The following is a 113135-nucleotide window of genomic DNA, read 5'->3' on the forward strand; positions in this document are numbered from 1 at the left end:
CCGTAGCGGCCATTGGCAGCGCTGGCCGCCAGCGCCTGGCGCAGCCGGTCCAGCAACAGGCGGCGGTTGGGCAGGCGTGTCAACGGATCGAAAAACGCCAGGCTCTTGATTTCATCGTTGGCCGCCTTGCTGACGGTGATGTCGCTGAGCGATGCAACGTAATGGGTGACGCGGTCGGCGCCATCGGCGACCGCCGCGATGCTGAGGCGTTCCGGATACACTTCGCCGTTCTTGCGGCGGTTCCAGATTTCCCCCTCCCAGGCGCCCTTGCTGCCAATCGTGGCCCACATGTCCTTGTAAAAGGCGGCATCATGCCGCCCCGAACTGAGCATGCTGGGGCACCGCCCCACCACTTCGTCCGGCGCATAGCCGGTAATCGCGCAGAACGCCTGGTTGACACGCATAATCACGCCGTCGGCATTCGTCACCAACATGCCTTCCGGCGATTCAAACGCGATCGCCGCCACGCGCAGATCGGCTTCGGCCTGGCGCCGCTCCGTGATCTCGCTGTGTGCCACCACCAGGCCCTGGCAGCCATATGCGAGCGGCGTCACCGCCATGCTGAACCAGCGCTGTGGCGAACCCGCCATTGCATATTCCATTTGAAAGCCGGGCGCGCACCCTGCCAGCACCGACTGAATGCCGGCATATGCCGCCTCGGCATCTCCGGCTGCCGCCATTGTCTGGCCGCAGATCGTCATGTAATCAAGGCCGCCATAGCCCCCTGCGGCCGCGCCGGCAAACTGGGCCCGCCACGCATGGTTGGCCGCTGCGATGGCGCCATGGGCGTCCAGCACCGCGACCTGGTCGGGCATGGCATCGAGAATAGCGCAGGCGAAACTGTTGCACGTGCCGTGCTCCGCCGTGGTTAACCGCGCAATGGCGCCCGCCGGACAATGGTGCGTGTCCACCGCCAGCGCGCCATAGGCGCACGGCGCCGGTATCACCTGCGTGGCGCTGGCCAGCGCGGGGTTGAGAACTTGTGTCATGGAGCCACCTCGTCAGAATCGGATGGGGAATGCCAGAAAGATACTGATCTATATCAATAAAAAGATTGATATACATCAAAAAATTGCGACGACCGGCTGCGCCGTCGGTATTTAACACACGCCTCACGGAAAATATTGATCTGGATCATGTGTTTTTTTGTTCCATCTCGCTAAGCTGGCACTTCTATCATTAAAGTTGCCATCAATATAATGAGCCCCGCCTCCGACGGCACGCAACAAACTTGCCGAAACTGCACATGGCGCCAGCGCTGCCTGCCTGCCGGACTGGAGGGAGACGCGCTGGACCGCTTCGAGCGGACGGTTGCACGCCGCATAGGCCTTGAACGCAATGGGCGGCTGTTCAATGGCGGCGACCGCTTCGAACTGCTGTATGCGATACGGACGGGAGAGTTCAAGACCGAGTGCGCAGCCGGCAACGGCATGCAGGTCACCAGCTTCGGCATGCCGGGTGATTTGCTGGGGATGGATGGCGTCGGCACAGGGCACCATTGCGGCAATGCCATCGCGCTGGCCAATAGCGTGGTGTGCGTCCTGCCCTACGCCGATCTTTCGGCCGCCATGAACGGGCAACCGGCATTGATGCGCCAGTTCCACGCCGTGCTCGGGCGCGAGCTCGCGCGCCAGCAAGCCATGATGCTGATGCTCGGCCACGCCCGGGCGACTCAGCGGATGGCGACCTTCCTGCTGGATATGCGTGACCGCTATACGGAGCATGGCGAGAGGCCGCGCATGTTCAAGTTAAGCATGTCCCGCGAAGATATCGGTACTTATCTGGGATTGACCACGGAAAGCGTCAGTCGCCTGCTGTCGGCATTCCGCCAGTCGGGTCTGCTGCAAGTCAACAACCGCGCCATCGAGTTGTGTGATGAAACACGGCTGCGGGAAATGGCGGAGAATGGCGAGCCGCCATTGCTGCCGGCGACGTAAGGCACGGGGCCGGTGCTTGTCGGCGGCAAACCGTGCGCGGCGCTCCAGCTTACACCGATACCAGCGCCGCACGATACACACATTGCCACAATCAGACGCCGAGGCAAATAAACAATTCGTCTAAAAGAGCATGGCCTAGCATGGGATGACCTCATATCCACCAAGGGAGGCATCCATGCCATACGTCTCACGTTTATCGGTCGTTGCAGTGTTTTTATGTGGAACGGCCTGTGCCGCGGCAGCGGCCCCGCCGCGTTACCGCGTGACCATCCTCGACACGATGCATGGCGAGGCAGTCGCCATCAACAATGCCGGCGATATTGCGGGCAATCTATGGGATAGCCTGGGTAACGGGCGTGCTGTCGGCTGGTTCGGCGGCAGCAAACAAGTCTTGCCCGCTCTGTTCGAAAGCGCCACGTCGATCAGTTCGAAAGGCCATATCGGCGGTTACAGCACGACGTATTCCGATGGCGGCGGCCTCTTTTCGTCGTCGAGTGGCCTGGTTTATTACCGCGGCAACACGACCGGCGTGCCGGAGGCGTTCTCGATCGGCGATGCCGATGCGCCGTGGTACACCTACAGCAGGGTGATCGGCGTCAACGGCGCCGGCTGGGTGCTGGCCCACGGCGCCGCGAACAGCGGCAGCGGTCCCTACCTGGCGGGTGGCGGGTCGGTCAACATATTGCCCCTGGTCTCAGCCTACGCCATCAACGACCAGGGCCAGGTGGCGGGCTGGGGCTATAACGCGCAGGCGCAGGCCGAAGCCATGCTGTATGCAGGCGGCCAGGTCACCGGTCTGGGTACTTTGCCGGGCGACAGGTACAGCGCCGCCATGGACGTGAACGAGAACGGGGTAGCGGTCGGCTTTACGGAAAGCCTCGATGCATCGGGCTACACGCATAAACGTTCGTTCATTTACATGAATGGTCAAATGACGGCGCTGGGCAATCTGGCCAGCGACAACACCGCGGTGGCGCTCAACAACCTGGGCATGGTGCTGGGCTATTCCAGCGTCCAGAGCTCGAGCGGCACCATGCGCATCCCTTACCTGTACCAGGATGGCGCGCAATATGACCTGGGCAGCCTGGTGACGGACCCTAACTGGCACGTCGCCGACGTATCCGATATCAACGACAGCGGCATGATCGTGGGACAGGCGTGCAATCTTGCCGGCTGCTATGCCGCATTATTGACACCGGTGCCGGAACCGGCCGCGTATGCGATGTTGTTGGCTGGCCTGGGGTGGCTCGGATGGCGCCGCCCCCTCCCACTTCGCACCGCAGTTCGCTGAAGCGGTGCATGCCGACATAGTTAGCCGACGTCGCCCGGAAGCGTGTCCGCCACCACGTCATTGCGCAACACGCCGATGCCGGCGATCTCCACCTCGATGCGGTCGCCCACCTGGATCGGACCGACGCCGGCCGGCGTGCCCGTCATGATCATATCGCCCGGCAGCAAGGTCAAATGCCGGCTCAGATAAGCAATCAGGTACGGCACTGAAAACAGCAGGTCCGCCGTATTGCCGTCCTGGCGCACCACGCCATTGACGCGGGTGACGATGCGCAGGCAGGAAGGGTCGAGCCCGGTGACGATGGCGGGTCCCAATGGGGCGAACGTGTCGTAGCCCTTCCCCGCCATCAGGCATCCGAATTCGCTTTCGCGCCGTTGCAGCACGCGATCGCTGATGTCATTGCCACAGGTATAACCCAGCACATAATCCAACGCGTCCGCCTCGGCCACATGGCGCGCCCGCTTGCCGATGACCACCACCAGTTCGCCCTCAAAGTGGATATTCTCGCCCCAGGACGGATACACGATCGCGTCATCGGGACCGATCACGGCGGTGCTGGGCTTCATGAACAGGATCGGCAACGACGGCGTTTTCTTGCCGACTTCCTGCGAATGCGCCACGTAGTTATAGCCAAGGCCGAAGACACGCGGCATCGCCACCGGTGTCAGGATGCGCACCGCGTCCGGCGCGTCGCGCACGCCGCTGCGGCGCAGCCCCTCAAACGGCCCGGACTCCAGCCGGGCGATGCCGCCCCCCTCCTCAACGATTCCGTAATAAACCTGCTGTTGCAGCGCATACCTGATGATGTGCATCGATGCCATGGCGATCCCTGAAAGTATGTTTAAGCGATTGTAATTGCCCTTTGTATTGCTAACGTTAGCATTCATTTTACAGCGCGTCAAGAATTTCCAGGTAACGCCCATGGCTCCTCATGCTCCTTGAACTGCAGGCGAAATTTGCTGTTGACAAGCAACCGCCAATCTTGCAAGAATGTGTGCAAACGTTAGCAAACAAAAAGGAGACCAAGCATGAAACACACCCAACGTCCCGCCTGGCAGCACCCGGGCGGCCCAGCGTCCGGCGCCTCACCCGCCGGCGCCGCCGCCCGCGCGCCCCGCGTTTGCGAGGAAATATCATGAGCCTGACTTTGCTGGCCCAGTCCGCATTGGGTGGAATGCTGCATGGCGGCATCTACGCATTGCTGGCGCTCGGCCTCAGCCTGAGCTGGGGCCTGTTACGCCTCGTGAATCTGAGCCATTTCGCACTGGCGTTCCTGGGCGCCTACCTGGCCTATCACTGCGGCACCACTTTCGGATGGCCGATCTGGCTGTCCGCGCTGGTCATCCCGCCGGTCTTTTTCATCGGCGGCCTGGCGCTGCATGCGCTGCTGGTGCGCTTCCAGGTCAGCGAATTCGCCTCGATGCTGGTGACCTTCGGCGTCACGATCCTGATTGAATCGCTGATCCAATGGATCTGGTCGGCCGATTTCCGAACTTACGAGACGCCCTATGCGCAGGAATCGCTGCGCCTGGGGCCGCTGTTCGTACCGGTACTGGAACTGCTGGCCTTTACCTGTGCCGCCGTGCTGGCCACCGCCGCCTGGCTGGGACTGAACAAGACGTCGTGGGGCAAAGCCCTGCGCGCCGCCGCGCACGACGGCGCCATCGCGGCCGCCTTCGGCATCAATGCGCGCCGCCTGTCTTACCTGCTGGCCGGCCTGTGCGCCGCGTCGGCCGGCATTGCCGGCATCTTTATCGCCCTCACGTCGACCCTGGCGCCGTCACAGATCGAAGCGTGGATCGGCGTGGTATTTGCCGTGGTGATTATCGGCGGCCTGGCCAATCCGGTCGGCGCGCTGCTGGCGGGCATGCTGATCGGCGTGTCCGAAGCCATCACCATGGCCGCCGTCAATCCGGCCTGGGCGCCGCTGGTGGCGTTCTCCATCCTGATCATCCTTTTGCTGTGGAAACCAAAATGGCTCTGACCCGAAATCCCGCACTGGCTGCCACGGCTGCCATCGGCGTGCTGGCGGCGCTGCTGGCGCTGCCCTATGCCGGCCTGACTGACTTTTACCTGTCGTACCTGTATGTGGTGTTCTTCTGGATCGCGCTGGCCACCAGCTGGGGCATCCTGAGCGGCTACGCCGGCTACTGGAGCTTTGGCCATGCCGCCTTCTTTGGCGCCGGCATGTACACCACCTCGACCCTAGCCGGCAAGCTGGGCCTGCCATTCCTGCTGACGGTGCCGGCCGCCGCCGCCATTGCTGCATTGCTGGCCTGCGTCATCGGCCTGGTGGTGTTCCGCATCCACAGCCTGCGTGCCGAATTCTTCGCGCTGCTGACGCTGTCGGTCACCTATGTCCTGGCCGCGCTGATTTCCAACACCGCGCTCGATGGCGGCGCCGGCGTCTACCTCAGCCATGTTGAACTGCCCACGTTCGGCACGTCGGTACCCGGCGCGATCTATTTGATGGGATTGCTGCTGGCAGTGTCCGCACTGGCGATTTCCCGCTGGGTGCTGCACTCGCGCCTGGGCGCCGGCTTGCTGGCGATCCATGACGACGAGGATGTCGCCGAGGTCAAGGGCGTGCCAACGCTGCGCTACAAGCTGGCCGCCTTTGCTATTTCGTCGGCGCTGGCCGGGGCCGCCGGCGCGATCCAGGCCGGCTACGTTGGCTACGTTACCGTGGGCGAAACCTTTTCCATTACCGTGCCGCTGTACGTGGTCTTGATGAGCATACTGGGCGGCGCGCGGCACTGGGCCGGTCCGGCCGTGGGCGCCACGCTGATCACGGTCGCGCTGAGTTCGGTGGTGGGCGGCGCCCATGCCGAACTGGGCCGTGCCGGCGTGGCGCTGGGCTTGATCGTCGTGATCCTGGTGCTACCGCAAGGCATCGTTCCCGCCGTGCTGCGCCGGCTGGCCAGGCGCTCCGTGGCAGCGGCGGCGGAAGCGGCCCCCGATGCCGGGCTCCCCGCGCAGCCGGCTTCGGGCAAGCTGATCAACCTGGTGCCGCCACCGCCCCCCGTTACCGGCAGTGGACGGGTCTTGCTGGAATGCCAGGGCGTCGCCAAATCCTTCGGTGGCATCCGCGCCCTGCGCGGCGTCGACTTGCAGGTCAAGGAAGGTGAAATCCTGGCGCTGGTCGGTCCCAACGGTTCCGGCAAATCCACGTTGATCAACATGATCAGCGGGCACTTTGCCTTGTCCGGCGGCGCGATCCTGATGGATGGCGCCACCATTTCCGGCCTGCCGCCGCATGCCATTGCCAGCCGTGGCATCGCCCGCACTTACCAGATCCCGCGCCTGTTCGACCATCTCACGGTGCTGGAAAACGTCCGCCTGTGCGCCGCCTTCGGCTACCGCGCCGACGATGCCGACTGCAGCCCTGAAGCAGTGGCCCGGCAGTGGCTGGCGTTCACCGGCCTGGCCGACAAGGCCGACCTGCTGCCGCCCGCGCTGAACCTGCATGAACGCAAGTTCGTCGAATTCGCACGCGCCCTGGCGGCCCGCCCGCGCCTGCTGTTGCTGGACGAAGTGCTGTGCGGATTGACGCCGACCGAAGTCGACCAGGCGGTCGCCATGATCCAGAAAATCCGCGCCGGCGGCACCACCATCGTGTTCGTCGAACACTTGATGCGCGCCGTGGTGGCGCTCGCCGACCGGGTCGCCGTACTGGACCAGGGCATCTTGCTGGCACTGGGTCCGCCGCGCGAAACCATGCAAAACCCGACCGTCATCCGTGTCTACCTGGGAGCCAGCCATGCTGCTTGAAGTGAGCAATCTCGATGTCGCCTACGGCGACGCCCCGGCGCTGTGGGACGCCACGCTGGCGATCGGCGCCGGCCAAGTGGTCTCCGTGGTGGGCCCCAACGGCGCCGGCAAGAGCACGCTGATCAACACCATTGCCGGCGTCCTGCGCCCGCTGCGCGGCCAGATCCGCATGGAAGGCGCCGACGTGTCGCGCGTGCCGGGACACCGCGTGTGCGACCACGGCATCGCGCTGGTGCCGGAGGGCCGCCGCCTGTTCGGCCACATGAGCGTACTCGACAACCTGGAACTGGGCGCTTACCGGCCCGGCGCGCGCACCGAGGCGGCCGCGACCTTGCGGCACGTGTTTGAACTGTTCCCGATCCTGGGCGAGCGGCGCCAGCAAATCGCCGGCACCATGTCCGGCGGCCAGCAGCAAATGGTGGCGATTGGACGGGCGCTGATGGCGCGCCCGCGCCTGCTGCTGATGGATGAACCGTCGCTTGGCCTGTCGCCGGCGGTGGTGGACGACATGTTCCAGATTATCCGCACCATCAACCAGAGCGGCGTGGCGGTACTGCTGGTCGAGCAAAACATCAACCAGGCGCTGGCCGTGGCGCACCACGCCTATGTCATCGAACAGGGCCGCATCGTCACGTCGGGCCAGCCCGACGCACTGTTGAACAACCCACGTATCCGGGAGGCTTACCTTGGCATCTGATCCCAACCACAACGGCGTCCCATTGTTGCTGCGCCGCGTCGTCACCGGCCATGACGCCGCCGGCGAATCCATGGTCGTGCTCGACGTGGCGCCGCCACGCTCGGACGCTTTCCAGCACATCCCCGGCATGGTATCGCGGCTGGTATGGGCCACCGAAGGCGTGCCGGCGCTGCCGTTCGACGGCGCCGATCCGACGCTGGCCGTGGCCAGCATCGTGCCGCCGGCCGGCGGCACCCGTTTCCTGGTCGTCACCTTTCCGCCCGACAGCGTCTTTGCCGCGCCGGCATTCAACCCGGCCGCGGCGGCTGAAGAAAACCTGCGCATCAGCCCGGGCCTGGCGGAACGCTTTGAAGCCGATGGCATGCATGCCACCCCGACCGTGGATTACGGCATCGTGCTCGACGGCGAGATCTGGCTGGAACTGGACGATGGCCGTTCCGCCCTGCTGCGCCAGCACGACGTGGTGGTGCAGCACGGCACCCGCCACGCCTGGCGCAACAAGAGCGCGCGCCCCGCAACGCTGGCGTTCATCCTGATTGGCGCCGGCCATGGCGGCCAACCCTCCCCATTCAATACCACGTTGAAGGAAACAACATGACAGACACAACAATAGTTCGCCTGCACGGCAGGCGCGTATGGGATTCACGCGGACGGCCCACGGTGGAAGCCGAAGTCACGCTGGCATGCGGCGCCACCGGCCGCGCCATCGCGCCGGCCGGCGCCTCGACCGGCAGCGGCGAAGCGCTCGACCTGCGCGACGGTGGCGAGACGTTCGGTGGCCTGGACGTGAACAAGGCGCTGGCCGCGCTGAACCTGGTCATCGCCCCCGCGCTGACCGGCATGGATGCGCGCGCCCAGGGCGCCATCGACGCGCACCTCGTGGAGCTCGATGGCACGCCGCAGCGCAGCCGGCTGGGCGGCAATGCGATTGTCGCCACGTCGATGGCGGTGCTGCACGCGGCCGCCGCCGCGCTCGGCATGCCGCTGTGGCGCTATCTGGCCGGCGACCGCCCGGTGCGCATGCCGCTGCCGGAGGTGCAGATTTTCGGCGGCGGCGCCCATGCCGCCCGCCGTGTCGATGTGCAGGATTTCATGATCATGTGCCCCGCCGCAGGCAGCTTTGCCGAGGCGCTGGAATGGACCGCCGAAGTGTATCGCGCCGCCGGCTCGCTGATGAAGCAGGCCGGCAAGCTGCAAGGCGTGGCCGATGAAGGCGGTTATTGGCCGGCGTTCGACAGCAATGAAGAAGCGCTCGACACGCTGTTGCAAGCCATGCAGCAGGCCGGGCTGCGGCCAGGCGTCGACGCCGGCATCTCGCTCGATATTGCCGCCTCCGAATTCGGCCGCGGCGGCCGCTACAAACTGGCGCTGGACCAGCGCACGCTGGACAGCGAACAAATGATCGCCATGCTGGGCCGCTGGCTCGACAACTACCCGATCCTGTCGATCGAAGACCCGCTGGCGGAAGACGATGCCGCCGGTTTTGCCCGCTTCACGGCGGAATATGGCGCGCGCTGCCAGATCATTGGCGACGATTTACTGGTGACCAACGCCGGACGCGTCGCCGCGGCCGCCGCGGCCGGCCACACCAACGCGGTGCTGATCAAACCCAACCAGGCCGGCACCGTCAGCGAAGCCCATGCCGCGCTGACGGCCGGCAAGGCGGTGGGCTTTGGCACGATCGTGTCGGCCCGTTCCGGCGAAAGCGAAGACGTCACCATCGCTCACCTGGCGGTGGGCTGGGATGCCGGCCAGCTGAAAGTCGGTTCGTTTGCCCGCTCCGAGCGCATGGCCAAATGGAACGAAGTGCTGCGCATCGAAGAATCGCTGGGGAGCGCGGGGCCGTTCAGCGGCTGGGGCGCGCTACCGCTGAAAAACCGTCCGCAATGAATCCCGCCGTCCACCATACCAACGCCACACCAGGAGCATCGCAATGCATACCATCCACTTGATCGGCATCTCCGGCAGCCTGCGCCAGGGTTCGTCCAACACCGCCGTGCTGCGCGCGCTGCAGGAAGCCCTGCCGCCATCGGTCAGCATGACCCTGCTGCCGCTGGACGACGTCCCGCTCTACAACCAGGACCTCGACACCGCCGAGCCGCCGGCCGGCGTGCGCGCATTCAAGCAAGCCATCGGCGCCTGCGACGGCATCGTCATCTGCTCGCCCGAATATAACTTCGGCATGCCCGGTGTCTTGAAAAATGCGCTGGACTGGGCTTCGCGCCCGGCGTTCGCATCGCCGCTGAAAGGCAAGCCGGTGCTGCTGATGACCGCCTCGCCCGCCTTCACCGGCGGCGTGCGGGCCCAGGCGAACCTGCGCGAAGCGCTGTCCGGCACCCTGGCGCGCGTGCTGGCGCGCCCGCCGGTGGTGATCGGCGCGGTGCACACGAAAATCACGAACGGCCGCCTGACCGATGCGGCCAGCCTGGACTTCGCGCTGGCCGCCGTGCAAGACCTGGCGGCGGAAGTCCGCCTGCTGCGCGGCGCGGCGGCCGCATAAGCGCCATCACGCACGCATCCTATTCATCTCCACTTTTTTGCGAGGAACCTATGCTACCCGAAGTCAACCTGCGCCCGCCCTTCAACATCACCCGCGCCAGCCACGTGGTGCTGCACGTGGCCGACCTGGCCCGCAGCCGGGATTTTTATGCCAACATCGTCGGCCTGGTGGTCTCCGACGAAGCCGACGGCATCTGCTATCTGCGCGGCCTGTCCGAAGCCTGCCACCACAGCCTGGTGCTGGTGCAGTCCGCAGGCCAGGCCACCTGCAAGCGCATCGGCTTCCGCGTGTTTTTAGAGGAAGACCTGGACCTGGCCTACGCGTTCTTCCAGGCCGAGGGCTTGCCCGCCGAGTGGGCCGACGTGCCGTACCAGGGCCGCACCCTGCACGTGGAAGATCCGTACGGCACCAAGCTCGAACTGTGCGCCACCATGGACACCCGGCCCCGCATGCACCTGGAAATTGAAAAGTTCAAGGGCGCGCATGCCAGCCGGCTGGACCATTATCAAATCTTTTCGCCGGACACTTACGCATCCTGCGCGTTCTACAGCCGCCTGGGCTTCCGCAACTCCGAATACCTGGCCCATGGCGACCGCCTGCTGGGCGCGTTCATGTACCGCAAGGGCACCTGCCTGGACCTGGCCATCGTGGAAAACGACGGCCCCTGCCTGCACCACTTCGCCTACACGGTCGCGGAATCGCACCAGATCTTCACCGCCTGCGACCTGGCCGGCATCCATGGCTATTCGACGGCGGTCGAGCGCGGCCCGGGCCGCCACGGGCCGGGCGGCATGCTGTTTGTCTACCTGCGCGATCCCGATGGCCACCGCGTCGAATTGTTCAACAGCCATTACCAGACCATCGACATCGAAATCGAACCGGTGCGCTGGGATGCGGCCACCCTCAGCACCAACGTGCGCTGGGGCTTGCCGGCGCCACGCCGCTGGTACTTCGAGGCGACCCCGTTTGAACATTCGGATTTGATCGCCACCCTCAACCGCCCCAATCCCGAAACACTGGAAAGCTATGTGGCCAAGCTTTCCGCCCACTTCTGAACCATCAACCCAACCCTACAAAGGACACCCCTATGGCACGCGTCAAATACCTGCAGCGCTCGGACTTTTCCGGTAGCGAGGACGCCCTGTTCGACCGACTGGAACGCGAACGCAAGGTTCCCACGGCGAATATTTTCCGCGCCCTGGCCCATGCGCCGCTGATCCTGGACCAGTTCCTGTCGTACGCCAACGCGATCCGCGCCTCGGAAATCAGCCCCAAGCTGCGCGAACTGGCCATCCTCACGGTCGGCCACTGCACCGATTCGGAGTACGAGATCGCGCACCACCAGTCGCACGGCTTAAAAGCCGGCATCAGCCCGGAACAGCTGAAGGCCATTGGCCAGTTCGAGCACTCGCCGCTGTTCAATGAAGAGGAGCGCGCCGTAATGGCGCTGGCGCGCGAATCCACGCAGCGGGTCAACGTCAGCGACCACACGTGGAACCGGGTTGCCGCCTTCATGAATGAAAAGCAGCTGGTCGAACTGGCGCTCAACGTCGCGTGGTACAACTCGGGCGTCCGCATCATGGGCGCGCTCGGCATCGAACTGGAAGCGTCCTACCGCTGAAGCGGACCACCCTGGAGGAGACCATCATGCAAAACAATCACCACCATCAGCGGCAGCGCCGCGCGGTGCTGGCCGGCGGTGGCGCGCTGGTGCTGGCTTGCTGCCTGCCCGGCATGGCGCGGGCCGCCGGCGGCGCGCCAATCCGGGTCGGCGCATCGCTGCCGCTGACCGGGCCATTGGCCGCCGTGGGCGGCATCCATAAAATTGCCGCCGAAGTGTTCATCGAACTGATCAACAAGCGCGGCGGTTTGCTGGGACGCAAAGTTGAACTGGTATTGCTGGACGACCAGTCACAGCCCGCCAACGCCCGCACACTGTACGAGCGCCTGGTGACGTCGGAAAAAGTCGACCTGTTGATGGGCCCGTATGGTACCGGGGCCATCATCGCGGCCATGGGCGTGGCGCAGCGTTTTGGCAAGCTGTTCATCCAGAGCAGCCTGGGCGATCCCAACCTGGCGCCCTACGCGATGCAATTTCCCGCGCTGCCACTGGGGCCGGACCCGCGCATTGCCGATACCGAAGTCTTGCTCGATGCCTATGCCAGCACGCCTGCGCCGCCGAAAACCATTGCCTTCGTGACCAGCAAATTCCCGTCAGCGCTGGACCTGGCCAAGGGCGGCCAGGAAGTGGCGGCCAGGCGCGGGCTGAAAACCATCCTGTCGCTGGAATACGAGTTCGGCACGCGCGACTTTGGCGGCATCGCTGCCCGCATCAAGGACGCCAATCCCGACTTGCTGTGGTCCGGCGCGATCGGACTGGAAGCCAGCCAGTTGCTGGACGCCATGAAACGCATCGATTACCAGCCGCCGCGCCAGTTCCACCTGTTCCCCGCGCCGGGACCGACGGTCGCCAACCAGAATGCCAACGGCCTGACCAGCCTGACCTGGTTCGAAGGCCACGCGCCGTTTTCGCAGTATCCGGGGGCGGCTGAATTCATCGCCCTGTATACGGATCGCGCCAAGGCGGCCGGCTTGCCCTGGCCGCAAGTGGATTACCAGGCCGCCGCGGAATTCGCCGCGTGGCAGATCCTGGAGGCTGCCGCCACCGCCGTGGGGCGTCTCGACGAACCGGCCATGGCCGCGTGGCTGCGCAAGAACCAGGTGCAAACCGTGCTGGGTCCGCGCAGTTTTGACGGCAAATTCAACAGCGGCGCCGCCGCCACCAAGATCAAGCAAGTCCAGAACGGCAAATGGGTCACGGTCTGGCCAGCCAGCTTCCGGCCGCAGGGCGCGGGCTTCAACGCGCCGTGAGCTTGACCGATTCACCAATCAACACCTTACCAAGAGAGATTATGATGGAAAAAATGATGGTTGCAGCCCGGCTGCACGCACTGGGTACGCCGATGTCGCTGGATACGATTCCGGTGCCCAAACCCCGGCCGAACGACGTGCTGGTGAAAGTCAAGGCATGCGGCATCGTGCCCAACATGGCCAACGTCATCAACAACTGGCCGACCTGGTTCCCGCACCAGCCACTGGCCAAATTCCCGGCGATTTTCGGCCTGGATGCCACGGGCGTGATCGAGGAAGTGGGCGAGGCCGTGATCAACGCCAAGCCCGGCGACCGCGTCTATGTCAGCCCGCTGCGTTCGTGCGGATCCTGCCGCGCCTGCCGCGCCGGCAACCGCAGCCACTGCCAGTACTACACGCTCAATGGCTACTTCAGCACCAGCCGCGACGGCCAGCGCATCTTCGACCTGTATCCGTATGGCGGCTTCAGTGAATACATGACGGCGCCGGAGTATTCGCTGGTCAACATCCCGGACAACCTGAGCTTCGAACAGGCTGGCCGCTTCGGTTACCTGGGCACGTCGTATGGCGCGCTGAAGAACGCCAATGCCGGACCGGGCCAGGTGGCGCTGATCGACGGCATCACCGGCACGCTGGGCGTGGCCGCCACCGTGCTGGGGCTGGCGATGGGCCTGTCGCGCATCCTGGGCACCGGCCGCGACGAACGCCTGCTGCAGCGGGTCAAGGCGCTGGCGCCGGACCGGATCGAAGTCATGCGCCTGGGCGAAGGTTCCACCGGTGAATGGGCCAAGGCCATGACCGGCGGCGAAGGCGCGGATTTCGCCATCAGCGCGCTGGGCGCCAAGGCGCCGGCCGCCACCATGCTCGATTCCATGAAGGGGGTGCGCCGTGGCGGCCGGGTGGTCAATGTGGGCGGCGTGGCGGAAGATTTGCCGATCGACGTCAAGTGGCTGATGGATGAACAAATCCAGCTGATCGGTTCGAACTGGTTCACCACCGCGCAGGGCCAGGAGATGGCGGAGATGGTGCGCACCGGCACGATCGACTTGTCGTACCTGGAACACCGCAAATTCGCGCTGGCCGACGTCAATGAAGCGATTTCCGGCCTGAAGGACCGCGACGGCGGCTTCAGCAACTACGTTGTGATTCCTTAAGCATTACGTCCTGCTCCCCGCCTGCGGCCGCATCATGCGGCCGCAGGCGTTTCCGGCGTCGTGGCGGGCTGGCCGGCTTCGGCGCACCAGCCGACCGCGCGCCGGATCGCGTCCGGCTCGGGCAACGGCAAACGGCTCGCCACACGCCCGGCCAGCCAGCGCCGCACTTGTTCCTTGCCCGGCCGGGCCGGCAGCACGCCCTCATCCGCCGCGCTCCCCTGCGCCGCCAGCGCGGCCTGCATCGCCGCATATTCCGCCTGATTCCCCGTTTCCATCTCACCCTCCATTGAACCTGTGCCGCCCCAAACAAAGCGGCCTTCCGGACTGGTTCCTGTCACGCGGCCTGCTGCGTGGCAAGGACCGGCCCGGAAGGCCGTGGTCACGCTGGCGGCGCGGGTCAGAACGCGTGCATGATGCCGATTTCCACCCCGCGCGAATTGGCGCCGGCCACCGCGCCTGGCGGTGTGCCCACCTTGAAACTGGCCTTGCCGCTATTGCTCAAATGCGAATATGTGCCGTACAACGCGGTACGTTTGGACAGGTTGTACACGTAGCCCAGCGCGGCCTGGTTGGCATCGTTGGCGTCGGTGCCGGCGCCGGACGCGTTCGCGTGCTGGTAGCTGGCTTTGATCAGCCCGAGGCCGACCGGCACCGTGACGCCCAATTGCCAGCTGGTTTGCTTCAGCGCCCCATATTGCGCGCCATTCAGCAACAGCATGACTTTCGCCACACCGGCGTCGTACGACAGGCCCGCGTTCATCAACTTGAATGGGGTCGATGTCGCGGTGCCGGTGTGCGCATAGGCCACGGCGGCATTCCACGGACCGGACTGGTAGCCGATGCGCGCGCCGCCATAGCGGTTGCCGGCGACGCCTTCGCCCGGCGCCACCTGCACCTGGCCATACCAGCCGCCCTGGTTGGCCGGCAAGTTGTAGCTGACCGCGTTATCGGTGCGCAGCAACGTGGCCGCGCCACTACCCAGGTTGGTCACCAGGTTGAAGCTGGCGCCCACGCCGACCGCGCTGAACGGGTCAAACACGGCCAGGTTGTAGAAGGTGGGATTCAAGTCGCGCCCCAGGCGCAGTTCGCCGGCGCCGGTGTACAGGCTGACCGTGGAACGGCGGTGCCACAGCTTGCCGGACGGGTACATGGCGCCGGTGTCGGCCACCGGCGCCATTTCCAGCCACGCGCCGGCGCGCAAGCCACTGCCGAGGTCTTCCTCGACGCGGAAGCCGAGGCGCGAATTCTGCATGCCGTCGGTGGCCATTTGTGTCGCCGAAACGCCGCCCGTGCTGACCGATTTGAGGCTGACGTCGAGCAGGCCCCACATCGTGATGTTGGCTTGCTGGGCTTGCGCGGTGACGGCCAGCGTCGCCATGGCGACCGCGGCGGCCGCTTTGCAAAGAGTGGTATTCAAGATGTCTCCAGGTATTTTTTTTGTGATCGAAAAGGTCACGCCGGGAGCCGATCACCCTGCCCGGCATGGTACGGGAAATTCTGCAGGACGCTGCGCATTCAGTGCTATCGTTAGCATTACTTTCAGCATAGAATTGTTTAAAGCGGATGTCAACTGCCTTTATTTATCGGATTATCTGCATTTTTTGCTACTTGCAATCATAAAAATGCTGTGCTAACGTTAGTGCAAACGAGCACAACTCAACCCTCAGAAAAATGGAGACCCTCATGCAAGCAACGGTATTACTGACGGATTACGCCTGGCCGGACGACAGCGTCGAGCGCGCCATCGTGGAAGCGGCCGGCCTGCGCCTGGTCAGCGGACCGGCCGACCCGGCCAGCGCGGACGCCATCGAAGCATTGGTGCGCGAACACAAGCCGGCCGCGATCCTGACGTGCTGGGCGCGCGTCTCGGCCGGCGCCATTGCCGCCGCGCCCGATCTCGCGATCGTGGCCCGGCTCGGCGTCGGGCTCGACAACATCGCGGTCGACGCCGCCAGCGCGCGCAACATCCCGGTCACCAATGTGCCGGACTACTGTGTCGAAGAAGTGTCCGACCACGCGGTAGGCTTTGCGCTGGCATGGACCCGTGGCCTGGTGCATTTCGACCGTGAAGTGCGGGCCGGCCGCTGGGTGCCGGCCGACGCCAGGCTGCGCCGCCTGGGCACGCTGACTTGCGGCCTGGTCGGATTTGGCCGGATTGCCCGCGCCACCGCGCGCAAGCTGGGCGCGTTCGGCTGCCGGCTGCTGGCGCACGATCCTTACCTGTCCGCCGGCGCGGCCGAGGAAGCCGGCGTCCAGGCTCGCAGCCTCGACTCGCTGCTGGCGGACAGCGATATCGTCATCGTGCACGCGCCATTGACAGAGGATACCCACCACCTGATCAGCCACGCGCAACTGGCCTTGATGCGGCCAGGCGGCCTGCTGATCAATGTCAGCCGCGGCGCCATCGTCGACACCGATGCGGTGGTGGCGGCGCTGGCCAGCGGCCAGTTGTCCGCCGCCGCGCTGGATGTGCTGGAATCGGAGCCGGCGGTGCCGGCCGCGCTGCTGGCGCAGCCGGGCGCCATGTGCACGCCGCACGTGGCGTTTTCCTCGGACGCCTCGCTGCTGGAATTGCGCCGCCGCGCCGCCGAAGAAGTGGTGCGGGTGCTCAGCGGCGGCGCGCCGCAGTATCCTTGTAATCTGCGCCAGATGCGCGGCGCCGCCCAGTGACATTGACGACTCCCATGACCTCCTTGCCCGCCCCGACCACCATGAACTCCGCCCATACCTTGCCGCCGCATACTGCCTGCCCCGATCCGCAGCTGCACATTTTCCTGCTCACGCAAAACCTGGCCCGCCCGGGAGAATCCGCCAGCTGGCACGCGCTGACCGGCGGCGTCTCGTCCGACATCTGGCGCGTCGACCTGCCCGGCCGCACGCTGTGCGTCAAGCGCGCGCTGGCCAAACTCAAGGTGGCGGCCAACTGGGAAGCCCCGGTTTCGCGCAACGCCTACGAGTGGGCGTGGATGCAGTTCGCCTCCTGGCACTGCCCCGACAACGTGCCGCACCCGCTGGCGCACGATCCGCAGGCCGGCCTGTTTGCCATGTCGTTCCTGGAACCGGCGCGGCACCCGGTCTGGAAGCAGCAATTGATGGAGGGGCAAGTCGACCAGGACACCGCGGCGCAAGTGGGCCGCCTGCTGGGCCGCCTGCACGCGGCCAGCGCCGACGACAGCGAAATTGCCGCCGCCTTCGATACCGGCGACAATTTCCACGCGCTGCGCCTGCAACCCTACCTGCTGGCCACGGCGCAGCGCCACCCCACGCTGGCGCCGCGACTGCTGTTGCTGGTACAGCGCACGGCCGGGATCCGTGCGGCGCTGGTGCATGGCGACGTCAGCCCAAAAAATATCCTGGCCGGCCCGGCCGGCCCGGTGCTGCTCGACGCCGAATGCGCGTGGTATGGCGATCCGGCGTTCGACCTGGCGTTCTGCCTGAACCACCTGTTGCTGAAATGCCTGGTGCGCCCGGACTGCACGGCGGCGCTGGTTGCCTCCTTCAAAGCGCTGACCGAAGCGTATTTCGAACATGCCGACTGGGAACCGCGCGCCAGCCTGGAAAAACGCGCTGCCGAACTGCTGCCGGCGCTGCTGCTGGCGCGGGTGGACGGCAAATCGCCGGTCGAGTACCTGACCCAGGACCACCAGCGCGACCTGGTGCGCGGACTGGCCATCCCGCTGCTGCGGCATCCGGTCGAGCACCTGGCCCAGGTGGCGTGCGCCTGGCAGGCCGCGGTCGCGCCATTGCACTGCTGACCGGAGCGCGGCCATGAGCAACACGCCCCCAAGCCACAGCCCAGGCGCCGAGTACGTGCTGGCCGATACCGACACCATCATCTCGAAAGGCGACCTGCACGGCAAAATCACCTATGTCAACCGCGACTTCCTCAACATCAGCGGCTATAGCGAGGCGGAGGTGATGGGCGGGCCGCAAAGCGTCCTGGCCCATCCGGACACGCCGCCCCAGGTGTTCGACGACTTCGTGCGCACCTTGAAGGCCAACAAGACCTGGACCGGCGTGACCAAGGGGCGGCGCAAGAATGGCGATTATTTCTGGGTCGAGATGATCGCCGCGCCCATCTTTGAAAACCGGCGGCCGGTCGGCTGCATCACCATCCGCACCCGGCCGTCCGCGGAAAAAATCCGCGCGGCCGAGTCGGCCTACCAGGCCATGCGGGCGGGCGCCCCGGTGGCGATGGACCAGGGGCGGATCGTCCGGCACTCGCCGCTGCGGCGCTGGCGCGGCTGGTCGCGGCTGACGCTGGCGGCCAGGATGAATTGGCTGTCGGCCCTGATGGCGGGACTGTTCCTGGCCATGCTGGCGGCGCTGCTGCCGCTGGCCGGCGCGTTGCCCGGCTGGCTGCTGCCGGCCTGCCTGCTGGGCGCCATGCTGTGTCCACTGGCGTCGCTGCTGCTGGCGCGCGGCATCAGCCAGCCGCTGGCGCAGTTGCGGGGCTTGATCGACGACATGAGTGAAGGCAACCTGGCAACCGGCATTACCGCCCACGGCGACGGTGAGATCGACCGCCTGCGCCATTCGCTGCGCATGCTGCAAACCAACCTCAAGCTGCTGGTGTCGCAAATCAAGGAAACCACGGAACTGGTCAACGGCGGCGCGCTGCGCATTGCTTCCGACAATGCCGACCTGTCGCACCGCACGGACACGCAGGCGGAATCGCTGCAGCGCGCCACCCGGTCGCTGGAGCGGCTGACCGCCACCGTCAGCCAAAACGCAGCCGCCGCGCACGAAGCCAACGAACTGGCGCGCGCCACGTCGGGCAGCGCCGCCCATGGCCAGCGCGCGGTCGGCGCCGTGATCCAGACCATGGGCGCCATCAAGCACAGCTCGCGCAGGATTGCCGATATCATCGGCGTGATCGACGGCATCGCGTTCCAGACCAATATCCTGGCGCTGAACGCGGCCGTGGAAGCGGCCCGCGCCGGCGAGCAGGGACGCGGTTTTGCCGTGGTGGCCAGCGAAGTACGCAGCCTGGCCGGACGCTCGGCCGACGCGGCGCGTGAAATCAAGGCCCTGATTGTCGATTCGGTGCAGCAGGTCGAGGCAGGCAGCAGGCTGGTCGACGATGCCGGCGCCGCCATCACCGACATCGTCGACACCGTCGCCCGCGTCACCACGTTCATGCGCGACATCGCCTGCGCCAGCGGCGAACAGAAAATCGGCATCGGTGAAGTCAATGACGCGGTGGTCGGCATGGGCAGCATGACGCGGCAAAACGCGCAGCTGGTGGGGCATGCCGAAGCCGAGTCCGCCCGCATGCGGGACCAGGCCGGCAAGCTGGCCGAACTGGTCAGCGCGTTCAAGCTGCGCGCATCCGGCCAGCCCCGGGCGCCGGCGGCGGCGCGGCAACTGGCAATGGCGCAAGATGAACGTTAGCACTGCGGCCTGCGGCGGGCGCCGCGCATGCGCCGTTGACCGCAAACCCCATGCTATGATGCGGCCAATTCGAACCCTGGCGCCCTCCGCGCTATCGTTAGTGCATTGAGAAAGTCATCCGCTCCACATGATCACCATTAAAGACATTGCCGCCCGCCTGCAGGTATCCCCGTCCACCGTTGGCCGCGCGCTGGCCGACGACCCCCGCATCAGCGCCGCCATGAAGCAAAAGGTGCAGGAAGTGGCGGGCGAGATGGGGTATGTGGCCAACCGCGCGGCGCGCATGATGCGCGGCGTGTCGAGCAACCTGGTGGGACTGGTGGTGCCGGACATCCGCAACAGTTTTTACTCCACCATTGCCCACGCGCTGTCGAAGTGCCTGGAACAGGAAGGCTATCAACTGACGCTGTCCGAGACCGACGACGACCGCATGACGGAATTGCGGCAGATCCGGGAATTGTCCAGCGCCAACGTGGCCGGCATCATCATCGTGCCAAGCGCCAAACCCCATGCGGAAACCATCCGTCTGCTGGGCATGACGCCGCACATCCAGCTGCTGCGCAAGCACGCCGCGCTGAGCGACCAATGGTTCGGCATTGACGACGCCCAGGCGATTTACCTGCCCACCCGGCATTTGATTGAACTGGGCCACCGGCGCATTGCCTATATCGGCAGCCTGGCGGAATTGCCGACCGGTGCGGCGCGCCTGAAAGGCTTCCGCGATGCGCTGGCCAGCGCCGGCGGCGCCTGCGCCGGCATCGAGGAACTGGGCGCGCCCGGCTCGCGGGAATTCGCCCAGGATGCGCTGCGCCGCGTGCTGACCCTGCCGGAGCCGCCCACCGCCGTGGTCACGGGCTCGGTGCTGCATACCTTTGGCGTGCTGGAGGAATTGCTCGACAGCGGCGTCAGCGTACCGAAACAATTGTCGGTGGCCGGCTTCAGCGACGAGCCGGCGTTCCGCTGGTGGGGGCCGGGCTTGACCACGGTGGCGCTGCCGGTGTCGGAACTGGCGACCGCATGCGGGTTGTGGTTCGTGCACCGCATGAAGCAGAAAGTCGCCGGCAATGCACCTTACAGCGCGATTTCACCGCCCACGCTGGTCGTGCGCGGCAGTACCCAGCCGCCCGGGGCAAGCGCTTAGCCCCGGCGTCCCCATGAACCGGCGCACGCCATTGCCGGCGCGCGCCCCTTGATCCATCGGACTGTCATGCTTCCCGTTCTCGTCAATATCTCCCGCGCCGGCGAGGCGCCCTTCCCTGCCCTGCTGCACCGCGAGCGCGCACTGGCCCTGGCGCACTGGCGCGATACGCAGCTGCGCCATGCGCATGCCATGGCCGCGTTGCTGCGCGAATGGCCGCTGTATGCCGAGGCGCTGCGGCACGTGTGCGCGGACCCGGCCACCACCGGCATCATCGAGCGCCATGGCGTCGCCATCGCGGGGTACCAGCTGCATGCGCCGGCCGCGCCTGGGCAGGTGTACTGCACGATCGGCAACTATCAGGCGCAATTGCTGCAGGCGGCGCTGGACGCCGGCGACGGGCCGGACGGGCCGCAGGCGGCCGCCCGGCAAGCCGCCGCCGCGGCGGCGATTGCCACCCGCCGGCGCGAGGGCACGCCCTATATCTGCATGAAGGGAAGCGCCTGCGTGGCGGGCCCCCATGACGAATTGCAGGTGCCGGATGACCTCACCACGCTGGACTGGGAAGTCGAGATCGGCGTGGTGATCGGGCGCACCGCGTGGCGCGTGGCCCCTGACGCGGCGCTGGACCATGTGGCCGGTTATTGCGTGGTCAACGACGTGACCTTGCGCGCCAAGGTGTTCCGTGCCGATCCGCAAATCCTCGGCACCGACTGGCTGCAATCGAAGGCGCGCCCGGGGTGGCTGCCGACCGGCCCGTGGCTGGCGCCGGCCTGGAATATCGCCGATCCCGGCACGCTGGAACTGAGCCTGCGCCTGAACGGGGAGTTAATGCAAAGCGGGCATGCCGGCGACATGGTGTTTGATATTGCCGAACAAATCTCTTACCTGTCGCAGCACACGCGCCTGGAGCCGGGCGACTTGCTGTGCACAGGGTCGCCCGCCGGCTTTGGCAGCCACTATGGCCGCTACCTGCGCGCGGGCGACCTGGTGGAAGCCGGCGTCAGCGGACTCGGTGTGCAGCGGGTGCGCTGCGTGCCATGAGCCGCACATGAGCCGCACACGCGGTCAGCCCAGCCCCATGGCCGCGCTGTAAGCGCTGGCCTCCCGCCCCAGCCACAGGCGGAATGCCGTCAGCGCAGGATTGCCGGCCTTGCCTTCCGGATAAATCAGGTAATAGGAACGTTCGTTCAGGTATTGGTGGCTGACCGCCTGTACCAGCACCCCGCGCCGCAATTCATCTTCCAGCAGGAAGCGTGGGATCAGCGCCACCCCCATCCCATGGATGGCGGCCTCCGCCAGCATGGAAAACAACTCGAACCGCGGTCCCGACATATCGCCCGCCACTTGCATGCCGCGCGACGCGAACCAGTCGCGCCACGCGTAAGGCCGGGTGCTGAGCTGCAGCAGCGTGGCGCGGCGCCAGTCGACGCGGCCCAGAGAAGGACTGCACACCGCCACCAGGTTTTCCCGCATCAGGAACAGGCTGTCCGTACCGGGCCAGGATGCCTGTCCCGCATAGATGGCGGCGTCGAACTGCGTATCGTCAAATAAAAACGGCCGGGTGCGCGCGCTCAGGTTAACCGTGATGTCGGGGTGTTCGCTGGCGAAGGCGGGCATGCGCGGCAGCAGCCACTTGGTGGCAAACGTCGGCACCACGCCCAATTCCAGCGTCCCGCCCTGTCCGCCCTTCGCCATCAGCGCCAGCGTATCGCGCTCGACTTCGTCCAGCCGCGCGCTGATTTGCCGGCTATAAATCAAGCCCGCCTCGGTCAACATCACACCTCGCCGTCCGCGCCGGAACAGCTTGATATCGAGGAACTCCTCCAGCACACCGATCTGCCGGCAAATCGCGCTTTGCGTCACCGCCAGTTCATCGGCGGCCTTGGTAAAGCTCTGGTGGCGGGCCGCCGATTCAAATGCCGACAGCGCGGCCGTGGAAGGAATCTTTCGGCGCATCGGTACGTCTCCATTTTTTAAAAGTGCGTTTTACGCACAATTTGGTGAAAACAAATCGTTTGTCGGGGAATAGACCGAATTGTACATTAGGTACTTAACACACCAAGGAGAGTACGAAATGAGTTCAAAGCATAATTACGCCGCCTTTCAATGGGACGATCCTCTGCTCCTGGAGCAGCAACTGACGGACGACGAACGCATGGTGCGCGATTCCGCACGGGCCTATTGCCAGGACCGGCTGCAACCGCGCGTGCTGGACGCGTTCCGCCACGAGCGGACCGATAGCGCCATCTTCCGCGAGATGGGCGAACTGGGGTTGCTGGGTGTGACCATTCCGGAGCAGCACGGCGGCGCGGGCTTTAACGCGGTGTGCTACGGCCTGGTGGCGCGTGAAGTCGAGCGGGTCGACTCGGGCTACCGTTCCATGATGAGCGTGCAGTCGTCACTGGTGATGGTGCCCATCAATGAATTCGGCAACGAGGCCACCAAACAGAAATACCTGCCCAAACTGGCTAGCGGAGAATGGATCGGCTGCTTTGGCTTAACCGAACCCAACCACGGTTCCGATCCCGGCGGCATGCTGAGCCGCGCGCGCAAAGTCCCTGGTGGCTATGAGCTGAGCGGCAGCAAGATGTGGATCACCAACAGTCCGATCGCCGACGTCTTCGTGGTCTGGGCCAAGGATGACGAGGGCGCCATCCGCGGCTTCGTGCTGGAAAAAGGCTGGCGCGGCTTAACGGCGCCTGCGATCCACGGCAAGGTTGGTCTGCGCGCGTCGATCACCGGTGAAATCGTCATGGATGCCGTGTTCTGCCCGGAAGAGAACGCCTTCCCCGAGGTACGCGGCCTCAAGGGCCCGTTCACCTGCCTGAACAGCGCACGCTACGGCATTGCGTGGGGCGCACTGGGGGCCGCGGAAGATTGCTGGCACCGAGCCCGCCAATACGTATTGGACCGCAAGCAATTCGGCAAGCCGCTGGCCGCCAACCAGTTGATTCAGAAAAAACTGGCCGACATGCAGACCGAGATCACGCTGGCATTGCAAGGCTGCCTGCGGCTGGGCCGCATGAAGGACGAGGGCACCGCGGCGGTGGAGATCACGTCCATCATGAAGCGCAATTCCTGCGGCAAGGCGCTCGATATCGCCCGCCTGGCGCGCGACATGTTGGGCGGCAATGGCATCAGCGATGAATTCGGTGTCGCGCGCCATCTGGTCAACCTCGAAGTGGTCAATACGTACGAGGGAACACACGACGTGCACGCGCTGATCCTCGGGCGCGCCATCACAGGTATCGCGGCGTTCTGATGGAAACGACTGCCCTCACCTCTCCTTCCGCCTTGGGCGGACTGCGGGTACTGGATCTGTCGCGGGTACTGGCCGGCCCCTGGGCGGGCCAGTTGCTGGCGGACCTGGGCGCCGACGTGGTCAAGGTCGAACGCCCCGGTGCCGGCGATGACACCCGCGCCTGGGGTCCGCCGTGGCTGGCCGACGCGGACGGCCATAGCACTACCGAATCGGCCTACTACCTGAGCGCCAACCGCAATAAACGCTCGGTCACCATCGACTTGAGCCGCCCGGAGGGACAGCAACTGGTGCGGCGGCTGGCAGTCAAGGCGGATATCCTGATCGAGAACTACAAGCTTAACGGCTTACGCCAATATGGCCTCGATTACGCCAGCTTGAGCGCACTGAACCCGCGCCTGATCTATTGCTCGATCACGGGCTTCGGCCAGACCGGCCCGTACGCAGCCCGCGCCGGTTATGACTTCCTGATCCAGGGCATGGGCGGGCTGATGAGCCTGACCGGCCGCGAAGAAGGCGCCGAGGGCGCCGGGCCGATGAAAGTGGGCGTGGCGCTGACCGATATCCTGACCGGTCTGTATGCCAGCAATGCCATTTTGGCCGCGCTGGCGCACCGGACCAGTTCCGGCAAGGGCCAATACATCGACCTGGCGCTGCTCGACGTACAGGTCGCCTGCCTCGCCAACCAGGCATCGAATTACCTGGTGGGCGGCGCGGCGCCGGTCCGCATGGGCAACGCCCATCCCAACATCGTGCCTTACCAGGACTTCCCCACCGCCGATGGCCACATGATCATCGCGGCAGGTAACGACGGTCAGTTCGCCCATCTGTGCGATGTGCTGGGCCAGCCTGGTTGGGCAACCGACCCGCGGTTTTGCAGCAATCCACAGCGGGTGCGCCACCGCGATGCGTTGATCGCGTTGATACGCTCCGTCACGGTCAGCCGAAAGACGCAGGACTGGGTGGCGTTGATGGAAGTGGTTGGCGTCCCCTGCGGCCCGATCAACGACCTGGCAGGCGTCTTCGCGGACCCGCAAGTGCAGGCGCGCGGCCTCCGCATCGACTTGCCACATCCGCAGGCAGGCAGTGTGCCGCTGGTCGCCAATCCCATCCGCATGTCGGACACGCCGGTGCAATACCGGGCCGCTCCGCCGGCCCTGGGTCAGCACACCGATGAAGTGCTGGCCTCCTGGCTGGCGCTGACACCGCCGGATGTGGACGCGCTGCGGCGCGGCAGCGTGGTTTGATCGCATCGACAAAGGATAAGTGGCATGACCTATCTGAATGCAGCGAACATGTCCGAATTCAAGCTCTTGCGGATCGCAGGCGGCTTTCGCCGCATCTTGAAGACCGAACTCGGGGAGGAACAACTCTGTGCCCGCTGTAACGAGTCGTGGCCCATGGACCGCGAGTTCTACAACGTGTCTGGCTTGTCGGTGAGCTATGAATGCAAGGCTTGCGTTCAGGAGCGCAAACGACAACAGTTGCCGCGATGATCCGCGTGCAGGCCGTCACCCTGCCCTGGCCGCCTGGATACGCGGGAAATTCTCCTCTATCCAGTCGACCAGCACTTCCAGCCGCTCCGCGATTTCACGCCCCATCGGCGTCAGGCTGTATTCGACGCGGGGCGGAATCACGGGATGCGCATAGCGCAGCACGAAACCGTCGCCGACCAGCGCGTCGAGCGTTTGCGCCAGCATTTTCTCGCTGACGCCCCCCACTTCGCGCCGCAGTTCGCTGAAGCGGTGCATGCCACCCAGCAGCACCACCAGTACCAGCACGCCCCAGCGGCTGGTGACGTGGCTTAACACGGCGCGTGAGGGACAGGCGGCCGCCAGCAATTGGCCGCGCCGTGCCGCGTTGGCTTCCGCCAGCGCGCCACGCAAGGTCTTTGACTTGGTCATGATTTGCTCCTGGTACTTACCAAAATGTACGTACTTACAAATAGTAAGTATAGACGCTAAGATGGCTCACCTCAACCAGTAACGAAAGGACCGCATCATGATCGCCATTACCGGAGCCACTGGCCAACTGGGCCAGCTTGTCATTTCGGGCTTATTGAAAACCGTGCCGGCATCGCAGATTGCCGCCGTCGTCCGCAATCCCGCCAAGGCCGCCAACCTCGCCGCCCTGGGCGTCAACGTGCGCGAGGCCAGCTACGACGACGAGGAAGCGCTGGCCGCCGCCTTCCAGGGAGTGGAGAAGGTGCTGCTGATTTCATCGAGCGAGGTGGGACAACGGCTGCCGCAACACCGCAATGTGATCAAGGCGGCGCAACGCGCCGGCGTCGGCCTGCTGGCCTATACCAGCCTGCTGCACGCCAGTGATTCGCCACTGGCATTGGCCAGCGAGCATGTCGCCACCGAAGAACTCCTGCGCGCATCCGGCCTGCGCCACACCATCCTGCGTAACGGCTGGTATATCGAAAATTACACCGGCAACCTGGCTGCCGCGCTGGCACATGGCGTGATTCTTGGCAGCGCGCAGGACGGCCGCATTTCCGCCGCCGCGCGCGCCGACTATGCCGATGCGGCGGTGGCCGTGTTGACGGCTCCCGGCACGCCCGATCCGGTCTACGAGCTGGCGGGCGACCAATCCTTCTCGCTGGCGGAACTGGCTGCCGAAGTATCGCGCCAGGCTGGCAAGCCCGTGGCCTACAAGGACTTGCCGGAACGCGAATACGAAGCCGCGCTGCTCGGCGTTGGCTTGCCTGACTGGCTGGCATCGCTGCTGTCGAACTCCGATGCCGGCGCCGCACGGGGCGCGCTTGAAGACCGCAGCGGCACGCTGTCCCGCCTGATTGGCCGCCCTACCGCGACGCTGGCGGACGCTGTTGCGGCGGGGATTGCCGGTTAAACGGAGGCAATGGGAGACCTGCCGGTATCCGCAACCGGTGGCATCACGAAACGTCGAAGTATCGCCAGCCTCAGGCTAACGCAGCGTTTTCCCAGGCGCTGCCGGGCTTGCAATAGCGCCGCCATATGGATTGACACAAACGATAGTTATGACTACATTATAGCGATAACTACCCAATCGTTCATTCCAAGGGAATCCAGATGCATTTCCAAGATAAAGTCATCCTGATCGTTGGCGCTTCGTCCGGCATGGGACGCGCGTTGGCGAAACGGCTCGCCGGCGATGGCGCGATCGTATTTGCTACTGCGCGCAGACAGGAACTACTGGACCAGCTCGCGCAAGAGATCGCGCTCGCCGGCGGCCAATGCGCGGTCCATGCAGCCGATGCGATGGACCCGGATGCCGCAGCGGCCGTGGTGCGGGACTGCGTCGGCCGGTACGGCCGTATTGACCTTGTTGTACTCAATGCCGGCGGTGCGCCCGCACTGGATATGCGTACGATGGAGGCGCGCGACGTCACGGCCTACATGCGCTCCAATTACGACGTGGCCGTCAATTACCTTTTCCCGGTCCTGCACCAGATGCGGCGCCAGCGTGCAGGCATGGTTGCTCTCACCAACTCGCTGGCGGGATTACTCGGGGTGCCACTGCAAGGCCCCTATTCCGCTGCCAAGGGGGCATTGCGGCTGCTGATCGACACTTGCCGCATCGAGTTTGCGCGTGACGGCATACGTTTTGTTTCAGTCTATCCCGGCTTTGTCGGGACCGCCGTCACAAAAAATGACGGCATGCCGGCGCCGCTTGAAATCTCGGAAGAGTGCGCAGTCGACCATATCCTGCATGCATTGCGGCGGGAACTGCCAGACTATATGTTCCCGTGGCCGATGCGCTGGCTGATGCGGCTCGCCCTGTGCCTGCCCAAGCGGGTGACCAACTGGATACTGCAGCGCGAAGTTCCCGCCGAACCGGCCCCGCGCCATCCCTGAAAACGATGCGCTGCGCGCGCCGATGGAGCATGCCCGCAGAGCTGCGTGCGGCTCATGCCGACATCGGCGGCAGCGCCGGGCATGGCGCCTGATCCTCACGGGATCGCAAGGATCGCCTTCACGGTATCATCCAGTGCAGACTTTTCGATATAGCCGATGGCGCGCGGGTTGGCCGCCACGGCTTTCTTCACTTCCGCGCTGGAACGGTAAACCACCGGTGCGGCCGCCCGGCCGGTAAATACCAGCCTGGCCCAGATCGCCGCCACTTCCGATACGTCTTTCCCCGTCACCTTCTGATAAAACTGCGCGCGGACAGGAGAGCTTTCCGGCATGTCCACCGGCGTGAACATGGGCGATTTCCCCAGGAAAAATTGCGAGGCCTGCTCTGTAAACATTCTTGTAGCCGGGTTTTGCGGACTGACAATAACGACTATTTCCTCGGCGTGTACGGCGGCAATCTGGCAAGCTGCCACGACGGTGGCGTACGCCAGCAATTTAATGAAACGGTTCATAAGTCACCTTAAAAGACGAAATCAACACCAGCGGCAAACACCGTCACCGCGCCATGCATGCCGGGTGCGGAATTCAGCAATAAGCCGCCGCGCCTGGGTCGCACCCGGTCCAGCTGCACCTTGCAAGCGGCCGACTGCATGAAATTCCAGCGCACGCCCACGCTGGCGGTGGTCTGCTCCACCAGGCTGCCAGCCAGTCCAGCCGACACCGCATCCGACAACGCCTGTAAAGCAGGCGTGCAGCTGTCCGGCATGCCGTCCGGGCAAGCCGCCGGCACCGCATTGGAGACGGAGTTGCGCGACTTCAGTGATGCGAACGCGGCGTACGGCATCAGTTGGCGCACGCGGTATCCGCCCAGCACATACCACGCGGTGCTGTCGGGTATCGACGACGCCGTCTTGCGCTGGCCGAATTCCGCCTGCACCAGCAACGGCTCCAGGTCCAGGACCAGCCCGGCGGATTTGAACGACGCGCTTTTTCCGCGCACCGCCAGCGCAGCGGCCAGCCGGCTTAATTGCGGCATGCCATAGCCCGCACCGGCCTCAGTGAGCGCACCGGTCAGGGCTGCCAGTTGAGGATCCCCTTCCAGCGACACGCTGGTATGCGCGTACCCAAGTCGCAAGGTCAGTGGCCCCTGTTCCCCTTGCAGGTTCAGCGCCTTGAAGGCGTGGGCCCGGATCGACTGATGGCTGCCCGGCGCGGCGCCTTGCAGCGCCAGTTTCGCCGTGGCGTTCCCCGCGGCCAGTTGCAAGGTCAGGTTGGCGTCGCCCGCCATGGTCCGATAGGACAGCGATGCGCCATCGATATTGTCAAACACGACCTGCGAATACAATTCCTGCGGCGGACGGATCATGGTGCTGGCAAAGCCGACTTGCCGGTAGTCGGAAATCATGTACACCGGCGCCGCGACACGGCCCGCATACACGCTCCATTCGCGGCTGAGATTTGCCTTGGCGTAGGCCCAATACACCTCGCCGCCCCAGCGGTCCACCGCGTTGCGGCGCGCCAGCCCCTGGCCCGTGAACGACAGCCAGTCGTTCACGGCCAGCGTGCCCTGGATGCCAAGGTTCGAATCGACCCCGGCCCTGGGCGTGCGCTGCACGCCGGAAGCCTGGTTAAACCGCGCGAATTCCGCCTGGCCGGTATCGGCCATGGTATAGGCCGCGGTGCCATAGCCGGACCAGTCCAGCGTGGGTCCGCTGTCGCCGGGCGCCGCCCAGGCGGCCGATAAGGTCAGCGCCATGGCAGGCGCCGTCAAATAGTGGTGCCGCTTCATTTGGTTCTCCTGTAAGTGAATCACGATGCTGCAAATGCCGGCCAGCGACAGGCCACCTGGCCGCCGCGCACGCCGATCAAGTCGCCGAATTGCAACAGCACGGCTTCCGACTGTGTTGGCCGTAAAAACAAAAAATCGTCCGCCGCCAGGACAACGCCGCTCGCCGCGTCATACCCTTCCTGGTTGGAACTGGCATAGATGGCGGCACGCCGCACGCCGGCGGGAGAGACAGGCTCGGCCAACCAGTTACCGCCATACGCAAACAACGTGTCGGCGCGGTTGCCATCCCAGGCCGCGATGGGACCGGCCAGCCATTCCATGGTGGGTATACCGGTGCTGGCTTGCCGCTTCAGCACGGGTGTGGCGATGTAGGCGGCCGGTTCGAAATCCACCAGCGCAGGCAAGTCGTAGTGGCCAGGTTTGACCAGCGCGGAGCCGACCGCGATGTCGTTGAGCGGCGAACCACTCTCGTGATACCGGAAGGTCGGACTGCCCGCGCCATTGAATATCAGCGGCCCCGCCGCCAGCGCCGGGAAATGGCGCCGCAGCACATCGATAAAACCGGCATAGCGCGCTTTGACCCGTGGCATTTCCCGTTCGGCCAGCGGGCCAGGCAAACCCATGACATGCCCGTCGTAGCCCATGAATCCGGATAACACCAGCGACCGCGGCTGCGCGGCAATCATGCGCAGCGCGCCCGCCAGCGCATCCGCGCTGGCAAAACCGCCACGATGCAAGCCGACGTCGATTTCCAGGCTGATACGCAGCGGCACGCATTGCCCGGCCGCCACTTGCAGGTATTGCGCCAGACGCTGTTCCGTATCCACCAGCCATTGCACGGCGGTTGCCGTCTCCGTAGTCCGAGGGCCTGCGCCCAGCCAGGCTTCCAGCGCCGCGACCGGCATGGGTTTGCCCAGCAACAGGTCGGCCGTTGGCCAGCACCGGGTCAATGCCTGCAAATGCGTATGGTGAAACACCATGGCCGACTGCGCCCCCGCGCGGCGGGCAATGTAGGCGATCAAATCCGGACTGGGCAGCGATTTCGCCACGATGCGGACATTGCGCGCCGTGCCGGCGCGGGCCGAGGCGGCAACCCGGTCGATGTTGCGGTCCAACCGGTCGAGGTCGATCACTACAACCGGCCGGTCCACGCCAGCGCGGCGCAGCGCCGCATTCAGCCCGGAGAAATAGGACGCATGGCCACCGCTGTACACATGCGGGCGGGCCAGGGCCAGCGCGGCGGCAGTTGCGCCGCCCGCCAATAGAGTTCGGCGTGCGATCACGTCACACCCCGAACAAGGTTTTCAGGTGACGGTTCAACATCTTGCCCTGCGGGTCCAGTGTACGGCGCACTTCCTGGAAATCCTGCCAATGGCTGCCATACAGGGCGGCCAGCCGCGCGGCGTCGAGCGTATGCAGCTTGCCCCAGTGCGGCCGGCCTTCGTATTTCCAGAAGATGGGCTCAATTTCCGCAAAATATGGCCGGTAATCGACGTCGCCAAACTGGTGGACGGCGATGCACGCGCTGGCGCGGCCACGGAACATCGACAACCAGATATCGTCCGCCGCCACCTGGCGGTATTCGAGCGGGAAGCAGACCGGGATCTTGCGCTCCCGTATGGTGCGCAATATTTCACGGATGCAGTCAGGCCCCGCGTCCGCCGGCACCATGTATTCCATCTCCCGGAAGCGCACCACGCGGGGATGGGGGAACACGCGATAGGACGGCCCGGTGCGGACCACCGATGCGGCGTCGCCCATCAGGATTGTCAGCATGCGGTCATAGATCGCCTGGGATCCCGGCAGCCAGTTGACCGCATTGAACAGCTTGCGCAAGTCGATGAGCGCCTGCGGATCTTCCTGCCCCGCATCCTGGTCCCCCGTTGTTGCCGGGTCGGTGGCGACCGTCAGACACAGATCGGAATGCGGCAGCGGAAGGAATTCAAAATGCCGGTGGCGCAGGCTGCGCGCCTTCAGGCCGGCCAGCACGTCTTCGGTCCGTTCGACCCGGTTCACCTCCGTCAACTGGAACGCCTGCTGGTTCTGCAGGCGGATACGGCTGACGATCCCCAGCGCGCCCAGCGATGTCCGCGCCGCCTGGAAAATGGCCGAATGCTCGGTGGCGGAACAACTGATCACCTGACCGCCCGGTGTCACCAGGGTCAATCCCATCACATAACTGGACAGCGAACCGAAGCGCGGCCCGGTCGCATGCGCCGACGTCGCGATGGCGCCGCCCAGCGCCGGGTAATCCATATCCGGCATGTTCGGCAACGCCTGCCCCACGCCTTCCAGCAACGGCCCGGTATCGTGCAGGCGCGTACCGGCCCACAATTCGGCCTGGTGCGTGGCCGCATCGTGGCCGATCAAGCCACTCAGCAAATCCGTGGCGATCAGCGTATCGTCGGTCGGCACCAGCGCGGCAAACGAATGGCTGGCTCCAGCCGCGCGCACCGTGCCGCCGGCCCGGCGGAGCATCGCGGCCAACTCGTCCTCCGATGCCGGCGCAAGCCGCTGGCGGGGGTGGCAAATCTGATTGCCGGCCCAGTTTATCCAGGGCAGCGGCTGGCCCGGCGCATATTCCGCCCCCGGCGGGGCGGGTGTGCGGGGCGTGCAGGCCGGCAGCCAGGCTGATGCCGCCAGCAATTCCAGGACTCGGCGGCGGTCACGGCGCGTCATTTCCTTGCCTCCAGTCCGGCAAGCAACCGGATCAGCACCCGCAAATCGGCTTCATCGCAGGCGGCGCAATAACCCAGCGGCGGCATGCCGCGCATGCCTTGCACCACATTGCGCAGCATGGCGTCTTCGCCAAGGCGGTTACGGCTTTGCCAGTCTTCGGGCCGCCCCGCCAGCGGCGCGCCGATGCCGGGCCGGGCATGGCATTGCAGGCAATTGTTTTGCAACAGTTTGAGTTGCCGTTCAGTCGGAGCGGCCCAGGCCACGGACGCAGCCAGCCACCCCGCGCTGATCCACAGCGCAGCGTTTCTCATGGTATCTCCTTGATGGCGGCGGTATCAGAACCGGCGCAGCCAGCCGATCAGCGCATCCAGCAGGCGCTGCCTGGTGCGCGTATAGGGTGGGAAAAATGCCTTCACCAGCAACACGGCGCCGCCCCGCAGCATGGCGCGCTCGTGGGAAAACGCCTTGAAGCCATACCAGCCATGCGAATTACCGATGCCGGAATTGTTCGCACCGCCAAACGGCAGGCCCGTGTGCGCATATTGCTGCATGCAATGGTTGACCACCACGCTGCCCGAACTGGTGGCCTGCGTCACCCGGGCGATGGTGGGCTGGTGCGCACTCCATAAGTACAGCGCCAGCGGCTTGGGGCCCGCATTGATATGCGCCAGCACCTCGTCGATGGCGTCGAATGCCACCACTGGCAACACCGGGCCAAAGATTTCCTCCCGCGCCAACTGCGCGGCTGGCGGCACGTTGGCAAGCAGGGTCGGCGCCACATAACACGCCTCCGCGTCATGCCCGCCGCCCGCCACCACTTGCGCCCCCAGCCGGCGCGCATCGTCGATCAGCGCACCGATACGGCCCGCGTGGCGGGCATGGATCATGCGCGCCAGGTCGGGACTGGCCGCCACGTCGCCATCGGTTTTACCGTAGCGCGCAGCAATCAATTCACGGCAGCGCCGCAACAGTTCATCATGCACATTGCGCTGCACGAACAAGGTATCGGGCGCGACGCACGATTGCCCCGCGTTGAGCAGCTTGCCCCACATGATCACCTCAGCGGCGCGGCCCAGGTCGGCGCTGTCATCGACGATCACCGGCGACTTGCCGCCCAATTCCAGCGTGACCGACGCCAGGTGCCGCGCGGCCGCCGCCATCACCAGCTTGCCGACAGCAGGCGAGCCGGTAAAGAAAATGTGTTCGAACGGGCAATCCAGCAGCGCCTGCGCTGTCGCCACGGCGCCGTGGAGGACGGCGACTTCGTCGTCTTCGAACACAGCGGCCAGCATTTCGTCCAGTACGGCATTGACGGCGGGCGTGAATTCCGACGGTTTGATGATGACCGTGTTGCCCGCCGCCACGGCCGACACCAGCGGGCCGATGACGGTGGACACCGGATAATTCCAGGGCCCGATGATCAGGCAGCGTCCCTTTGGCTGGTACAGCACGCGCGCCGACGTGCCCAGCGTGGTGAGCGTGGGCGCCACGCGGCGCGGCCGCATCCATTGATGTAACCGGGAGACCGCCGCGTGGATTTCGTCCAGCACCGGCACCAGCTCGCTCAAGTCCACTTCGGCGGCCGGCTTGCCGAAGTCGCGCGCGAAGGCCGCGTGCAGCGCCGCGCGCCGCTCCAGCAACGCCGCCTGCAGCCGGCGCAGCTTGACGATACGCTGCGCCGCGGTCGAGTCCCGCAGCGCCAGCGCGCGCGGCCCCTGCGCGGCGAAGCATTGCGCGATCACGGCGGCCGGCGTTTCCCGCATCAGGGCGGCATTCATTTCGACCTCCCCGCGTGCCCGGCCCGGCACAACAACACCGTCACCAGCGCGGCAACGGCAAACGATGCGCTGACCGGCGGCACCGGCGCCGCATCCTCGCCATGGATCAGCAGCGACGCCACCAACGGACCGATGGCGCAGCCCAGCAACTGGGCAGCAGGCACCAGCATCGCGACCCGGCCGCCGGGATCGGCGCGGAACGCCAGCGCCACGTGGAATGGCATCAGGAACAGCCAGACGAAGCCGAAGACCGCGCACAGCAGCACAAATGCCGTGCTTTGGCCGGCGGGCAATAGCCCTATCGCGCCGGACACGGCCGCCAGCAGCGCAATCCCGGCGCCCAGTGTGCGCACCACGGCCAGTCTGCGGATCAGCACTACGGCGGCAACGCCGCCCAGCACCTGCGTCAGCAGCGCCATCGACACCACCGATTGCGTGGCTTGCGCATTGAGCCCGGCCGCCAGGCCCAGCGGTTCCAGATAGGCCCACAACGCGCCGATGGCAGACATTTGCAGGAACGCCGTCGCCAACGGTAAAACAGCCTGGACCGACCAGCTGAATTTGCCCGACGCCGGGGCCGGCAATGGCCGCAGCGCGTAAGGCAGGCACGGCGCGCACAATACCGCCAGCATGGCCAGCAACGCGAGCGCCTGGAATCCGGCTTGCCAGCCGCCATGCGGAATCACGCCCCAGGCCAGCCAGGCCGCCGCGGCCGACTGGCTGGCGGTCTGCACCACCATGAATACCGCCACCAGCCGGTCCGGTTTCGCGCTGCGCACGATCACACAGGTGGCGGCCCAGACCTGGATACCTTCCACCAGGCCCGCCGCCGCGCGCCACACGGCCAGTTCGATATCGCCATGGGCGCCGCAACTGCCGATGTCAAAGCCGGCGGCGGACAGCGCCGCCAGCACCGTCACGAGGCGATAGCGTGTCAGCGGCAACAAGCAGTCGCCCAGCGCCACACCCAGCCCCAGCGCCATGATTTCGGCCATGGCGACGACGCCCACGCCCTCCATCGACGCCGCGCCGCCGGCAACCAGTTCGCCCAGCAGGATCGGCTGCAAACCCAGTATCAGCAGGGCGGCCGATCCGGTCAGCAGCGCGGCGCCGGCTTGCCCGCTTGAATACTCCTGTGCAGTGACAATTTTCATGGTGTCGTCCCAAGTTAGTATGCGCTGCTCTCGACCGGCAGCTGGCCGCGCGCAAACGCCGCCGCGGCGTTACGCTGGTCCTTCGTCATGCGTCCATTCGCGACGTGCCGCACCAGCCACGGCAAGGGCTTGACCTTGCCCCCGGCCGCCACCGCCAGCACATACGCCTTGGCGCATTTTTCAAACAACTCGACATTCAGCGCCAGGCGATTGCTGGTGGTCCCCATGCACAGTGGCATATGGCGCCACAGCAGCGCATTGCCCCCGGTGCGCAGTGCGACGCCCAGCCGCTCGTCGCTGTCGGAGGCGGACGCCATCGGGCCGATATGGCGCGCCTGCTCGTCGAACACTTGCGGCAGCAACCCGCCGAAATCGGCCAGGCAGGCGCCAAAATCGCCGCCGCCCCACGCCACCGCGCCGACGCCGGGGCGCGCCGCATACACCTGCGCATGCAACCGCGCCATGCCGGCCGGCTGCGGGCCGCTCCATGGCGCCAGCAGCGGCGCGCGGTCGCCCACCGCGCCCACCCACATCGCCTCGCCGCCCGGGCAGCGCACCGACAGGCTGGCGCCCTGCCCGCCGAGCAAGCCTTTGGCCAGCAGACGGTCGCGCGTCCGCAGCCATTGCTCCCTGGTTTGCGTCTCCAATGGCATCTCCATGGCATCACACCAATTTGAAAACGTCTTCGAAACGGTTCAGCGCATCGTCGACCACGTCGTCGGTATCGGCCAGGCTGGTATAAATGCGGCTGCCCGCCAGCGTGATCAATCCATGCGCGGAATAGGCGGCGCCCATTTCCTCCATCATGTGCTTGCGCGCCTTCGCTTCGTCTTTCACGCGCCACAGCTTGTACAGGTTGCTGGTGTCCAGGAGCAGCACACCGGAAGTCTGCAAATGCACGATGGAACCCATGTTGTAAACCACGTAGGGCAAGCCCAGCCGGTCAATGATGCTTTCCAGGCCGCGCCGCAAACGGTCGCCCGCGCGGCCGGCCTTGCCCGCCGCGTCGGTGCGTTTGGCTTCCAGCAGCGCGTGATAACCGGCCACGCACGACAAAGGGTTGGCCGACAGCGTGCCGCCAACGAAGGCGCGCTTGGACGTGGTGCCGATGCCGCCAACCAGCATCATCATGACGTCGCGCCGCCCGCCGATCGCACCCGCCATCGGGTAGCCGCCGGCCAGGCATTTGCCCAGCACCGTGATATCCGGCATCACGTTGAAATAGGCTTGCGCACCACCGGGGCCGACACGGAAGCCCGTCACCACTTCATCGAAAATCAGCAAGGCGCCGAATTCATCGCACAGCGCCCGGACTTGCCGGTTGTAGTCGTGGTGCACGGGACGGGTACCGCTTTCCGGCCCCAGCGGTTCCAGCAGCACGGCGGCGGTGCCGCCGCGCAGGCGGTTCAGGCGCAACTTGCGGCGCAACGCTTCCAGGTCGTTGGGGTTACACTCCTGCGTGTGGGCCGTCGAGCCCTGCGGGATGCCGACCGCTTCCATCCGGCCGGTGCCGGGCAGGCGCATGCCGTAGACCAGTTGGTCGCTCCAGCCGTGGTACGCGCCGCCGATTTTAATGATCCATTTATTACCGGTATAGGCGCGCGCAAGGCGTACCGCCCCCATCACCGCCTCCGTGCCGGAGCCCAGCAAGCGCAGCATGTCCACGCCCGGCATATCCTGGCACACCAGCTCCGCCAGCTTGACTTCATATTCGTGCAGCAGGCCGGTCACCGGGCCGCACTGTTCCAGCACTTCGTTGACTTTCAGGCGCACCAGCGGGTCGTTGGAGCCCAGCAGGGTCGGTCCGCCGGCTTGCAGGAAGTCGATATAACGGTTGCCGTCGACGTCGGTCAAATGCGCCCCTTCGGCCCGCTCCATTGCCAGCGGAAACGGATGGTTGAAGGCCAGGTTATGCTGCACGCCGCCCGGGATCACGGTTTTCGCGGCCTCCGCCACCTTCTTCGAGCGCTGGCAGCGCTCATCGAAATAGCGCATGACCTTGGCCATGTTTTCCTTGCGGATCGGACGCATCGGCTGGCGCACCAGCGCATCGAAACGGCGGTACAGCGTGCCGGTGTCGGGCCATGCGGAAATCGCGGGCGCCGGCGGCGCGGAAGTGGCCGGCTTGCCGGCGGTCGACGGTTTCAGTTCGAGGGTTGCGTTCATGATTTTCCTTCCAGGGCAGTCAAAACTCGTTGCAAAGCGAAAGCGCGGTCCGGCCGGGCCGCCGCGCGCTGAGAAATACGGTGCGCCAGTTGCCGGCGCGCCAGGCGTTCCAGGTCATCGACGGCAGCCACCGCCGCTTCCACGCTGACGCCACAGCAAATCACGCCGTGGTTGCGCATCAGGTAGGCGTTGACGCCCGGCCGCACGGCGCGCCCGACCAGCCGCGTCAGCAGGCCTGATCCAGACGGCATATAGCCGACCATCGGGACGCCGTCTCCGGAGCGGGCGCCAGGTGGCGTGAGCGGCTCGCGCATCAGCGCCCAGGCGCTGGCCACCGGCTGGTGGGTATGGATGCTGCAGCGCACGTCGGGCCGCAACCGCAGCACGCGCGCATGCAGTCCGGTTTCAACCGATGGCGCGCGCTCGCCTTCCACCAGGTGCAGGTCGGCCAGACGCACCACGCAGACGTCGGCCGCACCCATCGCCAGGTAATCGGTGGCCGATGGCGTGACGGCAAAGTGGCCGGCATCGATACGCAGGGCGACGTTGCCGCCGGTGCCAGCCAGGTAGCCGCGCCGCGACAGGTCGACGCACAGGTCGACGATGCGCTGCCGTTCTTTATGGGCGAGCATGGGTGATTCCTTCCGTAGTGGGGTTGAGGCCGCGGTAAATCGGGGCCAGCTTGCGCCACAATTCCTTGAACACGGCAAAGCGATCGTCATACAGGCGGCGCAAACCGGACGATGGTTCATACACGCGCCGGTAGCGCTGCAGCGCCGGGATATCAGAGAAGCGCAGTGCGCCGGTGCCGACGGCGGCGATATAGGCGGCGCCGATGGCATTGGCTTCGATCGGGCTTTCCGCCTGGCGCACCGGCCGGCCCGTGACATCGGCCATGATCTGGCACCACAGCGCCGATTGCGCGCCGCCGCCGACCGCGGCGATCGGCCCGGTCGGCCGGCCCAGCGTTTTCTCGAACGGCTCCAGCATCCAGCGCGTATTGAAGGCGACGCCTTCCATGAACGCACGGATGATGTCTTCGCGGGTATGGTCCAGCGACAGGTTAACCAGGCCTGCGCGCAAGCTCGGGTCGTCAACCGGCGTGCGTTCGCCGAACAGCCAGGGCATGTAGATCAGCCCGCGGGAGCCCGGCGGCACCCGCGCCGCGATCACGTTCAGTACCTCATACACGTCGGGCCGCTCTTCGTCGCTCAGCAATTCGTCCGGGTGGAACAGGATCCGGTCGCGCAGGAACGACAGGTTGGCGCCCGCCGTCGATTGCAGCCCCATGGCCAGGTAGCGGCCGTCGACCGCGCAGGGCACCGAGGCGATCTTGCTGAACACATCGGTTTTCTTGAACGGCACGTGCGCGCCGATCCATGACGACGTGCCCAGGTACAGGTGCGGCGCGAAATCGGCCACCGCCGCGCCCACCGCCACCGCCGAAGTATCGGTGGCGCCGGCAACGACGACGGTATCGGCGGGCAGGCCCAGTTGCTCCGCCAGCTCCCGCCGCACGACGCCCAGCACGTCGGTCGACGCCACGATCTCCGGCAGCTTGGCGCGATCAACGCCCAGCATGCGGATCAGGCGGTCGTCATAGCGGATGCGGTTGGGATCGCGGTTATCCGTGACCCATGCCGTCAGGATGGAATCGCGCGTGGTGCAGCACTGGCCGCACAGGCGCAAATTCATGTAATCGAGCACGTTCAGGAACGCCGCGGTGCGCTCATAGCGCTGCGGTTCATGGTCGCGGATATACGCGATATGGCCCGCGCAATCCTTGCCTGACAACGCGGGCGCGCCACCGGTCAGGCGCAGCCAGCGCCACAGCTTGAGCGGACTGTAACCTTCGATGTTGAACAGCCGGCTGCGGGCGCGCCTGGCGATCGGCGCCGCGCCGCGCATGTCCAGCCACAGCATGGCGCGCCCCAGCGCATTGCCATGCGCATCCACGCACACCGTGCCTTCGGTCTGCGTTGAACAGCAGACGGCCGTGATGCGGCGGCGCATGCCGGCATCGGCGCACAGCCGGGATGCGGCGCGCAGGAAGGCTTGCCACCAGTCGTTCGGATCCTGCTCCGCCGCCATGCCATCGATGTGCAGCGGCACCGGCTCGAATGCCCAGGCCTCGACCTTGCCATCCAGGGTCACCAGCGCGCACTTGCAACCCGAGGTGCCCAGGTCCAGCGCCAGCACCAGCGGCGCGGCGCGGCCGGACTGTGTAGAAAAAGAAGTCATATAGCGCCCAAACTGGCTCAAAAACGGCGGGAAACGGACAGCACCAGCCGGCGATTGTCGGTGGCGCGCACGCGGTCGCCGTCCTGCACCATGTACAGCTCGCGCGCGCGGGTGCGGGTGGTGACAAAGTCCGCGTTCCACTCCATACCCCATTGCTTGCGCGTGACGCTGACGCGGTAATCGTTGAAACTGGCTTCGGCAAAGTTGGCCACCTGTTGACGGCCGGCGTGCAGGGTCAGCGTCGTGGCGGGCGCCAGCGCGAATTTGTAATCGATGTCGAACAGCAGCGAACCGCGCGAATTGCGGTCACCGCGCGCATAGCACGCCAGCGCCGCCGTCGGGTCCACGGCAAATTGCAGCATCGCGCCGCACACGCCGCCGGTATCCGCGCCACGGTATGTTTTCGAGACCACATCCAGCAGCCGCGCTTCCAGGGCGCCATACCCCACCTCCACCAGCGCGAAGCCGCTGTCATAGCGGGTGCTGCGCATGGCGCCCGGCGTAAACGTGTCCATATCGAAGCTGTGCGGCGCCTCGAATTTCGCGCCCGGAAAGAACTCCGCCGCCATGCCGGCGCCGAAATGCCAGGCTTCCGGATCGCCAAAACGGTAGCCGCCGGCCAGCGTGACGCCGACGCCATCGCCACCCAGGAATTGTTTTTTACTGACGCGCACGATATCGGCCACTGCCACCAGGCCGCTTTCATGGACCAGTTGCATGCCCAGTTTGACGGATGGCCGCATCAGGGAATCGGACACGCCGCGCGTGCGCTGCTCCGACAATACTTTGACGTCGGTTTCGAACTGGTACGTGGCTGTTTCGCGTTCGCCGGCCAGCGCCTGGGGCACGGCGCCGGCAATGCCGGCAATGATAGTGAAGGCGGCAATGGCTGGCGGGGTTGGGACTCGCATGGCGGCTTCCTTTGATCTGGTTGATTGGTTATTTTTTGCAGGCGGGTGTGGCAGGCAACGCGGCGAGCGGGGTCAACTGTTCGGTCTCGCCGAGGATTTCCACGCCGATAAAGGCGCGGATTTTCAGTACGCCATTGGCGGCGCGCACCACGCCCTTGTACGTCTTTTTATCGCGCGGGTCGTACACCCAGCCATCGCGCCATGCATCCTGCTCATAGCGGTTCAGTTGCACCACCTGGATGCCACAGGTATCAGCCGGCGTACCCGCATCCTTGTCCCACACGATGCGACCGCACAGCGCTGCCGGGCGGTCGGCACAGGCGGAAAATTCGATCACCGCATCTTTTTGCGCAGTCAGCCACAAGCCTTTGGCGTCTTCGGACGCGGCGCCGGCGCTGCCGTGCCATGCGCCCGCCAGCATGGCGCCGATCCACAGCGCCGGGAAAAACCGTTGCATTTGAAACATGTCACCTCCTGGTTTTCAACATTTTAAAAGATAGTGATGATTATCGTATAGCGATGACTATCGTTTTGCAACGACTTTTGACATGGCTGTGTCATAATTGACGCACCTTCACTACCGGCCTGACCCATGACTATCCGCGGCACCCCGCACGCCCCCAGTCTTGCGACAAAAAAAATGCCCGCGCAGCAGCGGGCGACGGAAACCTATGAATTGATCCTGGAAGTGGCGGCGCAATTGCTGGCCGATGTGGGCATCGAGCGTTTGTCAACCAATATGGTGTGTGAAAAGGCGGGCCTGACGCCGCCGGCGCTGTACCGCTATTTCCCCAACAAATATGCGCTGTTATGCGAACTGGGACAGCGCCTGATGCAGCGCCAGAATGAATTGATCCCGAAATGGATTACACCGGAAGCGCTGGCCGGCTCGGTGGAAGACCTGGAACAGGCGTTGGCCGGGCTGTTGCTCGACACCTACCGGGTGACCAATGAAACCACAGGCGGGGTCTGGATCCTGCGCGCGCTGCATGCGGTGCCGACCGTGCAAAAGGTACGGCTGGAATCGCACGGCAAGGTCACGGAAGAGCAGTCGGGCGTGCTGGTGGCGGCCTTCCCGCAAGTGCCGCCCGAAGAATTGCTGCTGGTGGGACGGATCGCGGTCGACATGATTTATGCCGGCGTCGAGTTACTGTTCGACGCGCCGCTGGAGCCGCAAGCGGTGGCGCAGGTGGTGGCGGCCATGGTGGCCAGCCAGTTGGCCAAGCTGCGTGGAGGCGTGGCGCCTGCCAGCCATCCATAAGGCGGCTGGTTAAAAGCGCTCCCGCAGCGGTACCGGATGTCATGCCGGCGGCCGGTCAGACGCGCCCTTGGACCGGACTGCAGCTCAATTGGACTGGCCCGGCACACGGCTAAATATGGAAAGTTTGCACCAGGCCCGCCAGGCTGCGGGCCTGGGCGGCCATCGCATCGGCCGATACGGCCACGCCATCAACCAAATCCGTATTGTGCCGCGTCACCGACTCCAACTGTTGAATCGTGCGCGCGACCTGGGCTATCCCCTCGGATTGCGCGGCGCTGGCCGTAACGATCTCATCCACAACGGCGCCAACCCCATCCGCCGAGGCGCGGATCGCGGCCATCGACTTGCCAGCCTCGGCCACCAGCACACTGCTGGCGGCTATGCTGGTGCCCGCGGCGCCGATCTTGCGCTTGGTCTCCCTTGCGGCATCGGCGGAACGCTGCGCCAGTTCACGCACGGCAGCCGCGACCACCGCCAGGCCCCGGCCTTGCTCCCCCGCGCGCGCCGCCTCGACGGCTGCGTTCAGCGCCAGCAGATTGGTCTGGAAAGCGATATCGTCAATGATCCCCACCGTCGAGGCGATGTCTTTCGTGCTATTGCCAATCGCCAGCATGGTGCTCACCACCTGGTCCACCACATTGCTGCCTGTATTGGCACTGGCCCGGGCTTGTTGCGCCAGGGCCAGGGCGGCGCCGGCACTGGCCTCGTTGGTGCGGACCATGCGCGCCAGGCTGGACACCGTAGCCGCCGTCCGTTCCAACGCCCGCCCCTGGCGTTCGGTACGCGCCCGCAAATCCGTGTTGCCGGCCGCCAGCTGGCTGGCCCCCTGCTCCACCACCTGCGCCGACGCGGCAATCTGGCGGATCGCGGACTGTACATTGGCGCGACAAGCGGTGATGGCGCGCTCCAGCAGCACCAGCCGGTAGCCGCCATGCCGCGCTTCCGGGGGGACCCGCAGGTCACCCACGCCAAACCGGCCCAGGTCGCCCAGCGCCCGGTCCAGCGGAGGGATGACGGAGCGGTACAGGGTCAAGCCCAGCACCGCGCAAGCCAGCATCCCCACCAGGTGGATGGCGGGCAGCAATTGTGGGGGAGCCACCAGCGGCAGCGCATGCAGCGCCGCCATCAGCAGAAAGGTCAATCTGAGCTTGGGCTTGAGTGGCAACCGCTGCCAGAAATGCAGCGGCCCGGACAGCTTTCCGCGGCCAGGTACGCCGCGCGCATCGCTCTGCTGGTTGATCATGGCGCCACCCGCTAGGCCGTCGCATTGGCAGCCAGCTCCGCGGGCTGCCGATCCCCGCATCGGTACAGCCGGTACAGGCACAAGGCGCAGATCATGGTCATGCCGCAAAATACCCACATGCCAAGGGCATATCCGCCCGCATACGCCCTGCTGAGGGGCAGGAAGGCCGCGCCACAGCCGGCGCCAAACTGGAACAGCGCGAAGATCAAACCATAGAGCCGGCCGAAGGACTTCATGCCGAAGAACGACTTCAGCAAATAGCTGAGTACATCGAACTCGGCCCCGAATACGAGGCCAAACAAGGCCGCCGCAATGAACACCAACGCATTGTTCACACCCAGCGCGTACAGGGCACAGGCGAGCGAGGCGCCCAGCACGAAGCCCATCATGACCAGCGCGGGCGCGAACCTGTCGATCAGGAAGCCGGTGATGACGCGGCCGATCAGCACGAACATGCCGTAGACGGACTGCACCAGCACCGCACGCGCCATTGGCACCCCGGCGTCGGCCAGCAGCGGCACCTGGTGTACCACCAGCGCTGTGTTGATAAAGCCCAGGATCAGGAAGGAAATGACAAGCAAGCGAAAGCGCTGGCTGCGCACCGCGTCGCCAAAAGCGGCGCCACTCTGGCCGGCGGTCCGGACCTGCGCGCCGGGCTGGCGCTCCCGCTCCCGGACGAACAGCCAGGCGGCAGGCAGGCTCACCGCCAGCGTCATGGCGCCCAGGCTGGCAAATGCGATACGCCAGCCATATGTATTGATCAGGAAACCGATCAAGAGGGGCAGCAGTACCCCGCCGATGCCGATGCCGGCGTTGGCGATGCCCAGCGCCAGCCCGAGACGGCCACTGAACCAGGTGCTTACGGTTTGCAGATAAGACAAGGGGAACAGGCCTATGCCCAGGATGGGCAGGATGATCCATGCCGCGTAATAAACCGCGTGCACCGGCGGCAGGAAGTACAGCATGGCCAGGCCCAGCGCAAACAGGGGTATGCACGGCAAGATGATCTTGCGCGGCCCGTAGCGGTCGGTCAGGTAGCCATGCAGGGGCGAGATCAGCATGATGGTGTAGGAAATGAACGTGCTGGCCAGCGCGATTTCTGTCCTGCTCCAGCCAAACTCCTGCTCCAGGGGGCGGATGAACAGCCCGAAGCTCAGCACGGCAATCGTGCTTGGCCCGAACACGAGCGCCACCATGGACGCCACGGCCACTATCCAGCCGGGATATCCCGGCCGGTTCTCCGGGACCGGCGCTATCCCGCCTGCCATTAACTTTTCCATCGAGTGTCTCCTGTCTTATTGTAACGATGCAGCGATGTGACGCTTAAATCGGCTTGGCCAGTTCCGCCAACGACGTTTCCAGCAACGCGGTGTGCACCGCCACCGGCGCGCAGGCGACTTCCAGGCGCCCCAGTTCCAGCGAATTCTCGACCACCATCCTGCAGCGCTCGAAGCGGCGCCGCATGAAGCAGGCCAGCGCCCCGGCCACGTCGGGCGTATTGCTGCACTCCTGCTGCAGCACCAGCGCGTCCTCGACCGCCAGGCCGGCGCCGGAGGCCAGCTGCGGCGTGGTGGCGTGCGCCGCATCGCCAATCAGGACAGCGCGGCCGTGGTACCACGGCTGTGGCACCAGGATGCCTTCCAGCGGGCGATAAACGATGCGCGACTGCGGCGACAGCCCCGCGCGGATCTCGGCCAGGACACCGCCATACCCCTCCATGAGTTGCCCGAGGCGCAGGTGCAATTCACTGTCGTCGAAGCGCAGCTTCTGCTCACTCGGGTGGAGCAGGAACATGTACATCTCGTCCCTGGAAACGGGATTGAGGCCGATCTTGACCGGACCGCCAAGGTAGAAGTGGCGCCGGTCGATCGCTGCGGGACGCGCCATCATCAGGCGCCAGCACGCCTGGCCGGTATAGCGGGGCTTGGGCGCCATTGGAAAGATCAAGTCGCGCACACGCGAGAACAGCCCATCGGCGCCCACCACCAGCGCGTAGCTGCCGGTACGGCCATCGGAGAAGCGGACATTGGCCTGGGAATCGGTCTGCTCCAGCGCGTCCACCGTCACGCCCAGCGCGACCTTCACGCCCAGGGCCAGCGTGCGCTCCGACAGGATGCGATGCAGCGTGGGACGCAGGATGCCGCCAGCGCCCGGCACCGCGCCGCCGTCCAGGCGCGGCGTCATCACCTGATGGCGGACTTCACCGTCCACGTCGCAGACATTGAGCCCTTCCGCCGTGTATCCGGCTTCGACCACCTGGTCCAGGATGCCAAGCGCCTTGAAGGCGCGCAGCGTCGGCCCGGTGATGGTGATGCCGGCGCCGTACACGCGCCATTGCGGATCCAGGTCGACCAGTTCCACTTCCGCCCCCGCGGAACGGAAGGCGATGGCGGCGGACATGCCGGCGATGCCACCGCCGACGACCAGTATGGGTTGTTTATTGAACATGTTTATTTCACTGTAAAGGACCGCGGCACCGCGCCGCCGAATGCTGCAACCTTACCGAAACACCGGCAACGTCCTTGCTTCGCTCTGCGTCCGGATTTGATCGGATGCGGCGTCGGCCTTTTCCTTGCGGACTATTGCCGGACTGCTGCATAATCGGCCAACGACGCATTAGAAATGGCGGACGGGTCATCCCCGGAACCAGCCATCACACGGGATACACCGGGGGGAGACATGATCGAAACTGAAACCTTTAGCACCGACGGTGCGCCGCACGAACGGCGCGCCCGCATGTTCCAGGAAAAAATGGATGCATTGTTTTCCATGGACCTGGCGGTGCAGACCACCAACCAGCAGCCGCTCCGTACCAGCATGTCGGCGTACAGCAGCAACCGCCTGCACTTCGCTGCCCTCCGCTTCTCTCCGCACTCGACCTCCTACGTGCGCAAACCCCCACAGCAGGCGTCGCGCCTGCTCGTCACCTTGCAGAAGGAAGGAATAGCGACGGTGGCGCAGGAGGGGCGCGAGAGCCGCGTCACCGCCGGCGACATTTTTGTGCTCGACCCGACCCGCCCCTTCCACATCGAGACCGGCGACATCCGCACCCACTCGGTCTACCTTCCGCGCGACCGCATGCGCCAGTTGGTGCCGAACATCGACGACTTGACCGCCATGACCATTCCCGGCTACGGCGGGCCGGGCGCCATGTTCCGCGCCGTCATGGACGAACTGTTCGACATGGTGCCGCAGCTGACCGACGACACGGCCGACCGCATCGCGGACCTGATTCCCAGCGTGCTGGCGACAGCGCTGACGGCGCTGGACCGTTCCGACACGATGATGCAGTCCCGGCTCAGGCAATTCCACCGCGAGCGGGTTTCGCAGTACATCCAGGACCATTTGAGCGACCCGGCGCTGGACGTGAACATGATCGCGACCGCCACCAACCTCTCTGCGCGCTATCTGTACCAGTTGTTTGACGACGAGACGGTGACCTTGATGAAAAGCGTCTGGAACCGCCGCCTGGAGAACTGCCGCCGCGAGCTGGGTTCGGCCGCACTGCGCAGCCGGACCATCGGTGAAATCGCCTACAGCTGGGGCTTCAGCGACGTCGCCCATTTCAGCCGCGCATTCCGCGAACGCTACCAGGTGTCGCCACGCGAGTTCCGCAAGCAGTCGCAGGCGCCAGACGCCTGACGCTGTTTTGACCAGGACTGGCCGGTTTATTGACTGGAATGGCATTGCCGCGTTTTTTGGTTGACCGGCGCGCGGCCGATACGCATGCTCGGCAAAGCAATCCTGCGTATTCCGATCCGCCACGCGCAAGCGCGGCGTCCCAGACCATGACGATACTGACCAACCCCGTAGTTCCCGGCGCCGGCGTGGCGCCGGTGGCCATTTGCGTCGCTCCCAACGGCGCACGCAAGACCCGCAGCGATCATCCTGCCCTGCCGATGAGCAGTGAAGACATGGTGCGAACAGCGCTAGCCTGCGCGGAGGCCGGCGCCACCGCCTTGCATTTGCATGTGCGCGACGACAAAGGCGGACATAGCCTGGACGTACAGCGCTACCGGGAAGTCTTGCGCGCACTCGATGCCGCGCTCGGCCAACGCCTGCTGGTCCAGGTCACCACCGAAGCGGTTGGCATCTACCAGCCTGAGCAGCAGCGCGCGTTGCTGCGCGAACTGCACCCACAGGCCGCTTCCGTAGCGCTGCGTGAACTGATCCCTGACAAGTCGCATGAACAGGCCAGCGGCGACCTGTTCCACTGGGCCATGCGGCAAGGTGTAGCCCTGCAATACATCCTCTATAGCGCGGAGGACGCCGCCAGGTTCAGGCAACTGGTACGCAGCGGCGTGGTGCCGCACGCGCGCCCGCATGCCCTGTTTGTGCTGGGGCGCTACACGGCAGGCCAGCAATCCGAGGCGACCGGCTTGCTGCCGTTCCTGCACGAATGGCCAAGCGACTGGCCATGGTCGGCCTGCGCGTTTGGCGTCGCGGAAGCGCGCTGCATGGCCGCCGCCATCGCGCTTGGCGGCCATGTTCGGATAGGCTTCGAAAACAATGTCCATCTGCCCGATGGCAGCGTGGCCGACGGCAACGCCGATCTGGTGCGTAACGTTGCCGCCATTGCGATGGGCACCGGCAGGCCGCTGGCGTCCGCCGCTGAAACCCGCGCCCTCTACGGCGCCTGAACCCCGCCCGGGTCTTCGACCGCGAAGCGGTACGCCGTCACCATGTCCGGCGGCGCACCATCCGCAAACACTGCCCGCAAGCTGTTCTGGCGAGGAACCACCAGCTTGCCGAGGTGCCCGGAAAGCGCCAGCGCGGTGCTGACGAAACTGAAGCGCGCCGTCGCGTGCCGCCGGGCCTTCAATAGGACGTAGATCACGCCGTCAGCCCGGCTATAGGCGAACACATGGCCCGCACCTTCCCCCACTTCGAACCGGGCGCTCGCCGCCAGGCCCAAAGCGGCTTGCAGGGCATGCCGATAGCGCTGCAATTCGCCCTCCTCGCGCGGCCCGGCGCTGCCATCAACATGCATGCTCATCTTTCCTCCGCCATCAGTTCTCCGAGCCAATGTAGTTGGCGCCACCGTGCTGGTCAACCGCCATCACGCAAACAGCCGGGCGAGACAAAACACTACGCACACAGGGTCAACAACCAGCTCAGGGGCGGGCATGTTCCCTGCACACCCCCGCCTACAATTTTCCTCATTGCTGCGTCGGCATCCGCCGCGCGCTGAAATCGAAGGAGAAACCTTGAACACTGCAGCGAACACGGGCGCCGTCAGCGGCCGGCCGAAAACCCTGGAAGAAACCAAAGCCTGGATGCGCGCCAAGCTGGCGGCGCGCGCCCACCCCATGAATGCGGTGGCCCCCGAAGATGCACTGCCCCTGATCGACAGCCTTGCCGGACTGGACGGCGCAAGCTGGGCCGCCGTGTGGGGCGGCGCCGGCGACGCCGCCCTGGCGCAGGCCGAAGCGGCTGAACGCACCAGCGGCGCCGTGGCGGCATCAGCGCTGTACATGCGCGCCAGCGGCTTGTATTTCATGGGCCGGTTCCCCTGCCCTAACCATCCTGACAAGCTGCGTTGCGCGGAAATGGAGCGCAAGACCTACCTGCTCGCCGCCCGCGCGTGGGAAACGCCAGTGCGTCAAGTGCGCATCCCCTTCACCGGCCGCGAGGGCGAAGGTAATGAGGTGGTGGTCCTGTACCGCCGTCCCAAGTATGTGCCACGTCCGCCAGTGGTGGTGATGTGGGGCGGCGTCGACGCCTGGAAGGAACAGATGACCGGCGCCAGCGACGCCTTCCTGGCCCGCGGCATCGCCACCATCGCCATGGATAACGCCGGCACCGGGGAGTCGCCGGTGCGGGGCGTACAGGATGCGGAGCGCCAGTTCCTGGCCGTGTTCGCCTGGGCCGCGGCCCAGGACGACTTGCAGGCGAAGCGGGTCGGTTGCCTCGGTCGGTCGTTCGGCGGCTACTGGGCCACCAAGCTGGCCCACACCAACCCGGAATTGATCGCCGGCGCGGTCAACTGGGGCGGCGGTGCGCACCACATGTTCCAGCCAGGCTGGGTGGAAGCCTCGCGCTATCCCGACAGCTACCTGATGGAACTGGTCGAAACCCGCTGCCGCATGCTGGGCGCGGCCAACGACGAGCAATACATCGAAGGGTTCCGCCGCCTGTCGCTGCTCGACCAGGGTTTGCTGGACAAGCCGAGCGCCCCGCTGCTGCTGGTGAACGGCAAGGAGGACCGCCAGTGTCCGATCGACGACGTGCACCTGCTGACCGAACATGGAACACCCAAGCACGTCCGCCTGTTCCCGGGTGGGCACATGGGCCATACCCCCCAGACTTTGCCGACCATCGTCAACTGGCTGGCGGCACGCGTGCAAGAAGGAGTGCAGCCATGACCGCCCGCAACTGGCGCCAGGACATGCCCACCCCGCAAGCCTATTGGATGAACAAGGTGCTCTACGATATCCACCACAAGCCGGCCGAACTGGAGCGCTACCGGCGCGACCCGGCCGCGTACGTCGCCGCGCTGCCTCTGGAACCTGCACTGCAGGCCGCCATCAGCAACGACGACATCGGCGCCATGTACCTGAACGGCGTCAGTCCCTACCTGCTGCGCGCCCATTGCCTGGGCATGCGCATTCCGGAGGAAGTGTTCCTGTCGTCCCTGCGCGCGCTGGCGGAGGTGGCCCATGGCTAAGCTTGTCAGTGTGCACGCCGTCAGCCACGTCCCGTCCATGGTCAACTTCCCTGGCGCGATCGGCGAGGAAGACCGCCTGGAAATCTACGCCGCCTTCAAGCAGGTCGGCTCGGAGATCCTGGCCGCCAGGCCGGACGTGGTGATCGTGGTATCGGACGACCACCTGCACAACTTCTTCCTCGACAACCTGCCGGCCTTCTGCATCGGCGCCGCCGACCGCTATCCGACACCGGTCGAACACTGGCTCAAGGTGGAGAAATCGGTGCTGACGGGCGACGCGTCGCTGGGCGCCCACCTGCTGGGCGAAGCGCTGCAGCATGATTTCGACCCGGCGCTGTCGATGAACCTGACCCTGGACCACGGCACCATCGTACCGCTGGTACTGGCGGGCATGGAAGCGGTGCCGGTGGTGCCGCTGCTGGTCAACTGCGTGCAACCACCGCTGCCCACCATGCGCCGCTGCCTTCAACTCGGCAAGGCGATCGGCGCGGCGGTGCGCAGCTACCAGGGCGCGCAGCGGGTGGCGCTGCTGGCAACGGGAGGCATCAGCCATGACGTGGCGACCCCGCGCATGGGCATGGTCAATGAAAGCTTCGATCGCACCTTCCTGCAACACCTTGCCGGCGGCAACGAGGCCGCGCTGACGGACTATGCCGCCAACCATGTCAACGAGGCGGGCAATGGCGCCGAAGAAATCCGCAATTGGCTGGTGGCCCACGGCGCCGCGGGCGGCGCCCCGGCCGAAACCATCCTCTACAAGCCGATGCCGGCCTGGTTCACCGGTATCGGCCTGGTGCGCTGGCGCGTCGATGGCGAGGAGGCGGCATGAGCCGGCTGCATAGCCAGTTGCTGGGGCCTGACGGTGCGCCTGTCGTGGTGCTGCTGCATTCGCTGGCGACCTCCTCCGAGCTGTGGTCGCCACAGCTGGCGGTATGGCGCCGCAGCCTGCGCCTGCTGCTGATCGACCTGCCGGGCCATGGCGCCAGCGCTGCGCTGCCAGGAGGTGGCAGCATGGCCGGCTACGCCGCGGCGGTGGCGGCCGAACTGGACCGCCACGGCGTCGAGCAGGCGGCCTTGCTTGGCCTGTCGCTGGGTTCCATGGTGGCGCAAGCCTTTGCGCTGGCCTATCCGGCGCGCTGCCGCGCACTGGTGCTGGCGCACGGCGCCGCCGCCACCAACGCTGCCTTGCGCGATGTCTGGCAAGAGCGCATTGCCGCCTTCCGCGAGGGCGGCTACGCGAGCGTGGCGCCAGCCACGATCGCGCGCTGGTTCACACCCCGCTTCGTGCGCAACGCCCCGCTGACCATGGCGTGGATCCAGGACCTGATTACCGCCACCAGTGCGCAGGGCTACGTCGATGCGATCCAGGCCATCCAGGCGCTCGATCACAGCGACCGGCTGGCGGCGATCAGTTGCCCGACGCTGGTCATCGCAGGCGAACACGACGCGGCCCTGCCGCCAGCGGCGGGACAAGCCATCGCCACTGCCATCCCGCACGCCCGCTTCGCATTGTTGGAAGGGGCGGCACACCTGGGCAATGTCGAACAGCCGACCGCCTTCACCGAGTTGGCCGGGGCTTTCCTGCACAGTGTCCTGCTGCCAGGCGTCCATGCGCCGCCTGGCGCGCAGGCCTGAGACCGTAACGCTTGCCGCCTCGTGCGGCAATTTTTTTGGCGCTGTCTGCAAACTTCGTGGAACTCTGCTTTTCGTTCCCGGTCCAAGCAATATCATCCCGGGGCTGGAGACAGATCATGGAAACGCAGGCATTCGCATCGCTGTTGGCGCAACTGGCGTTACTGACTTCACGGCAATACGCCCAGCTGCAGGTCCGGCTGGGGCAGGCCGACGCCAGGCAGCAGGTGGGCAGGCTGCTGGACCAGGCGGCGCAGGAAAAACTGTGCTGTCCGCGCTGCGCCGGCACCCGCTGGTACCGGCACGGCCGCGAAAGCGGCCTGCAGCGCTACCGCTGCCGCACGTGCGGCAAAACCTTCAATACGCTGACCGGCACGCCGCTGGCCCGGCTCCACTATAAGGAGCGCTGGCTGGCCTACCTCGACGGCATGCTGGCGTCGCATTCGCTGCGCCATGCCGCCAGCCACCTCGGCGTGCACCGCAATACCACGTTCCGCTGGCGCCACCGCTTCCTGGCGCTGCCCCGCACCGACCGCGCACCGCTGCTGCATGGCATTGCCGAGGCCGACGAAATGTTCTTGCTGGAATCGCAGAAGGGAGCACGCCACCTGGACCGCCCCCCGCGACGCCGGGGTGGGCATGCACACCGGCGCGGCATTTCGCACGAGCAGGTGTGCATTCTGGTAGCGCGCGACCGCAATGGCCGCACGCTCGACTTCGTCACAGGACGCGGCGCGCTCACCAGCACCGCCCTGCACCAGTGCCTGCGGCCGGCGCTCGATCCCGACGTCCTGCTGGTGACCGACGCCAACGCGGCTTACCGCGCCTTTGCCCGCGAGAGCGGGATCACCCATGAAGCGGTCAGCCTGCGCGCCGGTGTGCGCACGCGCGGCGCGCTGCATGTGCAAAACGTCAACGCCTACCACAGCCGTTTCCGGGCCTGGATGCACCGTTTCCACGGCGTCGCCACGCGCTACCTGCCGAACTACCTGGGCTGGCGCTGCATCCTTGATGCACATCGCATCGATAGCGCGGAATCTCTGCTTAAAGCGGCAATTGGACACTTTCCACGGTTTGCGGTGACATAGCCATTTTTTTTGGCTAAGCCAGCACGCAGCGCCATTTTTTCCGCGCCGCGCAACAGCGCCGAGTTCAGTCAAGTCCGTCCGCACAGGCAGACAAAAGGCCGCTGCGCCGTCCTGTAATGTTTTCCCATCCCGGTCCGGGACCACTAATAAACCAAGGAGACAGCATGCATCAACTTCCGTTCCCCGTTACCCGCACGGCCCACACGCGCGGCACACGCCTGCCCGCGCTGCCTGCGCTGGCCGCCCTGCTGGTGCCGCTCGTGGCTGCGCCGCCAGCGCTGGCGGCGGAATTCGATACGGGCAACCCCGAGCTGCGGGTACGCTGGGATAACACCCTCAAGTACAGCGCGGCGGCGCGCCTGTCGCGCCCATCGGCAGTATTGGTCGGCGGCGCCAACGCCAACCTCGACGATGGTGACCGCAACTTCGGCAAGGGCTTGATTTCCAACCGCGTCGACCTGCTGTCGGAACTCGATATCACCTTCCACAACCTGGGCGGCCGCGTCAGCGCCGCGGCCTGGTATGACGATGTTTACCATCGCGCCACCGACAACGGCAACGCCGCCACCTACAATCCAATGTCGGTGCCGGCCGGCCGCTTCACGCAAGCCACCCGCGAGCTGCATGGCCGCAAGGCGGAGTTGCTGGACGCCTTTGTTTTCGGTAAAGGAGAACTGGGCGATATGAGCGCCTCGTTCCGCGCCGGCCGGCATGCGCTGCTGTGGGGCGAAAGCCTGTTCTTCGGCGACAACGGTATCGCCGGCGCGCAGGCGCCGGTCGACCTCATCAAGCTGCTGTCGGTCCCCAACTCGCAATTCAAGGAACTGATCCGCCCGACCAGCCAGGTCTCCGGCCAGCTGCAGTTGACACCGAACCTGAGCGCCGGCGCCTACTATCAGTTCGACTGGGAGGAAAACCGCATTCCCGCCGCCGGCAGCTACTTCTCGCGTACCGACGTGTTCGACCGCGGCGGCGAGCGCCTGCTGGCCGGCTTCGCCCCCGGCGTGGGCGCGCTGACGTTCGTGCGCGCACACGACCTGCACGCCAGGTCGTCCGGCCAGGGCGGCTTGCAGTTGCGCTGGCGCCCGGCCGGCAGCGACTATGACCTGGGGTTGTATGCCGTGCGCTTCCATTCCCGCAACTTCGTGGTCGAAGTGTCGCCTGACGGCGGCTTCCCTGCGCTGGGCAGCTACCGCCTGATTTATCCCGAAGGCATCCGCGCTTTCGGCGCCAGCGCTTCCAAGTCCATCGATGACACCAACCTGGCTGCGGAAATCTCGGTCCGCCGCAACACCCCGCTGGTGGCGGCGGGCGGCTCGGTCATGGTCCATCCCGGCGAGCGCTCGGACAACGACGACCATCCGCTCTACCCGGTCGGCAATTCCCTGCACGCGCAGGTCTCGGCCATCCATACCCTGAGCCGCAGCGCCGTGTGGGATGGCGGCCTCCTGATGTTCGAGGGGGCCTGGAACCGGCGCACCAGTATCACGCGCAATGCCGCCGCACTCGATCCGAACAGCACCCGCGACGCGCTCGGCATGCGCGCCATTTTCTCGCCGATGTGGTTCCAGGCGGCGTCCGGCCTGGACCTGTCGCTTCCGGTGGGCCTCGGCTACAACCCGTACGGCCGCTCGTCGGTTACCACGCTGTTCAATGGCGGCGCCACCAAGGGCGGTGACCTCAGCATTGGTGTCAGCGGCGACTACCTGCAGACCTGGAAGGGCAGCGTCACCTATGTCCGCTTCTTTGGCAGGGCCGGCACCGTGCTCACCGCCACCAACGCATTTTCGTTCCAGCAGTCGCTGAAAGACCGCGACTTCGTTTCCTTCTCCCTGTCGCGCACCTTCTGATCCCGATGAAAGCCAAGCATATGAAACCAACTCTCTCCGTACTCGCCGCCGCGCTGGCCATTGCCGCAAGCTGCGTCCCTGGCGCCATGGCCGCCGTATCGGCCGACGAGGCCGCCCAACTGAAAACCAGGCTCACGCCACTGGGCGGGGAGCGCGCCGGCAACAAGGATGGCAGCATTCCCGAATGGGAAGGCGGCTTCAAGGGCGGCAACGCCAGGCAGGGCGGCCGCCGGACCGATCCCTTCGCCAATGAAAAACCGCTGTATGTCGTGACCGCGCAAAACCTGGCCCAGTATGCCACCAGGCTGAGCGAGGGCCAGCAAGCCATGTTCAAGAAGTACCCGGGCTACCGGATGGAAGTGTATCCCACCCACCGCACCGCCCAGGCCCCGCAATGGGTCTATGACAATACGCTGGCCAACGCCACCCGCGCCAAGACTGTCAACAACGGCTTCGCCGTCGAAGGCGCATACGGCGGCGTGCCCTTCCCGATTCCAAAGACCGGCCAGGAGGCCATGTGGAACCACAATCTGCGCTGGCAGGGCGAGGCCTACCGGTCGCGCATCAACACCTGGATCACGACGGCCGATGGCAAGAAAGTGCAGGTATCCGACTCCGTGGTCGACATCCAGATGCCCTACTACTACAAGGAAGGCTCGCTGGACAGCTACAAGAAGGAACCGTACCTGCTGCGGCTGGTGACCAATGGCCCGGCCCAGAAAGCTGGCGAAGCGCTGCTGATCCGCGATCCGATGGACCCGGTGGCGATCGGCCGCCAAAGCTGGCAATACCTCACCGGCCAGCGGCGCGTGCGCAAGCTGCCCAATGCCGCCTACGACACACCGTCGTTCGTGACCTCGGGCGTGTCCAACTTCGATGAGATCTATGTTTTCTCCGGCGCCATGGACCGCTACGACTGGAAGCTGGTGGGCAAACGCGAAATGCTGATTCCGTACAACGCCAACAAGATCTTCGCCCCGGCCAAGGATAGCGACGCGATGGCGGAACGCCACCTCAACCCGGAACATGTGCGCTGGGAACTGCACCGCGTCTGGGAAGTCGAAGCCACGCTGGCTGCGGGCAAGCGCCACGTGATCCCCAAGCGCCGCTTCTACCTGGACGAGGATACCTGGCTGGCGGTACTGGCCGACGGCTGGGATGCCAAGGGCCAGTTGTGGAAAACCTTCTGGTACCTGCCGATCGTGGCGCCGGACGTCCCGGCCGTCATGGCCGGCCCGTTCGGCCACTACAACCTGCAGTCCGGCGACTGGATCGCCAACAACATGATGAACGAGAAGCCGGAACAGATCAGCGTGGGCAAGCGCCAGCCGGAGAGCTACTTCACGCCGGACGCGCTGGCGGGCGAAGGCGTGCGCTGACCATGATCCCAACGACTTTACTCAAGCCGGTCGGCGCCGTGGCGCTGGTGCTGGCATGCCAGTTCCCGGCGCACGCGGCGCCGGTCCAGCCGCATGCCGGCACCCTGCACCGTCCTGCCCTTGCCATCCGCGCACCAGGCGGCGCGGCGCTGCTGGGCATCGCCCGGGCGGGCGCACGGCTGGTGGCGGTGGGCGAGCGCGGCATCATCGCCCTGTCGGATGACCAGGGCAAGACCTGGCGCCAGGCGCCCTCTCCCGTCAGCGTTTCCCTCACCGGCGTACGCTTCGTCGACGCCACCCATGGCTGGGCGGTGGGCCACCGTGGTGTCGTCCTGCATAGCGCCGACGGCGGCGCGCACTGGACACGCCAGCTCGACGGCGACACGGTCGCGGCGCACATGCTGGCCTATGCAAAGGAAATGGAGCAGTCGGCGGACGACACCCGCCGCCGCAGCGCCGCAGCAGCCCGCCAGATGGCCGCCGACGGTGCGGACAAGCCCCTGTTCGACGTCTATTTCCGTGACCGCGAACATGGCATCGTGGTTGGCGCCTATGGCCTGGCGCTGGCCACCAGCGACGGTGGACGCACGTGGCAACCGATCCTGGGCCGGCTGGACAATCCGCGCGGCTTGCACCTGTACGCGGTCGCCGGGACCGACGGCAGCATCTACATCGCCGGCGAGCAGGGTACATTGCTGCGCTCCGGCGACCACGGCGCCAGCTTCGAGGCCCTGCGCACGCCCTACAAGGGCAGCTACTTCGCACTGGCCGCACTGCCTTCCGGCGTTGTCGTTGCCGCCGGCTTGAAAGGCAATGCGTACCGCAGCGCGGACATGGGCGCGCAATGGAGCAAGCTCGACATCACAGGCGCGGCCTCGTTCACTGCCTTCACCCACGGCGAAGGCGGCAAGCTGCTCTTGGCCGACCAGGGCGGCGCCGTATTCAGCAGCACCGACCAGGGCGTCAGCTTCGCGCCCGAAGCGGCCGTCCGCGCACCGCTGTCAGCGTTGGCCGCCGGCCGTGACGGCGTGCTGACCGGCGTCGGGCTGGCTGGCGCCGTCGCGATATCCGCACCTCATCAACAGAAATAATGGAGTATCACCATGCATGCTGACAGCTCTCTCGCTCAGCAACCGGTCGTGCGCGACCTGGCCAGCTTCGATCCACGCTCCGGCAACGCGGTGGAACGGCTGTTATTCAACAACCGTCTTGCGGTGCTCATTCTGTGCATGGCCGCCACCCTGCTGCTGGGCTGGCAGGCCACCCGCATCGAATTGAACGCCAGCTTCGAGAACATGATTCCGAAGCAACACCCCTACATCGTCAATTTTCTGCAAAACAAATCGGAACTGACCGGCTCCGGCAACGTCGTGCGGGTAGCGGTGGAGCAGCGCAGCGGGACCATCATCGATGCAGGCTACCTGGCCACCTTGCAAAAGATCAGCGATGAGCTGTACCTGCTGCCCGGGGTGGACCGTCCACGCATGAAATCGCTGTGGACGGCATCGACCCGCTGGATCTCGGTGACCGAGGAAGGGCTCGAGGGCGGCGCCGTGATTCCGCCGGACTACGATGGTGGCCGGGCCAGCCTGGACAGCGTGCAAGCCAACATCGCGCGCTCCGGCGAGCTGGGGCAGCTGGTGTCCCCCAACTGGCGCTCCAGCGTGGTGACCGTGCCGCTGCTGACGGCCGACGCCGACGGCAAGCCCATCAACTATGCGGCGCTGTCCGCACAGATCGAACAGATCCGCAGCAAATACCAGTCCGCCCAGATCGTCATCCACGTGACCGGCTTTGCCAAGGTGGTGGGCGACTTGATCGAAGGCGTGCGCCAGATCCTGCTCTTCTTCGCCGCCGCCATCGTCATCGCGGCAGCCATGCTGTACTGGTTCACCCGGTGCGTACGCAGTACCGCCCTGGTGCTGGTCTGCTCGCTGGTGGCCGTCATCTGGCAGCTCGGCTTGTTACCGGCCCTGGGCTACGCACTCGATCCCTACTCCGTGCTGGTGCCATTCCTGGTGTTCGCCATCGGCATGAGCCATGGCGCGCAAAAGATGAATGGCATCATGCAGGATATCGCGCGCGGCACGCACAAGCTGGTGGCGGCGCGCTATACCTTCCGCCGCCTGTTCCTGGCTGGCGTGACGGCGCTGCTGTGCGATGCGGTCGGCTTCGCCGTGCTGATGATGATCCGCATCCAGGTGATCCAGGACCTGGCCATCGTCGCCAGCATCGGCGTGGCCGTGCTGATCTTCACCAACCTGATGCTGCTGCCGATTTTGCTGAGCTACACCGGGGTCAGCGCCAGGGCTGCCGCGCGTACCCTGGAAGCGGAGCAGCAGGAGCAACAGGCCGCCGGCGGCGGCAAGCATCCCGCCTGGGAATTCCTTGACCTGTTCACGCGGCGCAAATGGGCGGCGCTGACGATCATCGCCTGCGCCCTGGTCAGCCTGGCGGGCTACGCCGCCAGCCTGCACCTGAAGATTGGTGACCTGGACGCCGGCGCGCCGGAGTTGCGCGCCGATTCGCGCTACAACCGCGACGCCGCCTTCATGTCCGCCAACTACGGCGCCAGCAGCGACGTCTTCGTGGTGATCGTAAAAACGCCGCCAGGACGCTGTGCGGGCTACGATGCCCAGTCCCGCATGGATGCGCTGGAATGGCAATTGCGCCAGGTGCCGGGGGTGGAATCGACCAATTCCCTCTCCACGCTGACGCGCAAGGTGATGGTCCTGATGAACGAGGGCCTGGCCAAGTGGTATGAACTATTGCCGAACCAGAGCATGCTCAATTCGGTGACCAACCAGGTGCCGCCCGAACTGTTCAACGTGGACTGCAATACGCTGTCCCTGCTGGTCTACCTGGCCGACCACAAGGCCGACACCCTGTCGCGCGTGAGCGCCGAAGTGGCCGCCTTCGCCAGGGAAAACAACACGCCGGAGGCGCAGTTCCTGCTGGCGGCGGGCAGCGCCGGGATCGAAGCGGCCACCAACAGCGTGGTGGCCGAGGCCAGCCGCCAAATGCTGTTCTGGGTGTATGGCGCGGTGGTGCTGCTATGCCTGGTGACCTTCCGCTCCTGGCGCGCCGTGATCTGCGCGGTGGTGCCGCTGGTCATGACCTCCATCCTGTGCGAAGCACTGATGGTTGCGCTGGGCATCGGTGTCAAGGTCGCCACCCTGCCGGTGATCGCGCTGGGGGTCGGCATCGGTGTCGACTACGCGCTGTACGTGATGAGCATCATGCTGGCCCAGATGCGGGAAGGGAAAAGCCTGTCCGAAGCGTACTACCGTGCCTTGCTGTTTACCGGCAAGGTGGTCATGCTGACCGGATTCACGCTGGCCATCGGGGTCGCCACCTGGGCATGGTCACCCATCAAATTCCAGGCCGACATGGGCGTGCTGCTGGCGTTCATGTTCATCTGGAACATGCTGGGCGCCCTGATCCTGTTGCCCGCGCTGTCATACTTCCTGCTGCGCCCGCAGGCTGCCGGCGCGGCCAGTGCACCGGCGGTGGCCGGCACGGCGGCGGCGCCCGCCATTCCCGAAGCCCACGCATGACCCGTTGCCGGCCGCCCGCGCGGCCGGCAATACAGTCAAATTTCCACGCATGGCGAGTCAAACGCGGCGCCGCCGCCGGGTTACGATCCCATGTAGTAATGCTGCAAACACTTACACTGGAGGAAACAATGAAATTAATGCTCTGTTCTCGCCGCCATCCAGACATGGATCGTACGCAATTCTTCGATCATCTAGGCAATGTCCACGGCCCGCTAGTGAAGAGCCTGCCTGAATGCACGCGCTACATCCGCAAGTATGTGCAAAACCACACGCGCTTGCCGGCCGACGGCGTCCACGCCACCACCGCCTACCGCCATGAACAAGAGCGCGATTCCGTGATCGAGTTGTGGTTCGACGACAAGCAGAGCTTGCTGCAATCGCTGGGCGAGCCCAAGTACCAAGCCATTGTGCGGCCGGACGAAGCCCGCTTCAACGACCTGAGCCAGTTGCTGGTGCTGGCGACGCGGGAAGTACCGTACAAGCTGGCGGACGACGGCTCCGCAGTGTACAAGAGCTTCGACTACATCACACGGCGCGAAGACCTCAGCCACGAAGCGTTCGAAGCGCACTGGGCGCGGCACGCCGACCTGTTGCTGGCCCAGGACGGCTATCGGCAATACGTGCGGCAAGCGTCGCGCAACCTGGTGCTGTCCCAGGACGAAAACCCGTTCGGCGCGTCGGCGCCCTATGACGGCATCGTGGAGACCTGGTTTGCCAGTTTCGACGATGCACAACGCTGGATGGCGTGGCGCAACGACAGCCGTACGGTATTGGAGAGCGAAGCGCAATTCATCGACGCCCCACGCTCGTTCTCGATACTGGCGGAGGCGCGGCCGGTGATCGGCTGACGCCGGAACCGGCCGAACCGTCTGGCGCCTCCATGGACCACTTTCTCAGCATGGATGCGTTCGTGCGGGTCGCCGAAGTCGGCAGCTTTGCAGAAGTCGCGCGCCAGCTGAATGTCTCGAAATCCGTCGTTACCACCCGGGTGCAGCAACTGGAAGATTTCGTCGGGTCATCGCTGTTTCACCGCAGCACGCGCACGGTGCGCTTGTCGGAAGTCGGCCAAACCTATTTCGACGAATGCGCGCAGGTGGTCTCACATGCCAACCAGGTGGTGGACCTGATGCGCCAATACCGGGGATCACCGCGCGGCCAGCTGCGCGTGCATGCCATCCCCGGCCTGGTACTGGATCACATGGCGGCAAGCCTGATGCGCTTTCAGGCGCGCCATCCGTCGATCAGTTTCGACTTTGTGGTCGATGACATGGTGATCGATCCGATCCGGGAGGGCTTCGATTGCGTGCTGCAAATCTTTGCGCCCATCTCGGAAGACCTGGTGCAAAAGAAGCTGCTGCCCGTCCGGCGCATCTTTTGCGCCGCGCCGGATTACCTGGCCAACCATCCGCCGATCCTGCACCCCCTGGACTTACCCAGCCACAAGCTTGGTCTGTACTCGCGCTATCCCACCAAGGATAAATGGACCTTCGACGATGGCTATGAACAGATAGAGCTGGAATTGAAGCCGGCCGTCCGCAGCAACGCCATCCATTTCCTGAAGGAGATCGCACTGGCCTCCGGCGCGGTGGTCTGCCTGCCGACCATCGTCGCGGCGCGGCACATCCTGGAAGGCCGGCTGGTGCCGATCCTGCGCGGCTACCGCCTGCCGTCCTACTGGCTATCCGCCGTCTTCCCCAAGACCCAGCGCAACACCGTCAAGCTGCGTCTGTTCCTGGAACACCTGGCGCGGGATTTCAGCGAAAACCCCGCATGGGACGTCGCACTGATCAACCAGGGCCTGTTGCCGGCCATGCCCGACACCCCGCTATAACCACGGCCAGCGCCATTGTTCGGCAATCGCAAACAGTGCGTAAGGTCGCAGTCCACTACCCGCCGCGCGGTGCGCTCCCTAGAATCGCTGCAACAACACAAGGCCCCGCGCCGCCAACCCAAAGGAGATATCCATGCCGCAGTTCAAGACCGAATTCGGATCCCTAAAGCAGTTCACCAAGGGACATATCGAAATCATCAACGATCAACCGATGCACTACGCCTTCTCGAACGTGTTCGACGTGGCCAGCAAGTCCGCGCCCTACGAAAAGGTCGCCGTGGCCATCAACCTCGAGTACGTGATCGAAGCCATCCGCGCGGAAGGCGCCTCCGCATGGATGGGCGCGGCGCACGACGAGTTCTGCATCGTCATGGATGGCCAGGTCGAGGTCGAGTTCATCAAGCTGGAACAGCCGGACCTGGTCGGCAGCCCCGAGCAGGCAGGCACGGTGGCGTTGCACGACGAACCCGCCGGCAAACGCATGGGCAAGATCGTCCTGCAGCGCGGCCACCAGGCCCTGTTGCCGAAAGGCGCCGCCTACCGCTTCAAGGCCGAAGCGCCATCGGTCATGATCCAGCAAACCATGGCCGGCGCGTTGACTGTCCAGAAGTGGGCAGAGATCTGCTACCGCTAACCGCCATTCGCCCACCACTCAGGAGACCAACATGAACGCAGTCGCAGAAACCAAGCACATCGGCCAATCGGCCGGCTACCGCGCTTTCGAACTGGGCCAGTTCCAGTTCGCCCGCGATGAGTATTTCGCCATCATCAGCTGGCCGGGCAAGGACCAGCGACAGTCGCACCACATCGCCATCGACGCCTTCCTGCGCGCCCTGATGCGCGACGTCGCGTGGGGATTTTTCTACGGCGTGGTCAATTTCGACCACGTGTTCGGCACCCGCAACCTGTACGGCAAGGTCGAATTCTTCGCCGGCACCCTCAACGAAGCCTACCAGCAGGCAGGCGCCGACTACCTGGAAGTATTCGAGACCCCGCTCGCCATGAAGCTGTTCAAAGACATGCTGGCCGACTGGGTCAACGCAGGCTTCGATCCGTTCGCCGCACCGGTGGAAACCGGCACCACCGCCTTTGGCGAAAAACAGGGTGCGAACCTGAAGGCCATCGACCGCTTCCGCATCGCCACCAAACGCATGCCGGGCCTGGACGGCGATTCGCCGCTGCGCGCCGACGCCAACGGTTTTCCGATCAACCGCGCCTTTGCCGACGTGGACCAGTCCACCCCGCTCATCCAGGCAGAGCCTGGCTTCGAGCAGGAATTGCATGCATTCAATCTCTTTGCCTACCTGTCACGGTCGGACGTGACCTGGAATCCGTCCGTCACGTCGGTATGCAAGCACAGCCTGTTCTGCCCCACCACCGAGGAATTCACGCTGCCGATCATTCACGGCAATGACCGGGTCGAATGGTTCCTGCAATTGTCCGACGAAATCATGTGGGACATCAGCGACAAGGCCACTGGCCGTCCGCGCGCGCGCGTGATGATGCGTCCAGGCGACGTCGCCGCCATGCCAGCCGATATTGCCCACCAGGGCTTCGCCAAGAAACGCGCCATGCTACTCGTGTGGGAAAACGGCAACCCTGCCGTCCCCGGCATGTACGAGCGCCAGGAATTGCCGCCGTACCCGGTCAACTTCTAACCCGCCCGGTTTTCCTTCCCCCTGTGGCGCCAGCCACGCCCCTTGCGGCCCTCGCCCTGAGGGGGAAGTCATGTCAACACAGGAACCAATCGCCATGGACAACGTGCAAAACCTGTTATTCATCGGCGGGAAATTCGTTCCCGCACTCGATGGCGCCACCATCGCCACCCTCAATCCACACGACAGCAGCGTCATTACCCGGGTAGCCGAGGCCAAAGCGGCTGACGTCGACTTGGCGGTGGCGGCTGCGCGCCGCGCCTTTCCCGCTTGGTCGCGCCTGGCGGCAGCCGAGCGCGGCCGTCTGTTGCTGAAACTGGCCGACAGTATCGAAGCGCACGCGCTCGAGCTGGCGCAACTGGAAGCGCTCGACACCGGCCACCCGGTGCGCGACGCCCTCAACATCGATGTGCCGCGCACGGCCGCCTGCTTCCGCTATTTCGGCGGCATGGCGGATAAACTGCAGGGCACCATCGTCCCGGTGGAAGCCGGCTTCCTCAATTATGTGAAACGTGAACCGATCGGCGTGGTGGGACAGATCGTGCCGTGGAACTTCCCGCTGATGTTCTGTGCCTGGAAGATGGGACCGGCCCTGGCGGCGGGCAACACCGTGGTGCTGAAACCCGCTGAGATCACGCCCCTGTCGACCTTGCGCATCGCGGAACTGATGGCCGAGGTCGGCTTCCCGGAAGGGGTCGTCAATGTCGTCGTAGGCTACGGCAACAGCGCCGGCCAGCATTTGGCGGAACATGCCGACGTGGGCAAGATCGCCTTCACCGGTTCGACCGCGGTCGGACGGCGCATCGTGGAAGCATCGCGCGGCAACCTCAAGCGCGTGCAGTTGGAGCTGGGCGGCAAAGGCGCCAATATCATCTTCGACGATGCCGACCTCGGCGCCGCCGTCAATGGTTCGGCCTGGGCGATTTTCCATAACCAGGGCCAGGCTTGCATTGCTGGTTCCCGCCTGATCATCCACGAACGCGTTGCCGACGCATTCCTGGACCGCTTCCTGGGCCTGGCCCGCTCGATCAAGGTCGGCAATCCACTCGACCACGGCACGGAAATGGGCCCGCTGACGTCAGCGCAACACCGCGACCGCGTCCTCGCTTATGTGGATATCGCCCGCGCACAGGGAGGAGAAGTGCTGTGCGGCGGCCGCGCACCGTCCGATCCGGCCCTGGCCAACGGCTGTTACGTGGAACCGACCGTGGTGCGCGCCGCCAGCACCGACCGCGTGGCGCAGGAGGAAGTGTTTGGCCCGTTCGTGTCGGTCACCACCTTTAAGGATGACGCCGAGGCGCTGCAGATAGCCAATGCCACCGAATATGGCCTGGGCAGCGGCCTGTGGACCAGCAACCTGCGCCGGGCCCACCAGATGGCCGACGGCCTGCGGGCTGGCATGGTCTGGATCAACAGCTATAAGCGGGTCAACCCGGGCTCGCCGTTCGGCGGCGTGGGCCAATCCGGTTATGGCCGCGAAATGGGCTTCGAAGCCATGCACGACTATACCGAAGCCAAGTCGGTCTGGGTCAACGTCGACGCCAATATCCCTCCTCACTTCAAGCGCTGACCATGGAACCCTTTGTCTATCAAGGCCAGCCTTCCCGCGTGGTATTCGGCGCGGGCAACCTGGCGCAACTGGACGCGGAAATGGCGCGCCTGGGCGCGCAGCGCGTCCTGGTCCTGTGCACCCCGCCGCAACGCGCACTCGCCGAACGCGCCGCCGGTCTGCTGGGTAGACGCGCCGCCGGCATCTTTGACCAGGCCGCGATGCACGTGCCGATTGGCTGCGCCAACGCCGCCCGCGAAGCGGCCCGCGCCCTCGGCGCCGATGCCTTCGTCGCCATCGGAGGCGGCTCGACCATCGGCCTGGGTAAGGCGATTGCCCTGACGTCCTCGCTGCCCATCCTGGCCATCCCCACGACTTACGCCGGTTCGGAAATGACGCCGATTTACGGCATCACCGAGAATGGCGTCAAGACCACCGGGCGCGATGCGCGAGTCTTGCCCAGGACCGTGATCTACGATCCCGAACTGCTCGCCAGTTTGCCGGCCCGCATGGCTTGCACCAGCGGTGTCAACGCCATCGCGCACGCGGCCGAAGCGCTGTATGCCCGGGACGCCAATCCCGTCACCAGCCTGATGGCGGAAGCAAGCATCCGCGCCCTCGGCCGCAGCCTGCCGCGACTGGCGCTCGATCCCGCCAATGGCGGCGCCATCGCCGACGCTTTGTATGGCGCCTGGCTGGCCGGCATCTGCCTGGGTTCCGTCGGCATGGCCTTGCACCACAAGCTGTGCCACACCCTGGGCGGCGCCTTCAACCTGCCGCACGCGGAAATGCACACCATCCTGCTGCCGCACACCCTGGCCTACAACCGCCGCGGCGCCCCCGGCGCCATGCGGATCATCGCCGATGCGCTGGGCGCGGCCGATGCCGCACAAGGCATGCATGACCTGATCGTCACCCTCGATGTCCCGCTGGCGCTGTCCGACATCGGCATGCCCTCCGACGGGCTGGAACATGCGGCCAGCCTGGCCGTCCTCAACCCCTACGACAACCCCTGCCCGATCGACCACGACGCCGTGCTGCAACTGCTGAAAGACGCCCACACGGGATGCCGGCCCGGCATGCCCGACAACCGGGCCGGATCGGCCATGCCACGTTAATGGAGGCCACACGATGCAAATAAACCCGGAACACCGGCTGACCGCCGCCGTAATCGAACAACTTGGGCAATGCCCGGATCGGCGCCTTCAACAGATCAGCGGCGCGCTGATCCGCCACCTGCATGACTTCATCCGTGAGGTCGAATTACAGCCGGAAGAATGGCTGGGCGCGATCCGCTTCCTCACCCGCACCGGCCAGGCGTGCGACGACAAACGCCAGGAATTCGTGCTGCTGTCGGATTTGCTGGGGGCGTCGATGCTGGTCGATCAGATGGCCAATCGCAAACCGGCGGGCGCCACCGCTTCCAGCGTGCTGGGGCCGTTCTATGTGGAGGGGGCGCCGGAGCGCGCCAACGGGGCCGATCTGGCCGCACTCCCCGGCCCCAGAGTCCATGTCAGCGGCACGGTGCGCGACCTGGCCGGCGCGCCCATTGCGAGCGCCTTGCTGGACGTCTGGCAGACCGCGCCCAACGGCCTGTATCACGTCCAGGATAAGGATCAGCCAGAGCACCATTTATGCGGCAAGTTGCGCAGCCGCGCCGATGGCAGCTATGACTTCATCACGCTGGAACCGGTGAGCTACCCGATTCCGACCGATGGCCCGGCCGGCCAATATCTGCAAGCCATGGGCCGCCACCCATACCGCCCGGCGCACCTCCACTTCATCGTGACGGCACCTGGCTACCAGCCGCTGGTCACGCAACTGTTTACCGCGGGTGACCCGTATCTCGACTCCGATGCGGTATTCGGCGTCAAGCCCGAACTGGTGATTGAATACCAGCGCCAGGCCGATGGCAACATGGGAGTCGCCTTTGACTTCGTGCTCGAACCCGTCCAGGCCCGCTAACCATGTATTTCGTCATATTCGGCACCGATAAACCGCACCTGCTGCCGTTGCGGGAACAGGTGCGGCCAAGCCACCGCCTTTACCTGCGCCAGCCGGGCCATCGGGTCACGGTGCGCCTGGCTGGCCCGACCCACGCGCCGGATGGCGGCGCCATGAACGGCACGCTGTTGCTGGTTGAAGCCGCCACATTGCAGGACGTTGAAGATTTTGTCCGCGCCGACCCCTATTCCATTGCAGGCTTGTTCCAGTCGGTGGATATCCGGCCGTGGACCTGCGGCCTGGGCGCCTTTCCAGGAGCGATTCAAGATGAGTAAATGGCAAGACCTGTATCAAGCCCCTGCCGCGGGCAGCGCCGTGTGTCCGGTCGACCAGGTGCCGGACGGCGGCGGACACGAGGTGTGTTTCGGCGCCGGCAGGGAGCCGTTCCGCCTGCTGCTGCTGCGCCGCGGCGCGGATCTCTGGGCTTATCACAACAGTTGCCCGCATTTCTCATTGCCCTTGAACTTTGAACCGCAGCGTTTCATCGTGTTGGGCGGTGATCTGGTCATGTGTGCGCATCACACTGCCTTCTTCAAATTTGACGATGGCCACTGTGTCGACGGCCCATGTGCCGGTGCGCACCTGCTAGCGGTTCCCGTGCGCGTCGCCGATGGCCACGTCTATATCGGGGACTGAAGCAACGATCTCTGGGCACAGGCAACCAGCGGGAATGGGACAGCGATGGCACCACCATCGCGTGCCTACCTGATCTATCGACGGCGGCAACACCTGGGTGCGCATCAACGATGACCAGCACAACCGGTACGGTTCGAACCACGTGATCACCGGCGATCCGAAGACCTTCGGCACCGTGTATATCGGCACCAACGGCCGGGGCATCGTCTACGGCACGTCGGCGAACTGATCCCGGCCAGGCCCAGTCAGGCGAGTTCATTCGCCACGCCGGTACACTACCGGCGGCGCCGGCGACAAACTGCATCCAAATCGACTGGGCTATCGGGAACTGGCAGGTCAATTTGCCGTCAGCGCCAACACAGCACGCCTTGCGCCGCACGCATACGGATCAGCACCCCGTCACGGAACATGGCGCGCACCAGCGCTTCGCAGGCCGGGCCAACCCGACCGGCATCGGCCAGCCACCATTGCGGGCAACGCTGCGCAAATCGATAAAGCTGCGCGGCGCGTGACGCTTCGCCGATGGCGGCATGTTCGACATGGATTTTCCGCTTCAATCACAAGGGTGGACTATGCCACTGCTTCAGCCTTGGCAAACCGCCCGATGTGGTAACGTTCGATCGGTGTGCTCGTCGCGCCGGTAGCAATCAATTCCGCCATCACGTCGCCCACGCCCGGCCCCAGTTGGAAGCCTTCGCCGGAAAAGCCGAACGCGTAATACAAGCCGCGTACGCGCCCGCTCGGCCCCATGGCCGCACGGCTGTCCTTCATGTACCCTTCGATCCCGCTCCAGACGCGGATGATGCTCAGGTTAGCCAGCGCCGGCACAACGCGCGGCGCATTCCCCAGCTTTATCAGCGTCCTAAGCGGGTTCACGTAAGCGCGCCGGTTCACCATATCCACCGGTTCATGGCCGCCGCCGCCAATCACAATATTGCCGCGCGCTACCTGGCGGAAATACACGGTTTGTTCGAACGTGTCTGCAATCCCGCCGATGGTCGGACCGATCGCGTAAGGGACCGGTTCGGTGACCGCCATCTGCGGTCCCTTGACGATCATCGGTACCGGCTCGCCAAAGCTGGCGCTGATCCGGTCGCCCCAGGCGCCGGCGGTGATCAGTGCCACCGGCGCGCGGAAGATGCGCCCATCGGCGGCCGTGACGCGGAACTCTTCCCCTTCTTTTTCGACACTCACGATCTCCGTGTTTTCAAACACTTGCGCTCCTTCGCGCACCGCCGCGCGGCCGATTGCCGGCGCCGCCAGGCGCGGATTGGCGTGGCCGTCATGCGGTGCGAAACAACCCGACGTGATTTCCGGCCCCAGGTAGGGAAAGCGTTCGCGCAGCGATTTCCCGCTCATCATCTGCATGTCCAGGCCAAAGGACCGGGCATCCTGCGCATACCGCGCCATCCGTTCCTCGTGTTCAGCCTTGAAGCCGAGACGCAGATGGCCGTTCAACAGGAGTTCGGCATCGTCGCCGAACAATTCCCGGAACTTCAGCCAGATCCCGCGCGAACGGTTGGACAACGGCAGCTCTTCGATCGGGCGGCCCATGCGGCGCGTATTACCGAAGTTGACGCCGCTGGCCTGCTGGCCGATCAGCCCGCGCTCGAGCAGGATGACCGACAACCCGCGCTTGCGCAAAAAGAAAGCCGAGGACGCGCCCATGATGCCGCCGCCTACGATCACCACATCCGCTCTTTGTACACTCATTGCTCTTCCTCCAGCACCGCAATCGGCAGCGGTCTCACCGGCGCCTGCCCGCGCAGGCGCCCTACCTGTTCCACCGGCACACCGGCGGCGTGCGCGATCACCTCCGCCCCTGCGTGGCCGCAATAGCGCCCCTGGCAGCGTCCCATGCCGACCCGGCAAAGCGCCTTGGCGCGGTTGGCTTCCCGCGCGCCCATATCGCACACCACGCGCCGCAGTTCGCCCGCCGTGATCGCTTCGCAACGGCACACAATCGCATCATCCGGCAATTGCGCGGCTTGCTGCGCCGGCCACGGGAAGGCTTGCACCAGGCCGCGACGGAAGCGTTCCATGGCGGCTTGCTGTGCCCGTAGCGCAAATATTTCGTCGTCCGATACCGGCAACTTGAAATCATTGAGCAAGGCCAGCGCCGCCAGCCTGCCGCCGATTTCCGCCCCGTCCGCGCCAAGCACTTTCATGCCGTCACCGGCCAGGTACACGCCCGGCACCGAGGTCCGGCCATCCTCCCCCGTGTCGGGCAGCCACTGGCGCGTTTCATGATCGAAGCGGAATGCGCAGCGCGCCAGGTCAGCCAGCTGCGTTTCCGGACGCAAGTGATACCCCATCGCCACCGCGTCGCATTCGAAGGCGCGCTCATTGCCGCGGCTGTCGTGGATGAGCACGCCCTGCACGCCGGTTTCCGGCGAACCCTTGATTTCCATCGGCGTAATGCCCGTCAACACTTGAACGCCGGCGCGCTTCAAATTCGCCACCAGCGCAAAGCCGTTGAGCAGCACGTTTGGCCTCGCCAGCAATTTCGGCAGCGCCGCCACGCGGCGCATGAAGGGCGACGTGTCGAGCACCGCCGCCACCTGCGCGCCGGCCTTGACGTATTGCGACGCCACCAGGTACAGCAGCGGCCCCGTGCCCATGAACACGATCTGGCGGCCGATGGCGCAAGCCTGCGCTTTCAGGGCGATCTGCGACGCGCCCAGGCTGTAGGTGCCGGCAAGATGCCAGCCCTTGACAGGCATCAGTCGATCTGTCGCGCCGGAGCAGATCACCAGCGCGTCGTAGGGCAGACTGCGTGTACGCTGGTTGTGCATCACGTGCAGCTTGCCATCGGCGATATTCCACGCCAGCGTCTCTGGCAGGTAGTCGACCGTGGCGCGCAGCGCGTCGAAGCTCTCATGCAGCGCCTGCGCGCTGGCCGCTTCGGTGCCGTACAGCTTGGCGTAAGGGCGCGTAAAGTTGCCAGGCTGGCGGCGGTAGATCTGGCCGCCGTCACGGCGGTTTTCATCGACCACCGTGGGCCGCAGGCCGGCCGCCACCAGGGTCTCCGCACAGCGCACGCCCGCAGGTCCGGCGCCGATAATAATTACGCGAGGTTGGGCCATGTCGCCTCCGGTTGCCGGGTGATGATATGCATGCCCTCTTCCACCACCGTGGTGCAGGCGCGCAAGCGCCCGCCGTCCACGGTCCAGACCCAGCAATCCTGGCACGCGCCCATCAGGCAAAAGCCGGCGCGCCTGCCATCGCCGAATTCAGATGCGCGCAGATCGCGGGTATTGTTCAGCAACGCGGCCAGCAAGGTATCGCCGGCCAACGCTTCCGCCGGGGTCCCGTCTATGACGATGCGCACGGGAGCACGTTCTGTTTCCGCCAGGCGGACGAACCGGTGGCCTGTCATGCCATGCTTTAGTCTTGAAATATTCATCATGTTCTTGGTTTCCTGTTCACCGCATATTCGATTTCTTGCATCAGCAACGGCGGACTGGCCAATACCGGACATGGCAACGCCGCCAGCGTTTCACGCAAGTGCGCCAGCGATGCCTGGGCCAGCACCAGCACATCCACCTCGCCGGCCAGGCTGGTGGCCGCTTCAGTCAGTATGGCGTCGTGGCGCGCACGGTCGCCCGCCATCAGCGCTTGGTATGCTTCGGGACGTACCACCGTCGTGATGCTGATATCGCGTCCCTGCGCCGCGGCATGCGCGCGTAACAGCGAGCTGCTTGGCTCCACCGTGCTGGTGGCCGTGCAGAGCAGGCCGATACGCAAGCCGTTGCGCACTGCTTCGGCGGCCATCGGGTCATCGATTTTCAGGATAGGCTGCGGCACCAGGCGCCGCGCGATATCGACCGCCGGTGAAGTGGATGAACACGTCACCACGATCAGGTCGGGCTGGGCTTCGGCCGCAAGTACGATTTGCTCCACCACGCGCCGGTAAACCAGCGCTTGCGGAGCTCCCCGCAACAAGTCTTGCAGCAGGCTTTCGTTCAGGATATGGAAGCAGTCAGCCTCCGGGATCTCAGCACGCATCCGCGCGCGGAAATCGTCGACCAGGAAACCGACGGTATGGACAAAGGCAATACGTTTTTTCATGAATATTCTCCGGCAGCAGTGTGAGGCATGCCGTAATGCGATGCAGCACGGCATGGGAGTACCATCAGGCGTCGAGCCAGACGTTCTCGGCAAATGCATAGCCCATCAAGCCGGCCAGCGGATGCGAGCTGTAACCCTTTAATTTATTGGTGAAGGCGTCCAGCGAGTTATTGAACATGGGAATTCCGATGCCCCCTTGTTCATGCACCAGTACCTGCATGTCGGCATACATCTGCTTGCGTTTCGCTTCATTGGTTTCGCCGCGCGCCACTTCCAGCAACTGATCAAATTTTTCGTTCTTCCAGCCCGATTCATTCATTGACGCCTCGGACTTGAAGAACAGCGTAAACATCAGATCGACGGTCGGACGGGGGCTGATGTTGCCGAACGAGAGTGGGTGCTTGGCCCAGTGGTTTGACCAGTAGCCGTCGGCAGGCATGCGCTTGATATCCAGGTTCAAGCCAATCTTTTGCGCCGACAACTGCACGATCTGCGCCATGTCGACCGAACCGTTCGCCGCCGTCGACGCAACCATCGGCAGCGTCATGCCGGCCATGCCGGATTTCTGCAAATGGTATTTGGCCTTGTCCAGATCCAGTCCACGTTGCGGCAAGCCGGCAAAGTAATATCGGCTGGAGGGCTGGACCGGCTGGTCATTGCCGATAATGCCAAAACCGCGCATCGCCACCTTGCGGATCTGTTCGCGGTCCAGCATATGCTTCATCGCCAGCACGAAATCGGGATTCTTCATGGGCCCGAGACCGTCGCGCATGATCAGGTTGGTATAGTGGCCGGTTTTCGACTCGAACAGCGTGCAGCCGGATTCGGGCGTGATCTGCGGCACGGACCTCGGATTCGGCGCGTTGATCAGTTGCACATCACCCGACAGCAGTGCATTGACGCGAGCGGCCTCGTCGGCGATCGAGAAGTACTCGATCTCATCGAGATACGGCTTGCCCGCCTTCCAGTAATTCTCATTGCGCACACTGACCGAACGCACACCCGGTTTGAATTCCTTGCATTTGTACGGGCCAGTGCCAATCGCCGTGGAAAAGTCCGTCGTGCCGTCCTTGATGATCGAGAAATGGGATGTGCCCAACAGTGCAGGCAAGTCCACGTTGGCGGCAGTGAGTTTGATTTGCAGTTCGTTCGGTGCCGTCGCCTTGACTTCCGCGATACTCTCGGCAACGGCCTTGATCTTGGAAGCCGTGGCAGGGTTCTTGTGACGCAGCAGGGAATACGCCACGTCCGCCGGGGTCAGCGGCTTGCCGTCATGGAAGCGCACATCCTTGCGCAACTTGACGGTCCACAGCATGCCATCTTTGGTACTGACCGATTCGGCCAGCTCCATCTGCGCATTGAGCTTGGTGTCGATACTGGTCAGGCGGTTGTAGAACATGTAGTGGCGCACGTAGTCGGCAATGCCGCCGCCCTTCGCCGGGTCCAGGGTGTCCGCGGTCGACCCGGCGCCGACAGCAACGCGAATCTTGCCGCCCTTCTTCGGTGTCTGGGCAAACGCGTTGTCGGCGTGGGTCAGCAGGCCACCGGCAGTGGAGGCCAGCATGCCACCCGCCAGCAGCGTGCGAATCACATCGCGGCGCGATACACCGCGCTGAAAATCGTTGGCGATGCAGTCTCTGATGGCGGCGTGCTGTGGAAGGATGATGTGGGATGGTTTGTCGCTCATGTATATCTCCCTATAATTCTGAATGGATGGGATGCAGGCTGGCTACCGTTACTTGCCGCCTACAGGTCGAGGTTGAAGGTGGACTTAAGTTCATTGATCTGCTCCGGGTTCAAGGGGCTGACCGCGGTATTGCGCAACAACAGAAACAACTTGGCCGTTTCTTCCAGTTCCTCCGCCGCATGGATGGCGGCGTCCAGCGAGGCGCTGGACACCACCGGCCCGTGATTGGCCAGCAACATCGCGCCATGGTTGCGTGCCCGCTCCCGGATCGCCGAGCCTAGGGCGGTATCGCCGGGGCGGTGATAGGGGATCAGCGGCAGGCGGCCGATTTTCATCACGAAGTAAGCGGTTAGGGGTGGAATGCAATCATCATGGTTCAGGCCGCACATGCAAGAGACCGCGGCGGAATGCGTGGAATGCAGGTGCACGATGGCCCCCGCCCCCGCCCGTTCCTCATACATCGCACGGTGCAGGAAGGCTTCTTTCGAGGGCGCATCGCCGCTGACATGACGGCCTTCCCAGTCCAGCTTGGACAGCCGCGCGGGATCCAGGCGGCCCAGGCAGGCATTTGTCGGCGTCAGCAACCATCCGTCATCGAGCCGCACACTGATATTGCCGCTGTTGCCAGCAGTCAAACCACGGTCGAACAGCGAACGGCCGTAGCCGGCGATCTGCTCGCGCAACGCGGCCTCGTCACGGCCGGTGGAAATCATCGTGCTCATTGCAATCGGTCCCATGCCTTGAGGAAGAAATTCTCGCTGCCGAAATTGCCTGACTTAAGCGCCAACGCCAATGGCTGTGCGCCGTCATCCTGCACGGTACTGGTCCACGGCACGCCGGGATCGATTTCGGGCCCGATGCGCAAACCCCGTACCCCAAGCGCCTTGACCACGGCACCGGAGGTTTCTCCACCTGCCACGATCAGTTGGCCAACACCGGCGCGTACCAGGCCGAAGGCAATCGCTGCCAGTGCCTTTTCCACGAGATCGCCTGCTTGCCCGGCGCCGAGTTCAGCCTGCACCTGCCTGACCTCGTCCGGAGTGGCTGTGGCATAAATCAATACCGGTTGTTGCGCAAGACGGCCGGACGCCCAGTCGAGGGCGGCCGACACCACATCGTCGCCCCGCGCCAGTTGTATGGGGTCGATCCGGAACGAGGGGTGGCGCGCACGCATCGCTTCCACCTGTTTTTGCGTGGCCGGCGAGCAACTGCCCGAGACAACGGCCCGCAGGCCGCCAGTCGCCGGCAACGCATCGGCCACGGTGTATGGCGCCAGCAAGCCCTGGCTGAGGAAATTCTGCGGCAAACCCAGCGCGATACCTGAGCCGCCAGTAACCAGGGCCATGCCGGCGCAGGCCGCGCCGATCTCCATCAAGTCCGCATCGGACACCGCATCGACGACCGCCAGCGCGTGACCCTGCTGGCGCAGCGCTGTAAATCGTTCACGTATCGCCGCGCCGCCCAGGCTGACTGTCGCATGATCAACCAGGCCGACCGATTGGCTTACCTGCTGCCGCAACACGCGCACCAGGTTGGCATCTGTCATGGGCGTCAGTGGATGGCTACGCATGCCGGACTCCGACAGCAGCACATCCCCAACGAAGAGATGGCCCAGGTAGATGGTGCGCCCATTCGCGGGCAAGGCCGGGCAGGCAATCGTGAAATCGGCGCCCAGCGCCTGCATCAACGCTTCGGCAACGGGCCCGATATTGCCACGCGGCGTGGAATCGAAGGTCGAACAGTATTTGAAATAAAACTGCCGGCAGCCCGCCTGGCGCAACCAGCGTAACGCGGCAAGTGATTCAGCCACGGCTTCTTCAACCGGGCTAGTGCGCGATTTCAACGCGATCACCAAGGCATCGGCATCGGCGGGCGGCGGCCCGTCCGGCACGCCGATCAATTGCACGGTGCGCATTCCCGCCTTCACCAGCATGCCGGCCAGGTCCGTGCCACCGGTAAAATCGTCTGCGATGCATCCCAACATGGCTGTCATGGGTGCCTCCTCATGCCGGACGGTAGATCACGTACACCTTTGCCACGGTTTCGTGGCTCTCCCAGCTGCACGTCGCGTTTTGTTCGACGAGGAAGATGTCGCCCTTCGAAAATACACCGCTGCGGCCCGTTCCATCAACGAACCTCACACTGCCTTCCAGTAGGTACATCAATTCAAAGTGGGGGTAAAACATCGCACGACGGTGGTAAGGTGTCGAATCCCAAGTGCCGCAGACGAATTCGCCGTCAGCCGAGCGATAGTCCGTGTAATTGCGGCACGCCGGAGGCGGTGTCAGCAGTAAATTAACCGGCGGCGTGCCGGTCGGATCAAGTTGCGGATTCTCTTTGATCGGCACGATGGCGCCGTCGCCTGGCTGGCTTTGGTTATACCTGGTAAAAATCAGCGACACTGGCCCCTGTGCGGACCAGGTGAATGCCGCTCCTTGCCTGAGGACGGTACTCTGGTTCGGGCCCAGCGCCATGGTGAATTCCTGCTGCGCCAGTGTCAGGCTGCCTTCGATGACAATAATAAATTCATCCGCAGGGAGCGACGGCACCGCGCCACTGCCGGCTTCAAGCGTGATGACGCCTGCGGTCACAGGTCCTGGAGCCCAGTCCAGCACACGGCGCCCGACAAGGTAGCGGTCTTCTCCGTCCGCGCTCGTCACCGCTACACCACGGCTCCGGTCGCGCGCAAATGCGCGCATGTCGACGAAGGATGGCGCGTCGGCCGGCATGGAAGATTTTTGCTGCAAATTTGACATAGTTTCCCTTTTCATGGTAGCGCTATCACAAGCTGTGCAATGCTAGCGGTGCTTGCTACAGTCCATTATTTATTCCGTCTCCTTAGAGACCGCAATTGCCAGCGGATTTACCGGCGCATGGCCGCGCAGACGCCCGACCATTTCCACCGACACGCCAGGGCATGGGCAATCACTTCCGCCCCCGTTGCCGGCTCCTTTATTCGATGGTTCATTCCGGGTCCGGCAGCACGTTCAACAACGCTGTCTTCTGATAAGAATTAGACCATTACCGGGCTGTTCGAATGTCTTGTATCAGCGGGATCAAAACACAGAATGTGTGGTATTTGAGATTCAGCGCAGCATAACTGGCTGCGCCAAGATCCGGCTTGTATCAGGAGGAAAAATTGAGACTACCCCGAAATTTAGTCTTCCAGCGGTGACGTAAAATTAACGTTATCAAAGTAAGCGTCCACCCAGCACCGTATTGAGCGCGATAGCAGTTTAGTTGATGATGGCTGGCCGCAGGCCAGCAGTCATTTATTTTGCGGCAGCGAGTTGCTCTGCGCAGTTCCAAGGTAGGAAGTCGTCGACGTGATTGACCGGATGGTCGGCGATGTGCGCCAGCACATGGCGCAGCCAGGCTTCAGGATCGATGCCATTGAGCTTGGCAGTGCCGATCAGGGAGTAAATGGACGCGGCCCGCTCCCCGCCGCTGTCGGCCCCGGCAAAGAGGTAATTCCGGCGCCCGAGGGCGATGCCGCGCAGCGCCCGCTCTGCGGCCGAGTTGTCGATCTCGATCCGTCCATCGTCGCAGTATCGCGTCAGCGCCGGCCATAGTTTCAGGGCGTACACGACGGCGCCAGCGGTATCGGATTTTCGCGACAGCGTTTCCAGCTTGGCGCGCAGCCAACGCGCCAGGTCATTGAGCAATGGCCGTGTTTTCGTCTGGCGCACCAGGCATCGCTGATCGGGCGGCTTGCCGCGCACCTCGGCCTCGATGGCGTACAAGGCGCCGATCCGTTCCAGCGCTTCCGTGGTGATGGCCGATGGTCGTACGGCATGCAGATCATGGAACTTGCGACGGGCATGCGCCCAGCAAGCTGCTTCCACCACCTGATTCGTTTCGAAGATGGCGTTGAAGCCGGCATATGCATCGGCTTGCAGCACGCCTTTAAATTTGGCGAGGTGGGTTTGCGGATGGATGCCTTTGCGGTCCGGCGAGTACGCAAACCACACGGCGGGCGGCATGTCCGAAGCGCTGTCGCGGTCATTGCGCACGTAGGTCCAGAGCCGTGCGGTACGGGTGCTGCCATTGCCCGGCGCCAGCACCGGGATCGGCGTGTCATCGGCATGCAGTTTGGCGGCGGTAAACACATGCCGCCGCACGGCATCGACCAGTGGGCGCAGCAGGGTATGGCAGGCGCCGACCCAATTGGCCAACAGCGAGCGGTCCAGTTCCACGCCCTCGCGGGCATAGATCACGCTTTGGCGATACAGCGGCAAGTGATCGGCATATTTGGCCACCAGCACATGCGCCAGCAGTCCCGGGCCGGCGATGCCGCGCTCCACCGGACGGCTGGGTGCTGGGGCCTGGACGATGGCATCGCAGCAGGCGCAGGCCAGCTTGGGGCGCACATGGCGGATGACACGGAAGCTGGCAGGTACGTATTCCAGCTGCTCTGAAACATCCTCTCCCAAGTGGCGCAGCGCACCTCCGCAGTCAGGGCAGGCTTGATGCTCCGGCTGATACCACCATCGTGCGCCTACCGGATAAAACCCCGGTCCAGGCCAGCGATATCGGGACAGCCAAGCAAGGCCAGGCAGCGGTCGATATCGCTTTTTATCATCCGGATCGCCTCGACCGCGCCCTGCTCGCCGGCGGCCGCCAGGCCGTACAATACCGCCCGCCCCAGCAGGACCGCGTCGGCACCGAGGGCCACGCTCTTTATCACGTCCAGGCCGCTGCGCACCCCGCTGTCGAGCAGCACCGTGCCGTTGACGGCATCGGCCACCTGCGGCAGCACTTCCACCGGCGCGCACAGGCTCTCCAGTTGCCGCCCCCCATGATTGGACAGCACCACCCCATCCACACCGCAGGCCATGCAGCGCTGCGCGTCCTCGACGCTGAGGATCCCCTTGACCAGCAGGCGATGCGGCCAGCTGGCGCGCAGCCGGGCCAGGTCGTCCCAGTCGAAACTGGCATCCATGGCACGCTGGATCAGCGCCGCCTGGGCCGCCATGTCGCCGGCGGCGGCGCTTTGGACATTGCGCATTTGTGGCATGCCGTTCGCCAACGTGGCAAGCAGCCAGCGCGGGTGCGCCAGCACGTCGGCGATCACCCCGGGCGTGTAGCGAAGTGGCATGGAAAATCCATTCCGCAAGTCGCGCTTGCGCTTGCCGTTGACGGTGACATCAACGGTCAACACCAGCGTCGTGTAGCCGGCCGCCAGCGCCCGCTGGACCAGCGTGTCCGCCAATGAGCGCTGTACCACGTACAGCTGGAACCACAGCTCGCCGCCGGCGCGCTCGGCCACTTCTTCGATGGTGGCATTGCTGGCCGTCGACAGCACGAACGGAATGCCGCTGGCTGACGTCGACCAGGCGCCGGGGCACGGTCTGGATCGCGTCGAACGCCGCACGGTTGCGGCGCAAGCCAGCTTCATCGTCGGCGCCTCCCTCCAGGTAGTCAAAGATCATTCCCGGCAAGCGCCGCTGCGCGCGGCGCCGCAGGGCATCGATATCGCTGGCTGCTGCCATCATCAACCTTTAGAAAGGATAGGCGCGGGCGGCCGCCTGCACCGTCACCCAGCGCAGGTCGGTGAAAGCCTCGATACCGGCCTTGCCGCCAAAGTGGCCATAGCCGCTGCCCTTGACGCCGCCGAACGGCATTTGCGGCTCGTCGTGCACGGTGGCGCCGTTGATGTGGCAGATGCCGGCCTCGACACGGCGCGACAGGCGCAGCGCGCGCGCCACGTCGCGGCTGAAAATGGCGGACGACAGGCCGTACGCATTGTCATTGGCGCAGGCCAGCGCCGCCTCGTCACCGTCGACCCGGACGATACCCTTGACCGGGCCAAACGATTCCTCGCTGTAGATTAACATCTCCGGCGTGACGTGGTCCAACAGCGTGGCCGGCATCAGCGTCGACTCCGCGCGCCCGCCACAGAGCAGCTTGGCGCCCTTGCTCAAGGCGTCGTCGATCAGGCGGTTGCAGCGTTCGACCGCGCGCTGGTCGACCACCGAGCCCAGCACCACCGGGCCGAGGCGCGGATCGCCCAGCGGCAGGCTGGCGGCCTTCGCCGCCAGGCGCGCGACAAACTCGTCGGCGATGGCGGCATCGACAATGATGCGCTCGGTGGACATGCAGATCTGGCCCGAGTTGGCAAATGCGCCGAACGCCACGGCGGCGACGGCCACGTCCAGGTCGGCATCGGCCAGCACCAGGGCCGGCGCCTTGCCGCCCAGTTCCAGCACGGCCGGCTTCAGGTGGCGCGCGCACGTTGCCGCGATCAGCTTGCCGACCGTGGTCGAGCCGGTGAAGTTCACCCGGCGCACGGCCGGGTGCGCGATCATGGCTTCCACCACCGGGGCGGCGTCGGCCGGCGCGTTGGTGATGAAGTTGACGACACCGCGCGGCAAGCCCGCTTCCTGCAAGGCGGCAATGATCAAGCCGTGCGTCGCGGGACACAGTTCCGATCCCTTCAACACCACGGTATTGCCGCATGCCAGCGGCACCGCGATCGCCCGCACACCCAGGATCACAGGCGCGTTCCATGGCGCCATGCCGAGCACCACCCCGGCCGGCTGCCGCACCGCCATCGCCAGGTTGCCGGGCACATCGGAAGGAATCAGTTCGCCGCTGATCTGCGTGGTCAACGCCGCCGCCTCGCGCAGCACGCCGGCCGCCAGGTGCACATTGAAGCCGGCCCAGATCGCGCTGGCCCCGGTCTCGGCCGCCATCGCCGCGCAAAACTGGTCCATCTTGGCTTCCAGCGCCTGCGCGGCGCTGTTCAACAGCGCGCGGCGCGCGTTCGGTCCCAGTTCGGACCAGGCCGGGAAAGCGGCGGCGGCGGCATCGACCGCGCGCAAGGCATCGGCAACCGAGGCGGCGGGCGCCGTCGTCGCCACCTGTCCATCGAGCGGATTGCGCCGTTCAAAAGTGTGGCCGCCCTCGGCCGTACAGGCCTCGCCATTGATCAGCATGGATATGGTTTGCATCGTATGTCTCCGTTCATGAAAGTTGGTTGAAAAGTCCTGCTCTGGCGGCAGCTTCGCTGGATGGCTGGCGACTACCGTACTTCGATTTCGACCAGGATAGGCGCCTCGCAGGCCAGGGCCTCGGCCAGCGCCAGGTCCAGCTCAGCGGGGGTGCTGACCCGGACGCCGCGCACGCCCTGCCCGGCGGCCAGCGCGACAAAGTCCAGCTCGGGCAATTCCGTCCCCTGCACCACGTCGCGCTCGCTGAAGCCGAACACTGGCGCGAACTCCTGCAGTGCCGCATACCGGCGGTTGTTCAGGATCAGGAAGGCGATCGGCAACCGGTGCTGGGCGGCGCTCCACAGGGCCTGGATCGAATACATGCTGGAGCCGTCGCCGAACAGGCCGATCACGCGCCGCCCCGGTTCGCCCAGCGCCACCCCGACCGCGGCGGGCATGCCGTAGCCCAGCCCGCCACTATCCATGGTAAAGAAACCGGCCGACCGGGTGATCGGCAGGTAGCGCTGGATGACCGGGCGCATGCTGGGCGCCTCCTCGACCACGATGTCGTCCGGCTGGCGCAACGCGGCCAGGGTTTGCATCACGTAGGCGGCTGTCAACGGGGCCGAGCGCTCGGCCAGCGGCGCCGGCGGACGCGGCGCCGGCAGCACGCGCGCGGCCGGCGCGGGGCGCGCCAGCAAGTCAAGCAGGCTCAGTCTGATGCCGCCGACCGCCGCGATGCCGACCGGGGACCAGGCGGCGGTGGCCGGGTCGTCGGTCAGTTGCACCAGCAAGGCGCCGTCCGGCACGTGCGGGCCGCTGCCCTCGACGTGGTAGGTGAATGCCGGCGCGCCGATCACGAAGATGCAGTCATGCCCGGCCAGCGCGGCAACGATCCTTTCCCGCATCGCCGGCAGGAAGCCCGCGAACAGCCGGTGGTTTTCCGGGAAACAGCCGCGGCCCGACATCGGCGCGGTCCAGACCCGGGCGTTGTGGCGCTCGGCCAGCGCGATCACCGCGTCCCAGCCGGCGTCGCGGTCCAGCGCGGCGCCGACCACGAAGGCCGGGCGGCTGCAGGCATCCAGTGCCGCGCCGATCTGGTTCAGCACATGCGGCTCGGCGCGCGATTCGGTGCTGACCACGCGCTGCGCCACCGGCTCGGCGGCGCGGTCCCAATCATCCACCGGCACAGACACCAGCACCGGTCCGCGCGGTTGCATCATGGCGATATGGTAGGCGCGCGCGATGGCGGCCGGCACGTCTTCGGCGCGGGCCGGCTCGATACTCCACTTCACGTAAGGCTTGGCCAGCTCGGTGGCCTGGGCGGAAGCGAGGTAGGGGTCGAACGGCAAAATCGAGCGGGCCTGCTGGCCGGCCGTGATCACCAGCGGGGTGCGGTTCTTGAAGGCGGTGAAGATATTGCCCATCGCGTTACCGACCCCTGCCGCCGAATGCAGGTTCACCAGCGCCGCCTTGCGCGCCTTCTGCGCATAGCCATCCGCCATGCCGACCACAGTCGCTTCCTGCAAGCCAAGCACATAACGGAAATCCTCCGGGAAATCACGGAACATCGGCAACTCCGTCGAGCCGGGGTTGCCAAAGACCGTGGTCATCTCCCACCGGCGCATCAAGTCGTAGACGACATCGCGCACGCTCAAGCTTGCTTCAGTTGCAGTGGACGGGGGGGAACTGCTCATTGTTATCTCCTGTTGTCGGGCGGCGGCCCTGCACCGCCATCGCAGCCATTATGCAAGCGGCATGCTTGCGTGAAAATTGCATTCTTCTAGCAAAGTCATTACACTTGTGCATGACTTTCGATCTCCGCCACCTGGCCGCATTCACCTCCATCGCCGCCACCGGCAGCCTGGGCCGCAGCGCCGAGGCGCTGCACATCACCCAGCCCGCCCTCAGCCGCACCATCAAACGGCTGGAGGAAACCGTGGGCGCGGAGCTGTTCGAGCGCCATTCCAAAGGCATGCAGCTAACGGACATTGGCCGCGCCCTGCTGCCGCACGCGGAATTGCTGCTGCTGGAAGCCAGCCATGCGACCGAGGAAATCCGCGCCCTGCAAGGCTTGGCCAAGGGCGTGATCCGGGTCGGCGCGGTGGGCAGCATAGCCAGCTCGGTGCTGCCTCAAGCCGTCGGCGAGGTGCTCAAGCGCTGGCCTGGCCTGCAGGTGCACGTGCTGGAAGGCGTATGGGACCGGCTCACCGACGCACTGGTCAAGCACGAGGTGGACCTGGCGCTGGCGATGGACGCGCCGGATAGCGAAGAGATCGTCGCCATCCGCGACTGCCGCTGGGAAGACCGTAGCTTTGTCGTGGCCGCGCGGGATCATCCGCAGCGGCAAAAGATGCGCAGCCTGGCCGACACCTTGACACAGCCCTGGGCCATGCCACCGCACGGCAGCGGCCCGTTCGAGCAGATGCAGGCCACCTTCCATGCGCACGGCCTGGCCTTGCCGGCAATCGCCGTCGAAACCCGCTCCGTGACAGTGCTCAAGAGCCTGGTGATTCATTCGGGCTTCCTGAGCTGGATGCCGGAGCCCATGTACCAGGTGGAACGCCAGGCCGGCCTGATCGACGCCCTGCCACTGCCGGGCGCCGTGGCAACCCGCACGCTGACCGCGTTCCGGCGCCGGCACGGCATCCTGCCGGCGCCCGCCGCCCGCCTGCTGGACCAGCTGCGGACCATGGCCACGCCGCCCTGATCAGCGGCGCGCCTGCGGCGGAATGTGGTTGCGCACGGCCGACAGCCCGGCCGCCACCAGCAGCATCGCGCCGCCGAGCAGCCACAAATAGCCAACCGCGCCGCTGGCGGTAATGACGGCGGCGCCGGCAAACGCGCTGAGAATCGCCCCCAGCCGGCCAAACGCCAGTGCCGACGCCGTGCCCGTCGCCCGCACGCCGGTGGGATAGATAAACGCACACAGCGCATACATGGTCGACTGCACCGCGTTGACGAACATGCCGTGCACGCCGATACCAACGATAAAGTACACCGCCCAGGTTGTACGCGGTCAAGCCGGAACTGGCCAGCGCCAGGGACAAGCCTTCCGCCAACAGCATGGTGGGCAGCCAGCTGAACGCGCTGTATACAGCCAGCAGGCACATGAAGAAAGCACACCAGATCGCGGTGGTGTCGCGTGCGCGGCCTGCCCCGAACAGCGCGCCGAAGCCCGCCGCCTGGCGCCCGTCCAGGGCCTCGGCGCCATCGGAAAAAAGCGCGTTGTCCGGCACCGGCCGGCCCATCCGGCGGCTTGGGCGGCAGCGGCGCGGTGCCCGATGCCGCACTTCACCTTATTTTTTGTATATACCGGCCAGCAACACGAGTCCATCCTGAGCCTCGAAATAGCTGGTCTTGGCTTCCATATTTCCCGACACCGGATTGACCCAGCGATAGTTGACCCATCCCTGTCCCTTGGTCTTCGACAACTCAGCAATCTCCTTATTGAACGGCTTGCCGTCCGAATCTTTCAGCTCGATCACGTCCTTGCCATTCATCCGGGCATTTTTTGGGTTACAAACAAATTTCAAGTGTCCCGCTTCGCGCATATCCAGCACGGAGACATACAGTTCCCCTTTCTGAAATCCGGCGGCGACGTCGGCAAAATCCTTGCAAGCTTTTTCGACGCCCTGGCTCTTGAGATATCCCTTGGCTTTCCTGACAAGCGCAACGGCGTCATCCGCTGATTGGGCATGGGCCGGCGCAATACACGACACGGCGAGCAGCGTGCAGGCAACGCGTAAATAGTCCAATGTCATTTCCCCTCTGGTTAATGTTCAACATGAAATTTCCTGCAGCTTCTGGCAGCCGTCCCGCTGGTGACCGACCGTGAACACCAGCGTCGAGTCGCCTGTGTGAAGCGGCTAGAATTTATGCCGCATGCCCAACACGACGGCCTGCGGATCGGCGCCGTTACCGGCCGCCGCGATGGCGAACCCATTGCCGGAACCGACGAAATAGGCGGCGCTGGCTTGATTGGCGACCTTCGCATAGCCGAGGTACAGATTGCTACGTTTGCTCAGCAGGTAGTCGTACACCAGCCCGTAACTTTTCGCGCCGGCGTTGGCGGCGCTGCGGTTGCGCAGGCTGCCGAGGCTGGCGTTCAGGCGGCCTGGACCCAGCGGCATGTCAGCCGCCAGCGACCAGAAATTGAAATCCTGGGTGGTGGTCGTGACCCGGTCGTTGCGGATGGTTTCAACCATCAGATAAGGCTTGATCGCGCCGAAATCATAGGACAGCGCGGCAGTGCTGTAGGTAGTGTGGTTATCCGGCAGCAGCGGCGATTTTTTCTTGTCGGCATAGCTGAACGCGGCGGCCAGCGGTCCGCGTTCGAAATTAGCCTGAAGGTTGAACAGGTTGCCGTAGCTTTGGGCGGGGGTGGTGGCGTTCGGCACGCTGGTGTTTTCGCCGAGCGCAACAAACGCCGTCAGCGTGAGGCCCGCCATTGACGGCGTCACGTATTTGATCGAGTTGTCGAAGCGGACATCGTTGATGGTTGGAATGAAGGCGCCGGCAGCGTCGCCGAAGCCGGCCTGATGGGTAGAAAATTTGGTGTGCAGCGTATGCAGCGGTTCGTACTGGCGGCCCAGCGTCAAGGCGCCAAGGCGTTTACTGGACAGGCCGACCAACGCCACGCGCCCGAACAGCAGGCCGCCCTGCGCCGCCGCGCCATTGTCGACATTGAAGCCGTTCTCGACGTTGAAGATTGCGCTCAGGCCGCCGCCCAGATCCTCGCTGCCCATGAAACCGATGCGGCTCTGGCTCAGGCCGCCACTTTGAAGGCTGGTCTGCTTTTCCTTGCCGTTGTCGCCGTATTGCAGGTTCGCGTCGATGATGCCGTAGATGCTGACGCCGGTCTGGGCCTGTGCGGACGCGGCGCAGGCCGCCAGCGCGAGCCAGCAAATATACGATGTTTTCATGATGATCGCCGATATGATTATGAGTATGAAACAGGGAAACGCCACCAGGCGCCAACAGCCTCCACGGGACGGCGTGACGCAAGGCGAGGCGTGCGGTCAGGCCAGCGCGGCCTTGTGCCGCGCATGGGCGCCGGCGCCGGGAATATGGTCGCGCACGCTCAACAACGCCAGCAGCACACCGACCATCGCGAATCCCAGCATGGTCAGGTAGGCGGAAGCGCCGCCGGCGGTGATGATGGCGGCGCCGGCGAAGGCGCTGAGAATGGCGCCGAAGCGACCGAAAGCCAGTCCGGAGGCGATGCCGGTGGCGCGCATGCTGGTCGGATAGATGAAGGCGCACAAAGCGTACATGGTCGACTGCACCGCGTTGACGAACATGCCGTGCACGCCGAGGCCGAAGATCAGCAAATTGGTGTTGTGCGCGACATCCACGCCTTGCAGCAGCAGGGCGCTGGCGGCGCCACCGGCACAGCACACCGCCAGCGGCCAGCGCGAACCGAAGCGGGCGATGGCCACCGCGCAGATGAGCGCGCCGATCACGCCGCCCATGTTGTAGGCCGTCAGGCCGGAGGCGGCCACGGCCACATTGAGACCTTCGCCCACCAGCATGGTCGGCAGCCAGCTGAAGGCGCTGTACACCGCCAGCAGGCACATGAAGAAAGCACACCACACCGCCAGCGTATCGCGCGTCCGGCCTTGGGCGAAGAGCCCGCGGAAGCCGATGCGCTGTTCGGATTTCTGCTCGCCGCTGTCAGTGAACACGGTATCGGCGGTCGACGGACGGGACATGCGCGCCAGCAGCTTGCCCAGTTCTTGCCAGCGCTGTGGGCGACACACAAGGAAGCGGGGAGATTCAGGCAGGGCCAACAGCAACAGCACGCCCACCACCAGCGGCAAGGCGCCGCCGATGAAGAACAGGGTGCGCCAGCCGTAGGCGGGCAGCACCACGCCGGAGAACAAGCCGGCCAGCATGCCTCCCAGCGGCACACAGACGATGGTGGCGGTGACCGCCAAGGTACGGCGGCGCGCCGGCGTGAACTCGGCCGTCATGGTGGTTGAACTGGGCAGGGCCCCGCCGATGCCGAGACCGGCGATCAGGCGCAGGATGGCGATGCCGGTGACGTCGGTGGCCAGGCCGATCGCGCAGGTGGCGGCGCCAAACAGGAACACGCTGCCGATCAATGCCATGCGGCGGCCATAGCGGTCCGCGATCAGGCCGGCGCAGGCACTGCCGATTCCCATGCCGACCAGGCCGGCGGCCACGGCGGGGGCGAAGGCGCCGCGCGTGACGCCCCATTCCTTCATGATCGACGGAATGGCGAAGCCGATCAACTGGCCGTCGAAGCCGTTGATGATGATCGACAACGCGGCCATCATGACCACCATCTTTTGCATCCATGTATAGGGACCGTCGTCGATGGCGCGGCCCACATCCAGGTATGTATTGCTCATTGCTGTCTCCTGTTGGTCGGCGCCCGGTGTTCCCGGGGCCGGTATTTATGAGTTGGGCGGCGTACCGTCGCCGCCAACTTGACCAAGTTTAGGAATTCGCCATATATTGATCAAATTTATTTACCTTATTCTTTGCATTCACAAGATGAATATATATCGCGTAGACCTGAACCTGCTGGGCGTCTTTCATGCGCTGATGGAATCGCGCAGCGTGACCAGCGCGGCGCAGCACTTTGGCATTACGCAGCCCGCTATGAGCAACGCCCTGGCGCGGCTACGCGAATTGCTGGACGATCCCTTGTTCGTGCATGGCGCCGACGGCATGCAGCCAACGCCCTATGCGCTGGAGATCAGCGATGCTGTCCATGGCGCGCTGCAACTGATGCGGCAGGTGCTGGAGCACCGCAAGGGCTTCGACCCGGCGAGCAGCGACGGCACGTTCCGTTTCCACATGACCGACATGGGCCAGATCAATTTTTTGCCGCTGCTGATCGAACGGCTGCGGACGGCCGCGCCCGGCCTGTGTGTCGAGGCGGAAACGCTGGAACTGGAGCAGATCCGCACCGCGCTGGAGGACGGCAAGATTAATTTCGCGATCGGACACTTGCCCAAGCTCGACGGACGCGGCATCTGTTCGGTGCAGTTGCTGCATGAGCGCTACGACGTGCTGATGCGTGCCGACCATCCGCTGGCGGCGACGCCGTTGAGTAAAGCTTCCTATCTCGGCGCCGCCCATGCCGTAGTCAGCTCAGTGGGAGGCGGCCACCGGGCAATCGAGGATAGTTTATTGCGGCGCAAGGCGCGCATCGTCGCGCGGGTGCCCAACATCATCGCCGTGCCGATGATCCTGGCACGCTCGGATCTGATCGCCACGGTGCCGCGCCGCGTGGCCAGGGAACTGGCGCGCGCCGCGCCATTTATTGTGGCGTCATTGCCGGTCGACATACCGGAGCTGGAGGTGCGCGTCTTTTGGCACGAGCGCTTCGATGCCGACCCGGCCAGCACGTGGATGCGGAAACTGCTGATCGAGTTGTTCGCCCAGCCTGCGTGAGATCGTGGCCACAATGCGTGCCTCGACCTCCCCCTTTTTGCGGTTGGCGTCCACCATCGTTTAATTTTTTCTGGCTCAGTGAGGCTGGCAGCCATCGGGCGCCCCCTCGCCGGCCAGCGTGACGCACGCCTCGTCGAAGTTCATCGATGTCTTGCGCGGATTCCGGTTAATCAGCAAGCGCACCACGTCGCCGCGCGCATAATGGCCGGTCGGGTCGTAGGCGTTCTTCGCGATCGCGATGGTATCGAGGTCAATGTCCGCGTACAGCAACCCCTCCTGGTCGTGCGGCAAGTGCGGCGCCAGCGGCCTGCCGTCCGGGCCGAAGATCATCGAGTAGCCGCCACCGGGCGTGTTGCCGTCGGCGTTCAGCAAGTCGCGCCGCTCCTGGGTATCGCACAGGATGTCGAACATGTCCTGGCCGGTCAGCGCGGTGGCATGCAGCACGAAGCAGCCGCCCTCCAGCGCGTACACCTGGCTGGCCGCCAGGTTGACCTGCGCGCCCAGCGCGTAGACGTCCTTGTACAGCGTGAACGACGGCCACGAGGCGACGTGGATCTGTTCGTGCATCGAATACATCGCGTACTTCGACAACGGCTGGATGTGCTCGGCGCAGCACAGCGCGCCCAGCCTGCCGATCGACGTGTCGGCCACGCGGAAGTCGGAACCGTCGCCCTCGCCGTACAGGGTGCGCTCGACGTGGGTGGGTTTCAGCTTGCGGCGGTTGAACAGCACTTCGCCGGTGTCGTCGATCGTCACCTGGCTGATATACAGGCTGCGCCCCTCGATCTCCGAGTAGCCCATCACGACGTGAATGTTGTGCTCGGCTGCCGCGGCGCACAGTTGCGCCATCTCGGGGCCATCGCGCCGCATCGAGTTGGCGTGGTAGCGTGGCACGAACTGCATGCCCCAGGCCGGTGTGCCCAGCCACAGCCACCACGGGTAGCCGGGCAGCCACACCTCGGGAAAGGCGACCAGCCTGGCGCCCTGCTGTGCGGCCTCGGCGATGATGCCGATGGCCTTGTCGATGCCGCCTTGCAAATTCATGAAGACTGGCGCGGCTTGCACCACCGCGACTTTAACTACGGATGCTGACATGGGGGTTCCCTCTGCGAATCAGGCGAATAAATGAAAGGCGTGGCTTAGAAAGGCACCGTGGTGCGCAGCGCCAGCGCATGGCCCTGCGCGCGGTTGCGCTCTCCCAGCTCGCGTTGCAGCTTGGCGGTGAGGATCCAGCCCTTGCCGTTGTTGTACATCAGCGAGGGCCCGATCGACGCGCCGCGTCCCTTGCGGTCGGGCAGCTTGACGCCATTGAGCGTGTCGTCGCTGAGCTGCCGCATGTAATAGCCGCTGACGCCGGCCACCCAGCCTGGCCCGAAGCCATAGCCGGCGGCATAGTCGAGAATGAATTCGTTCCCGCTCCGGTAGCGGGTCGCGCTGTTGGTGCGGTTCAGATTCAAGGTCGCCTTGAAGTCGCCATTGAAGCCCTGCGCGTCGGTGTACGCCATGGTGAACAGCGGTTGCAGCGACCAGTAGTTGCGGCCGACATTGAGCATGTCGGTTTTATTGTAGCGGCCGGTAGGCGCGACCAGGTCGAAGCCCACCACGCTGTGCAAGTTCGGCGAGTAATGATGGGCCACCGCCGGTCCGAATGTGACGTCGCCCAGGCCAGTCTTGCTCTGGCTGGCGCCGCCGGCATCCAGTGTCAGGTTGACCACCGGCAGTACCGCGTGCGCCACCAGGTTGCCGCCCCATACCGGGTATGGCGACGACCAGACGATCCGCGTCGCCGTCACGTTGGCGTGCAACGAAAAGCCGGGGATGGGAACTGCCTCGCCGCGGCTGTCGTTCAGCCGGTCCGCCTCGTAGAAATTCGCGAACTGCAGCACATACAAGCCGGGCGGCGGCACTGCCCCCAACAGGAAATTGTCGGCGCCGGCGGCGTAGGTCGAGCCGCCCCCTTCCGCCGCTTGCGCCGTCAGCGCCGCGCAGGTCAGGGCCAGCATGGGCAAGCCGATACGTTTGATCAGGTTCATTGTTTCTTCTCCGTTTAACATCATGGTCAAGGTGGCGCCGGGTGTTCGGTTCCCGGCGCGGGGAAAACGGTCAACGCGACGGGGGTGGCGGCGCGCGGTGCCGCAGCCGGAACGGATCGAGGCGCCAGCGGCGCGTGAAAAAGCTCCACAATCCGCCCGGCAGGTACATCATCGTGACGATGGCCAGCAGGCCGGTGCCGATCAGGTAGCCGGTGCCGTACTCGCTGAAGTACTGGCGCAGCAGGAAATACAGCGCGGTGCCCAGCAACGGCCCCTCGAACGTGCCGATGCCGCCCAGGACCGAGATAAAGATGGCGGCGGCGGTCCAGTTCAGCGAGAACGACGCGTCGGGCGATACCTGCAGCGTGTTCATGTAGGCCACCGCGCCGGCGGCGCCGCTCATGGCGGCCGCGATCAGCCACACCTGCAGCTTGGTCCTGGCCACCGCGACGCCACAGGCGGTGGCTGCCACCTCGCCGTCGCGTACGCTCATCAACGCCAGGCCAAGGCGGCCGCGCAGCACGCCCCGCACCACCAGCAGGGCGGCGATGCCCACCGCCAGCGCCGCCCAATAGACTCCGGCGTTGCGGGTCCAGCGGTCCACATCGCCCATGGTTTCCAGCGGCATGCCGGCCCCCGCTCCCAGGGTTTCGCTGTTTTGCGCCAGTATCCGCAGCATTTCCGCCAATACCCAGCTGCCGACGGCGAAATAAGCGCCGCTCAGGCGGAACATCGGCCAGGCGCAGGCCCAGGCGAATCCCACGGTCAGCGCGGTCGACAGCGGCAGCACCAGCCATGGGTTCAGTTGCAGCCGGTTCGACAGCACAAACAGGCAGTAGGCGCCGACACCCACGAACACGTGCTGGCCGACGGCCACCAGCCCGCCATAGCCGGCCAGCAAATTCCAGGCAAGCGCCATGGTGAGCACGGTCAGCATTTCCACCAACAGGCGCAGCTGGCTGAAGTCCGCGTACCACGGCAGCGCCGCCAGCGTCACGCCGGTTGCCGCCGCCAGCGCCAGCCAGGGCGCGCGGGTCCGCACCAGGCCGGCGGCCGGTGAATGAACAGGATGTGTCATGATTTCCCCTTGCCGAACAAGCCTTGTGGCCGCACCACCAGCGCGGTCAGGAAGACCAGGTGACCGAAGAACGGTCCCAGGCCCGTGTTGCTGCGGGCGCCAAACAACTGCGCCACGCCGATCACGAGGCCGCCAAAGAAGGTGCCCCACAAATTACCCAGCCCGCCCAGCACCACCGCCTCGAACGAATACAGCAAGCGCTCGGCGCCGGCGCCGGGGGCAAACGGCGTCCTGATCCCGTACAGCACCGACGCCAGCGCGATCGCGGCCAGGATGAAGCCCGCCATCAGCGCGAAAAACCGCTTGGCTTTCACGCCCACCAGGCGCGCCGTCTCGGGATCGTCGGCGACCGCGCGGGCCTGCCGTCCGTAATGGCTGCGCGCCGTCAGCAGATGGGTCAGCGCGAACACCACCACGCTGATCAGCGTCGTCACCAGCGGCAGGATGCCCAGCGACACGCCGCCGACGTCGATGCCCAGCGTGGTGATGGCGCCGCCCGGCAGGCCGCGGGTATCACTGCTGAAGCATTGCTGCAACAGGTTTTGAATCACGATGGACAGGCCGAAGGTCAGCAGCAGCGGCGACAGAGGTCCCTGCCCGACCACGCGGTTGAGCAGCAAGGTTTGCAGCAATGCGCCGATCGCGAACATCAGCGGCACCACCAGCAGCAGCGACGTGAACGCCCCGACACCGAGCACACCCATCACCACGCTGGCCAGGTAGGCGCCCAGCACGATCAGGTCGCCGTGCGCCAGGTTAATCATGCGCATCACGCCCAGGCTCAGGCTCAGCCCGAGACCAAACAGCGCATACAGCGCGCCCAGCGTCAATCCATTCAACAGGGTTTCAAAAAACAGCGTCATGTCATGCTCCAAAATAGGCTTGCGTCACTTGCTCGTAATCCGCCTCGGATGAGCGGCCGGCCAGCACGATCCGGCCCTTCTGCATGCAATAGAAGCGTGCGGACTCGCGCAGTGCGCGGCGGACATTTTGTTCCACCAGCACCACCGCGAGGCCCTCGGCGCGCGCCCCGGCCAGCAAGCGGTAAACCTCGTCCACCGCCGCCGGTGACAAGCCCAGCGAGACTTCGTCGAACAGCAGATAGGCGGGATTCATGACCAGCGCCCGCGACAGCGCCACCAGTTGTTGCTGCCCGCCCGACAGCGCGGTGGCCGGGCGGTCCTGCAGCGCCTCGATCGCCGGCAACTCGCGCAGCACGCGCCGCACGGTCCACTCGCCCTGGCTGCCGTTGCGCGCCGCCAGCTGCAGGTTTTCCAGCACCGTCAGGCTGGGAAAGAGCCGGCGCCCCTCGGGCACCAGGGCGACGCCGCGCGCCAGCTGGCGGCGTTCCGTGGCGCCCCCGGCAGCTTCGCCGTCCAGTTCGATTGCGGCGCGCGTGGTGCCGACCGCGCCGGCCAGCGCACGCATCAGCGTCGATTTACCGGCGCCGTTGGCGCCGATCAGGGCAACCGTCTGCCCCGGCGCAACTTCGATGTCGACGCCGAACAAGGCCTGGAATTGACCGTAACAGGCGTTCAGATTCTTAGTGCGCAGCATGCAGTTCTCCCGCGTTGGTTTCAGCGCCGCTGCCCAGGTAAGACTCGCGCACGACTTGCGATGCCAACACCGCCTGCGACTCGCCGTCGTTGATGATGGTCCCGGCGCTGAGCACCACCAGCCGCTTCGCGACCGAGACCAGCGCATGCACCAGGTGTTCAATCCACACCACGGTGGTGCCGCCGCGATGGATGGCGCCGACCAGTGCCAGCAGCTCCAGCACCTCGCTATCGGTCAGCCCGCCCGCGACCTCGTCCAACAGCAGCAACCTGGGGCCGGTGGCAATCGCGCGCGCCAGTTCCAGCCGCTTGCGCTGGAGCAGGCTGAGGCGCTGTGCCGGCACATCACCCTCCGCCAGCAAGCCGCATTGCGCCAGGGCCCGGGCAGCGCGCTCGCGCGCCGCCGCGCGCCCGAGCTGGCCGCCGAACGTGGCCGCCACCAGCACGTTCTCGTACACCGTCATGCCCAGGAAGGGCTTCGGGATCTGGAAGGTGCAGGCGATCCCGGCGCGGCAGCGGGCGGCGGCATCGAGCCCGCCGATATCGACGCCGTCGAGCGCGATCGCGCCGCCGTCGCTGCGGTGCACGCCCGAGATCAGGCCGAACAGCGTGCTTTTGCCGGCGCCGTTCGGACTGATCACGCCAACGAACTCGCCCTCCTCGATGGCCAGCGAGAGCGGGGGAATGACTCGCATGCCGTTGTAGCTTTTGCTGACGTTAGTGAGCTGCAGTAGCATGGTCAGATCGCCTTCAGCATCTCGAACTTGCGCTGCACCGGGATCTCTGGCGCGGTGCTGTTGTTGGTCACCACAATCTCCAGCTTGCCGGCGTCATTCAGGCGCCACTGGCCTCCCACCACGCGCATTTTGGACACGTTCCTGATGCCGCTACCGGCGAAGTCCAGGCGGCCGATGATGGTGTCCACCTTGAGGCCGCGAATGGCGTCGCTGACCGCCTTGGGGTTCTTTGGATTGTTGCTGGCCTTGAGCGCGGCGATCCCGGTCTCGAACAAGGCATGGATCACGCCGATCGGCTGGGTCCACTCGCGGCGCGTCGCCGCCGTGTAGCTGTCGGCCAGCTGGCGCGCGCTCTGGCCCGTCAAGCTGGACTTGAAGGGGTAGGCCGGCGTCCACCAGATCTCGGTGGACATACCGTCGGCGCGCGCGCCAAGGGGGGCCACGCCGGCCGGGAACAGCAAGGCCTTGGCGACCGTTGTCACCTTCGGCTTGAATCCCATCTGGGCCGATTGCTTGACGAAGCTGCCCCATTCCGGCGGGTTGAACAGGCCGGTAACAATTTCGACATTGGCACGCTTGAACGCCTGGATATGGGCCGAAAAATCATCGGCGCCCACTGGAAACTTGCCGGCTTCGACCAGCTTGTAGCCATTTTTCGCAAACTCCGGCGGCAAGCCATGCTGCTTGTCGCCCAGCGCCCCGCCCGGGACATCGTTCGACCAGCACATGCCGACGGTTTTATTGGTCGGCAATTTATTCCAGATATCCATGTACACCGCGGCCAAATCTTCCATGCCCCAGGAGAAATGGAAGACGTGCCTGAAGCCGGTGGCGGGCGTCCCCTTGAGCGGGAACATCCATGCCTGCCAGGGACCGATAGTGGAAATGCAGGGTACACCGTTGAGTTCGCATTGTTGCGACACATTGGGGCCAATCGCCACCTGCGCCAGCATCAGGTCGATGTTTTCCTTGTTGATCAGTTCGACCGCGAGGTTGGAGGCGCGGTCCGGGCTGCTCTGGTCATCCCGCACCAGCAACTCGACCCGGTATTTTTTCCCGTTGACCACGATGCCGCCCTCGAGCGCCTTGCGCACTTGCACCAAAATGAAGTCGTCGGCCTCGCTGAACGGTGAAAAAGGCCCTGTTTTAGGGCATATGTAACCAATGCGGATCACGTCCGATTGCGCCAGGGCGTTCCCGGTCGCGGCGAGGGCGCCGGCCGCGCCGGCGAGGCGCAGGAAGCGCCGGCGGGTGGCGCGGCGCGGGGTGGCCTCGGCATCCGGGATGGTCAGGTTCTTGTTCTGCATGGTGGCTGGCTCCTGTAGTGATGGAATCGGGCGGCCGCAGCGTATCGCCGCCAGTGCAACCACTATGGCGAGAAATGCCACACCGCACTTGGCTGAAAAGGCCGCTTGGTTTGTCTGGTTGGGAACACTGTTCTGAGGCGGAACAAAAACTTTGCCCGGAGAGTTTTTTCGTGGAACAATCGGTCTCAACGCCAACATAGGCATGCAATTTGCAAGGAAATTGCGGACAACCGGAGACTGCAATGATGACTTTTGATTCCGCGCCGGCGCCGGCGTTACGGCGCCATTCGGTGTCGACCAGCAGCGTCAGCCCAAGCGAACGGGTCGACTTCTGGCGGGACGTGATCGGCGAAAAGATTATTCCCGTCGATTTCAAGGTCGGCAACCGTCAAGATTTCTCGGCCAGCCTGGAATGGGCCAGGATCGGCGACATCGAGGTGATGAATTTGCAGGTCAGCGCGCACTCGGCCCGCTGCGGTCAAGCCGCCTCCAGCCGCGACGGCAACGAGGGGATGATTTTCCACTTCATGCGCTCCGGCGTCGGCGAGAGCGTGCAAGATGGCCGCCGCACCATGCTGGCGTCGGGCACCGGCGTGTTTTGCAGCGGCGCGCGGCCGTTTTCGCTGGAATTCCCCGCCAACGCGGAATTGATGGTGTTGCAGATCCCGCGCGCGGCGCTGGCGCGCACGGTGGCGTCGCTCGATCGCATCGCCAACCAGGACCTGGCGTGCAACAACCCGCTCTTTCCGCTCGTGACGTCCTATGTCCAGCAGCTGGCCAGCACGGCCTGCGGCATGACAGCCGGCGCGGCCGACCGTGTCAGCAGGAACCTGATCGACCTGGTAGGGGCAATGGTGTCGGAGTCGATCCAACAATCGGCGTTCGACCTGTCCGAGTGCAGGACTGCGGCGCTGACCCGGCTGCATGCCTACATCGAGGAGCACATACACGAGCCAGAACTGGCCCCCGCCGGCGTCGCCTGTGCGCTGGGATTGTCGCAGCGCTACATCAACAAACTGCTGGAGGCCGAGGGCACGTCGCTTGGACGGCTGATCTGGCTGCGGCGGCTGGACTTGATTGCCGCCGACCTGCGCAGCGCGGCGATGGCGTCGCGCAGCATCTCGACCATCGCGCTGACGCGCGGCTTCAACGATCTGGCGCATTTCAGCAAGAAATTCCGCCAGCACTTCGGCGCATCGCCGCGCGAGTACCGCGCAATGAAAATGAACTGAGCACTGCTTTCATTTTGATTTAGGCGACGCGCGCGATCACCACAGTGCTGGCTCCGACGACGGTCACTTTCTGGTCATGCATGCTGGCGGTCTGCATAAACCAAGTCATCAATGACGTTGCGGCCGTCATGCGGCCGGGGAGCACTACGACCAAAAACGACATCAAGGAACGGGGCCGTCAGCCGATTCAAGCATGCGCACCAGTTGGCACAACGTTTCCGTCACAGGCGCCGCTATCTGCACCTCATTGGCGAGCCGGACCACCGCACCGTTAATGGCTTCGATTTCCGTTTTGCGGTGCGCCAGGATATCTTGCAGCATGGACGGCTGATGCCCGCCATACCAGCAGCACATCGTTTCCTGCCAGCGCCAGCCTGGCGCCGAACAGGCTGCCCATCGCGCCGGCGCCCAGTATCATGATCTTTTTCATACGGTCCTCTCAAACGCCATTGGCGGCTCGTCGCGCACCGAGATGGACGGCGCCCGGCCTGCTTCGTCTGCCGGTTTTGGGGTGGTACTCATGGCATTCTCCTGTTGTTGTGCGGTGCAACGCCACCGCATCTGTCTGCATTATGCGAACGCAGAATCCTCCTGGAAATTACTCATTTCGTGAAAAGTCATTACACTTGCGCATGGCTTTCGATCTACGCCAACTGGCAGCCTCGACCCAGTGCCAACCCGCTGCACATCTCGCAGCCGGCATTGAGCCGCACCATCAAGCGCCTGGAAGAACAACCGGGCGCCACTAGTGCCGTATATGCTCCTGCAGCATGGTCTTGAATTTTCTTGGAGTGGTTTAACTCGTTAACCCCAGAACAGCGAATTGACCCGATCGCTGCGGCGCTTCACGCGGACATGTCCAACATCGAGGCCGTGAAGATTGGCGGGACGTGGCGCAAGCGCGATCACGCCATCATTGGCATGGATGCAATGCGAGTCAGAGAGGAGATATTCAAGACTGGCGAGCGCACTCACCACTTTCAAGTCTGATCTGCAAACAAAAAACCCCGCATCATCACTGATCGGGGTTTCTGCGAAACTAGCAAAGTTTCCTAAAATTACTGGCGGAGGCGGTGGGATTCCTACTGGTCTGGCTCTTCAGAGGGGAGCGTCATGGCATCAGTCATGCCGATGCCGCCGAGTAGCCGCCGCGTGTGTTCATTTCTTGCACATCGCGCTGATGGCGTTGGGGGAGGTGGCAGTGATCAAGCCTAGCCGATATGGCAATTCGATGTATTCGTATGTCTTGCCTTTTTCCTTATCCAGCCCCTGGTAGAGGAATTTCAGCGGCTGACAGGGGTCGATGCTCAGCGTCTGGTCGACGCTGTCGCGGATCATTTCGCCATGGGATACGCCTTCCGACCAGATCCGGTTGTTGAACTTGACGTTTTCCGCGCCAGCGAACAGGTTCATCGCGGCGCCGGGAATGGGTTGCCAGGCGCCGTCCAGGCGATCCGCTGTCCAGCCCCGGAAATACCTGCCCTTCGGCCCCATCGCCTCGATCAGGGTCAGGTACTGGTTGGCGCCGGTAATCTTATAGGTGTTGCTCGCCTCGAACATGTCGTCAAGTTTCTCCTTCATGGCGACGACGGGCTCGCCGAAGCCCTGAGGGAAGCGCTCGATCGTCGTCTCGGCGCGGTAAAAACTGCCGTTGTCGCCGGTGAAGAAGAGATGGCACTTCTTGTCGTCGCAGATGTTCCAGAAGTCCAGCCAGACGGCATTGCCATTGGCGTCCTTGACACTCGCCGGGATCGTTGCGTAGAAGGGCTTCGGCGCCGTCCAAGACATGGGGTCGGCGATATTGCTGGTCGTGGAATACAGCGGGTCACCGCCCTGGTAAATCAGGTACCAGCGCTTCTGCGGCGCGAAGTAGAAGACCTGGGGCGCAGCGCGATAGCCGGGTCCGATGGGTGACTTGTCCAGCATGAACTGAGGGGCGTTGGGTGCCTCTTCCCAGTTCGCAAAGCTGGTGTAGGCGATACCCCAACCGTTCTTCCCGGCCGTGGTCATGAAGACGTGATAGCGGTTGCCGTGGTAGACGATGCTCGGGTCTTTGACCCCAAAGATATCCTTCGGGACAGCCGGAGGGTTGATCAGGGGCTGGCTGGAGCGCCACTCAAAAGGTTGGGCCTGCGTGGAGCCGGATGCTGTGATCGCAAACGCATTGGTGTAGGTGGCCGCGCTCGCCCCGAAGGCGAGCAGCAGTACTGATATCAAGGTTCTCATGGTTGACTTTCCAGGTAAAGATGCTCGGCCGCGATGGCTGGTGAGAGCGGGCCCGGGGTGGTGTGATGTCGCACGAATGGTCTCCAACGGTTGTCCCCATTCTGCGCACTCCGCGTGTGCATCGCAATTCTCAAAATCACCAATGCGCGGAGTCATTTTTCGGTGAGCGGGGACAATTCCCGATCGGGGCCAACACTACGTTCAACCTTGTCGACAACCGCCAGCGAAAGAGCCAGGAGGTCATCGCACTGAGTCCGTTTTTTCCCGATGTTCTGTTTGACACGCCAGGATCACGCACAACAAAAAACCCCGCATCATCACTGATCGGGGTTTCTGCGAAACTAGCAAAGTTTCCTAAAATCACTGGCGGAGGCGGTGTCTGCATGCCACACGTCTACAGAACGCTCAGTACGACTCCCTAAGTACCCGCCCCATCATAAATCGGCGATTGATCGTACGGCAATCGTCTCCGGGCGAATCCCGAAATATACTGGAAGCTCACTCCCATTTGTGGGTAGGCTTGTGGGTAGCGGGTATTTGTGGGTAAGAGGGCGAACAGCGATGGGCAGGCAGGCTTTAACGGTACTGGGCGTCAACGCCAAGAAGGCGCCCGGTTATTACGGTGACGGCGGCGGACTCTATTTGCAGGTGTCGCCTACCGGGTCCAAGTCATGGATCTTCCGATACATGCTGCTCGGTCGTGCACGGGAAATGGGGCTCGGGTCCGTTGCAGACAAGCCCCTGACACAAGCACGAGACGAAGCGTCAAAGTGCCGCCAACTAGTATGCGACGGAATCGATCCGATCACACAGCGGGACAGTCTGCGCGAAGCCGCCGTCACGGCAATTCAAAATACGCGTACATTCCGCGAATGTGCCGTCGAGTATCACCGAACCCATAGTTCCGCATGGCGTAATCCTAAACATACCAAACAATGGATCAACTCCCTCAGCAGATTCGCGTTCCCCCTTATAAGCGATAAGGACGTCAACCAGATCGGCAAAGCTGAAATACTCGCCGTCCTGGAACCGACCTGGGTTACGCTCCACGAAACAGCCTCCCGGGTACGGCAACGTATCAAAGCTATCCTTGACTGGGCAGCGGCACGCGACTTCAGGACACGTCAAGACCCGCATTTATGGGATCAGCTCGCACGAGCTCTGCCGCATCGGCCGGACCTGCGAAAGCCTCACCATTTTGCCGCGTGTCCTTATGAGCAAGTCGCCTCCGTCATCCGCGCCATCCATGAGTGTGGCGCTGCCGTTTGTATTAAGCACGCGATGGAGGCTGCCTACTTTCGTAGTGATCTTTTCGATAAACGACGGGATCTCATGGATGCATGGGCTGCGTATTGCGAAGCGCGCAGCGAGAGCTCAGTATAAATAGTGACTCCAGCACCGAGTAGATTAGAATCGGCCGCCAGCGAAACGCAATCCGATACCGCCGGCCTTACGTCTACAGTGCCAGCACCGGGTCGGCCGCCACATAGTCACGCAAGCGATACGTGGCGCGGCCTGCCCGCTTGGCGTCGTACAGCGCGGCATCAGCGCAGTCGAGCAGCGCCTTCGGTATGACGGCCGGCCCCGGCGCGAAGGCGCCACCAATACTGGACCCGACTTTCAATGCGCCGCACGACAGCATCATGGGCGGCTGCATTGTCAGCAAGATCTTTTCCGCGACCAGGCCCATGGCGTCGCGATCAGCCAGCGTTTCGACAATAATGACAAACTCATCGCCCGCCAGGCGCGCCACGGTATCGGTTTCCCTGACCGACGCATGCAGGCGGCGTGCAAATTCGCGCAACACTTCATCGCCGACGCCATGGCCCTGGGTGTCATTGATTTGCTTGAAGTGATCAATATCGAGGAAAAACAACCCCATCGGCTGGCCGGTGCGGCTGCAGCGCTGCGCGGCTTCCGCGATTTTTTCATTGAATTGGTAACGGTTGGGCAGCCCTGTCAACTCGTCGAAGCGCGCCATCTCGGACAGTTTTTGCTGGACCCGCTTCAACTCGGTGACATTGGAACACAGCGCAAAAATGCCGAGCACCTCGCCCTCCGGTCCGATCTGCGGCACCAGCGTGTAGTGCAGCCACCGCTGCCGGCCATCGACCGTCGACGTGTATTCAAACTCGACCCGCTCGCCGTGCAACGCTCGGGTGATATAGGGCATCAGCGCGTGCGCGGCCGGACTATTCGGGAACTCAAGGATCAGGTCGGTGAATTTCCGGCCCAGCACTTGCGCCGGCGTCGCTGCGGTCCACTGGGTCAGGGTGGCGTTGGCGAACTTGATGGTCAGTTCCTGGTCGAGATAGCAGATCACCACCGGCAAGTTATCGGTAATGGTGCGCAAACGCTGTTCATCAGCCGCTTGCTGCAGTTCGATCCGCTTGCGTTCCGTGATTTCCAGCCACAAGGCGTACACGCTGCGGACATTGCCCGCAGCGTCGACTTCCGGCAGATAGGTCGCGGCGAAATAACGGTCGATGCCGTCGACCGGATAGCAAATGTCGAAGTTGACTTGATGTCCCTGGTATGCACGGTTGATATGGCCGCTGACGCTGTCATACAGTGCTTCACCAGTGATGTCGCGCAAGTGCTTGCCGAGCAATTCGGCCGGCTGCCGCGGCAGCACCGTGCCGATGTATTTGTTGACGAACGTGAAGCGGCCCTCGAGGTCGAACTGGGTAATGATGACGGGCAGGTTCTCGCTGATGGTGCGCAGGCGGTGCTCGCTCTGCGCCAGTTGTTGCTGCAACCTCGCGAATGCATCGGCCTCGATCAGGTCGGGGACAAGTAATCTCGCTAACGCCCGGCGCCAGCGCCCGAACCAACGTCCCATGCCCCGCCCCCCTCTACGCAAAATTCAGTCTGTTCCGGATGATTATAGTGCGAGCACGTGGAACCGATCGTACAGCAGGGCAAGATCCATGGTGGGGACGCCACAACCGCGCCTAACATGATGTCAATCCTCATACTTTTATAGACACTTTGAAAATTTTTGACAATTATGAGACATATATTGATACATTTTTACATGAAATGACTAAATTCTTTGATGCTTCACAGTAATTCCAATAAGCTGCGTTCAATGCTTCAACGGCATTGTTCTCAACCAGCTTTTGGACAAAAGAATGAAAAAACATTTCATGGCAGCATCGCTGCTGGCCGCCTTCGGCGTCATGCAGGCACAGGCCGGGGACCTCGACAGCGGCAACCTCATCATCAGCGGCTTCGGCACCCTGGGCGTGGCCCAGACGGATACCGATAACGCGCAATTTGCACGCTACAACCAGGCCGTCGGCGTCAAGGATGCACCACGCATCGGCCTCGATTCCAACCTGGGCCTGCAAGCGACCTACCAGTTCAACGACAGGGTCTCGGCCACCGCGCAGGTGCTGACCCGCAAGAACACCAGCCCGCAATTCACGACCGACCTGACCTGGGCCTTCGTCAAGGTCAAGGTCACCGATGAACTCAGCGCGCGCCTCGGCCGCGTGGTGCTGCCCGCGTTCACCATTTCCGACTACCAGAACGTCGGCTACGCCAACACCATGATCCGCCCGCCGATCGAGATGTACGGCCAGGAACCGATCGAAAACCTCGATGGCGTGGATGGCAATTGGCAGCATGCGTTCGGCAGTGTCAATGTCACGGCGCAGGCTTTCGTCGGCGTCAGCAGCGGCAAGCTGTTCGTTCCGACCGGCGGCGGCCTGACCGCGAAATACCGCGCGCCGGCCGTCGGCTTTGCCGCGTCGGCCGAGTACGGTCCATTTACCGCACGGCTGGGCCATTTGCGCGCGGAACTGACCAGTCATGACATTACACCGGTCAACAGCCTGGTCAGCACCCTGACGTCGCTGGGCTTCGCACAACTCGGCCGCGACATTGCGCTGGACAAAAAACGTATCAACTTCACGTCTATCGGTTTGAACATGGACTGGAACGATATCGTGCTGCAAACGGAATATGCGCAACGCCGCCCGCAAGAGCGGGTGTACGCGTCAGGCAGCAATTCGTGGTACGTGATGGGCGGCTACCGTTTCGGCAAATTGCTGCCGTATGTCGCGCACGCGTCGCTGCGCGGCGTACGTCCGACCATCACCGCGCCCGCCGGCCTGGCCGCCATTCCGCAACTGAACACCGCCGTCGCCGGTTTGCTGCTGGCTGCGGAACAGGACACCACGCTGGCCGGCGTGCGCTGGGACTTCGCACGTTCGCTGGCATTGAAGGTGCAAGTCGACCGTGTCAGCCCGAAACAGAAATCGGGCACCCTGCTGTTCGCCCCGGCGGGCGGGAAAAAAGACAGCGTGACCGTGTACGCCGCCGCCCTGGACTTCGTTTTCTGAGAGATCGCCATGAACAAGATTTTCGCACCCTTGCTGCTGGGCGGCGCGATCGCCGCCGCCATGCCGGCCAGCGCTGAAACCGTCGTCATCGTCAGCGCCAAAAACCCGGCAACCCGCATGTTTTCCGAACAGGCTTCCCAGTTTTTCCTTGGCAAGTCAACCATGTTCACGCCCATCGACCAGGCTGAAGGTTCCGCCATTCGCAACGACTTCTACCTGAAGGTGGCGGACAAGGATGCTGCGCAAGTGAAGGCGCTGTGGTCCAAGCTGGTGTTTACCGGTAAGGCCACGCCACCCAAGGAGTACAAGTCCAATGCCGAGGTGAAGAAAGCCGTGGCCGACGATCCCAAGGCGATCGGTTACATCGACAGGTCGGCGGTGGATGACTCCGTCAAGGTCATCCTGAGCCTGCCTTAAGCTTGTCCAAGGCCTTCGGCCGCCCGTATCCCCGTCCCGGCCCCGCGCCGGGATTTTTTTCGCGCGAAGCCTGTTTGTGAACAAATTTAATATAAGTGTTTAATTTACGTTTACGTAAACGTAAAGTGCATTTATGATCTAGCCAGATCCACACAGCTCAAATAAACGTCATGACCGTTATAGAAACCAAACTCACCCCGCGCAGCGACGACTTCAAGGCCAACGCGGCCGCCATGCAGGTGCTGGTCGACGACTTGCGCGCCAAGGTCGCCAAGCTGGCCCAGGGCGGCGGCGAAGCGGCATGCGCCAGGCACACCGCGCGCGGCAAACTGCTGCCGCGCGACCGCGTGCAAATGCTGCTCGATCCCGGCACCCCGTTCCTCGAACTGTCGCAGATGGCAGCCTATGGCATGTACGACGACGCGGCGCCGGCGGCCGGCATCATCACCGGCATCGGCCGCGTGGCGGGCCAGGAATGCGTGATCGTGTGTAACGACGCCACCGTCAAGGGCGGCACGTATTACCCGATGACGGTGAAAAAGCACCTGCGCGCGCAGGAAATCGCCGACCAGAACAACTTGCCGTGCATTTACCTGGTGGACTCGGGCGGCGCCAACTTGCCGAACCAGGATGACGTGTTCCCGGACCGCGACCACTTCGGCCGCATTTTTTACAATCAGGCCAATCTGTCGGCCAAGGGCATCCCGCAAATCGCGGTGGTGATGGGGTCCTGCACGGCGGGCGGCGCCTACGTTCCCGCCATGAGCGACGAATCGATCATCGTCAAGGAACAGGGCACGATTTTCCTCGGCGGCCCGCCGCTGGTGAAGGCCGCCACCGGTGAAGTGGTCAGCGCGGAAGACCTGGGCGGCGGCGACGTGCATACGCGTTTGTCCGGCGTGGCCGACCACCTGGCGCAGAATGATCTGCACGCGCTGTCGATGGCGCGCACGATCGTGTCGAATTTGAACCGCACCAAGCCGCAGCAGGGCGCGTTGCGCGAGGCGGTGGAGCCGAAATACCCGACCAGCGAACTGTATGGCGTGATCCCGGTCGATACCCGCAAGCCGTTCGATATCCGCGAAGTGATTGCCCGTATCGTCGACGGCAGCGAATTCGATGAATTCAAGGCGCGCTACGGCACCACGCTGGTGTGCGGCTTTGCCCATATCTATGGCATGAAAGTCGGCATCGTTGCCAACAACGGCATCCTGTTCTCCGAGTCGGCCTTGAAAGGCGCGCACTTCATCGAACTGTGCGCGCAGCGCAAGATCCCGCTGGTGTTCCTGCAAAACATCACCGGCTTCATGGTCGGCCGCAAGTATGAAAACGAGGGCATTGCCCGCAACGGCGCCAAGATGGTGACGGCGGTGGCCACCGCCGCGGTGCCGAAATTTACCGTGGTGATCGGCGGCAGCTTCGGCGCCGGCAACTATGGCATGTGCGGCCGCGCGTATTCGCCGCGCTTTATGTGGATGTGGCCGAACGCGCGTATTTCCGTGATGGGCGGCGAACAGGCGGCGTCTGTGCTGGCCACCGTGAAACGCGACGGTATCGAAGGCAAGGGCGGCCAGTGGTCGGCCGAAGAAGAAGCGGCGTTCAAGCAGCCGATCAAGGACCAGTACGAACACCAGGGTCACCCATACTATGCGACGGCGCGCCTGTGGGACGACGGCGTGATCGATCCGGCCGATACCCGCATGGTGCTGGGCCTGGGCCTGTCCGCCGCATTGAATGCGGCAATCCCGGACACCAAGTTCGGCGTATTCCGCATGTGACCACGCGCACGCAAACAAGCAAGCAAGCAAACCAACTACAACAAGGCAGCTCATGTTCCATAAAATCCTGATCGCCAACCGCGGCGAAATCGCCTGCCGCGTCGCGTCGACGGCGCGCCGCATGGGTATCCGGACCGTCGCGGTCTATTCCGAAGCCGATGCCGGCGCACGCCATGTCGCCATGTGCGACGAAGCCATCCTGGTCGGCCCTGCGCCCGCCCGCGACAGTTACCTGAAAGGTGATGCGATCATCGCCGCCGCGCTGGCCACCGGCGCGCAGGCGATCCACCCCGGCTATGGCTTCCTGTCCGAAAACGAAGCGTTCGCCCAGGCTTGCGCCGACAACGGCCTGGTGTTCATCGGCCCGCCGGCGGCGGCCATGCGCGCGATGGGTTCCAAATCCGCCGCCAAGACCTTGATGGAACAGGCCGACGTGCCGCTGGTGCCCGGCTACCACGGCGAACGCCAGGACAGCGACTTCCTGCGCCAGCAGGCCGACCGCATTGGCTACCCCGTCCTGCTCAAGGCCAGCGCGGGCGGCGGCGGCAAAGGCATGCGCATCGTCGAGCGCAGCGCCGACTTTGCCGACGCGCTGGCGTCGTGCCAGCGCGAAGCCATCAGCAGCTTTGGCGACGACAAGGTGCTGGTGGAAAAATACCTGACCCGGCCGCGCCATATTGAAATCCAGGTGTTCGCCGACACCCTGGGCAACTGTGTCTACCTGTTCGAGCGCGACTGCTCGGTGCAGCGGCGCCACCAGAAAGTCCTGGAAGAAGCGCCGGCGCCCGGCATGACGCCGGAGCGCCGCCGCGCGATGGGCCAGGCCGCCGTCAACGCGGCAAAGGCGGTTGGCTATGTTGGCGCCGGCACGGTGGAATTCATCGCCAACCAGGATGGTTCGTTCTACTTCATGGAAATGAACACCCGCCTGCAAGTCGAGCATCCCGTCACGGAAATGATCACCGGCACCGACCTGGTCGAGTGGCAATTGCGCGTCGCGCACGGTGAGGCGCTGCCGTTGACCCAGCAGCAATTGCATATCGACGGCCATGCGATCGAAGCGCGCATCTATGCGGAAAATCCGGAAAAGGGTTTCCTGCCGGCCATCGGCCAATTGCGTCACCTGCGCGCGCCACAGGCCGTGACGTTCACCCGAGGCGCGGACGGCGCGGCGAACGCCCCGGCCCCGGTGCGTATCGATGCCGGCGTGCGCGAAGGCGATGCGATTTCACCGTTCTACGACCCGATGATCGCCAAGCTGATCGTCTGGGGCCAGGACCGGCGGCAGGCGCTGGCGCGCATGCGCCTGGCGCTGGCCGAATACCAGGTGGTCGGGCTGGCCACCAACGTGGCCTTCCTGCAGCGCCTGCTCGACAGTGATGCATTCTCCAACGCCGACCTCGATACGGGCCTGATCGAACAAAACCGCGACGTGCTGTTCCCGCCGCCACGGCCCGCCGCGCGCGAAGTGCTGGCACTGGCGGTGTGCGCCCTGCTGCATGGCGAGCGCGCGCAAGGCGCCAGTGCGGCGCGCCCGCCGGAGCCATGGCAAGCGGGTAACGGCTGGCGCATGAACAGCGGATTGAACCGCGTGCTTGATTTCACCGACGACAGTGGCTCACGGCGCGTCGTGGCGGGTTATGACGGTGCTGCCTGGACCTTCACGCTCGACAGCGCCACGCAGCCGCTGGCGCTGGCGCCGGGCAAAGCGCCGGCGGCAAACGGCGAACTGGCCGTCAACCTCGACGGGCAGCGCTTGCGCGGCAGCGTGGTGCGCGAGGGAGACATTTTTCACGTGTTCATGAACGGCCGCCACACGGTGCTGGCCTACTCCGATCCGCTGGCCCATTCCGGCCAAGCCGATGTGGAAACCGGCGCCCTGACCGCCCCGATGCCGGGCAAGATCGTTGCGATCCTGGCCGCCGCCGGCGCCAAGGTCGCGAAAGGCACGCCGCTGCTGGTCATGGAAGCCATGAAGATGGAACACACGATTTCGGCGACGCATGACGGCATCGTCGACAAACTGTTGTACGAAGTGGGCGACCAGGTCACCGATGGCGCCCAGTTGCTGACCCTGAGCGCGCTGGAGGATTGACATGACAACCCTGGATGCGAGGCTGGTTTCCGGCTTCGAGCTGTTACGCATTGCTGGCGGCTTTCGCCGCATCCTGAAAACAGAATTGGGCCAGGAACAGCTGTGCGCCCGCTGTAACGAACCGTGGCCAATGGACCCCGAGTTCTTCAGGATATCCAATGGCTGTGTCAGCTACGAGTGCAAGGCTTGTATCCAGGAGCATAAACGGCGGTAGCCGTACCGGGCCCTTACGCCGCTACCCGCGACGCGATGGCGACATAAGCACGGCGCGCGTCGGCGGCGGCCTTGGCGGCAACACTGCCGGCCTCGCTGGCACCGGCGGGCAAGTCAGAGGGGCTCATGGGCGGGCTCACCGCCGGCCCCTGCACCACACCGCCGTGCCCCGCTTCCACCTTGAACGTATCGACCACCTGCAGCAATGCCATCGCCTGTTCGCGCATGCTCTCGGCGGCGGCCGCGGCTTGTTCGACCAGCGCGGCGTTTTGCTGCGTGATGCCGTCCATGCGCACGATATCCTGCGTCACGTGTTCGATGCCGGCGCTCTGCTGCAAGCCGGCATCGGCCATGTCGGCGATGATGGTGTTGACACGCTTGACGCTGTCGACGATCCCGCCCATCGCGGTGCCCGCGCGCGCGGCCAGGCGGCTGCCGTCGTCCACCATCGCCAGCGACGTGGACGTCAGCGCATTGATTTCCCTGGCCGCCGCCGCGCTGCGCTGCGCCAGCACACGCACCTCGGCCGCCACCACGGCAAAGCCCCGCCCCTGCTCGCCGGCGCGCGCCGCTTCAACGGCGGCGTTGAGCGCCAGGATATTGGTCTGGAATGCGATCCCGTCGATCACACCGGTAATGTCGGCGATCTTGCGCGACGACTGGTGTATCGCCGACATGGTCGTCACCACTTCGGCGACGACCGCGCCGCCCTCAACCGCCGCGCGCGACGACGCGCCAGCCAACTGGTTGGCGCGCTGCGCATTTTCCGTGTTGCGCTGGACGGTGGCGGTCAATTCTTCCATCGACGCGGCGGCACGCTCCAGCGCCACCGCCTGCTCCTGGGTCCGGTTAAACAAGTCGCTGTTGCCGTCGGCAATCGCATTCGACGCCGAGCCGATGGTATCGGTGCCGGCGCGCACACGCGTGACGATATCGGCCAGGCTGTCGCGCATGGTTTTCATCGCGCTCATCAGGCTGGCGTTGTCGCCGGGCTTGACGGCAATCTCGCAACCGAGGTCGCCCGCCGCGATGCGGCCGGCAATGGCCACCGCGTGCGACGGCTCGCCGCCCAGTTGACGCAGCAAGCCGCGCGTGATGGCCGTCGCCGCCAGCACACTCAACACGACCGCCAGCACGCCCAGCCCCAGTTGCACCGCGCGGGCGCGCTGGTAAGCGGCGAGCGCCTGGTCCGCGGCGGCCGCGTTGAGTTTTTCCTGCCCCGCGATCAATTCATCGAGCGCCGCCATCCATTTGGCCTGTACCGGCAACAGTTCGTTGACAAAGATTTCATACACCATTTCGTTCTGTCCCATTTCCGCTTCCTGGGCGGCACGGGCGATCACCGGCAATGCCGCCGCATTCAGGCTGCGGATGCGGTTGAACAGGTCCATTTCCCTGGGGCTGGCGCCGGAACGGTTCAGCATCGCGGCCAGCTGGGCGTCGGCCGCCACATAGTCCCTTGCGCGGCGCTTCATGAATTCCTGCTCGTCGCGCACCGCCGACAGCGACCGCAGCAGCGCCATGTCGCGCAGCGAAATCATGCGCGCCGCCACCGAGTCGCGCATGTCACGGGCCAGCTTGGCCTTGACGCCATTGATGGCAGTGATGGCTTCTATCCGGTCCTGCATTCCGGCCAGGCTGGCCGTGCCCAGCGCGGCCTGCACCACCAACATCAACAGCACCAGGCCGAAACCGCAGCCCAGGCGCAGGCCTACCCGCATTTGCATCCATTTCATGATTGTCTCCCTCAATTTTTAAACACTATCAATAGTGCTGTTCAACTTTGCATGAATTTCATGCAAATATCCAATATTTTCTCAATTTATGTTCAATTTGTGGTACTTTTATGCACACATAAAAACATAGTGTCTAATTAAGGAGGCGGTGATGTATTTCAATCTGTCGGATAAACGTGTCATCGTGACGGGCGCGTCGCGCGGCATCGGCCGCGCCATCGCGCGCGCGTTTGCCGCCGAAGGCGCGCGGGTGGCAATCTGCGCCCGTGGCGAGGCGGCGGTCAACGAAACCGGGCGCGAACTGGCCGAACAGGCGGGCGCCGTGATTGCCCGCGCGGTCGACGTGACCGACACGGCCGGCGTCCAGGCATTCGTGGCCGACGTGGCGCAAACCTGGGGCGGCGTCGACATCCTGGTCAACAATGCGGGCCAGGGCCGTGGCGGCAACCTGGAAACGCTGACGCCGGAAGCCATCCTGGAACACGCAAATATCCTGCAAATGGGGCATTTCCGCTTTATCCAGGCGGTGGTGCCGCATATGCGCCGGCAACGCTGGGGCCGCATCATTGAAATCAACGCACTGGCCGGCGTCATCCCGACGCCGGACGGCATCCCTTCCGTCATCAACCGCGCGTCGTGCATCGCGCTGTCGAAGACGCTCGGCATGTCGCTGCCCAAGGACAATATCCTGCTGAACACACTGAACATGGGCTGGATCGACACCGGGCAATGGGAACGCCATTTCCGTGAAATGCCGCCCGGCTGCACACGCGAAGAATTCGATGCGATGGTGCTGAAAGTGGTGCCGCTGGGGCGCTTCGGCAGACCCGAAGACGTGGCCGGCATGGCGCTGTTCCTGTCCAGTGAATACGCCAGCTTCATCAGCGCCGCATCGATCGACATCGCGGGCGGGATGGGCGGGCAGATTGCGTATTACCCGCAATTGAAGAAGGATTTTGCCGAGGCGATCCGCGCACGCGAGGCAGTGTCGCAGTAAGGGCAAGACGGCCGCGCATGCGGCCGTCATGGTTACGCCGGCGGCGGCCCGCCCAACCGCCCCACTGCCCTTGCCGGCGCCAGCACGCGCCGCGCACCCACCCGGTTATGCAACTCGCCGATCCCGGCAATGGTGGCGGCTATGCTGTCCCCCGGCTGCAAGAACCGCCCGTCTTCCAGCCCCACGCCGCAAGTCGACCCGGTAAACACCAGGTCGCCCGGCCGCAGCGCCACCCGCGCATCGAGGTAGTTCAACAGTTCATCGAGCGGGAAGATCATCTGGCGGGTGTTGTCGTGCTGCCGCTGTTCGCCATTGATGGACAGCGAGATATCGAGTGCCGGCTGCCCAGGTCCGCCCAACTCGTCCAGCGTGGCAATCCACGGACCGATGGGCGCCGTGCGGTCGAGCGCTTTTTGCGTGAACAAATCCAGCGAGCCCAGTTGCTTGCCGGCGTCGCGCGCGCTGATATCGTTGCCGATGGTGTAGCCGAGCAGGCAGGCCGACGCCTGCGGCGCGTCGTCCAGCGGCCGCGCCACCACGGCCACCAGCTCCACCTCGTAATCGAGTTGCGCGGTGATGGCCGGATACTGGATTTCCTCGCCGGGATGGACGATCGCGCTGTCCGGCTTGATATAGGCTATCGTATGCGGCGGCGCTTCCTTGCGGCCCAGCCGTGTCAGGTGGGTCAAATAATTCAAGCCCACGCCAAACACGCGTGCGCCGGGATTGACCGGCGCGCGAGCGCGCAGCGCGGACCAGCGCAACGGCTGCGGCGCAAGGTCCAGCGCGGCGGCGTTGCCGCCCGCCGCGGCCGGCGCCCATTGTGCAAACGGCGCGCGCACCTGCAACGCCAGGTCCGATACCGGATCGACCAGCACCCAGAAGCGCTGGCCGCCGGCGTCTCCGGCAAAGGCAAGCTTCATGCCTTGTTGCGCGCGGCGGTTGCGGCCAACGCGGCCAGCCCGGCCGGGTCCAGCACTTCTTCCGGCGTGCGCACGCTCGGGCCCAGGATCGGGCCGACCAGCTCGTGGCCCCACAGGCTGAGTTTTTCCGGATTCACTTCAAAGCCATCGTCATGCCATGGCGACAATTCATGGATGGTTTCAATCGCAAAACCGCCCGGCGAAAAATGGTAGAACGAGATGTGCGGGTCTTGCGCGTGCTGGCCCAGGGTCATTTGCATCGGCAATTCGCGCTTGCGCACGATGTCGTAAGTCTCGCCCACATCGCGCACGCTGGCCACGAACATGCCCATGTGCTGGATGCCTGCGCGGCCCGGTCCATGGCCATAGCCGATGTCATGGCTGGTGTAGGTGTTGAGTTTGGAGCGGTAGAAGCCGGTTTTACCCTTGCCGGCGCCGGCGCCATACCAGTGGAAACCCATGATCACGGTAAGGAAATGATCCAGTTCCTTGCCATATTCCGGCGTGATCAGCACCACGTGCCCGAGGCCGCGCTTGCCGGCCACGAAGCCGCCATGCGGGCGGCCCGGCTGGAACGAGCGCGGCAGCCATTTTTGCGCGTAAAACAGTTCATGCTGGTAGCCGGCCGGGTCGCGGAAGCGGATCAGTTCCTTGACGCCGCGTGTTTCGCACAGCGCCGCGTCGCCCACCGTGACGTCCACGCCATGGTCGCGGAAGCGCTGCACGGCGGCGTGGAATTCCACCTTGCCGCGCGCTTCCCAGCCGATATACTCGATGCGGTCCACCGCGCCGGGCCGGAACGCCAGGCGGTGGCGCCGGTCGTCGGTGCGGAAGTACAGCGCGTCCGGTTCGGACGCCGGCGCGGCGCCGATTTCAAAGCCCATCACATTCGGGCCATAGTCGCGCCACTGTTCAATGCAGGTTGTCTCGAAGCCGAGATAACCGATACCTATAATATCCATGTTAACTCCGATGCTGGTTTGCCAGGCTCACTCGCCCCATCAAATCGCCAATAAGCCGCCATCGATGACGATGTCGGAGCCGGTCAGGAACGACGCCTCGCCGGACGCCACGAACAGCGCCATCGCCACCACTTCTTCCGGCTCGCCCGGGCGGTCCATCAGCACGCCATCGAGCAGCGCCTTACGCGCCTGCGGGTTTTCCAGGAATGGGCGGGTGCCCGGCGTGGCCACGAAGCCCGGGCTGAGCGACACCGCGCGGATGCCGACCGGCGCGCCTTCCACCGCCAGTTGACGGGTAAACGACACCACCGCGCCCTTGGCCGCCGAATGCGCGCCGATGCCGGCCACTCTTGATCCGCCCCATGCCGCGGTGGACGAGATATTGATCACCACGCCGCGCTGCGCGGCCAGATGGCGCCACGCGTACTTGGTGGTAAAGAAAATCAGGTCGACTTCATTGCGCATGGTGTAGCGCCAGTCGTCGATCGTCATCTCGGCCACCGGCGCGAACTTCGCCGCCGACGCGTTGTTGTACAGCACGTCGATGCGGCCATGTTCGGCCGCCGCGCCTTCGACCCAGGCGCGCGCCTGTTCCGGATCGCCCAGGTCGACCGGCGCCACGCCATGCAATCGATAGCCTTCGGCCGCCATCAGTGCCGCGGTTTCCGCGTGGCCTTCGGCCAGCACGTCGCAACCGACCACGGTGGCGCCTTCACGTGCGAAGCGCAGCGCCGCTTCCCTGCCCTGGCCACCGCCGGTGCCGGTGATCAGCACCACCTTGCCTTGAAAACGCTGGCGCACGGCGCCGCTCATGCCGCCACTTCCTCGATCTTCAACGCTTCGGCCGGGCAAGCCACCGCGCCTTCGCGGGCCGATTCTTCCAGGCCGGCCGGCACCAGCTCACTGTCCACATACACCAGGCCGCCTTCATCCAGCTTATAGACTTCCGGGCAAATCGCCGCGCACAGGCCATAGCCGCAGCAGCTGCCGCGATCCACCACCACACGCAATTGAATAGGTGTGCTCATTTTGTCTCCTTTTTCGCCCTCAGGCATGCATAAGTGAACCAATTTTGAACACATTGCAAATTTATGTCAATATATTGGTAGGCATTTTGCGGTTTTTTGAGTCATAATTAAAAAAACTGTTCCACAACACGAGGAGAACCCATGACAAGCGCCCATACCTCCAACGCCGCCGTCGGCGAAGACTTTGCCAAGGTCAGCGCCACCTTCAGCGGCAACGTTGACGACCCGTTTCCGATTTACCGCCAGCATCGCCTGACCAATCCCGTGATCGAAGGCGACATCGTCACGCAGTTCGGTTCCGCCGGCTTCACCGCGGCCAGCAAGCCGCGCCCGGTATATACGCTGTTCAAATACCATGACGTGATGGCGGTGCTGAAAGATCCCAAGAAGTACACCAGCGGTTTCCTGATGGAAGGCGGGATGGCGTCGTTCATGGATGGCTTTGCGCTGACCGCGATGGATGGCGATGTGCACCGCCAGGCGCGCGGCCTGCTGCAGCCGTGCTTCGCCCCGAACGTGCTGAAGGAATGGCGCGCCACCCGCATCGACCCGGTGATCTGCAACGACTTCGTGGCGCCGCTGGTCGCCAGGGGCAGCGCGGAACTGGTGGCCGACATGGCGCTGATGTTCCCGATCCGCGTGATCTACGATTTACTCGGCTTCCCGGCCGACGATGCCGACGGCCTGGCCCGCTTCGCCTCGACCGCGCTGCGCGTGCTGGGCGGCGTGTCGCCGGACCCGGAAGCAAAAAAAGCCGCGATGCTGGCGGCCAAGGAACTGTATGACGATACGCTGAAAGTGGTACAGGCGCGCCGCGCGGCCGGCGCCACCGGCGACGACATGATCAGCCGCCTGATCCGCTCCAGCTTCGAAGGCAATACGCTGTCCGACCACCAGATCACGATGTTCGCGCGCATGCTGCTGCCGGCTGCGGCCGAGACCACCACCCGCAGCTTCGCCACGCTGATGGTGCTGTTGCTGGAACGTCCGGAATTGCTGGAACGCATCCGCGCCGACCGCAGCCTGGTGGGCAAGGCCATCGATGAATCGATCCGCTATGAACCGGTGGCGACGTTCAAGGTGCGCGAAACCGAGGAAGACGTCACGTTCCAGGGCGTCGCCATCGCCAAGGGCTCGCTGCTGTCGCTGTGCGTGGCGTCGGCCAACCGCGACGACGACGTGTTCGAAGATGGCGACACCTTCAACATCGACCGCCCGTCGAAAATGTCGTTCGGCTTCGGTTTTGGCGCCCACATGTGCGTCGGCCTGTTCATTGCCAAGGCGGAAATCGAAGTCGCCCTGAACAGCATGCTGGACATGATGCCGAACCTGGAGTTCGATCCGGCCTACCCGCGGCCCACCATCCGCGGCATCCAGCTGCGCGGTCCGGAAGCGGTGCACGTGCGCTGGAAGGTGTAAGCCG

The 113135-nt window shown here is 64.6% G+C and carries 109 protein-coding genes and 3 pseudogenes (1 of these 112 only partly in view); 55 read left to right on the forward strand and 57 right to left on the reverse strand.

From position 1 onward, the window contains the following. Positions 1-989, reverse strand: partial view of a putative bifunctional diguanylate cyclase/phosphodiesterase gene (locus tag GJ700_RS01525; RefSeq protein WP_229506726.1) — the 5' portion only. 1207 nt of this gene lie to the left of the window's left edge; only the first 989 of its 2196 coding nucleotides appear in the window; it begins with the start codon at positions 987-989; its stop codon lies beyond the left edge, outside the window. 210 nt (positions 990-1199) lie between these two features. Between GJ700_RS01525 and GJ700_RS01530 the strand changes: the two genes are divergently transcribed. Both GJ700_RS01530 and GJ700_RS01535 read left to right on the forward strand, forming a co-directional pair. Then, a complete protein-coding gene (locus tag GJ700_RS01530) occupies positions 1200-1937 on the forward strand; it encodes a helix-turn-helix domain-containing protein (RefSeq protein WP_154370881.1) in 738 nt (245 codons plus the stop codon). A gap of 175 nt (positions 1938-2112) precedes the next feature. After that, positions 2113-3228, forward strand: coding sequence for a PEP-CTERM sorting domain-containing protein (locus GJ700_RS01535; RefSeq protein ID WP_195763742.1), 1116 nt, complete (start codon positions 2113-2115; stop codon positions 3226-3228). Positions 3229-3248: 20 nt separating this feature from the next. On the opposite strand, the gene GJ700_RS01540 is transcribed toward GJ700_RS01535, so the two are convergent. Continuing rightward, the gene (locus tag GJ700_RS01540; protein WP_229506727.1) at positions 3249-4049 is read right to left on the reverse strand and encodes a fumarylacetoacetate hydrolase family protein; all 801 of its coding nucleotides are present in this window, start codon (positions 4047-4049) and stop codon (positions 3249-3251) included. 314 nt (positions 4050-4363) lie between these two features. Between GJ700_RS01540 and GJ700_RS01545 the strand changes: the two genes are divergently transcribed. Genes GJ700_RS01545 through GJ700_RS01590 form a run of 10 tightly spaced genes read left to right on the forward strand, consistent with a single transcriptional unit; the run spans position 4364 to position 14221 of the window. After that, positions 4364-5212 (forward strand): branched-chain amino acid ABC transporter permease, encoded by an 849-nt coding sequence (locus tag GJ700_RS01545; protein ID WP_154370883.1) that lies wholly within the window; start codon positions 4364-4366, stop codon positions 5210-5212. After that, positions 5203-6999 (forward strand): branched-chain amino acid ABC transporter ATP-binding protein/permease, encoded by a 1797-nt coding sequence (locus GJ700_RS01550; protein WP_154370884.1) that lies wholly within the window; start codon positions 5203-5205, stop codon positions 6997-6999. Before GJ700_RS01545 ends, GJ700_RS01550 begins: the two co-directional genes overlap by 10 nt. Further along, a complete protein-coding gene (locus GJ700_RS01555) occupies positions 6989-7696 on the forward strand; it encodes an ABC transporter ATP-binding protein (protein WP_154370885.1) in 708 nt (235 codons plus the stop codon). The genes GJ700_RS01550 and GJ700_RS01555 overlap by 11 nt, the downstream gene beginning before the upstream one ends. Continuing rightward, entirely contained in the window at positions 7686-8294 is a 609-nt protein-coding gene (locus tag GJ700_RS01560; protein ID WP_154370886.1) for a cupin domain-containing protein, read from the forward strand. Before GJ700_RS01555 ends, GJ700_RS01560 begins: the two co-directional genes overlap by 11 nt. After that, positions 8291-9586 carry a phosphopyruvate hydratase gene (gene eno / locus GJ700_RS01565; RefSeq protein WP_154370887.1) on the forward strand — a complete coding sequence of 432 codons (1296 nt, stop codon included), beginning with the start codon at positions 8291-8293 and terminating at the stop codon, positions 9584-9586. The genes GJ700_RS01560 and eno overlap by 4 nt, the downstream gene beginning before the upstream one ends. Positions 9587-9629: 43 nt before the next feature. Further along, positions 9630-10196, forward strand: a complete 567-nt coding sequence (locus GJ700_RS01570; protein WP_154370888.1) for an NADPH-dependent FMN reductase — start codon at positions 9630-9632, stop codon at positions 10194-10196. Between the two features lie 50 nt (positions 10197-10246). Then, the gene (locus tag GJ700_RS01575; protein WP_154370889.1) at positions 10247-11251 is read left to right on the forward strand and encodes a VOC family protein; all 1005 of its coding nucleotides are present in this window, start codon (positions 10247-10249) and stop codon (positions 11249-11251) included. 32 nt (positions 11252-11283) lie between these two features. Continuing rightward, positions 11284-11817 (forward strand): carboxymuconolactone decarboxylase family protein, encoded by a 534-nt coding sequence (locus tag GJ700_RS01580; protein ID WP_154370890.1) that lies wholly within the window; start codon positions 11284-11286, stop codon positions 11815-11817. 26 nt (positions 11818-11843) lie between these two features. Then, a complete protein-coding gene (locus GJ700_RS01585) occupies positions 11844-13067 on the forward strand; it encodes an amino acid ABC transporter substrate-binding protein (protein WP_229506728.1) in 1224 nt (407 codons plus the stop codon). Positions 13068-13120: 53 nt separating this feature from the next. Continuing rightward, positions 13121-14221 (forward strand): alcohol dehydrogenase catalytic domain-containing protein, encoded by a 1101-nt coding sequence (locus GJ700_RS01590; protein ID WP_229506729.1) that lies wholly within the window; start codon positions 13121-13123, stop codon positions 14219-14221. 32 nt (positions 14222-14253) lie between these two features. Here the strand turns inward: GJ700_RS01590 and GJ700_RS01595 are convergent, their stop codons facing one another. Then, on the reverse strand, positions 14254-14496 hold the full coding sequence (locus GJ700_RS01595) for a hypothetical protein (protein ID WP_154370891.1): 243 nt from the start codon (positions 14494-14496) through the stop codon (positions 14254-14256). Between the two features lie 122 nt (positions 14497-14618). Continuing rightward, a complete protein-coding gene (locus GJ700_RS01600; protein ID WP_154370892.1) occupies positions 14619-15638 on the reverse strand; it encodes a porin in 1020 nt (339 codons plus the stop codon). Positions 15639-15904: 266 nt separating this feature from the next. On the opposite strand from GJ700_RS01600, the gene GJ700_RS01605 reads away from it, so the two are divergent. The 5 genes from GJ700_RS01605 (at position 15905) to GJ700_RS01625 (ending at position 21797) form a co-directional block, all read left to right on the forward strand. Beyond that, positions 15905-16891, forward strand: coding sequence for a C-terminal binding protein (locus GJ700_RS01605; RefSeq protein ID WP_154370893.1), 987 nt, complete (start codon positions 15905-15907; stop codon positions 16889-16891). A gap of 14 nt (positions 16892-16905) precedes the next feature. Beyond that, a complete protein-coding gene (locus tag GJ700_RS01610; protein WP_229506730.1) occupies positions 16906-17976 on the forward strand; it encodes a phosphotransferase family protein in 1071 nt (356 codons plus the stop codon). A gap of 13 nt (positions 17977-17989) precedes the next feature. Further along, entirely contained in the window at positions 17990-19615 is a 1626-nt protein-coding gene (locus GJ700_RS01615) for a methyl-accepting chemotaxis protein (RefSeq protein WP_154370894.1), read from the forward strand. Positions 19616-19742: 127 nt separating this feature from the next. Next, on the forward strand, positions 19743-20756 hold the full coding sequence (locus GJ700_RS01620) for a LacI family DNA-binding transcriptional regulator (protein ID WP_154370895.1): 1014 nt from the start codon (positions 19743-19745) through the stop codon (positions 20754-20756). Positions 20757-20822: 66 nt separating this feature from the next. Next, positions 20823-21797 (forward strand): fumarylacetoacetate hydrolase family protein, encoded by a 975-nt coding sequence (locus tag GJ700_RS01625; RefSeq protein WP_154370896.1) that lies wholly within the window; start codon positions 20823-20825, stop codon positions 21795-21797. A gap of 24 nt (positions 21798-21821) precedes the next feature. Here GJ700_RS01625 and GJ700_RS01630 read toward each other — a convergent pair whose 3' ends face one another. Then, a complete protein-coding gene (locus GJ700_RS01630) occupies positions 21822-22712 on the reverse strand; it encodes a LysR substrate-binding domain-containing protein (protein WP_154370897.1) in 891 nt (296 codons plus the stop codon). 118 nt (positions 22713-22830) lie between these two features. Here GJ700_RS01630 and GJ700_RS01635 point away from each other — a divergent pair, with 118 nt between their 5' ends. From GJ700_RS01635 to GJ700_RS01645, 3 genes are read left to right on the forward strand one after another with little or no spacing between them, the layout of a single operon-like run. Next, positions 22831-24018, forward strand: coding sequence for an acyl-CoA dehydrogenase (locus GJ700_RS01635; protein ID WP_154370898.1), 1188 nt, complete (start codon positions 22831-22833; stop codon positions 24016-24018). Beyond that, positions 24018-25262 carry a CaiB/BaiF CoA transferase family protein gene (locus tag GJ700_RS01640; RefSeq protein ID WP_154370899.1) on the forward strand — a complete coding sequence of 415 codons (1245 nt, stop codon included), beginning with the start codon at positions 24018-24020 and terminating at the stop codon, positions 25260-25262. Before GJ700_RS01635 ends, GJ700_RS01640 begins: the two co-directional genes overlap by 1 nt. Before the next feature lie 24 nt (positions 25263-25286). Continuing rightward, on the forward strand, positions 25287-25511 hold the full coding sequence (locus GJ700_RS01645; RefSeq protein ID WP_154370900.1) for a hypothetical protein: 225 nt from the start codon (positions 25287-25289) through the stop codon (positions 25509-25511). A gap of 15 nt (positions 25512-25526) precedes the next feature. On the opposite strand, the gene GJ700_RS01650 is transcribed toward GJ700_RS01645, so the two are convergent. Then, the gene (locus GJ700_RS01650; RefSeq protein WP_154370901.1) at positions 25527-25919 is read right to left on the reverse strand and encodes a winged helix-turn-helix transcriptional regulator; all 393 of its coding nucleotides are present in this window, start codon (positions 25917-25919) and stop codon (positions 25527-25529) included. A gap of 97 nt (positions 25920-26016) precedes the next feature. Here GJ700_RS01650 and GJ700_RS01655 point away from each other — a divergent pair, with 97 nt between their 5' ends. Then, entirely contained in the window at positions 26017-26871 is an 855-nt protein-coding gene (locus GJ700_RS01655) for an SDR family oxidoreductase (protein WP_154370902.1), read from the forward strand. Positions 26872-27071: 200 nt separating this feature from the next. Next, positions 27072-27857 (forward strand): SDR family NAD(P)-dependent oxidoreductase, encoded by a 786-nt coding sequence (locus GJ700_RS01660; protein WP_154370903.1) that lies wholly within the window; start codon positions 27072-27074, stop codon positions 27855-27857. A gap of 95 nt (positions 27858-27952) precedes the next feature. Here GJ700_RS01660 and GJ700_RS01665 read toward each other — a convergent pair whose 3' ends face one another. From GJ700_RS01665 to GJ700_RS01725, 13 genes are read right to left on the reverse strand one after another with little or no spacing between them, the layout of a single operon-like run. Then, positions 27953-28369 carry a type 2 periplasmic-binding domain-containing protein gene (locus tag GJ700_RS01665; RefSeq protein ID WP_229506731.1) on the reverse strand — a complete coding sequence of 139 codons (417 nt, stop codon included), beginning with the start codon at positions 28367-28369 and terminating at the stop codon, positions 27953-27955. A gap of 8 nt (positions 28370-28377) precedes the next feature. After that, complete coding sequence (locus GJ700_RS01670) at positions 28378-29646, reverse strand: AsmA family protein (protein ID WP_154370904.1); 1269 nt, start codon at positions 29644-29646, stop codon at positions 28378-28380. Between the two features lie 20 nt (positions 29647-29666). After that, entirely contained in the window at positions 29667-30929 is a 1263-nt protein-coding gene (locus GJ700_RS01675; protein WP_154370905.1) for an alanine racemase, read from the reverse strand. A gap of 1 nt (position 30930) precedes the next feature. Then, positions 30931-32325, reverse strand: coding sequence for a D-arabinono-1,4-lactone oxidase (locus GJ700_RS01680; protein WP_154370906.1), 1395 nt, complete (start codon positions 32323-32325; stop codon positions 30931-30933). Continuing rightward, positions 32322-32636 (reverse strand): c-type cytochrome, encoded by a 315-nt coding sequence (locus GJ700_RS01685; protein ID WP_154370907.1) that lies wholly within the window; start codon positions 32634-32636, stop codon positions 32322-32324. Before GJ700_RS01685 ends, GJ700_RS01680 begins: the two co-directional genes overlap by 4 nt. A 24-nt stretch (positions 32637-32660) precedes the next feature. Next, positions 32661-34103, reverse strand: coding sequence for an aldehyde dehydrogenase family protein (locus GJ700_RS01690; RefSeq protein ID WP_154370908.1), 1443 nt, complete (start codon positions 34101-34103; stop codon positions 32661-32663). Beyond that, complete coding sequence (locus GJ700_RS01695; RefSeq protein ID WP_154370909.1) at positions 34100-35257, reverse strand: MFS transporter; 1158 nt, start codon at positions 35255-35257, stop codon at positions 34100-34102. The genes GJ700_RS01690 and GJ700_RS01695 overlap by 4 nt, the downstream gene beginning before the upstream one ends. A gap of 14 nt (positions 35258-35271) precedes the next feature. Next, positions 35272-35916 (reverse strand): class II aldolase/adducin family protein, encoded by a 645-nt coding sequence (locus tag GJ700_RS01700; RefSeq protein WP_229506732.1) that lies wholly within the window; start codon positions 35914-35916, stop codon positions 35272-35274. A 4-nt stretch (positions 35917-35920) separates the two neighbouring features. Further along, positions 35921-37423, reverse strand: a complete 1503-nt coding sequence (locus tag GJ700_RS01705) for an aspartate aminotransferase family protein (RefSeq protein WP_154370910.1) — start codon at positions 37421-37423, stop codon at positions 35921-35923. Next, positions 37420-38055: a class II aldolase/adducin family protein gene (locus GJ700_RS01710; protein ID WP_154370911.1), complete on the reverse strand. Its 636-nt coding sequence runs from the start codon at positions 38053-38055 to the stop codon at positions 37420-37422. Before GJ700_RS01710 ends, GJ700_RS01705 begins: the two co-directional genes overlap by 4 nt. Then, complete coding sequence (locus tag GJ700_RS01715) at positions 38042-39664, reverse strand: xylulokinase (RefSeq protein ID WP_154370912.1); 1623 nt, start codon at positions 39662-39664, stop codon at positions 38042-38044. The genes GJ700_RS01710 and GJ700_RS01715 overlap by 14 nt, the downstream gene beginning before the upstream one ends. A 17-nt stretch (positions 39665-39681) precedes the next feature. Next, a complete protein-coding gene (locus GJ700_RS01720) occupies positions 39682-40575 on the reverse strand; it encodes a TorF family putative porin (RefSeq protein ID WP_154370913.1) in 894 nt (297 codons plus the stop codon). A 28-nt stretch (positions 40576-40603) separates the two neighbouring features. After that, the gene (locus GJ700_RS01725; protein WP_229506733.1) at positions 40604-41041 is read right to left on the reverse strand and encodes a DUF2147 domain-containing protein; all 438 of its coding nucleotides are present in this window, start codon (positions 41039-41041) and stop codon (positions 40604-40606) included. 174 nt (positions 41042-41215) lie between these two features. Here GJ700_RS01725 and GJ700_RS01730 point away from each other — a divergent pair, with 174 nt between their 5' ends. Further along, positions 41216-41836 carry a TetR/AcrR family transcriptional regulator gene (locus tag GJ700_RS01730; protein ID WP_229506734.1) on the forward strand — a complete coding sequence of 207 codons (621 nt, stop codon included), beginning with the start codon at positions 41216-41218 and terminating at the stop codon, positions 41834-41836. 109 nt (positions 41837-41945) lie between these two features. On the opposite strand, the gene GJ700_RS01735 is transcribed toward GJ700_RS01730, so the two are convergent. The 3 genes from GJ700_RS01735 to GJ700_RS01745 are packed head-to-tail and all read right to left on the reverse strand — an operon-like array spanning position 41946 to position 45527. Beyond that, a complete protein-coding gene (locus GJ700_RS01735; RefSeq protein WP_154370915.1) occupies positions 41946-43079 on the reverse strand; it encodes a methyl-accepting chemotaxis protein in 1134 nt (377 codons plus the stop codon). An 11-nt stretch (positions 43080-43090) separates the two neighbouring features. Continuing rightward, the gene (locus GJ700_RS01740; RefSeq protein ID WP_154370916.1) at positions 43091-44359 is read right to left on the reverse strand and encodes an MFS transporter; all 1269 of its coding nucleotides are present in this window, start codon (positions 44357-44359) and stop codon (positions 43091-43093) included. 43 nt (positions 44360-44402) lie between these two features. Continuing rightward, positions 44403-45527, reverse strand: coding sequence for an FAD-dependent oxidoreductase (locus GJ700_RS01745; RefSeq protein WP_154370917.1), 1125 nt, complete (start codon positions 45525-45527; stop codon positions 44403-44405). A 231-nt stretch (positions 45528-45758) separates the two neighbouring features. Here GJ700_RS01745 and GJ700_RS01750 point away from each other — a divergent pair, with 231 nt between their 5' ends. Together GJ700_RS01750 and GJ700_RS01755 are read left to right on the forward strand one after the other, a co-directional pair. Further along, positions 45759-46721: a helix-turn-helix domain-containing protein gene (locus tag GJ700_RS01750; protein WP_195763743.1), complete on the forward strand. Its 963-nt coding sequence runs from the start codon at positions 45759-45761 to the stop codon at positions 46719-46721. A 146-nt stretch (positions 46722-46867) separates the two neighbouring features. Then, a complete protein-coding gene (locus tag GJ700_RS01755; protein ID WP_154370919.1) occupies positions 46868-47719 on the forward strand; it encodes a beta-keto acid cleavage family enzyme in 852 nt (283 codons plus the stop codon). Here the strand turns inward: GJ700_RS01755 and GJ700_RS01760 are convergent. Continuing rightward, positions 47707-48075 carry a hypothetical protein gene (locus GJ700_RS01760; protein ID WP_154370920.1) on the reverse strand — a complete coding sequence of 123 codons (369 nt, stop codon included), beginning with the start codon at positions 48073-48075 and terminating at the stop codon, positions 47707-47709. The two genes, GJ700_RS01755 and GJ700_RS01760, sit on opposite strands and share 13 nt — an antisense overlap. Before the next feature lie 211 nt (positions 48076-48286). Between GJ700_RS01760 and GJ700_RS01765 the strand changes: the two genes are divergently transcribed. The 19 genes from GJ700_RS01765 to GJ700_RS35830 all read left to right on the forward strand — a co-directional run bounded on the left by GJ700_RS01765 (position 48287) and on the right by GJ700_RS35830 (position 67156). Beyond that, positions 48287-49444, forward strand: coding sequence for an alpha/beta hydrolase family protein (locus GJ700_RS01765; protein ID WP_229506735.1), 1158 nt, complete (start codon positions 48287-48289; stop codon positions 49442-49444). Further along, positions 49441-49746, forward strand: a complete 306-nt coding sequence (locus GJ700_RS01770; RefSeq protein WP_154370922.1) for a subunit of meta cleavage enzyme — start codon at positions 49441-49443, stop codon at positions 49744-49746. The genes GJ700_RS01765 and GJ700_RS01770 overlap by 4 nt, the downstream gene beginning before the upstream one ends. Further along, positions 49739-50575, forward strand: coding sequence for a DODA-type extradiol aromatic ring-opening family dioxygenase (locus GJ700_RS01775; protein ID WP_154370923.1), 837 nt, complete (start codon positions 49739-49741; stop codon positions 50573-50575). The genes GJ700_RS01770 and GJ700_RS01775 overlap by 8 nt, the downstream gene beginning before the upstream one ends. Continuing rightward, positions 50572-51381, forward strand: coding sequence for an alpha/beta fold hydrolase (locus tag GJ700_RS01780; protein ID WP_154370924.1), 810 nt, complete (start codon positions 50572-50574; stop codon positions 51379-51381). The genes GJ700_RS01775 and GJ700_RS01780 overlap by 4 nt, the downstream gene beginning before the upstream one ends. Positions 51382-51497: 116 nt before the next feature. Next, positions 51498-52466 (forward strand): IS1595 family transposase, encoded by a 969-nt coding sequence (locus tag GJ700_RS01785; RefSeq protein ID WP_154370925.1) that lies wholly within the window; start codon positions 51498-51500, stop codon positions 52464-52466. Positions 52467-52630: 164 nt separating this feature from the next. Further along, on the forward strand, positions 52631-54316 hold the full coding sequence (locus GJ700_RS01790) for a DUF1302 domain-containing protein (RefSeq protein ID WP_154370926.1): 1686 nt from the start codon (positions 52631-52633) through the stop codon (positions 54314-54316). Positions 54317-54336: 20 nt separating this feature from the next. Beyond that, entirely contained in the window at positions 54337-55695 is a 1359-nt protein-coding gene (locus GJ700_RS01795; protein WP_229506736.1) for a DUF1329 domain-containing protein, read from the forward strand. 2 nt (positions 55696-55697) lie between these two features. Further along, positions 55698-56786 (forward strand): WD40/YVTN/BNR-like repeat-containing protein, encoded by a 1089-nt coding sequence (locus GJ700_RS01800; protein WP_154370928.1) that lies wholly within the window; start codon positions 55698-55700, stop codon positions 56784-56786. 12 nt (positions 56787-56798) lie between these two features. Next, a complete protein-coding gene (locus GJ700_RS01805; protein ID WP_154370929.1) occupies positions 56799-59252 on the forward strand; it encodes an efflux RND transporter permease subunit in 2454 nt (817 codons plus the stop codon). A 164-nt stretch (positions 59253-59416) separates the two neighbouring features. After that, positions 59417-60100: an EthD domain-containing protein gene (locus tag GJ700_RS01810; RefSeq protein ID WP_195763744.1), complete on the forward strand. Its 684-nt coding sequence runs from the start codon at positions 59417-59419 to the stop codon at positions 60098-60100. A 32-nt stretch (positions 60101-60132) separates the two neighbouring features. After that, entirely contained in the window at positions 60133-61083 is a 951-nt protein-coding gene (locus GJ700_RS01815; RefSeq protein WP_154370931.1) for a LysR family transcriptional regulator, read from the forward strand. 133 nt (positions 61084-61216) lie between these two features. Then, positions 61217-61717, forward strand: coding sequence for a cupin domain-containing protein (locus GJ700_RS01820; protein WP_154370932.1), 501 nt, complete (start codon positions 61217-61219; stop codon positions 61715-61717). A gap of 31 nt (positions 61718-61748) precedes the next feature. Then, on the forward strand, positions 61749-62741 hold the full coding sequence (locus tag GJ700_RS01825) for a hydroxyquinol 1,2-dioxygenase (protein WP_154370933.1): 993 nt from the start codon (positions 61749-61751) through the stop codon (positions 62739-62741). A 103-nt stretch (positions 62742-62844) separates the two neighbouring features. Beyond that, positions 62845-64308, forward strand: coding sequence for an aldehyde dehydrogenase family protein (locus tag GJ700_RS01830; RefSeq protein WP_371867796.1), 1464 nt, complete (start codon positions 62845-62847; stop codon positions 64306-64308). A 2-nt stretch (positions 64309-64310) separates the two neighbouring features. Further along, positions 64311-65405: a maleylacetate reductase gene (locus GJ700_RS01835; protein ID WP_154370935.1), complete on the forward strand. Its 1095-nt coding sequence runs from the start codon at positions 64311-64313 to the stop codon at positions 65403-65405. Between the two features lie 13 nt (positions 65406-65418). Beyond that, on the forward strand, positions 65419-66252 hold the full coding sequence (locus tag GJ700_RS01840; protein WP_154370936.1) for an intradiol ring-cleavage dioxygenase: 834 nt from the start codon (positions 65419-65421) through the stop codon (positions 66250-66252). 2 nt (positions 66253-66254) lie between these two features. Next, a complete protein-coding gene (locus tag GJ700_RS01845; protein WP_154370937.1) occupies positions 66255-66566 on the forward strand; it encodes a YciI family protein in 312 nt (103 codons plus the stop codon). Then, a complete protein-coding gene (locus tag GJ700_RS01850; protein ID WP_154370938.1) occupies positions 66559-66927 on the forward strand; it encodes a Rieske (2Fe-2S) protein in 369 nt (122 codons plus the stop codon). The genes GJ700_RS01845 and GJ700_RS01850 overlap by 8 nt, the downstream gene beginning before the upstream one ends. A 97-nt stretch (positions 66928-67024) precedes the next feature. Next, on the forward strand, positions 67025-67156 hold the full coding sequence (locus GJ700_RS35830) for a hypothetical protein (RefSeq protein ID WP_260117263.1): 132 nt from the start codon (positions 67025-67027) through the stop codon (positions 67154-67156). Positions 67157-67274: 118 nt separating this feature from the next. Here the strand turns inward: GJ700_RS35830 and GJ700_RS01855 are convergent, their stop codons facing one another. The 13 genes and pseudogenes from GJ700_RS01855 to mdlC all read right to left on the reverse strand — a co-directional run bounded on the left by GJ700_RS01855 (position 67275) and on the right by mdlC (position 81314). Next, entirely contained in the window at positions 67275-67484 is a 210-nt protein-coding gene (locus GJ700_RS01855) for a hypothetical protein (protein WP_154370939.1), read from the reverse strand. Positions 67485-67497: 13 nt separating this feature from the next. Beyond that, positions 67498-68640 (reverse strand): NAD(P)/FAD-dependent oxidoreductase, encoded by a 1143-nt coding sequence (locus tag GJ700_RS01860; RefSeq protein WP_154370940.1) that lies wholly within the window; start codon positions 68638-68640, stop codon positions 67498-67500. Continuing rightward, the gene (locus GJ700_RS01865) at positions 68637-70013 is read right to left on the reverse strand and encodes an FAD/NAD(P)-dependent oxidoreductase (RefSeq protein WP_154370941.1); all 1377 of its coding nucleotides are present in this window, start codon (positions 70011-70013) and stop codon (positions 68637-68639) included. The genes GJ700_RS01860 and GJ700_RS01865 overlap by 4 nt, the downstream gene beginning before the upstream one ends. Continuing rightward, positions 69995-70336, reverse strand: a complete 342-nt coding sequence (locus GJ700_RS01870; RefSeq protein WP_371867786.1) for a (2Fe-2S)-binding protein — start codon at positions 70334-70336, stop codon at positions 69995-69997. Before GJ700_RS01870 ends, GJ700_RS01865 begins: the two co-directional genes overlap by 19 nt. After that, the gene (locus GJ700_RS01875) at positions 70333-70998 is read right to left on the reverse strand and encodes an aspartate/glutamate racemase family protein (protein ID WP_154370942.1); all 666 of its coding nucleotides are present in this window, start codon (positions 70996-70998) and stop codon (positions 70333-70335) included. Before GJ700_RS01875 ends, GJ700_RS01870 begins: the two co-directional genes overlap by 4 nt. Positions 70999-71062: 64 nt before the next feature. Beyond that, on the reverse strand, positions 71063-72685 hold the full coding sequence (locus tag GJ700_RS01880; RefSeq protein WP_154370943.1) for an ABC transporter substrate-binding protein: 1623 nt from the start codon (positions 72683-72685) through the stop codon (positions 71063-71065). Between the two features lie 59 nt (positions 72686-72744). Continuing rightward, positions 72745-73407: a 3-oxo-tetronate 4-phosphate decarboxylase gene (gene otnC, locus GJ700_RS01885; RefSeq protein WP_154370944.1), complete on the reverse strand. Its 663-nt coding sequence runs from the start codon at positions 73405-73407 to the stop codon at positions 72745-72747. Beyond that, the gene (gene otnK / locus GJ700_RS01890; RefSeq protein WP_154370945.1) at positions 73404-74678 is read right to left on the reverse strand and encodes a 3-oxo-tetronate kinase; all 1275 of its coding nucleotides are present in this window, start codon (positions 74676-74678) and stop codon (positions 73404-73406) included. Before otnK ends, otnC begins: the two co-directional genes overlap by 4 nt. Positions 74679-74688: 10 nt before the next feature. Then, complete coding sequence (locus GJ700_RS01895) at positions 74689-75441, reverse strand: cupin domain-containing protein (protein ID WP_154370946.1); 753 nt, start codon at positions 75439-75441, stop codon at positions 74689-74691. 516 nt (positions 75442-75957) lie between these two features. Further along, a pseudogene (tnpC, locus tag GJ700_RS01900) lies at positions 75958-77163 on the reverse strand (IS66 family transposase); the annotation flags it as partial. A 20-nt stretch (positions 77164-77183) separates the two neighbouring features. Continuing rightward, positions 77184-78180 (reverse strand): annotated as a pseudogene (locus GJ700_RS01905) (alpha-hydroxy-acid oxidizing protein). A 6-nt stretch (positions 78181-78186) separates the two neighbouring features. Then, positions 78187-79638: an aldehyde dehydrogenase gene (locus GJ700_RS01910; protein WP_154370947.1), complete on the reverse strand. Its 1452-nt coding sequence runs from the start codon at positions 79636-79638 to the stop codon at positions 78187-78189. A gap of 71 nt (positions 79639-79709) precedes the next feature. Then, on the reverse strand, positions 79710-81314 hold the full coding sequence (mdlC, locus tag GJ700_RS01915) for a benzoylformate decarboxylase (RefSeq protein ID WP_154370948.1): 1605 nt from the start codon (positions 81312-81314) through the stop codon (positions 79710-79712). Between the two features lie 110 nt (positions 81315-81424). Between mdlC and GJ700_RS01920 the strand changes: the two genes are divergently transcribed. Beyond that, complete coding sequence (locus GJ700_RS01920) at positions 81425-82327, forward strand: LysR family transcriptional regulator (RefSeq protein ID WP_154370949.1); 903 nt, start codon at positions 81425-81427, stop codon at positions 82325-82327. Here the strand turns inward: GJ700_RS01920 and GJ700_RS01925 are convergent. From GJ700_RS01925 to GJ700_RS01940, 4 genes and pseudogenes are all read right to left on the reverse strand, one after another. Continuing rightward, a pseudogene (locus GJ700_RS01925) lies at positions 82328-82871 on the reverse strand (MFS transporter); the annotation flags it as partial. Between the two features lie 45 nt (positions 82872-82916). Then, on the reverse strand, positions 82917-83375 hold the full coding sequence (locus GJ700_RS01930; RefSeq protein ID WP_195763745.1) for a cache domain-containing protein: 459 nt from the start codon (positions 83373-83375) through the stop codon (positions 82917-82919). Positions 83376-83486: 111 nt separating this feature from the next. Further along, the gene (locus tag GJ700_RS01935; RefSeq protein ID WP_154370951.1) at positions 83487-84542 is read right to left on the reverse strand and encodes a porin; all 1056 of its coding nucleotides are present in this window, start codon (positions 84540-84542) and stop codon (positions 83487-83489) included. Between the two features lie 96 nt (positions 84543-84638). After that, the gene (locus GJ700_RS01940; RefSeq protein WP_154370952.1) at positions 84639-85994 is read right to left on the reverse strand and encodes an MFS transporter; all 1356 of its coding nucleotides are present in this window, start codon (positions 85992-85994) and stop codon (positions 84639-84641) included. A 106-nt stretch (positions 85995-86100) separates the two neighbouring features. Between GJ700_RS01940 and GJ700_RS01945 the strand changes: the two genes are divergently transcribed. After that, positions 86101-87045, forward strand: a complete 945-nt coding sequence (locus GJ700_RS01945) for a LysR family transcriptional regulator (RefSeq protein ID WP_154370953.1) — start codon at positions 86101-86103, stop codon at positions 87043-87045. 75 nt (positions 87046-87120) lie between these two features. On the opposite strand, the gene GJ700_RS01950 is transcribed toward GJ700_RS01945, so the two are convergent. The 7 genes from GJ700_RS01950 to GJ700_RS01980 form a co-directional block, all read right to left on the reverse strand. Then, positions 87121-88140 carry a nitrilase gene (locus GJ700_RS01950; protein ID WP_154370954.1) on the reverse strand — a complete coding sequence of 340 codons (1020 nt, stop codon included), beginning with the start codon at positions 88138-88140 and terminating at the stop codon, positions 87121-87123. 44 nt (positions 88141-88184) lie between these two features. Continuing rightward, a complete protein-coding gene (locus GJ700_RS01955; protein WP_195763746.1) occupies positions 88185-89078 on the reverse strand; it encodes a SphA family protein in 894 nt (297 codons plus the stop codon). A gap of 70 nt (positions 89079-89148) precedes the next feature. Next, entirely contained in the window at positions 89149-90156 is a 1008-nt protein-coding gene (locus tag GJ700_RS01960) for a branched-chain amino acid ABC transporter permease (protein WP_154370955.1), read from the reverse strand. Next, a complete protein-coding gene (locus GJ700_RS01965) occupies positions 90153-91019 on the reverse strand; it encodes a branched-chain amino acid ABC transporter permease (RefSeq protein WP_154370956.1) in 867 nt (288 codons plus the stop codon). The genes GJ700_RS01960 and GJ700_RS01965 overlap by 4 nt, the downstream gene beginning before the upstream one ends. A 1-nt stretch (position 91020) precedes the next feature. Continuing rightward, positions 91021-91713: an ABC transporter ATP-binding protein gene (locus tag GJ700_RS01970; protein ID WP_154370957.1), complete on the reverse strand. Its 693-nt coding sequence runs from the start codon at positions 91711-91713 to the stop codon at positions 91021-91023. Further along, entirely contained in the window at positions 91700-92449 is a 750-nt protein-coding gene (locus GJ700_RS01975) for an ABC transporter ATP-binding protein (RefSeq protein ID WP_195763747.1), read from the reverse strand. The genes GJ700_RS01970 and GJ700_RS01975 overlap by 14 nt, the downstream gene beginning before the upstream one ends. A gap of 2 nt (positions 92450-92451) precedes the next feature. Beyond that, positions 92452-93756, reverse strand: a complete 1305-nt coding sequence (locus GJ700_RS01980; RefSeq protein ID WP_154370959.1) for an ABC transporter substrate-binding protein — start codon at positions 93754-93756, stop codon at positions 92452-92454. Between the two features lie 242 nt (positions 93757-93998). Between GJ700_RS01980 and GJ700_RS01985 the strand changes: the two genes are divergently transcribed. Further along, complete coding sequence (locus GJ700_RS01985; RefSeq protein ID WP_154370960.1) at positions 93999-94988, forward strand: AraC-like ligand-binding domain-containing protein; 990 nt, start codon at positions 93999-94001, stop codon at positions 94986-94988. A gap of 162 nt (positions 94989-95150) precedes the next feature. Here the strand turns inward: GJ700_RS01985 and GJ700_RS01990 are convergent, their stop codons facing one another. From GJ700_RS01990 to GJ700_RS02005, 4 genes are all read right to left on the reverse strand, one after another. Then, on the reverse strand, positions 95151-95309 hold the full coding sequence (locus GJ700_RS01990; RefSeq protein WP_229506737.1) for a ketopantoate reductase family protein: 159 nt from the start codon (positions 95307-95309) through the stop codon (positions 95151-95153). Next, entirely contained in the window at positions 95260-95418 is a 159-nt protein-coding gene (locus GJ700_RS35185) for a 2-dehydropantoate 2-reductase N-terminal domain-containing protein (RefSeq protein ID WP_229506764.1), read from the reverse strand. Before GJ700_RS35185 ends, GJ700_RS01990 begins: the two co-directional genes overlap by 50 nt. 374 nt (positions 95419-95792) lie before the next feature. Continuing rightward, positions 95793-95972, reverse strand: a complete 180-nt coding sequence (locus tag GJ700_RS02000; RefSeq protein WP_154370962.1) for a hypothetical protein — start codon at positions 95970-95972, stop codon at positions 95793-95795. A 174-nt stretch (positions 95973-96146) separates the two neighbouring features. Further along, complete coding sequence (locus tag GJ700_RS02005; protein WP_154370963.1) at positions 96147-97214, reverse strand: glycoside hydrolase family 62 protein; 1068 nt, start codon at positions 97212-97214, stop codon at positions 96147-96149. Positions 97215-97775: 561 nt separating this feature from the next. On the opposite strand from GJ700_RS02005, the gene GJ700_RS02010 reads away from it, so the two are divergent. Further along, positions 97776-98597 (forward strand): tyrosine-type recombinase/integrase, encoded by an 822-nt coding sequence (locus GJ700_RS02010; RefSeq protein ID WP_154370964.1) that lies wholly within the window; start codon positions 97776-97778, stop codon positions 98595-98597. Between the two features lie 73 nt (positions 98598-98670). Here the strand turns inward: GJ700_RS02010 and GJ700_RS02015 are convergent, their stop codons facing one another. Next, positions 98671-100056: a diguanylate cyclase domain-containing protein gene (locus GJ700_RS02015; RefSeq protein WP_154370965.1), complete on the reverse strand. Its 1386-nt coding sequence runs from the start codon at positions 100054-100056 to the stop codon at positions 98671-98673. 292 nt (positions 100057-100348) lie between these two features. On the opposite strand from GJ700_RS02015, the gene GJ700_RS02020 reads away from it, so the two are divergent. The 5 genes from GJ700_RS02020 to GJ700_RS02040 all read left to right on the forward strand — a co-directional run bounded on the left by GJ700_RS02020 (position 100349) and on the right by GJ700_RS02040 (position 106067). After that, complete coding sequence (locus GJ700_RS02020) at positions 100349-101563, forward strand: hypothetical protein (RefSeq protein ID WP_154370966.1); 1215 nt, start codon at positions 100349-100351, stop codon at positions 101561-101563. Positions 101564-101572: 9 nt separating this feature from the next. Further along, entirely contained in the window at positions 101573-101980 is a 408-nt protein-coding gene (locus tag GJ700_RS02025; RefSeq protein WP_154370967.1) for a type 2 periplasmic-binding domain-containing protein, read from the forward strand. A 170-nt stretch (positions 101981-102150) separates the two neighbouring features. Continuing rightward, positions 102151-103758, forward strand: coding sequence for a carboxyl transferase domain-containing protein (locus GJ700_RS02030; RefSeq protein WP_154370968.1), 1608 nt, complete (start codon positions 102151-102153; stop codon positions 103756-103758). Between the two features lie 52 nt (positions 103759-103810). Continuing rightward, on the forward strand, positions 103811-105853 hold the full coding sequence (locus GJ700_RS02035; RefSeq protein ID WP_154370969.1) for an acetyl-CoA carboxylase biotin carboxylase subunit: 2043 nt from the start codon (positions 103811-103813) through the stop codon (positions 105851-105853). 1 nt (position 105854) lies between these two features. Continuing rightward, a complete protein-coding gene (locus GJ700_RS02040) occupies positions 105855-106067 on the forward strand; it encodes a hypothetical protein (protein WP_154370970.1) in 213 nt (70 codons plus the stop codon). A gap of 13 nt (positions 106068-106080) precedes the next feature. On the opposite strand, the gene GJ700_RS02045 is transcribed toward GJ700_RS02040, so the two are convergent. After that, entirely contained in the window at positions 106081-107802 is a 1722-nt protein-coding gene (locus tag GJ700_RS02045) for a methyl-accepting chemotaxis protein (RefSeq protein WP_154370971.1), read from the reverse strand. A gap of 151 nt (positions 107803-107953) precedes the next feature. On the opposite strand from GJ700_RS02045, the gene GJ700_RS02050 reads away from it, so the two are divergent. Then, entirely contained in the window at positions 107954-108799 is an 846-nt protein-coding gene (locus GJ700_RS02050; RefSeq protein ID WP_154370972.1) for an SDR family oxidoreductase, read from the forward strand. Positions 108800-108831: 32 nt separating this feature from the next. Here the strand turns inward: GJ700_RS02050 and GJ700_RS02055 are convergent, their stop codons facing one another. Genes GJ700_RS02055 through GJ700_RS02070 form a run of 4 tightly spaced genes read right to left on the reverse strand, consistent with a single transcriptional unit; the run spans position 108832 to position 111712 of the window. Next, positions 108832-109722 (reverse strand): fumarylacetoacetate hydrolase family protein, encoded by an 891-nt coding sequence (locus tag GJ700_RS02055; RefSeq protein ID WP_154370973.1) that lies wholly within the window; start codon positions 109720-109722, stop codon positions 108832-108834. Continuing rightward, the gene (locus GJ700_RS02060) at positions 109719-110684 is read right to left on the reverse strand and encodes a VOC family protein (protein WP_154370974.1); all 966 of its coding nucleotides are present in this window, start codon (positions 110682-110684) and stop codon (positions 109719-109721) included. Before GJ700_RS02060 ends, GJ700_RS02055 begins: the two co-directional genes overlap by 4 nt. A gap of 39 nt (positions 110685-110723) precedes the next feature. Continuing rightward, positions 110724-111497, reverse strand: a complete 774-nt coding sequence (locus GJ700_RS02065; protein ID WP_154370975.1) for an SDR family NAD(P)-dependent oxidoreductase — start codon at positions 111495-111497, stop codon at positions 110724-110726. Next, a complete protein-coding gene (locus GJ700_RS02070; RefSeq protein WP_154370976.1) occupies positions 111494-111712 on the reverse strand; it encodes a ferredoxin in 219 nt (72 codons plus the stop codon). The genes GJ700_RS02065 and GJ700_RS02070 overlap by 4 nt, the downstream gene beginning before the upstream one ends. 141 nt (positions 111713-111853) lie before the next feature. Here GJ700_RS02070 and GJ700_RS02075 point away from each other — a divergent pair, with 141 nt between their 5' ends. Further along, complete coding sequence (locus GJ700_RS02075) at positions 111854-113131, forward strand: cytochrome P450 (RefSeq protein WP_154370977.1); 1278 nt, start codon at positions 111854-111856, stop codon at positions 113129-113131. Positions 113132-113135: the final 4 nt, after the last annotated feature.

Origin of the sequence: Pseudoduganella rivuli (assembly GCF_009674485.1) — a bacterium.
GTDB lineage: Bacteria > Pseudomonadota > Gammaproteobacteria > Burkholderiales > Burkholderiaceae_D > Rugamonas > Rugamonas rivuli_B.

What these genes read in the sequence shown, in the direction of transcription:
- GJ700_RS01575 (WP_154370889.1), top strand. Translation starts at nt 10,247, where the DNA reads ATGCTACCCGAAGTCAACCTGCGCCCGCCCTTCAACATCACCCGCGCC.
- GJ700_RS01850 (WP_154370938.1), top strand. Translation starts at nt 66,559, where the DNA reads ATGAGTAAATGGCAAGACCTGTATCAAGCCCCTGCCGCGGGCAGCGCC.
- GJ700_RS01665 (WP_229506731.1), bottom strand. Translation starts at nt 28,369, where the DNA reads ATGAACCGTTTCATTAAATTGCTGGCGTACGCCACCGTCGTGGCAGCT.
- GJ700_RS01910 (WP_154370947.1), bottom strand. Translation starts at nt 79,638, where the DNA reads ATGCAAACCATATCCATGCTGATCAATGGCGAGGCCTGTACGGCCGAG.
- GJ700_RS01615 (WP_154370894.1), top strand. Translation starts at nt 17,990, where the DNA reads ATGAGCAACACGCCCCCAAGCCACAGCCCAGGCGCCGAGTACGTGCTG.
- GJ700_RS02065 (WP_154370975.1), bottom strand. Translation starts at nt 111,497, where the DNA reads ATGAGCGGCGCCGTGCGCCAGCGTTTTCAAGGCAAGGTGGTGCTGATC.
- GJ700_RS02045 (WP_154370971.1), bottom strand. Translation starts at nt 107,802, where the DNA reads ATGAAATGGATGCAAATGCGGGTAGGCCTGCGCCTGGGCTGCGGTTTC.
- GJ700_RS01550 (WP_154370884.1), top strand. Translation starts at nt 5,203, where the DNA reads ATGGCTCTGACCCGAAATCCCGCACTGGCTGCCACGGCTGCCATCGGC.
- GJ700_RS01685 (WP_154370907.1), bottom strand. Translation starts at nt 32,636, where the DNA reads ATGAGAAACGCTGCGCTGTGGATCAGCGCGGGGTGGCTGGCTGCGTCC.
- GJ700_RS01845 (WP_154370937.1), top strand. Translation starts at nt 66,255, where the DNA reads ATGTATTTCGTCATATTCGGCACCGATAAACCGCACCTGCTGCCGTTG.
- GJ700_RS01630 (WP_154370897.1), bottom strand. Translation starts at nt 22,712, where the DNA reads ATGCGCCGAAAGATTCCTTCCACGGCCGCGCTGTCGGCATTTGAATCG.
- GJ700_RS01580 (WP_154370890.1), top strand. Translation starts at nt 11,284, where the DNA reads ATGGCACGCGTCAAATACCTGCAGCGCTCGGACTTTTCCGGTAGCGAG.
- GJ700_RS02075 (WP_154370977.1), top strand. Translation starts at nt 111,854, where the DNA reads ATGACAAGCGCCCATACCTCCAACGCCGCCGTCGGCGAAGACTTTGCC.
- GJ700_RS01960 (WP_154370955.1), bottom strand. Translation starts at nt 90,156, where the DNA reads ATGACACATCCTGTTCATTCACCGGCCGCCGGCCTGGTGCGGACCCGC.
- GJ700_RS01640 (WP_154370899.1), top strand. Translation starts at nt 24,018, where the DNA reads ATGGAAACGACTGCCCTCACCTCTCCTTCCGCCTTGGGCGGACTGCGG.
- GJ700_RS01955 (WP_195763746.1), bottom strand. Translation starts at nt 89,078, where the DNA reads ATGAACCTGATCAAACGTATCGGCTTGCCCATGCTGGCCCTGACCTGC.
- GJ700_RS01680 (WP_154370906.1), bottom strand. Translation starts at nt 32,325, where the DNA reads ATGACGCGCCGTGACCGCCGCCGAGTCCTGGAATTGCTGGCGGCATCA.
- GJ700_RS01620 (WP_154370895.1), top strand. Translation starts at nt 19,743, where the DNA reads ATGATCACCATTAAAGACATTGCCGCCCGCCTGCAGGTATCCCCGTCC.
- mdlC (WP_154370948.1), bottom strand. Translation starts at nt 81,314, where the DNA reads ATGAGCAGTTCCCCCCCGTCCACTGCAACTGAAGCAAGCTTGAGCGTG.
- GJ700_RS01540 (WP_229506727.1), bottom strand. Translation starts at nt 4,049, where the DNA reads ATGGCATCGATGCACATCATCAGGTATGCGCTGCAACAGCAGGTTTAT.
- GJ700_RS01800 (WP_154370928.1), top strand. Translation starts at nt 55,698, where the DNA reads ATGATCCCAACGACTTTACTCAAGCCGGTCGGCGCCGTGGCGCTGGTG.
- GJ700_RS01585 (WP_229506728.1), top strand. Translation starts at nt 11,844, where the DNA reads ATGCAAAACAATCACCACCATCAGCGGCAGCGCCGCGCGGTGCTGGCC.
- GJ700_RS01770 (WP_154370922.1), top strand. Translation starts at nt 49,441, where the DNA reads ATGACCGCCCGCAACTGGCGCCAGGACATGCCCACCCCGCAAGCCTAT.
- GJ700_RS01750 (WP_195763743.1), top strand. Translation starts at nt 45,759, where the DNA reads ATGATCGAAACTGAAACCTTTAGCACCGACGGTGCGCCGCACGAACGG.
- otnK (WP_154370945.1), bottom strand. Translation starts at nt 74,678, where the DNA reads ATGACAGCCATGTTGGGATGCATCGCAGACGATTTTACCGGTGGCACG.
- GJ700_RS01545 (WP_154370883.1), top strand. Translation starts at nt 4,364, where the DNA reads ATGAGCCTGACTTTGCTGGCCCAGTCCGCATTGGGTGGAATGCTGCAT.
- GJ700_RS01965 (WP_154370956.1), bottom strand. Translation starts at nt 91,019, where the DNA reads ATGACGCTGTTTTTTGAAACCCTGTTGAATGGATTGACGCTGGGCGCG.
- GJ700_RS01700 (WP_229506732.1), bottom strand. Translation starts at nt 35,916, where the DNA reads ATGGAGATGCCATTGGAGACGCAAACCAGGGAGCAATGGCTGCGGACG.
- GJ700_RS01980 (WP_154370959.1), bottom strand. Translation starts at nt 93,756, where the DNA reads ATGCAGAACAAGAACCTGACCATCCCGGATGCCGAGGCCACCCCGCGC.
- GJ700_RS01610 (WP_229506730.1), top strand. Translation starts at nt 16,906, where the DNA reads ATGACCTCCTTGCCCGCCCCGACCACCATGAACTCCGCCCATACCTTG.
- GJ700_RS01755 (WP_154370919.1), top strand. Translation starts at nt 46,868, where the DNA reads ATGACGATACTGACCAACCCCGTAGTTCCCGGCGCCGGCGTGGCGCCG.
- GJ700_RS02035 (WP_154370969.1), top strand. Translation starts at nt 103,811, where the DNA reads ATGTTCCATAAAATCCTGATCGCCAACCGCGGCGAAATCGCCTGCCGC.
- GJ700_RS02005 (WP_154370963.1), bottom strand. Translation starts at nt 97,214, where the DNA reads ATGAGAACCTTGATATCAGTACTGCTGCTCGCCTTCGGGGCGAGCGCG.
- GJ700_RS01975 (WP_195763747.1), bottom strand. Translation starts at nt 92,449, where the DNA reads ATGCTACTGCAGCTCACTAACGTCAGCAAAAGCTACAACGGCATGCGA.
- GJ700_RS01785 (WP_154370925.1), top strand. Translation starts at nt 51,498, where the DNA reads ATGGAAACGCAGGCATTCGCATCGCTGTTGGCGCAACTGGCGTTACTG.
- GJ700_RS01810 (WP_195763744.1), top strand. Translation starts at nt 59,417, where the DNA reads ATGGATCGTACGCAATTCTTCGATCATCTAGGCAATGTCCACGGCCCG.
- GJ700_RS01950 (WP_154370954.1), bottom strand. Translation starts at nt 88,140, where the DNA reads ATGTCAGCATCCGTAGTTAAAGTCGCGGTGGTGCAAGCCGCGCCAGTC.
- GJ700_RS01645 (WP_154370900.1), top strand. Translation starts at nt 25,287, where the DNA reads ATGACCTATCTGAATGCAGCGAACATGTCCGAATTCAAGCTCTTGCGG.
- GJ700_RS01725 (WP_229506733.1), bottom strand. Translation starts at nt 41,041, where the DNA reads ATGTTTCAAATGCAACGGTTTTTCCCGGCGCTGTGGATCGGCGCCATG.
- GJ700_RS01655 (WP_154370902.1), top strand. Translation starts at nt 26,017, where the DNA reads ATGATCGCCATTACCGGAGCCACTGGCCAACTGGGCCAGCTTGTCATT.
- GJ700_RS01745 (WP_154370917.1), bottom strand. Translation starts at nt 45,527, where the DNA reads ATGTTCAATAAACAACCCATACTGGTCGTCGGCGGTGGCATCGCCGGC.
- GJ700_RS01760 (WP_154370920.1), bottom strand. Translation starts at nt 48,075, where the DNA reads ATGAGCATGCATGTTGATGGCAGCGCCGGGCCGCGCGAGGAGGGCGAA.
- GJ700_RS01720 (WP_154370913.1), bottom strand. Translation starts at nt 40,575, where the DNA reads ATGCGAGTCCCAACCCCGCCAGCCATTGCCGCCTTCACTATCATTGCC.
- GJ700_RS01690 (WP_154370908.1), bottom strand. Translation starts at nt 34,103, where the DNA reads ATGAATGCCGCCCTGATGCGGGAAACGCCGGCCGCCGTGATCGCGCAA.
- GJ700_RS01780 (WP_154370924.1), top strand. Translation starts at nt 50,572, where the DNA reads ATGAGCCGGCTGCATAGCCAGTTGCTGGGGCCTGACGGTGCGCCTGTC.
- GJ700_RS01730 (WP_229506734.1), top strand. Translation starts at nt 41,216, where the DNA reads ATGCCCGCGCAGCAGCGGGCGACGGAAACCTATGAATTGATCCTGGAA.
- GJ700_RS02050 (WP_154370972.1), top strand. Translation starts at nt 107,954, where the DNA reads ATGTATTTCAATCTGTCGGATAAACGTGTCATCGTGACGGGCGCGTCG.
- GJ700_RS02040 (WP_154370970.1), top strand. Translation starts at nt 105,855, where the DNA reads ATGACAACCCTGGATGCGAGGCTGGTTTCCGGCTTCGAGCTGTTACGC.
- GJ700_RS01735 (WP_154370915.1), bottom strand. Translation starts at nt 43,079, where the DNA reads ATGATCAACCAGCAGAGCGATGCGCGCGGCGTACCTGGCCGCGGAAAG.
- GJ700_RS01840 (WP_154370936.1), top strand. Translation starts at nt 65,419, where the DNA reads ATGCAAATAAACCCGGAACACCGGCTGACCGCCGCCGTAATCGAACAA.
- GJ700_RS01590 (WP_229506729.1), top strand. Translation starts at nt 13,121, where the DNA reads ATGATGGTTGCAGCCCGGCTGCACGCACTGGGTACGCCGATGTCGCTG.
- GJ700_RS02015 (WP_154370965.1), bottom strand. Translation starts at nt 100,056, where the DNA reads ATGGGACGTTGGTTCGGGCGCTGGCGCCGGGCGTTAGCGAGATTACTT.
- GJ700_RS01710 (WP_154370911.1), bottom strand. Translation starts at nt 38,055, where the DNA reads ATGCTCGCCCATAAAGAACGGCAGCGCATCGTCGACCTGTGCGTCGAC.
- GJ700_RS01860 (WP_154370940.1), bottom strand. Translation starts at nt 68,640, where the DNA reads ATGAGTGTACAAAGAGCGGATGTGGTGATCGTAGGCGGCGGCATCATG.
- GJ700_RS01875 (WP_154370942.1), bottom strand. Translation starts at nt 70,998, where the DNA reads ATGAAAAAACGTATTGCCTTTGTCCATACCGTCGGTTTCCTGGTCGAC.
- GJ700_RS02010 (WP_154370964.1), top strand. Translation starts at nt 97,776, where the DNA reads ATGGGCAGGCAGGCTTTAACGGTACTGGGCGTCAACGCCAAGAAGGCG.
- GJ700_RS01895 (WP_154370946.1), bottom strand. Translation starts at nt 75,441, where the DNA reads ATGTCAAATTTGCAGCAAAAATCTTCCATGCCGGCCGACGCGCCATCC.
- GJ700_RS01820 (WP_154370932.1), top strand. Translation starts at nt 61,217, where the DNA reads ATGCCGCAGTTCAAGACCGAATTCGGATCCCTAAAGCAGTTCACCAAG.
- GJ700_RS01790 (WP_154370926.1), top strand. Translation starts at nt 52,631, where the DNA reads ATGCATCAACTTCCGTTCCCCGTTACCCGCACGGCCCACACGCGCGGC.
- GJ700_RS02020 (WP_154370966.1), top strand. Translation starts at nt 100,349, where the DNA reads ATGAAAAAACATTTCATGGCAGCATCGCTGCTGGCCGCCTTCGGCGTC.
- GJ700_RS01570 (WP_154370888.1), top strand. Translation starts at nt 9,630, where the DNA reads ATGCATACCATCCACTTGATCGGCATCTCCGGCAGCCTGCGCCAGGGT.
- GJ700_RS01695 (WP_154370909.1), bottom strand. Translation starts at nt 35,257, where the DNA reads ATGAAAATTGTCACTGCACAGGAGTATTCAAGCGGGCAAGCCGGCGCC.
- GJ700_RS35185 (WP_229506764.1), bottom strand. Translation starts at nt 95,418, where the DNA reads ATGAAAAAGATCATGATACTGGGCGCCGGCGCGATGGGCAGCCTGTTC.
- GJ700_RS01825 (WP_154370933.1), top strand. Translation starts at nt 61,749, where the DNA reads ATGAACGCAGTCGCAGAAACCAAGCACATCGGCCAATCGGCCGGCTAC.
- GJ700_RS01605 (WP_154370893.1), top strand. Translation starts at nt 15,905, where the DNA reads ATGCAAGCAACGGTATTACTGACGGATTACGCCTGGCCGGACGACAGC.
- GJ700_RS01865 (WP_154370941.1), bottom strand. Translation starts at nt 70,013, where the DNA reads ATGGCCCAACCTCGCGTAATTATTATCGGCGCCGGACCTGCGGGCGTG.
- GJ700_RS01920 (WP_154370949.1), top strand. Translation starts at nt 81,425, where the DNA reads ATGACTTTCGATCTCCGCCACCTGGCCGCATTCACCTCCATCGCCGCC.
- GJ700_RS01625 (WP_154370896.1), top strand. Translation starts at nt 20,823, where the DNA reads ATGCTTCCCGTTCTCGTCAATATCTCCCGCGCCGGCGAGGCGCCCTTC.
- GJ700_RS01555 (WP_154370885.1), top strand. Translation starts at nt 6,989, where the DNA reads ATGCTGCTTGAAGTGAGCAATCTCGATGTCGCCTACGGCGACGCCCCG.
- GJ700_RS01970 (WP_154370957.1), bottom strand. Translation starts at nt 91,713, where the DNA reads ATGCTGCGCACTAAGAATCTGAACGCCTGTTACGGTCAATTCCAGGCC.
- GJ700_RS01670 (WP_154370904.1), bottom strand. Translation starts at nt 29,646, where the DNA reads ATGAAGCGGCACCACTATTTGACGGCGCCTGCCATGGCGCTGACCTTA.
- GJ700_RS02025 (WP_154370967.1), top strand. Translation starts at nt 101,573, where the DNA reads ATGAACAAGATTTTCGCACCCTTGCTGCTGGGCGGCGCGATCGCCGCC.
- GJ700_RS01805 (WP_154370929.1), top strand. Translation starts at nt 56,799, where the DNA reads ATGCATGCTGACAGCTCTCTCGCTCAGCAACCGGTCGTGCGCGACCTG.
- GJ700_RS01795 (WP_229506736.1), top strand. Translation starts at nt 54,337, where the DNA reads ATGAAACCAACTCTCTCCGTACTCGCCGCCGCGCTGGCCATTGCCGCA.
- GJ700_RS01535 (WP_195763742.1), top strand. Translation starts at nt 2,113, where the DNA reads ATGCCATACGTCTCACGTTTATCGGTCGTTGCAGTGTTTTTATGTGGA.
- GJ700_RS01635 (WP_154370898.1), top strand. Translation starts at nt 22,831, where the DNA reads ATGAGTTCAAAGCATAATTACGCCGCCTTTCAATGGGACGATCCTCTG.
- GJ700_RS01940 (WP_154370952.1), bottom strand. Translation starts at nt 85,994, where the DNA reads ATGAGCAATACATACCTGGATGTGGGCCGCGCCATCGACGACGGTCCC.
- GJ700_RS01740 (WP_154370916.1), bottom strand. Translation starts at nt 44,359, where the DNA reads ATGGAAAAGTTAATGGCAGGCGGGATAGCGCCGGTCCCGGAGAACCGG.
- GJ700_RS02030 (WP_154370968.1), top strand. Translation starts at nt 102,151, where the DNA reads ATGACCGTTATAGAAACCAAACTCACCCCGCGCAGCGACGACTTCAAG.
- GJ700_RS01985 (WP_154370960.1), top strand. Translation starts at nt 93,999, where the DNA reads ATGATGACTTTTGATTCCGCGCCGGCGCCGGCGTTACGGCGCCATTCG.
- GJ700_RS01650 (WP_154370901.1), bottom strand. Translation starts at nt 25,919, where the DNA reads ATGACCAAGTCAAAGACCTTGCGTGGCGCGCTGGCGGAAGCCAACGCG.
- GJ700_RS02055 (WP_154370973.1), bottom strand. Translation starts at nt 109,722, where the DNA reads ATGAAGCTTGCCTTTGCCGGAGACGCCGGCGGCCAGCGCTTCTGGGTG.
- GJ700_RS01660 (WP_154370903.1), top strand. Translation starts at nt 27,072, where the DNA reads ATGCATTTCCAAGATAAAGTCATCCTGATCGTTGGCGCTTCGTCCGGC.
- GJ700_RS01595 (WP_154370891.1), bottom strand. Translation starts at nt 14,496, where the DNA reads ATGGAAACGGGGAATCAGGCGGAATATGCGGCGATGCAGGCCGCGCTG.
- GJ700_RS01835 (WP_154370935.1), top strand. Translation starts at nt 64,311, where the DNA reads ATGGAACCCTTTGTCTATCAAGGCCAGCCTTCCCGCGTGGTATTCGGC.
- GJ700_RS01880 (WP_154370943.1), bottom strand. Translation starts at nt 72,685, where the DNA reads ATGAGCGACAAACCATCCCACATCATCCTTCCACAGCACGCCGCCATC.
- GJ700_RS01705 (WP_154370910.1), bottom strand. Translation starts at nt 37,423, where the DNA reads ATGAACGCAACCCTCGAACTGAAACCGTCGACCGCCGGCAAGCCGGCC.
- otnC (WP_154370944.1), bottom strand. Translation starts at nt 73,407, where the DNA reads ATGAGCACGATGATTTCCACCGGCCGTGACGAGGCCGCGTTGCGCGAG.
- GJ700_RS01715 (WP_154370912.1), bottom strand. Translation starts at nt 39,664, where the DNA reads ATGACTTCTTTTTCTACACAGTCCGGCCGCGCCGCGCCGCTGGTGCTG.
- eno (WP_154370887.1), top strand. Translation starts at nt 8,291, where the DNA reads ATGACAGACACAACAATAGTTCGCCTGCACGGCAGGCGCGTATGGGAT.
- GJ700_RS02060 (WP_154370974.1), bottom strand. Translation starts at nt 110,684, where the DNA reads ATGGATATTATAGGTATCGGTTATCTCGGCTTCGAGACAACCTGCATT.
- GJ700_RS01530 (WP_154370881.1), top strand. Translation starts at nt 1,200, where the DNA reads ATGAGCCCCGCCTCCGACGGCACGCAACAAACTTGCCGAAACTGCACA.
- GJ700_RS02070 (WP_154370976.1), bottom strand. Translation starts at nt 111,712, where the DNA reads ATGAGCACACCTATTCAATTGCGTGTGGTGGTGGATCGCGGCAGCTGC.
- GJ700_RS01775 (WP_154370923.1), top strand. Translation starts at nt 49,739, where the DNA reads ATGGCTAAGCTTGTCAGTGTGCACGCCGTCAGCCACGTCCCGTCCATG.
- GJ700_RS01815 (WP_154370931.1), top strand. Translation starts at nt 60,133, where the DNA reads ATGGACCACTTTCTCAGCATGGATGCGTTCGTGCGGGTCGCCGAAGTC.
- GJ700_RS01870 (WP_371867786.1), bottom strand. Translation starts at nt 70,336, where the DNA reads ATGATGAATATTTCAAGACTAAAGCATGGCATGACAGGCCACCGGTTC.
- GJ700_RS01990 (WP_229506737.1), bottom strand. Translation starts at nt 95,309, where the DNA reads ATGCTGCAAGATATCCTGGCGCACCGCAAAACGGAAATCGAAGCCATT.
- GJ700_RS01935 (WP_154370951.1), bottom strand. Translation starts at nt 84,542, where the DNA reads ATGAAAACATCGTATATTTGCTGGCTCGCGCTGGCGGCCTGCGCCGCG.